This is a genomic window from Pseudomonas sp. LBUM1679 (assembly GCF_059695565.1).
Map to the genome: position 1 here is coordinate 4308011 of NZ_CP166774.1, position 112012 is coordinate 4420022.

The window sequence follows — 112012 nt, forward strand, 5'->3', positions numbered from 1 at the left end:
GTGATCGACGTCGGTATCAACCGTATCGACGACGCCGGCCGCAGCCGTCTGGTGGGCGACGTCGACTTCGACAGCGCTCTGCCCCATGTCGCGGCGATCACGCCGGTACCGGGGGGAGTCGGCCCGATGACCATCGCCTTTCTGATGAAAAACACCGTGACCGCGGCCCTTGCGCAACACCAGGCTCAACGCAGCCAATCGGAGGCCCCATGCCATTCAATCTATTGAAATACGGGCTGAGTTCGGAGTACCCGGTGGAAGTGGATCTGCCGCCACCGAAGGAACTCAAGGCGAGCTATGACGTGGTGATCATCGGTGCCGGTGGCCATGGCCTGGCCACCGCTTATTACCTGGCCAGGTACCACGGCATCACCAACATCGCGGTGCTGGAGAAGTCCTACCTGGGCGGTGGCAACACCGCGCGCAACACCGCGGTGATCCGCTCCAATTACCTGACCAGCGAAGGCGTGCGTTTTTATGCCGAGTCGGTGCGGATGTTCCAGTCGCTGTCCAACGAATTCGATTTCAACATCATGTACTCCGAGCGTGGCCAGCTGACCCTGGCCCACACCGATGCCACGGTGCGTTCGTTCCGCCAGCGGGCGGAGGTCAACAAGCATTTCGGCGGGCGCACCGAGATGATCGACCGCCAGCAGATCCGCGAACTGGTGCCCAGCCTCAACCTCGATCCCGGCCACCTGCCGGTGATCGCCGGGCTCTGGCACATCGACGGCGCCACCGCGCGCCACGATGCGGTGGCCTGGGGTTACGCCAAACAGGCGGCCAAGCGCGGGGTGGAAATTCATCAGCTCACCGAAGTCCAGGACCTGATCATCGAGAACGGTGCCATCACCGCGGTGAAAACCAACCGCGGCACCATCAAGTGCGGTTGCGCGGTCCAGGCGATTGCCGGTCATAGCTCGTTGCTGATGGCCAAGGCCGGGATCCGTTCGCCGATCCAGACCTTCCCCCTGCAAGCCATGGTCACCCAGCCGTTCAAGCCGTTTCTCGATCCACTGGTGAGCTCCTCCGCCCTGCACTGCTACGTGCAACAGACCAGTCGTGGCGAAGTGGTGTTCGGCGGCGGCTCCGACCCCTATCCGCTGTTCAATACCCGTTCCACCCTCGACTTGAAGGAAAGCCTGCTGGCCCACGCGATCGAGATGTTCCCGTTCCTGGCCAACGCCAAGCTGATGCGCCAATGGGCCGGGATCACCGACATGACCCCGGACTACAGCCCGATCATGGGCCTGTCGCCGGTGAAGAATTATTACCTCGACGCCGGTTGGGGCACCTGGGGCTTCAAGGCCACGCCTATCTGCGGCAAGACCATGGCCGAGCTGGTGGCCAGCGGCGGCAAGGTGCCGGAGCTGATCAAACCCTTCGGTCTCGAACGTTTCTCGACCTTCCAGCAAGTCAACGAAATGGGCGCCACGGCGGCCAGTCACTGACGGAGAGCGGACTATGAAAATCATGATTTGCCCGCTCAACGGGCCACGCAATATCAGCGAATTCAGCTATGGCGGTGAGTTCAAACCCATGCCCGATCCGCTGACCTGCAGCGATGCCGAATGGGCCGACTACGTGTTCAACACCGAGAACCTTGCCGGCGTGGTGCGCGAATGGTGGATGCACACCCCGTCGAGTTACTGGTTTCTGGCAGAGCGCCACACCGTCAGCGATGAAATCCTGCGCACCTTCGACCCCAAAGAACTGTTCACCACCCGCGTCGACTTCAGCGCCGCCAAGGAGATCGCAGGATGAACCGCCTACCCGCCCCCATGGGCCTGCTGATCGACCGCAATCAGCTGCTGGATTTCAGTTTCGACGGCCACCGCTATCAAGGCTTGCAGGGTGACAGCATCGCCAGCGCCCTGCTGGCCAACGGGCGTTTCCTGATCTCCCGTTCGTTCAAGTACCATCGCCCGCGCGGCCCGCTGACCATGGCCGGCCAGGATGCCAACAGCCTGGTGCAGTTGCCCGAAGAACCGAACGTGCTGGCGGATGCGCATGCGCTGTCCGCCGGATTGCAAGTGACGGCGCAGAACGTCAACGGCTCGCTGGATAACGACAAGGACGCCTACCTCGGTAAATTCTCCAAATTCATGCCGGTGGGGTTCTACTACCGCTCGCTCTACAAGCCCAAGGGCATGTGGAAAGTCTGGGAGCCGATCATTCGCAAGAAGGCCGGCCTCGGTGTACTCGACCTGAAGTTCCAGCCCGAGTATTACGACAAGGCCTACCTGTTCACCGATGTCGCGGTGATCGGCGCCGGGCCTGCCGGGCTGAATGCTGCGCTGACAGCGGCCAACGCGGGAGCCCAGGTGTTGCTCATCGAACAACAGCCGGTGCTCGGCGGTTCGCTGACCTATGCCCGCTTCGATATCGAAGGCCACAGAGCCGAGACCCTGCGTCGCGAACTGCTCGCTGCGGTTGAACAGCACGCCAATATCCGTATCTTGACCGAGGCCACCTGCAACGCCTGGTTCACCGACAACTATTTGCCGGTGATTCAGGGCAAGCGGATGTACAAGGTGCGCGCTAGCCAATGCCTGGTGTGCAGCGGTTCTTTTGACCAACCGGTGATCTTTCGCAACAACGACCTGCCCGGGGTGATGCTGACCAGCGCCGCGCAACGGTTGATGAAGCTGTATGCGGTCAAGCCCGGCAAGCGCGCCGTGGTGCTGACGGGCAACGATGATGGTTATCTCGCCGCCCTGGACCTGCATGATCAAGGCGTGGAAGTCGCCGCGGTGGTGGACCTGCGCAACGCCCCGGGTAATACCGCCCTGCTCGGTGCCCTGGCGCAACGCAAGATCCGCTGCCTGAGCAGCAGCACGGTGTACGAAGCCTTGCACGAAAAGGGCATGCGCCACGTCAACGGCGTCGATGTGCGCAAGATCACCGCCCAGGGTCAGGTCGCCGAAAACGGCCATCACTTCGACTGTGACTTGCTGTGCATGTCCGCCGGTTACATGCCGGTCTATCAACTGCTGTGCCAGGCCGGTGGCAAACTGGCGTACGACGATCAGCGTGCGGAGTTCACCCTCAGCGGCCTGCCGCAAAACCTGAATGTCGCCGGCTCGGTCAACGGTCGTCACCAGCTGGACAATGTGATCGCCGACGGCGTGAATGCCGGTGCCGACGCCGCCCTCGCCCTGGGCCTGACGGTCGGCACTCAACGCGCACCGTTCAGCGTCGAAGCCCGGGTCAACTTCAATTGGCCGATCTTCCCGCACCCCAAGGGCAAGGACTTCGTCGACTTCGACGAGGATCTGCAAGTGGCCGATATCGTCAACGCCACCCGCATTGGCTATCGCGACGTGCAACTGGTCAAGCGCTACTCCACCGTCGGCATGGGTCCGTCCCAAGGCCGCCACTCGGCGCTGCCGACCGCGCGGCTGGTGGCCTGGGCGACCCAGCGCAACATCAGCGAAACCGGCGTCACCACCGCGCGTCCACCGTTTGTGGCCGAGAAACTGGCGCATGTCGCCGGTCGCGCGTTCGATCCGTACCGGCAAACGCCGATGCATCCCCGCCACCTGCAAGCCGGGGCGAAGATGATGCCCGCCGGCATCTGGCAACGTCCGGCCTATTACGGCAACGCCAAGGATCGTGAGGCCTGCATGCAGGCCGAAGCCCTGCACGTGCGCAACAAGGTCGGCCTGATTGACGTCTCGACCCTGGGCGGTCTGGATGTACGCGGCCCGGACGCTGCCGAGTTGCTCAACCGGATGTACACCTTCGCCTTTCTCAAGCAGCCGATCGGTCGCTCGCGTTATGCGCTGATGACCAACGAACACGGGGTAGTGATCGACGACGGCGTCTGCGCGCGGTTTGCCGAGAACCATTTCTACGTCACCGCCACCACCAGCGGCGTCGACCGGATCTACCAGCAGATGCTCAAGTGGAACGCGCAATGGCGCCTGGATGTGGACGTCGCCAATGTCACCGCGGCTATTTGCGCGATCAACGTCGCCGGGCCCGATTCGCGCAAGGTGCTGGAACAGGTCTGCACCGACCTCGACCTGAGCGCCGAAGGCTTCCCTTACCTGGGCGTGCGTCAGGGCACGGTCGCCGGCATCAAGGCACGCTTGCTGCGAGTCGGTTTCGTCGGCGAATTGGGTTATGAGATCCACGTCCCGGCACGCCACGGGCTCAAACTGTGGGACGCATTGATGGACGCCGGCAAGGCCCATGGCATCCGCCCCTTCGGCGTCGACACCCAACGCCTGCTGCGCCTGGAGAAAGGCCACGTGATCATCAGCCAGGACACCGACGGCATGACCCACCCGGCAGAAATCGACATGGCCTGGGCGGTCAGCCGCAGCAAGCCGTTCTTCGTCGGCCGGCGCTCGGTGGACATCCTCGAAGCCCAGCCACTGAAACGCAAGCTGGTGGGCTTCACCTTGCCCAAGGGCAGCCCGCAACCACTGGAAGGCCATCTGGTGCTCAACGGCCCGGACATCAGCGGCAGCGTCACCTCCTGCGAATACTCCGCCAGCCTGGGCAAGATCATCGGCCTGGCCTATGCCGACATCGACCAGAGCACCCCGGGGCAACGGATTCCGATCCGCGTCGAAGGCGGCATCGTGGTCCAGGCCGAGGTGGTCAAGTTGCCCTTCTTCGATCCCGACAACCAACGCCAGGAGCTTTGAGTGATGACCAGTCTGAGAGAACAACCCGGTTTCGCCCGCCAAGCCCTGGCGCCTTTGCCTGAGTACCGCCTGGCGGACCTGACCGATCTGCCCCGGGTCGGCTTTCGCGGCGCACACAGTGCCGAGTACCTGCGCAGCCGTGGTTTCGCCCTGCCCGATGCGCCCAACCGCGTCGTGATTCAAGCCGATGGCAGCCAGGTGGCGCGGCTGTCGCAGACCGAATACCTGCTGCTGGGCAGCCCCGAGGATCAGGGCCAGCGCATGGCGGATGAAGAGGCCCGTTGGGAACTCGATCATCAGGCCAACTACCTGCTGCCGCGCCAGGACAGCCATGCCTGGTTTCAGCTGACGGGGGACAACCCGAGTGAAGTGATGGCCAAGCTCTGCGGCGTTGACCTGAGCCCGCAGGCGTTCGGCCCCGGGGCTGTGGCGCAGACGTCGGCGGCCCGCATCAACGTGATCGTGATCAATGCCGGCAGCGCGCGGCAAGCGAGCCTGCACATCCTTTGCGACCGGGCGTCGCAGGCGTATTTCCAGGAGGCCATGCTGGACGCGATGGAGGAGTTCAAAGCGCGCCATTAAACGCAGGCAAAAAAAAATCCCGGGCAGCTGATGGACGCCCGGGACTTAAAAATGCATAAACCGTGGTGGTGAACGCGGGGCGAATATTACGCAATATTTCTGACTGTAACAAGATATTTTGACTCACTATCCAGTTACTAATATTTCCAAGCCCTTAAATATCCACACTATTTTTAAGGCGACCTACAAAAACCAGCGGTACTCCCGCGCACTGATCTCCTGCATGAACGCCAGATGATCCTGACGTTTGTTCTCGCAGTAGACATCCACGAACTCCGCACCCAACCCATCGCGCAACGGCGTATGGCGTTGCATCGACTGCACCGCTTCCAGCATCTCCAACGGAAAATCGATACCGCTGCCGCGGTCTTCATTAAGTGATGCAATCGGCTCGCGCCCGGCTTGCAGCCCCTGTTCCAGCCCCACCAGAATCGCCGCCAGCACCAGGTAAGGGTTGGCATCGGCGCCCGCCAGGCGATGTTCGATCCGCAGATTCCTCGCGTCGGATTCGGGAACCCGCAGGCAGGCGTCACGGTCTTCGAAGCCCCAACTGGCCCGCGTCGCAACATTCACCGTGCCGCTCAAGCGACGCAAGGCGTTGTGATTGGGGGCAAAGATCGGCATGCAATGGGGCAATACCTCAAGACACCCTGCCACCGCATGGCGCAGCGCCTGTTGCCCGTCGGCGGCCAACAGGTTATTCCCCGCCTCGTCGTAGAGGCTGACATGGACATGCATGCCGTTACCCGGATGGTGCAACCAGGGTTTGGCCATGAAGCTGGCGCGATAGTCATGCTTGAGCGCCACGCCCCGCGTGCTGCGGCAGAACAGGGCGGCCCAGTCAGCGGCGCGCAGACCGTCATCGAGGTGACCGAAGTTGATTTCGAACTGGCCAGGGCCCAGCTCGGCGGTGATCACCGTGGCATCGATGCCTTGCGCCCGCGCGGTCTCGACCATGTCATCGAGCACCGCTGAAAATCGCGACAGCCGCTCGATGTGCATGTTCGGCTGGTCGTCCGCATCGCCGGTCAGCGGATCGCGCGGAAACTGTGGCAAGCCATCCTGCAGTTGCCGATCGAACAGATAGAATTCCAGCTCGAACGCGACCACCGGGAAAATCCCTTTGCGCCCGAGCCTTTCCAGCACCTGCGCCAATACTTCCCGCGGTTCGAAGACAATCGGTTTTTCCGTGTCGCTCGAGGTGATCAACATCTGCCCCAGCGGCTGCTTTTCCCAGCCCACCCGTTTCAATGTGCCAGGCACCAGGCGCCGGGGCGCATCCGGATCGCCGTCGTTGAAACAGTAGTCGCCAATCTTGAACAGCCCCCCTTGCGTCCCCAGCAACACACAGTTCTGCGGCAGCTTGAGGGCGCTGCCGGCAGCGACCTTTTCCAGCATTTCGATCGGGTAGCGCTTGCCGTAGAAATGCCCGGGAATGTCCAGGGAGATCAAGTCCACATAACGCACATCCGGGAAACGCTCACGGAAGGTACGAACCTCGGCAAGCAGATCAGAGCAGACAGCATCCATCGTTGATAGTCCTTGTGGTGTCATCAGGTGTAGACCCACAGCACGCGGGTGAGTCGATCCGAGAGGTTGCCGTAGCGGCAGTGGGCATGACTGGCCAGTTGAAAACTGTCGCCTGCCTGCAAGGTGACCGGTTCGTCGTCAGCCAGCCACAACGTCAGCTCGCCCTCCAGGACATAACCGCCCTGCTCCGAGCTGTCATTGAGGTGTCGGTCGCCGCTGCTGGCGCCGGGCTCCAGCTGGCTTTCAAGCATCGAGAACGAGGCGCGCATCTTGGGCGAGACCAGGATGTCGGTGATGCCATCGGCGTAATACAAGGTGCGGCGCTCGTCCGGACGGGTCACCCACGGCAGGGCCATGGGTTTGGGCAGGCTGTAGAAATAAGTGGTCGGCACGCCGAGGGTTTCGCTGATGGCGGTCAAGTCCGCCACCGTGGGCCGTGACAGCCCGCGCTCGACTTGCGAGAGAAAGCCCACGGAACGACCGATCTTGTCCGCCAATTCCTTGAGCGTGTATTTTTTGTGTTTGCGCAGGTCCTGGATCAGGATCGCCAGCGCCGAGATTTCTTCTTGCATGTCCATCCAAAGGCTTCCAGAAAGGGTGCAATTCAAAGGCTGTCGCGCAATCGGTACCAGGCCTTGCCCATGGCTTCCAGTGGCGCCGCCAGGTATTTTCCGCCGGGAAAATTGCCGTTGACCAATCCCTGGTACAACCCCAGTTCCTCCGGCTGCCCCAGTATCGCGTCCGACACTGCACGGGCCCCGGCCAACGTCGGCAGTACGCCGTGACCGGAATACCCCTGCAGCCAATAAAGCTCGCCCCGTCGACCGATGTCCGGTGTGCGCTTGAGGGTGAGGTCGATGTGTCCGCCCCAGGCAAATTCCAGCTCGACGCCCTTGAGCTGAGGGAACACACGCTCCAGGCAGGGCCGGGTCGCGGCGGCGATGTCCCGGGGCATTCCCCCCAGGTAGGTGCAGCCACCGCCGAACAGTAGGCGGTTGTCCGGGGTTCGACGGAAATAATCGAGCACAAACTGATTGTCGGTGACGCACACATTGCTTGGTAACAGCGCGGTCGCCTGCTGTTCCGTGAGCGGCGCCGTGGCCACCTGATAGGTGCCGACCGGCAGTACACAAGTCGACAGCTTTGGATCAAGCCGATCAAGATAAGCGTTGCACGCCAGCACCAACACATCGGCCCGAATGCGACCATATTCAGTGGTGACCACGAACTGATTGCCCTCTTCGCGATAACTCAGGGCTTTGCTTTGCTCATGAATCCTTCCGCCGGCACGCTCGATCGCGGTGGCCAGGCCGAGTGCCAGCTTCAACGGGTTCAGGTGTCCGCCTTCGGGGTCGAACAGGCCCGCCTGATAGCGCTCACTGGCGACCCATTGCGGCAACTGCTCACGGGGTATGAACTGCAACCCATCGTGGCCCCACTTGTAGCTGGCCTCATGCTGCCACTCGGTCAGCAGCTTGACCCGTCGCGGCATCACCGACGTCCAGAGATGGCCGGCTCGATAATCACACTCGAAAGCATGGCGTGCCGGTAATGCGCGCAACTCCCGCGCAGCCCAGCGCATACCGTCCCACAAGCGCCGCGCCCGTTCATAACCCAGCGCCGCCTCCAGCGGCGGCATGTCGCACGACCAACCGAGAATGGCCTGGCCGCCATTACGTCCCGATGCCGCCCACGCCACCCGGCTGGCTTCCAGCACGGTCACGCGCTTGCCGGCCAGGGCCAGTCGCAACGCGGTATGCAGGCCACTGAAGCCGGCGCCGATGATCAACACTTCCGTGTCCTGCTCCCCTTCCAGGGCCGCTCGATCGACTAAAAGATCCGCACTGCTGTGGGCGTAGTAACTGTCGACGTGCCGGGTGGATTGTTGAAACATGCGGGCCTCATGAAATTTTATATTTATAATTTCATGAAAAAATACAGGTTAAATTTCACAACCGCAACCTTTCAGCAGACAAAAAAAATCCCGCCCAGGAAAACCGGGCGGGATTTTAAGCAGCAGGCAGCGCCTTCAAGACCACGCTCACAGGCCTGTTATGCGATCGGGATCAGCGGATCCGCAGCGGCCCATGCCGTTTCGCGATTGGCCACCGGAGGGTAGATCCACTGGGTGTTGATCTGGGTCTTCAGCGCCTTGCCTTCCTGCTTGACCAGCTTGACCTGGCGATCCCAGCCTTCGGTGTACACCGCGCCCCAGGCCCCCAGGTCCAGACAGGTGACGTATTTGGGCTGGCGGTACGGCGTCGGGTCCACGCCCAGAATCTGCGCGGCGACGTTGTTGCCGGCATGGCGGCCCAACACGATGGCGTGCTGGCAAGTCATCAAGGCGTAGTTGCCGATGTCGTCAGTGGCGGCGTAGGCGACATCGCCGGTGGCGAAGATGTCGTCCTGGCCGAAGACTTGCAGGTGGCTGTCCACGTGCAGCCGGCCCAGATGATCGCGTTCGGCGGGGATCTGCTCGGTCAGCGAGCTGGCGCGTACGCCGGTGGTCCAGATCACGGTGCTGGAGTCGATGCGCTGGCCGTCACTCAGGTCCACCCCATTGGCGTCGATGGCGACCACCGAGGCTTGCAAGTGCCATTTCACCCCCGTCTCGAGACTGGCTTCCTCGATCGACCTGGCGATTTCGGCGCCCATGGACCCGCCGATTTTCTCCCCGCGATCGACAATGATCACTTCGATATCGGCCTCTTCACCGAGGATCGCCCGCAGGCGGGCCGGCATTTCGGTCGCCGTTTCAATCCCGGTGAAGCCACCGCCGGCGACTACCACTGTGTTGCGGGCTTTGCTGTGCGGCAGGTTGGCCAGGGACTTGAGGTGGTTTTCCAAGCGCATGGCCTGTTCGATCTGGTCGACATCGAACGCATGTTCGGTCACACCGGGGGTGCTGGACTGTGCCAGGCGGCTGCCGGTGGCCAGAACGAGTTTGTCGTAGCTGCAAGTGCGTCGGCTGCCTGAAGCATCGATGTAGCCCACACGCTTTTGCTGCACATCGATGGTGTCCGCAGCGCCCTTGATGAACTTGACGCCGACCGCCTCGAACAGCTCGCCGATCGGTGCCGCCAGTTGGTGCGCGTTCGGTTCATAGAAGCGTGGACGAACACGCAGCTCGGCCTGCGGGGCCAACACGGTGACTTCAACGTCGTCGTGAGCATGGATATCGAACAGGCGGGTCGCGCTCAACGCCGTCCACATACCACCGAAACCTGCGCCGATTACCAGAATGTGCTGTTTCATTTTCAACTCCGGGGGAAGACCAATGATGAGTTCGCATGCGGTCGCACGCTGGCCAGTGCCGACCGAACAACTACGACTGTATTGATCCTAGTTTATTTGCGCAATGGATTTTTTGCGATGGTTGCTATCGACGCATTTGATTTCCAAACACCCGCAACACCATGGCGCGCTCTGCCATTGAGGGCGCATGAGGCGCGTTGCCTGACTCACATCCAGCTGATAATATTTACGACAACATTAGTCGGAGATACCAATGTCTCTTTACAGCGCTGGCGTCGAGTACGGTATTCATTGCCTGATTTTCCTGGTGGGTCACCACGGGGATACCCGGGAGGCGAGCGTGCGCGACCTCGCCGAGCTGCAGGGTGTGCCTCTGGACTATCTGGCAAAAATCTTCACCCGGCTGGCCAAGGCAAAGCTGGTGGTGGCCACCGAGGGGGTGCGCGGCGGGTTCAAGCTGGCCAGGCCTGCCGACGAAATCAGCGTGCTCGATATCGTCAATGCCATCGACGGCCAGAAGCTTATCTTTGATTGCCGCGAGATTCGCGGGCGTTGCGCGTTGTTCGAAGGCGCCACGCCCGACTGGGCGGTGGCCGGTCCCTGCGCGGTCCATGCCGTGATGATGACGGCGCAGAAACGCATGGAAGAAGCCCTGGCCCAGCAGACCATTCTGGATCTGGCGCGCAAGGTCGGGCGCAAGGCCCCGCCGGAATTCGGCGTGCAAGTGGACAATTGGATGAATGATCGTCGGGAAAAGAAAAGCGCTGCAACCGCTCAGGCAAGCGACGACACACTCATCCAGGTGAGCGAGCTCCGCGATTGAATCCTACAGACAGTCTCGCACAGACTGGCGCAGCGCCCCTGATTTAGCCCAGGGCGGTCCCTGATAAAGCGATACGCGACTGCCGTCTTTCGATTTCACAATATCGAGGATCTCGTCGGCCGTGATGATGCTCGGCGCCGTGATCCGGTAGCCATTGGAAATCCCCGCTTGAGTCGAGTTGGGCACCACTCGCTGCCAGGCCGGCAGGACGCAGGCGGCGTATTCTTTTGGCGGTTTTTCGCTGTACTTGCTGACGTTCGGTTCACCTGGCACCACTGACGCGGGCAACGAACAGCCCGCCAGCAATGCCACCCCCAAGGCCCCGATCAACATTCGCATGATGCTTCCCTTTCCTGAAAAGGACGCAATGTAGCGCGTCGCTGACCAGACATCCATCCATTGACCAGAACTCAGTGCGGGGCATTTGTATCATCCGATTCCGGATAAGACCTGGCGTTCAGATAGGTCATCCACCGTTCGTAGGCATCATGCTGCCATTGACTGACCCGTTCCCATTCCGGGCCGCTCAGCTGATGAGCAGAAATGAGCTTCATCATTTCCGTGGTGGCCGCGTCGAGATCGACCATCAGCTCATGGGCGTGAAATCTGAAATCATCGGTAGTGGTCATTTGAAAGGGCCTCGTCGCAGCGAAAAAGTGGCTACCTCAATACGACACTAACCTGGCAAATTCGCGTTATTTTCCCGACAAAAGGACGCGCCTTTCATCCCTAGCCTTTTACGCAGACCACCTGGCGCAGGGTATGCACCACTTCCACCAGCTCGCGCTGAGCCTGCATGACCTTGTCGATATCCTTGTAGGCCATCGGTATTTCATCAATCACCGACGCATCCTTGCGGCACTCCACATGGGCCGTGGCGCGGACCTGATCGTCGACGGTGAAGGTGTTTTTCGCTTTGGTGCGGCTCATGGTGCGCCCGGCACCATGGCTGCAGGAGCAGAACGATTGTTCGTTGCCCAAGCCGCGGACGATGAAGCTTTTCGCCCCCATGGAGCCGGGAATGATCCCCAGTTCGCCTTTTTTCGCCGACATCGCGCCCTTGCGGGTGACCCACACGTCCTCGCCGAAATGCCGCTCTTTCTGCACATAATTGTGATGACAGTTGACGGCCTCCAGCGCGACCTCGAATGGCTTGCGGATCACTTTCCGGGTGGCCCCGATCACCGCCTGCATCATCAAGGCACGGTTCTGCCGGGCGAAATCCTGGGCCCAGCCCACCGCTTCGACATAGTCCGCGAAATGCCGACTGCCCTCTTCGAAGTAGGCCAGGTCGCGGTCCGGCAGATTGGCCAGGTGCTGACGCATGTCCGCCTGGGCCAATTGAATGAACAGGTTGCCAATGGCGTTACCGACGCCGCGCGAGCCGCTGTGCAGCATGAACCAGACCCTGTCGGCTTCGTCCAGGCAGACCTCGATGAAATGATTGCCGCTGCCCAGCGTGCCCAAATGGTGGCGGTTGTTGGTGCTGGCCAGTTTCGGGTACTTGGCGGTCATTGCCTTGAACCGCGGGTCCAGCGCCGCCCAGGCCTGATCCGCCTGCTTTGGAACGCTGTGCCACGCGCCTTCGTCGCGGCGACCTCGGCTCAGCGTACGGCCGTGGGGTACGGCCTTTTCGATGGCGCTGCGCAGCGCGTGCAGGTTGTCGGGCAAGTCGGCGGCGCTCAGCGTGGTGCACGCGGCGATCATGCCGCAACCGATGTCGACCCCGACCGCGGCCGGGATGATCGCGCCCACGGTGGGAATCACGCTGCCAATGGTGGACCCTTTGCCCAGGTGCACATCGGGCATGACCGCCAGGTGTTTGAAGATGAACGGCATCTTCGCGGTGTTGATCAATTGCTGGCGGGCTTCGTTTTCGACCGGGACGCCCTCGGTCCACAGCTTGATCGGCTTGCCGTTACGCACTTCCAACAGTTGCCAGGTAGAGGCTTGCATGATTGCGGTTCTATCAGGGATCGGACGAACAAAACGCTCCCGCGCCGAAATGGGACTAAAATTTCGTAGCGGAGCTTATCAGGAGATCATTATGTGGCTTAACGAATCGGAAAACGAACTTCGTCGCGACCTGCAAAGCGTTGCCTCGGACTTGCGATGGTCGGCGGTCGAACTGTTGCGCATCGCGGACCAGTTGCGCCAGGCAGGTAATGATGTGGATGCACATGCAGCCCTGCGCTTGTGCGACCTGTTCCAGGGCGACGAACAGCGTCTGGCGGGCTATGCAGAAGAAGTGAAGGCCAAGGCGATCAGTCGAAAACCGCACAATCCGCCTGAAAACGACAAGCCCCGGCAAACCGGGGCTTAAGGCGCATTATTTAGCTGTTTTCTGACTGGTGGCGGGCTTTTTTGCCCGAGGCTTGTAACCGGGGAGAGAGGCCGCAAACGCCAGTGCCTCTTCCCTGCTGGCAAACGCGCCGAGCCGGTCACCCTCGGTGCAGACCCGCCATGGGCCGTTGTTGACGCTGAGTACGTCATAACCGTTCATGTGCATCTTGTTGAGCATGGGAACACTCATGGTTACCTCCTGTTCGGCAGTGATCAGCCACCCTTGACTTGATTACCTTACACCTGCCCCTTACCTAAATGCAGACCAGACGTCGCGCCGGTGGTTGCAGTGGGATTGCACTTTCCCTGCGTCCTGCCACTCCAACCTTTCGAGCCGCAGTCTGGCCGGTTCCGGCCGGAATATTGCATTCTTATGTCTGATTCATGACAACAGGCGATCAAGTGAAAGTACGCGCAACCGTCATTTGCGAGCAGGACCGGCATATTCTGCTGGTGCGCAAGCCCAAGAGTCGCTGGACGCTGCCGGGCGGCAAAGTCGAGCGCGGTGAAACCATCGCGGGCGCGGCCATGCGCGAACTTCAGGAAGAAACCGGGCTTGGGGTCGACGGTCTGCTGTATCTGATGGAGCTGCAAACCGGCAATACCCGACACCACGTCTACGAGGCCTCGGTGCTGAACCCGGGTGAGGCTCGGCCGCAAAACGAAATCTTCGATTGCATCTGGTATCCGCTGGAGGCGATACACAATCTGGACACAAACGACGCCACGCTCAGGATCGTCCAAGCGTTTCAGCGTCGCTTTTAGCTGTCCAGACCTGTCAGCCCTGGTCGCCACCGCCGACCGGCAGGGTCATGCCGGTGATATAGGAGGCCTCGTCGCTGGCCAGAAACAGGATAGCCCCGGCCTGTTCATCCAGTGTGCCGTAGCGTTTCATCAAACTGCTGTCGAGGGTCTGGTCGACAATCTGCTGATACCACACCTTTTCCTCGGCGCTTTGTTGCGCGGCGTTGCGCGGGATGGCCCGCGGCGGCGCTTCGGTACCGCCGGGGGCGGTGGCGTTGACTCGAATGCCACGACCGGCGGTTTCGAACGCCAGGCACGCGGTCAGCGCATTCACCCCACCTTTCGCCGCACCGTATGGCACGCGATTGACACTGCGGGTGGCGATGGACGACACGTTGACGATGGCGCCACTGCCCTGTTCAAGCATGAACGGTAGCGCGGCATGGCAGCACCATAGCGTCGGGAACAGCGAACGACGGACTTCGGCTTCGATCTGCTGCGGTTCGTAGTGTTCGAAAGGCTTGGTCCAGATCGTGCCGCCGACGTTGTTGACCAGCACATCCAGGCGCCCGAAGCGCTCGACGGCGGCCTGCATCACCCGGCTGCATTCTTCGTATTGCTCAAGATCGGCCGTCAGGGCGAGCACCTGGCTGTGCTGTCCCAACTCCTTCTGCACCTCGAACACCAGCTCGGAGCGGTCGACCAGGATCAACCGCGCCCCCTCGGCCGCCATGCGTTCGGCAACCCGGCGCCCGATGCCCTGGGCGGCACCGGTAATCAGCGCGACTTTTTCGTGAAATCTGTTCATACCCACCTCGTGTTCGCACCACCTCCCCCGTAGGAGCTGTCGAGTGAAACTCGTCAGCTCCTACGGGGGGGCAAATCTGCGGAGAATGCTTATGCCGCGCTGGCGGCAAATTTTTCGTAGTAGAAGTTCGCCGGGGCGATGCCTTGTTCGCGAATGAACTGACTGACGGCCTCGACCATCGGCGGCGGGCCGCACAGGTAGACGTCGACGTCGCCATCGTTCAAATGCCTGGGCTCGATGTGCTGGGTCACGTAGCCCTTGAGCGGGTGCCGGCTGTCGGGGCTGGCCACGCAGGCGCTGAAGCTGAAGTTGGGGATGCGGGCGGCGAAGGCTTCCAGTCGATCCATTTCCACCAGGTCGAAATCGTTGGTCACACCGTAGATCAGATGCAGCGGATGCTCACTGCCCTGCTCGGCGATTTTCTCCAGCATCGCGGTAAATGGCGCCAGACCGGTGCCGCCAGCCAGCAGCAACAATGGACGGCGGATCTCGCGCAGGTAAAAACTGCCCAACGGCCCGGCCAGGCTCATGCTGTCGCCCGCCTTCGCCATGCCGGTGAGGAAGCTGCTCATCAGGCCGCCAGGCACGTTGCGAATCAGGAAGCTGACTTCGCCATCGCGCTGCAACGAGCTGAACGAGTAGGCGCGGGTCTGTTCGCTGCCGGGAATCCCCAGGTTCACGTACTGCCCCGGCAGGAACGCCAGTTTGCTCAAAGCTTCACCCTTGATCGACAGCGCGATGGTGCTGTCGGACAACTGGCGCACGGCGCTGATGGTCGCGTCATAACTGGCCTGGCGGGTGCGGCAGACATCCGAGGAGGTCGGCACGCGGACCACGCAATCGCTCAAGGCGCGCATCTGGCAGGTCAGGACAAAACCCTGCTCGGCCTCATCACTGCTGAGGGCGTCTTCGATGTATTCCTCGCCCAGGTCGTAGCGACCGGCTTCGGCGAAACATTTGCAGGTGCCGCAGGCGCCGTCACGGCAGTCCAGCGGAATGTTGATGCCCTGGCGGTACGCGGCATCGGCCACGGTTTCACCGGCATTGGCGTCGATGAACCGGGTGACGCCGTCTTCGAAATTGAACGCGATGGAATGAGTCATGACGGCAACCTCACAAATGGTAAACATCGATGACCTGGCGAACGTAGTCGTTCTTCAGGATCACTTTCTTGGCCTTGATCAGCGGGTTCTCACCGCGCACATCGAGGGTGTAGAAACTGCTGCCGAAATAGCTGTCGACGGTCTTGTAGCGAAAGCTCAGGGTGTGCCAGTTGAAGCGCACCTTGCACAATCCGTCGGCCTGTTCGAGCAGCTCGATGTTGCTGATGTTGTGGGAGGTGCGGGTGTCCGGCATGGTGGCGCTGGAGCGCTCGGTCTTGATGCGGAAGACGCGGTCTTCCAGGCCGGTGCGGTTGCCGTACCAGATCAGCGAGATTTCCCGCTGCGGGTCTTCGGTCAGCTCGTCGTTGTCGTCCCAGGACGGCATCCAGTACGTGGCGTCCGCTGCATACAACTCCAGCCATTCATCCCATTGCCGGTCATCGAGGTAGCGGGCTTCGCGATAGAGAAAATCGCGCACGGCTTCATAGGTGATCGTCATTGCACGGCCTCCACTGCAATCAGGTCGGACTGCTCTGCGGCCAACGCCTTGAGCATGGTCTGCTGCCAATACTTGTGCTGCAGCACGAACAGGCCTTCGTCCTCGGTGCGCACGCCGCTGAGCAGCGGATGTAGGTCGATTTCCTTCGCGGCCTCATCGGCGCCTTCGACCCAGTGCTCGGCACCACGGGACATGTCGTTCCAGGCGGTTGCGCTGCCCTCATAGCTGGTCTGGCAGGAACGGAACTCTTCCAGATCGTCCGGGGTGGCCATGCCGCTGACGTTGAAGAAATCCTCGTACTGGCGAATCCGGCTCGAACGGGCGTGATCGCTTTCGCCTTTGGGGGCGATGCAGTAAATGGTGATTTCGGTGCGGTTGACCGAGATCGGCCGGGCGATACGGATCTGCGAGCTGAACTGGTCCATCAGGTACACGTTCGGGTACAGGCACAGGTTGCGCGAGTTCTCGATCATCCAGTCGGCGCGAGCCTTGCCGAAGTCCTGGGCCAGTTCGTCGCGACGCTCGTACAGCGGACGGTCCTCAGGGTTGGCCCAGCGGGTCCAGAGCAGCATGTGGCCCTTGTCGAAGGAGTAGAACCCCCCGCCCTGCTTGGCCCAGCTGCCAGCGCTCATGGTCGGATTGTCATCGCCGGCCTCGCGCTGCTTGCGCTGGTTCTGGGTCGCGGCGTAGTTCCAGTGCACGGAGCTGACGTGATAGCCGTCGGCGCCGTTTTCGGCGGTGAGTTTCCAGTTGCCTTCGTAGATGTAGCTGGAGGAACCGCGCAGCACTTCCAGGCCATCGGCGGATTGGTCGACGATCATGTCGATGATCTTCGCCGACTCGCCCAGGTGCTCGACCAGCGGCAACACATCAGCGTTGAGGCTGCCAAACAGGAAGCCGCGATAGGATTCGAAACGCGCGACCTTGGTCAGGTCGTGGGAGCCTTCGCAGTTGAAGCTGGCCGGGTAGCCCGCTTCGGCCGGATCCTTGACCTTGAGCAGCTTGCCGGAGTTATTGAAGGTCCAGCCGTGGAACGGGCAGGTGTAGGAGCTCTTGTTGCCGGACTTGTGCCGGCACAGCGTCGCGCCGCGATGGCTGCAGGCGTTGAGGAACGCATTGAGCACACCGTCCTTGTTGCGCGCGATGAAGATCGACTGGCGCCCCATGGTGGTGGTGTAGAAATCGTTTTTGTTGGGGATCTGGCTTTCGTGGGCGAGGTACAGCCAGTTGCCTTCGAAGATGTGTTTCATCTCGAGGTCGAACAGCCGCGGGTCGGTGAACATCTCGCGTTTGCAGCGATAGATGCCCTGCTCTGGATCGTCTTCAAGCAGGGAATGCAGGTATTCGGGTCGCAGGGTCATGGCCACCGCCTCCATTGTTATTGTCAGGCAGGGCCATGCTAGGACGGGGGGATGGGGCGGACTATCCGCTGGGTGCAGACCTGTATCCGTTTAGTGCAGACCCCACAGGGATTGGATACTGCCGTTGAATCGGCGGTGCATGCGGACCGTAGGAGCCGGCTTGCTGGCGAAGGCGTCTGCATGGGCGCTGCAAGGCTCGAGGCCGCCTTCGCTGCGGTGCGGCGATCCGACAAGCCAGCTCCTACAGGTTCATGTGGCGGTTATCTGTAGGAGCGAGCTTGCTCGCGATGGACGTTAACGATGACGCGGGCTGCCTGGATGTACGCGGTGCCCTCAAGTCCATCGCGAGCAAGCTCGCTCCTACAGTTGATCTGTGTCGCGATGATAGAAGGTCAGTGGCGGCGTTTCAGGGTGTCGGAGGGCAATTCGCCGAATTGCTTGCGGTAATTGTCCGAAAACCGCCCCAGGTGCAGGAAGCCATAATCCATGGCCACCTCCGTGACGTTGCGCACGTTGCAGGTCGGGTCGCTCAGGCAGGCCTTGATGCGCTCGAGGCGCTTTTGCCGGATGTAGTTTTTCGGCGTGGTGCCGGCGTTGCGTTCGAACAAGCCATACAGCGAACGCAGGCTCATCCGGGCCTGGCGGGCCAGCTCTTCGCTATCGATGTCCTGCTTGAGGTTACGATCGATGTAGTCGGCAATCACCTCGAACGTGGCCGTCTGTGAGCCAAGACTGATCCGGCTGACATTGGTCTTCATCAGGCTTAGCATCTTGCTGACGATGATCTGCGCGTAGTGCTCCTGCACTTTGGGAATCTGTTCGGTGGCCTCGGCTTCCTGGCAAATCATTGCCAGCAGACCGACAAAACCTTCAAGCTCGTCGAGCTGATAGCGGTTCTCGAGGAACCGCACGCCCTGCCCCGGGTACCGCCAGCGCTGTTCATCGCACACCGACTCGAGCAACGTCGTGGGGACCTTGAGGATGAATTTCTCGCAATCGTCGGAATAGGTCAGGTCCACCGGATCGTCGGGATTGATCAACAGCAATTCGCCAGGAGCAAAGTAGTGCTCCTGACCGTGGCCGCGCCACAGGCAGTTGCCGCGCAACAACACTTGCAGGTGATAGATGCTGTCCAGTGCGCCGGAGGTGACCCGTACGCTACCGCCATAGCTGATGCGGCAGAGGTCGAGGCTGGCAAATTTGCGGTGATTGAGGCTGGCCAGCGGTCGCCCGGCCCGGGGCATCAGGATGCAATGGTTACCGACATGCTGATTGACGTAGCCCGACACCGCGTAAGGATCGGCATGGTCGAATACGGTGCTGCGCTGACTCAACAATTGCGCTTGCATCATCGGGTCACTCTCGTTGTTGTTATAGGGTGCGTCGGGCCATTCGGGGCAGGCATGCAAGGGTGTTTCAGTGGCTTGACCTGTGGGAGCGACCTGTGGGCTCCATCTGTGGGAGCGAGCTTGCTCGCGAAAGGGCCATCAGCTTCAACATCAACGTTGACTGACATGCCGCCTTCGCGAGCAAGCTCGCTCCCACAGATGGAACCCACAGGTTATCTCACAGCCCGGGCCCATTGTTCGAGGATATCAGTCCTCGAGTGCGCGAACCCGCTCGTGACGCTGCTGTTCATCGGGTTGTGCGGAGGTCTGCAAAGTGAAATCGAAGTCGATTTCGGCAAAACGACCGCTTACGCCATGGGCCGCTGCTCGCGCTTGATCGTCGCTGAAGGTGATTTTGGCGATCAGCTCATCACGGGTGGCATAGGCAAAATCGTCATGCAGGTATTGATCGCCATCGAGGTTGATCTGGGTGGTCAGGTGGCGATGGTCCGGCGCGGAAATGAAGAAGTGCACATGCGCCGGCCGCTGGCCATGACGGCCCAGTTGATCGAGCAGCTGCTGGGTCGGACCGTCCGGCGGGCAACCATAGCCCGACGGCACGATGCTGCGAAAGCGATAGCGACCTTCGGCATCGGTGACGATGCGCCGACGCAGGTTGAACTCCGACTGCGTGGTATCGAAGTAAGAGTAGGTGCCGCCGGTGTTGGCGTGCCAGACATCCACCACCGCACCGGCCAGGGGTTCGCCGGCGGTGTTCTTGACCTGGCCCTGCATGAACAGCACCACACCCGGATCGACGCCGTCATCCAGGCGTGCTTCGCCTTCCGACAGCGGTGCACCCGCTACGTACAGCGGCCCTTCGATGGTGCGCGGGGTGCCGCCAGCCTTGCCGGCCTGCTCGTCTTCGGCGTCCATCAGCAGGTCGAGATAATGCTCGAGGCCGATCCCGGCCACCAGCAATCCTGCCTCCTGACGCGCACCCAGCACGTTGAGGTAGTTGACCGCTTTCCAGAACTCTTCCGGCGTTACCGCCAGGTCTTCGATGATATTCACCGAATCACGCAGGATGCGGTAGACCAGGGTCTTGACCCGCGGGTTGCCGGCGTCGTTGAGCAGACCGCTGGCCTCTTCGAGAAACTTCTGGGCACTGGCAGTGTGGGAAATCTTGACGTTCATGGTGGTTCCTCATCTTGTAATTATAAGCGTAGCGAACTGAACAGGCTGGGTTCAGCGGTCATCTTCGCGAATCGACGAAGGATGCCGGCACATCGCGGTGACTTCGATCGCCATGTACGGGTACAGCGGCAGTTGCATCAGCAGATCGTGCAGTTCCTGAACGCTGTCGACATCGAACACGCTGTAATTGGCATACAGCCCGGCGATGCGCCACAGGTGCCGCCACTTGCCCTGCTCTTGCAGGCGTTGGGCCAGGGCTTTTTCGTCAGCCTTGAGCCTGGCGGCGCTTTCGGGATTCATATCGACCGGCAGGTTCACGGTCATTTTTACGTGGAACAGCATGATGCACTCCTCAGGCGTGATGAAGGACAGTGGATGATTTGTCGCGACGGAAAAACGCCAGGCGCTCTTCATCCAGGCTCAGGCCCAGGCCCGGTGTTTTCGGCACGTGCAGTTCAAAGTCGCGATAGACCAGCGGCTCGCCGAGAATGTCCTCGGTCAGCAGCAATGGACCGAACAGCTCGGTGTCCCAGGCCAGTTTGTTCAGGGTGACAAAGGCATGGGCCGAGGCCAGGGTGCCGACGCCACCTTCAAGCATGGTGCCGCCATACAGGCCGATACCGGCCGCTTCGGCGATGGCCGCGGTGCGCAACACGGCACGAGGGCCACCATTCTTGGCGATCTTCAGGGCGAACACCGACGCCGCACCTTCTCGCGCCAGGTTGAAGGCATCCTCCACGCACTCGATCGACTCATCGGCCATGATCGGCGCCGGGCTCATGGCATTCAGGCGCGCCATGCCGGCGCGGTTGTTGCGCGAAATCGGTTGTTCGATCAGGTCGATGCCGTTGGTGCCCAGGATCCGGCAGGCACGCAATGCCACCGCTTCATCCCAGGCCTGATTGACATCGACCCGCACGCTGGCGCGATCCCCCAGGGCTTTCTTGATCGCGATGACGTGGGCCAGGTCGCGGTTGACTTCACCGGCGCCGATTTTCAGCTTGAAGATCCGGTGGCGGCGCAGGTCGAGCATTTGTTCCGCTTCGGCGATGTCCCTGGCGGTGTCGCCACTGGCCAGGGTCCAGGCCACTGGCAGGGAATCGCGCACGCGGCCGCCGAGCAATTCGCTGACTGGCAGGCCAAGGCGCTTGCCCTGGGCATCGAGCAAAGCGGTTTCGATGCCGGACTTGGCGAAGGTGTTGCCGCGAATGCTGCGCTCCAGACGCAACATCGCGGCGTTCACGTTGCTGGCGTCCTGCCCCAGCAATAGCGGCGCGAAGTGTTGATCGATGTTGGTCTTGATGCTTTCAGGGCTTTCGTTGCCGTACGCCAGGCCACCGATGGTGGTGGATTCGCCGATGCCTTCGATGCCGTCGGCGCAGCGCACACGAATGATCACCAGCGTCTGGTTCTGCATGGTGTGCATCGCCAGCTTGTGCGGGCGGATGGTCGGCAGATCGACGATGATCGTCTCGATCGATTCAATGGCTGTTGCAAGCATGTCGATACCCGTCAGGTTCTTGAAGTTCTGATCTGGATTCTCGTACGGCTTTTTCCGGGCGGCCAATATAGAATTGGTCTGGCTTGATACCTTAAAGGTATTCAACCACTGCCCAACGGGAGGCTCCATGGAACTGCGTCACCTGCGTTACTTTCAGGTATTGGCCAAAACCCTCAACTTCACCCGTGCCGCCGAGCTGCTGCACATCGCCCAACCGCCGCTGAGTCGACAGATCCAGCAACTGGAAGACGAACTGGGGGTCATGTTGCTGGAGCGCGGGCGGCCGCTGAAGCTGACCGACGCCGGGCGGTTTTTCCATGAGCACTCCAGCGCCCTGCTCGAACAGCTGGCCAAGGTGTGCGACAACACGCGGCGGATCGGTCTGGGCGAAAAGACCTGGCTGGGCATCGGCTTTGCGCCTTCGACCCTCTACGGCGTCCTGCCCGAGCTGATTCGCCGGTTGCGCAGCGGCGAGCCCCTGGAACTTGAGCTCGGGCTCTCGGAAATGACCACCCTGCAACAGGTGCAGGCGCTCAAGGCCGGGCGCATCGATATCGGCTTCGGGCGGATCCGTATCGACGACCCGGCCATCATCCAGACCGTGTTGACCGAAGACCGGCTGGTCGCCGCCCTGCCCGCCGGCCACCCGTTGCTGGCCGGGCCGATCAGCCTGCGCGAACTGGCGAAGGAGCCCTTTGTGCTGTACCCCGGCAACCCGCGGCCGAGCTATGCCGACCATGTGATCGCCTTGTTCGAATCCTATGGCGTGAGCATCCATGTGGCGCAATGGACCAATGAACTGCAAACCGCCATCGGGTTGGTGGGCGCTGGCATCGGGGTCACGCTGGTGCCGGCCTCGGTGCAATTGCTGCACCGCGACGACATTGGCTTCACCCCGCTGCTGGAAGACAACGCCACCTCGCCGATCATCCTCAGCCGGCGTGTTGGCGACGTCTCGCCGGGGTTGAATCATTGCCTGGGGATGATCGAGGAGCTGTTGCCGACGGCATGAAGTGGCGATGCGACAGGCGCATGCGTCTTAAGGGGAATCCAGTAGGGCCGAAATGGATGGGTCGGTCGTCAGGTCGCCATCGCCCATGTAGGAGCTGGCTTGCCAGCGATGCACTCAAGGACACCGCGTTGATTCAGGAATAGCGCGTTATCGTTGACGTCCTTCGCTGGCAAGCCAGCTCCTACAGTAAGCGCGCAGCGTGCTTCAATGGGGGTTGCCATTCCAGAGCCAGTTCCAGATGCCCGGCAGTTTGACCGCCTGCGAACTGTCGCGAACGGTGCGGGCCATGGCGGCTCGTTGCAGTGCTGCCGTATCGTCGTAAAACGGCTTCTGCGCCAACTTCACTCCGGTGGCGCTGGCGCTGTCGAGGAGGATCTGCAAGTACTCCCGGGTATGCCGGGCGGTGTAGCGATTGAGATCGTGGAACGTCACCACCACCGGAATCACGCCGTCCACCGTCGGCAGCTCGCCTCGCGCGATACGCTCGCGGACTTCGGACAGTTGCCGCAGCATGTTCGCCCGTCGCCGGGGGCTGGCGTTGAAACCCCAGATCTTGCCGTCATTCGCGCTCAGGTCGGTGAGCAACAGATGCAGGCCCTGTTGCCGATAAGCCGCGAAGGTGCGCTTGTCGTAGCTCCAGAATGGCGGACGCAGCAGGGTCGGTGGCGCTCCGGAGATCGCGGCAATATCGGCGCTGCCGTTGCTGAGCGACTGCTGCAGTGCTGGCCCGTCCAGCGAGCGATGATTGCTGTGCCCGGGCGTGGCGGTGTGCAAGCCCAGAATGTGGCCTTCGGCCTGTTCGCGCTGCATGATTTCGCGCCCCAACTCGCTGCCGCCGGCCCGTGAGGCGCGGGTCTGCACGAAGAACACCGCCTTGATGTCCGCTTGCAGCGGATTGCGCGCCAGGCTGTCGAGCACGGTCACGGTGGGATTCCACCAACTCGATGCGCTGGGACCGTCGTCGAAGGTCAGCAGAAAACGGATTGGCGGTTGCGCCCGCAGACGTTGCTCGGTCTGCGGCGTCATGTCGATGGGAGAAGCGATGCACCCCAGCAGACCGACTGCGATGGCGAACGCCGATAAAACCTTGACCAGCTGTTTCATGTTTTGCCTTGGGCCAGACTGTTGCGCCCACACGTCCGTGCGGGCGCAGGTTGGATCAGGGTACACAGGATTTGGCTCCGATGCCGCGATAGACCCTGATGCCAACCGGAAAATCAAAAGATCGCAGCCTGCGGCAGCTCCTACAGGAACCAATGTAGGAGCTGCCGCAGGCTGCGATCTTTTGATGTTGATTTCTGCTCAGGGCTTTAAAGGAAACTCCATGTCACGATCCGACAATTCTTTACCGTCATCGGGGTGCTTCCAGGTCGGCGATGAACGCCGCTGCCGCTCGAGTTCTTCTTCGGTCGGTTCATCCATGTCTTCATCATCCGGACGCTTTTGGTCAGTTGCCATGCTCACCTCTCTTCCTGAAGGGATCGGTCATCAACGTTAAGCGTAGAACAGTTTCGAACACCCGGTTCAGAGCCACCCGCGCAGCAAAAAGAAGAAGCCCATGCTCAACAGCATGCTGAGCAAGGTGTTGCGGGTGTAGAGCACCAGCCCCACCGCCACCAGCGAACTGATCAGGTAAGGATTGTCCCAGTGCAGGTTCAACTGTTTGTCCGGCATGAACACGATCGGCCCGCAGATCGCCGTCAGCATGCCCGGCACCGCAAAACCGAGGAACTGCCGGGCATTACTGCTCAGGCGCAGCGGCAACCGGGGTTCGAGAAACACGTAGCGGTTGAGGAACACCAGAATCCCCATGCCGACAATCACCGCCCAGACCATCATGTGCGACCCCCATAAAGTTTGTTGCAGACAAAGCCGGCCGTCATGCCAGCCAACCCCGCCAGCACCAGCGCCGAACCCCATTGCCAATGGCTGAACAGCACCGAGCAGAACAGCGAAACCGCCACGCACACCACGGTCGGCACGTTGCGCACCACCGGCGTGATCAGGGCGATAAAAGTCGCCGCGATGGAGAAGTCCAGCCCCAGGTGCTCCAGGCCCGGAATGCTGCTGCCCAGCACGATGCCGGCGAGGGTGAAGAGGTTCCAGGCGAGGTAAAACGTCAGGCCGACGCCCAGGGCGTACCAGCGGTTGAACTGCTGTTTGTCATGCGCACTGGTCAGGGCGAACAGTTCGTCAGTGAGCAAAAAGCCCAGACCCGCTCGCCAGCGACCCGGCAGCGGCGAAATCACCGACCGCAGACTCATCCCGTACAGCAGATGCTGGGAGGTCAGTAGCACAGTGGTCAGCAGAATCGAAAAGATCCCGGCACCGCCCTTGAGCATGCCGATGGCCACCAGTTGCGCCGCACCGGCAAACACGATGCTCGACAAGCCCTGGCCTTGCAGGGGTGTGAGATTGGCTTCGATGGCCATGGAGCCGGCCAGCAGTCCCCAGGGCGCGGTCGCCAGGGACAACGGCATGATTGCCACGGCGCCGCGAAGAAAGGCGCTGCGCGGCATGAGTGAGTTGGACATAACGCTCTACAACCAGGGAAAGACTCCAGACTGTGCCAGTACCCGCGCCTGATGGCTTGAACAATCTTGCGCACTTGCACGTAACCGGCGCCGATTGTTCGCCTCTGTCACCCGCCCGAGTACCATGGCGCCATTGGCATAACACTCTTGGGTGTCGACATGCTTTACCGAATCGCCGCCGACGGGCTGGTGCTGTTTCACCTGCTGTTCATTCTGTTCGCGCTGTTCGGCGGCCTGCTGGCGCTCAAATGGCGCCATTTGATCTGGTGGCATCTGCCCGCGGCCGTGTGGGGCGTTTCGGTGGAGGTCTTCCACCTGCCCTGCCCGCTGACCGACTGGGAAAACCTCATGCGCCACGGGGCCGGGCAAACCGGCTATGGTGGCGGTTTCATCGAACATTACCTGTTGCCGGTCATTTACCCGGCCGGCCTGACGCCGGCGATTCAGCTGGGGCTGGGTAGTGTGGTGCTGGTGATCAATGTGCTGGTCTATATTTGGCTGATCAGAGTGTGGAAGTTGCGTCGGGTGTAATGACACTCAATTGGCAATCACGCTCATGTTCCGGCCGCTGGCCTTGGCGACATAAAGCGCCTTGTCCGCCGCGCTGACCAGATCATTGGGCTGATCCTGAGAGGCCGGGTTGTAGGCGCAGACCCCCAGGCTGACGGTGACCGTGCCCTCTACGCCCTCGCTGTGGGTGATGCCGGCCTGCTGCACCGCGCGACGGATTTTTTCCGCCACCAGAAACGCGCCCACATAGTCGGTGCCAGGCAGCACCACCGTAAACTCTTCACCGCCATACCGCGCTGCCAGGTCACCGGGACACTTGATGTGGTCACTGATGATCCTGCTGATGCTGCGCAAAGTCTCATCGCCGGCCACGTGGCCGTAAAGGTCATTAAAGCGCTTGAAGTGATCGACATCGATTATCAGCAGTGCGAGGTGGGTCTGGCTGCGTCTGGCTCGGCCCATTTCGGCAAGAATGAACAGATCGAATTGACGCCGGTTGGACAACCCGGTCAGTGCATCCTCCAGCGCCAGCAATTCAAGGCTGCGGTTGACCTCGATCAGCTTTTCCTGGGCATCGAGCAAGACGTTCTGGACGTGATTCTGCTGCTTCATCAGGCGAATCAGGCGAAAACCGAACACCAGCAGAAACCCGAGGAACAACGAAACGATGCCCGCACTCAGCAGCACCTGCTCACGCCAGCCGGCCAACACTTCCTCTTTATCCAGCGCAGCAAAGATGATCAGCGGATAACCGTCGACCCTGCGAAATCCGACCACCCGCTCGACGCCATCCACATAGGAAGTGACCGTTGCGGTGCCTGAATCGCCCTTGGGCAGCAATTGCGTGAACAGCGGCCCCTTGGCGACGCTGGTGCCGACTTCAGCCTCCTTGAACGGCCGGCGGACGACGATGCTGGCGTCGTCGGCGATCAGGTTGATCACGCCGTTACTGCCCATGTCGATACTGTCGTAGAGCGTAAGGAAATGACTGAGATAGAGGGTTGCCAGCGCCACGCCGGCGAAGCTGCCATCGGGATGATTGACCCGACGCGACACCGTCATGATCCATTCACGGGTGGAACGACTCTTGATCGACGGGCCAATGTGCGGTCCTCGATCGGCATGATCACGATGGAAGATGAAATACTCGCGGTCGGCATTGTTCGCGCCGGGCATGACGGCGCCGTTGGAATTGGCAATCCAGCGCCCTTGCTCGTCATAGACGAACAAGCCATGAAGCTGGCTCAGCTCACTGCGCTGGGCCGTGAGCAAACGCTCCAGCCTTGGCACCTGGCCCTGGGTCATACCGTCGTTTTCAAGGCGGTCGACCAGCGTAAACAACAGGGTATCGGCCTGCTTGATCGATGCCTGCGCTTGCGAGGCCAGGGTCTGCGCAAGGTTGGACATCGCCACTTCCTTGTCATGCAGGTGGTACTGGCGCGAGTTCCAGGCTTCCCAGATCACGATGGCGGTCATGGACAGGCACACCGCGAGCAGCAGAAACACCACAGAGCGCACCTTGAGGCGGGTCACTGACTGCTCGGCGACCAGCGCCACGCCGTGGCGCGATTGTTCGATTCGATCTTTAACGGACGGCTGCCCCATGACGCTCCCTGAATCCTGATGAACCGGCGCCCCATCCCGGTCGCCGTGGTTTTAACCGATTGCTCCGTTCACTATGATACGGATTTCGCCCAGCCCCTGGTTACTTCGATGCCTGCTTCACCGTCTCGATCCAGGCCGGATTCAACCGGGTCTGTTCGGTGTCGATGCCCAGCGCTTCCATCCGCGCCTTGTGTTGATCCATCTCACGCGTCAGCTGGCTGTGGTCACTGGAATTACCATCCAGCTCATGCATCTGGCTCAGGCCGAGATGGTAAAAGCGCAACAGCTTCATCGCGCTCGGGTCCCCCTGCTCCACGGCTGCCGTGACCTGGTGCATGACGTTGGTGATGCTCATCAGGCTGCGCTTGAGCTGCCAGCCATAGACGGCCGGCGCCATCCATTCCTGGGTCCAGAAGGTGCCGCGCATCAACGCGACCATCAGCAGCACCGCCACAAACACGCCCCCGACATTGAATCGCAAATTGTCCCCGCCAGGCTCGCCGAACAGCGCCACCGCCGCGGTGGACAACACCATCGCCAGCGCCAGGAAGATCAGGGCGATGATCACCGTGCTGCGGCGCGTCTGCTGCCGATAGGTGGCGGCATTCTTCGGCTGGATTTCGAACATTGCGTCGGGTTTCCTTCGGACATGGGCAAAAAGTCTGCGGGGCATTATCGCCTCTGCGAGGGATTTAGCTATGCTGGGGTTTCTTATCATCTTTTTATCGTCAAACGGGAACATGGCGATCCAGCGCAGTTCGTGCCATCTTCTTTTATGGATGCATACTATTCGGATGCCATTTGCCCCTGTCGGGGTGGATGACATCGTTTTAAGGATCATTGAATGACCCAACGACATGTAATCAACGCCTCGGTCAGCCCCAAAGGCAGCCTGGAAACCCTATCTCAACGTGAAGTACAGCAACTGAGCGAAGCCGGATCCGGCAGCACCTACACCCTCTTCCGCCAGTGCGCCCTGGCCATCCTCAATACCGGCGCCCATGTTGATAACGCCAAGACCATTCTCGAAGCCTACAAGGACTTCGAAATCCGCATTCACCAGCAGGACCGTGGCGTTCGCCTCGAGCTGCTGAACGCGCCGGCCAACGCCTTCGTCGATGGCGAAATGATCGCCAGCACCCGGGAAATGCTCTTCAGCGCCCTGCGCGACATCGTCTACACCGAAAATGAACTCGACGCCCAGCGCATCGACCTGAGCACCTCCCAGGGCATCAGCGACTACGTCTTCCACCTGCTGCGCAACGCCCGCACCCTGCGCCCCGGCATCGAGCCGAAGATCGTGGTGTGCTGGGGCGGCCACTCGATCAACACCGAAGAATACAAATACACCAAGGAAGTCGGCCACGAACTGGGCCTGCGCAGCCTGGACATCTGCACCGGTTGCGGCCCCGGCGTGATGAAAGGCCCGATGAAAGGCGCGACCATCGCCCACGCCAAGCAACGGATCCATGGCGGACGTTACCTCGGCCTGACCGAACCCGGCATCATCGCCGCGGAAGCGCCGAACCCGATCGTCAACGAACTGGTGATCCTGCCGGACATCGAAAAGCGCCTGGAAGCCTTCGTCCGTGTCGGCCACGGCATCATCATCTTCCCCGGCGGCGCCGGCACCGCCGAAGAGTTCCTGTACCTGCTGGGCATCCTGATGCACCCGGACAACGCGGGCCTGCCCTTCCCGGTCATCCTCACCGGGCCGAAACACGCGGCGCCGTACCTGGAACAGCTTGATTCGTTTGTTGGGGCCACGCTGGGTGAAGGCGCCAAGCAACACTACGAGATCATCATCGACGACCCGGCCGAAGTGGCGCGCCAGATGACCCAGGGCCTCAAGGCGGTGAAACAGTTCCGCCGCGAACGCAACGACGCCTTCCATTTCAACTGGCTGCTGAAGATCGACGAAGGCTTCCAGCGTCCGTTCGATCCGACCCACGAAAACATGGCCAACCTGCAACTGAGCCGCGACCTGCCCGCCCACGAACTGGCCGCGAACCTGCGCCGGGCGTTCTCCGGCATCGTCGCCGGCAACGTCAAGGACAAGGGCATCCGCCTGATAGAAGAGCACGGGCCGTACCAGATCCGTGGCGATGCGGCGGTCATGCAACCGCTCGATCAACTGCTCAAGGCGTTTGTCGCCCAGCACCGGATGAAATTGCCGGGTGGCGCGGCTTATGTTCCGTGTTATCAAGTGGTTGCGTAACATTGCTCAAGTAAAAACTGTGGTGAGGGAGCTTGCTTCCTCGCCACAACTACCTACCGGGCTGCCTACGGGCGCCAGATACAGTGGGATATAAGGCTGGCATACAACCGCGACGCAGCTCCCTGGAATGCGCAACGTGCGAATGACAAGAGGGTTGAGCGATGGACCATGTGAACCACATCCTGATCGTCGACGACGATCGCGAGATCCGGGAACTGGTTGGCAATTACCTGAAGAAAAACGGCCTGCGCACCACCGTGGTCGCCGATGGCCGGCAGATGCGCAGCTTTCTCGACGCCAACACCGTGGACCTGATCGTGCTCGACATCATGATGCCCGGCGATGACGGCCTGCTGCTGTGCCGCGAGTTGCGCTCGGGCAAGCACAAGGCCACGCCGATCCTCATGCTCACCGCCCGTAATGATGAAACCGATCGCATCCTCGGCCTGGAAATGGGCGCCGACGATTATTTGACCAAACCCTTCGCCGCCCGCGAACTGTTGGCGCGGATCAATGCCGTGCTGCGCCGCACGCGGATGCTGCCGCCCAATCTGCTGATCACCGAAAGCGGCCGGCTGCTGCGCTTCGGCCGCTGGCGCCTGGACACCACCGCCCGCCACCTGCTCGACGAAGACGGCACCCTGGTCGCCCTCAGCGGTGCCGAATATCGCCTGCTGCGGGTGTTCCTCGACCACCCGCAACGGGTCCTCAGCCGCGACCAGTTGCTGAACCTGACCCAGGGCCGCGAAGCCGACCTGTTCGACCGCTCCATCGATTTGCTGGTCAGCCGTTTGCGCCAGCGGCTGAAGGATGATTCCCGGGAATCGACCTACATCAAGACCGTGCGCAGCGAAGGCTATGTGTTCTCCTACCCGGTGGAATTGCTCGGCGCGCAGTCATGAGCCTGGCTGACGACGGATCAATGTTCTCGATAAAGACTATGCGTCAGGGTGTTTTTTCATCGCAGTGCCCCAGCTCTACAGTGGCGACATCTTCTCCCCACTCTTCTGGAGCACATCATGAAAAGCATCATCGGTCTTGGTTTTGCCCTGTCGGTACTTGGCGCTACATCCGCCATTGCGGCTCCGCACGCCACTTCGACAGTCGATGCGGCGGCTAAAGTCAGCCAACCGGCATTGTTGAAGGTGAACACCGTTGGCATCGACCACAACGACAATCAAAAGGGCAAACTCTACGTCGCGGAAAACCGTCCCGAGTTTGGTTCGAAGTATCAGCGTTATTGATCAACGGCGCTGTAATGCGTGAGACAGCCCCCCGTAGGAGCTGGCTTGCCAGCGAAAGCGTCCATTCAGGCGATACATATGTCGACTGATACACCGCCTTCGCTGGCAAGCCAGCTCCTACAGGGTTGATCGGTGTCATGCCCAAAAACGTTGATCGCTGTCATACCCAAAGACCGGGCCCGCTACCCGCCAGTAACCAGTCGAGCCGCAAGCGCCTTGGCCTGACTCGCCACATCGGTCACCGCCGTACTCTCCCACCACATCCCACGCAACGGCGGCCCCATGGCAAACAGTCGACTGGCAACCTGCCCATCGACATCCAGCACCGCGCCATCAATCGCCGCCGCAATCCCCAACGCCAACGGCCCCGGCCGCACCAGCCCGCGAGCCAACAACTGCTGGGGCAATGGCCGCGACACCCGCCGCCAGTCGTACTCGATTCCGCTGGAATTGATCAACGCCGCACCACTGACGACAACCGTTTCAGCGTCACCACGACGACGAATGCGAATGCTCACTTCACCGCTCGAAGACCGCTCCAGCCCCTTGAACGACGCCGCCTGAATCCGCAACCGCCCTTCCCCATGCAGCCGCGCCACCAGTTCGGCACTCAACGGCGGTGAACGGTGATGATGGCTTTCCCACCAAGGCCGCACATGCCGCACAAACTGCCGACGCTGCACGTCCGTCGCCAGACTCCACAAGCGCCCGATGTGCGCCCGCACCGTGTCCAGCGGCGCCTGCCAGTCGATGCCCTGGGCGATGGCGTCCCGGCAATGCCGGCGCAATTCGCGCACCAGCTGTCGCGGTGTGCGAATGCCCGGGTCCTCGGCAAGAAAATCCACCCAGGCCGGCGGTTGCCGACGTACGTGCGGCAGCAGCCCATGGCGCGAAAACACTTCGATCGGCCCGCGATGCCCGGCCTGTTCCAGCGACACCACGGCATCGACCATGGTCAGGCCCGAGCCGATGATCAGCACCGTCGACTGCGGATCAAGCTGGCGCATGGCAGCGACATCCCACGGGTCGAGTGCCGCGGCGTTCAACCCGCTGGATTCGGTCTGCGGCGTACGTGCGGCGGGAAACATGCCGGTCGCCAGCACCGCATAAGTACCCTGCAAGCGTTGCCCGTCACTCAAGGTCAGGCGCACCGAATCATCCAGGCTTTGCAGGTCGACCACTTCAGCCCGCACATGCTCGACCGTTGAACCATTCAACGCGCCAACGGCTTGCGCCTCGACCAGTCGCTGCTGCACGTACAACCCGAAAATGCCCCGTGGCGGGAACAATTCGCTGACCGGCACATGCTGCTCATCGGCCTGCGGCCAGCCGCCGGCCGCGATGTACCCGGTCAGCCATTGGGTGAGGTCGTCGGCGTTGTCCGGGTCGACGCTCATGCGGGCCGCGTTGCCGTTGAGGGTATGACCCAACTCGACCGCGCTATACGCCTCGCCCCGGCCAAGTTCGGCGCGGGGTTCGATCACCAGCACCGATCGTTTGCCGGGCAGGCGCAACAGCTGCGCCGCCAGCATCGTGCCGCTGAGGCCGCCGCCGACGATCAGGATGTCTGCAGTGCGCAGGACGTCGGTCACCGGTCCGCTTTGGGTTTCACTCATGCCGTTCTCGCTGGTCTGTGTTTGCCTGAATGGAAATTGTGCAGGTCGCCCCGAGCCCACAATGCCTTGCTGTTACCGGACCGGGCAACAATCTCCTGGGCGATAATAGGCGCCAAACCCATGGAAGTTTCGTCAAGCAGTACCAAAGTAGGATGCATGATCAATGCCTGACCGATGGTGACCCTCTGCTGCTTGCCACCAGATCCCAGCATTCGAGCGAATACCTGTGGGAGCGAGCTTGCTCCGGGCGGCGATCCGACGATTACGGTGTGTCATTCAACATCTATGTCGACTGATGCACCGCCTTCGCGAGCAAGCTCGCTCCCACAGGGGGATGTGTGTGTGTGCTATCAGCTGTGTATCCGGTGTTGATCGGCAAGCAATCAGATCACCACATTCCTCACGAACCGCGCGGCCACCGCGCCATCGTTGCGATAGGCATGGGGCTGATTACTGGCAAACATATAGAACTCACCGGCGCCAATCGCGTGGGGTGTGTCGCCGAGCATCAACGTCAGGCAGCCTTCGAACACGTAGATCTGTTCGCTCCAGCCATCGGCATCCGGTTGCGACGGGTAGATTTCGCCCGGTTGCAGGCACCATTCCCATTGCTCCACCTCGCGAGTAGCGGTGGCCTTGGACAGTAAAACGGCTTTGCTGCCGGGAATCGTACCGGCCCAGGCCACTTCGTTGATGCGACTGGGGTCGCGGGCGTCCGGGGCCTGGATCAGGTCGCTGAAGGCAACTTTCAGGGCTTCGGCCACACGGTCGAGGGTGGTCAGGCTGACGTTTTTCTCACCGGCCTCGATGGCCACCAGCATCCGCCGGCTGACCCCGGACTTTTCCGCCAGCGCGGCCTGGCTCATGTCGGCGGCATGGCGCAGACGCCGAACGTTCTGGCTGACATGTTGAAGGACCGAAGCCCGCGGCGTGGAATCTTTGTGCACTATATTGCTCACATGGTGGGGCTGGGCAGTATACTGCGCAACATTCGACGCATTGTGCGTCGCCCTCAGGTAGTGCGCAAGGTCATGACGTCGGTGAACTCCTCCCAGGTTTCTTCCCGTTTCTCACGGTTCAGCAAGGCCGAGTGCGTGCTGGTGCTGATCACCATGGTCTGGGGCGGTACCTTTTTGCTGGTCCAGCATGCGATGACCGTCAGCGGGCCGATGTTTTTCGTCGGCCTGCGCTTTGCCGCGGCAGCGATCCTTGTTTCGTTGTTCTCCTGGCGGCACCTGCGGCAGATGACCCTGTTCGAACTCAAGGCCGGGGCTTTCATCGGCGTGGCGATCATGCTCGGTTACGGCTTGCAGACCGTGGGCTTGCAGAGCATTCCCAGCAGTCAGTCGGCCTTCATTACCGCGTTGTACGTGCCCTTCGTGCCGTTGCTGCAATGGCTGGTGCTGGGGCGGCGTCCGGGGTTGATGCCGAGCATCGGGATCATGCTGGCGTTTACCGGGTTGATGCTGCTGTCCGGGCCTGCCGGGGCCGCTTTAAATTTCAGTCCCGGTGAAATCGCCACGCTGATCAGCGCCGTGGCGATTGCGGCGGAGATCATTTTGATCAGTACCTATGCCGGTCAGGTCGATGTACGCCGGGTGACGGTGGTGCAACTGGCGGTGACGTCGGTGCTGGCGTTCCTGATGGTGGTGCCGACCCAGGAAGTGATTCCGGACTTTTCCTGGCTGCTGCTGTGCAGTGCGCTGGGCCTGGGCGCGGCCAGTGCGGCGATCCAGGTGGCGATGAACTGGGCGCAGAAGAGTGTTTCGCCGACCCGGGCGACCTTGATCTATGCCGGTGAGCCGGTGTGGGCCGGGATTGTCGGGCGGATTGCCGGGGAGCGGTTGCCGGCGATTGCGTTGCTGGGGGCGGGGCTGATCGTGGCGGCGGTGATTGTCAGTGAGTTGAAGACCAAGGGGAAGGTTGTTGCGGCTGAGGAAGAGATGGAGCAGGAGCAGGAGCAGGAGCCTCAAGGTTAGGTATTGATTTCTGTGGAGCCAAGTAGATTGCCTTCGCGGGCAAGCCCGCTCCCACAGTGATTCGTGGTGCTCATATTATTCATGTACGACACATAACCCTGTGGGAGCGGGCTCGCCCGCGATGGGGCCGGCACAGGCGAAATCTCGCCCGCTGAAACAATGTGATTCATGCTTTTTCCATCTACCTTGTAGGATTCTGCGACAGCTTGACGTTTGGCGATCCGGGGGCTGGCACGTATGATGCTTCACAAACTTCCGCAGATTAGAAGCCTATGTCCCTGATAGTTCTACTGCTTCTGCCCTTTGTCGGCAGCTGTCTGGCCGCCTTGCTGCCACACAACGCGCGAAACACCGAATCCTTGCTGGCTGGCCTGGTTGCCTTGATCGGCACCATCCAGGTCGCCCTGTTGTTCCCGCAAATCGCCGATGGCGGTGTGATTCGCGAAGAATTCTTCTGGTTGCCCAGCCTGGGCCTGAACTTCGTGCTGCGCATGGACGGTTTCGCTTGGCTGTTCTCGATGCTGGTCCTGGGCATCGGCACCCTGGTTTCCCTGTACGCCCGCTACTACATGTCGCCGGACGATCCGGTGCCACGCTTCTTTGCGTTTTTCCTGGCGTTCATGGGCGCCATGCTCGGCCTGGTGATCTCCGGCAACCTGATCCAGATCGTGTTTTTCTGGGAGCTGACCAGCCTCTTCTCGTTCCTGTTGATCGGTTACTGGCACCACCGCGCCGATGCACGGCGCGGCGCCTACATGGCGCTGATGGTCACCGGTGCCGGGGGGTTGTGCCTGCTGGCGGGGGTCATGCTGCTTGGCCATGTGGTCGGCAGCTATGACCTGGACAAGGTCCTGGCCGCCGGCGAACTGATTCGCGCACATGCCCTCTACCCTATCCTGCTGCCCCTGATCCTGATCGGCGCCTTGAGCAAAAGCGCGCAATTCCCCTTCCACTTCTGGCTGCCCCATGCCATGGCGGCGCCGACACCGGTCTCGGCCTATCTGCACTCGGCGACCATGGTCAAGGCCGGGGTGTTCCTGCTCGCACGGCTGTGGCCATCACTGTCCGGCAGCGAAGAATGGTTCTACATCGTCAGCGGCGCCGGCGCGTGCACCCTGCTGCTCGGCGCGTACTGCGCGATGTTCCAGAACGACCTCAAGGGCCTGCTGGCCTATTCGACCATCAGCCACCTGGGCCTGATTACCCTGCTGCTGGGGCTGAACAGTCCGCTGGCCGCCGTGGCCGCCGTGTTCCACATTTTCAACCACGCCACGTTCAAGGCCTCGCTGTTCATGGCCGCGGGAATCATCGACCACGAAAGCGGCACCCGTGACATTCGCAAGCTCAGCGGCCTGATCAAGCTGATTCCGTACACCGCCACCCTGGCCATGGTCGCCAGTGCCTCGATGGCCGGGGTACCGTTGCTCAACGGCTTCCTCTCCAAAGAGATGTTCTTCGCCGAAACCGTGTTCATCAACGCCACGGCCTGGATCGAGTTGACCCTGCCGATCGTCGCGACCATCGCCGGCACGTTCAGCGTCGCCTATTCCCTGCGCTTCACGGTCGATGTGTTCTTCGGCCCGACCGCCACCGATCTGCCGCACACCCCGCATGAACCGCCACGCTGGATGCGCGCGCCGGTGGAGTTGCTGGTGTTCGCCTGCCTGATCGTGGGGATTTTCCCGGCGCAGGTGGTCGGCCCGTTGCTGGCCGCCGCGGCGCAGCCCGTCGTGGGCGGCGTCTTGCCGGAGTATAGCCTGGCGATCTGGCACGGCTGGAACGCGCCGATGATCATGAGCCTGGTCGCCATGTCCGGCGGCATCGTGCTCTACCTGCTGCTGCGCAATCAACTCAAGCGCGGGCGCTTCAAGTACCCGCCACTGATCGGCCGGTTCAACGGCAAGCGCCTGTTCGAGCGCAGCCTGGAGGTCATGATGCGCCTGGCACGGCGTCTGGAGCGGCGGATCAGCACCAAGCGCCTGCAAACCCAACTGTTCCTGGTGGTGCTCGCCGCCGTGCTGGCCGGGTTGATCCCGATGCTCCACAGCAGCCTGAGCTGGGGCGACCGCCCGAAGATTGCGGGTTCGATCGTGTTCGTGACCTTGTGGCTGCTGGCGATTGCCTGCGCCCTCGGCGCGGCATGGCAGGCCAAGTATCACCGGCTCGCGGCCCTGACCATGGTCAGCGTCTGCGGCCTGATGACATGCGTCACGTTCGTCTGGTTCTCGGCGCCGGACCTGGCGCTGACGCAACTGGCGGTCGAAGTGGTGACCACGGTGTTGATCCTGCTGGGCCTGCGCTGGTTGCCGCGGCGGATCGAAGAGGTTTCACCGCTACCGAGCACGCTGCGCAAGGCACGCATTCGCCGTTTGCGCGACTTGCTGCTGTCGATCGCCGTCGGTGGCGGCATGGCGCTGCTGTCCTACGCCATGCTGACGCGCCAGACCCCGAACGACATTTCTTCGTTCTACCTCAGTCGCGCCCTGCCCGAAGGCGGCGGCAGCAACGTGGTCAACGTGATGCTGGTGGACTTCCGTGGCTTTGACACCCTCGGCGAGATCACCGTGCTGGCGGCCGTGGCGCTGACGGTGTTCGCCCTGTTGCGACGCTTCCGCCCACCGAAAGAAAGCCTGCAATTGCCGGCCCAGCAGCGCCTGCTGGCGCCCGACGTGGTCACCGACCTGGTCAACCCGCGTCACGCCAGCGACACCGCACTCGGCTTCATGATGGTGCCGGCGGTGCTGGTGCGCCTGCTGCTGCCGGTTGCCTTTGTGGTGTCGGTCTATCTGTTCATGCGCGGCCACAATCAACCGGGCGGCGGCTTTGTGGCGGGCCTGGTGATGTCGGTGGCGTTCATCCTGCAATACATGGTCGCCGGCACACAGTGGGTCGAGGCGCAAATGAGCCTGCGTCCGCTGCGCTGGATGGGCACCGGGCTGCTGTTTGCCACCGTTACGGGACTCGGGGCGATGGCGGCCGGTTATCCGTTCCTGACCACTCACACCTGGCATTTCGCTTTGCCGGTGTTCGGCGACATTCACATCGCCAGCGCGCTGTTCTTCGATATCGGTGTGTACGCCGTGGTGGTCGGTTCAACCCTGTTGATCCTCACCGCCCTCGCCCACCAATCGGTGCGGGGTCACAAGACCGCTGCCCTGCCCAGAGCCGTCGCTACCGAAGGAGCCGTCTGATGGAAGAAGTCATCGCAATCGCCATCGGCGTACTGGCCGCCTCCGGCGTCTGGCTGATCCTGCGACCACGGACGTTCCAGGTGGTCATGGGCCTGTGCCTGCTGTCCTACGGCGTCAACCTGTTCATCTTCAGCATGGGCAGCCTGTTCATCGGCAAGGAGCCGATCATCAAGGACGGCGTGCCGCAGGATTTGCTGCACTACACCGACCCGCTGCCGCAAGCGCTGGTGCTGACCGCCATCGTCATCAGCTTCGCCATGACCGCACTGTTCCTGGTGGTGTTGCTCGCGTCCCGGGGACTGACCGGCACCGACCATGTGGATGGCCGGGAGCCTAAAGAATGAATCTGATGCCGCACCTGATCGCTGCACCGATTCTGCTGCCGCTGCTGACCGCCGCGGTGATGCTGATGCTGGGCGAGAAACACCGGCCGCTGAAGGCCAGGATCAACCTGTTCTCCAGCCTGGTGGGCCTGGGCATCGCCGTGCTGTTGCTGCAATGGACCCAGGAAACGGGTATGCCCGGCTCCATCGGCGTGTACCTGCCGGGCAACTGGCAAGCGCCGTTCGGCATCGTGCTGGTGGTCGATCGCCTGTCGGCGCTGATGCTGGTGCTGACCGGGATCATCGGCGTCAGCGCCCTGCTGTTCGCGATGGCCCGCTGGGATGGCGCCGGTTCGAGTTTCCACGCGCTGTTCCAGATCCAGATGATGGGCCTGTATGGCGCGTTCCTGACGGCGGACCTGTTCAACCTGTTCGTGTTCTTCGAAGTGCTGCTGGCCGCCTCTTACGGCCTGATGCTGCATGGCTCGGGCCGGTCGCGGGTGTCGGCGGGGCTGCATTACATCTCGATCAACCTGCTGGCCTCGTCGCTGTTCCTGATTGGCGCAGCGCTGATCTACGGCGTCACCGGCACCCTGAACATGGCCGACCTGGCGCTGAAAATCCCCCTGGTGCCCGAAGCCGATCGCGGCCTGCTGCATGCCGGCGCGGCGATTCTCGCCGTGGCGTTCCTGGCCAAGGCCGGAATGTGGCCGCTGAACTTCTGGCTGGTCCCGGCCTATTCCGCCGCCAGCGCGCCGGTGGCGGCGATGTTCGCGATCATGACCAAGGTCGGCGTGTACACCCTGCTGCGCCTGTGGACCCTGCTATTCTCCGGCCAGGCCGGCGCGTCGGCGTACTTTGGCGGGGACTGGCTGATCTACGGCGGCATGGCGACCATCGTCTGTGCGGCGGTAGCGATCCTCGCCGCACAACGCCTGGAGCGCCTGGCCAGCCTGAGCATCCTGGTGTCGGCGGGGATTCTGCTGGCGGCCATCGGTTTTGCCCAACCCAACCTGATCGGCGCGGCCCTGTTCTATCTGGTCAGCTCGACCCTGGCCTTGAGCGCGCTGTTCCTGTTGGCCGAGTTGATCGAGCGTTCGCGTTCAGCCAATGAAATGCCGCTGTTCGATGACGGCGACCTGCTGCCGCGGCCGCTGGAATCCCTGCAGCCGCCCAAAGGCATCAACCTCGACGACGAACAGAAAGCCGTGGTCGGCCAGGTGATTCCCTGGACCATGGCGTTCCTTGGTTTGAGTTTCATCGCCTGCTCGCTGCTGATCATCGGCATGCCGCCGCTCTCCGGTTTCATCGGCAAACTCGGCCTGCTCAATGCCCTGCTCAACCCGCTGGGCCTGGGTCATTCCGGCGATGTACCGGTGTCGAACGCGGCGTGGGGCTTGCTGGCGCTGCTGATTATCTCCGGGCTGGCCTCCTTGATTGCCTTCTCGCGCCTGGGTATCCAGCGATTCTGGACCCCTGAAGAACGACCATCGCCCTTGCTGCGTCGCTTTGAATGCGTGCCGATCATCGCGCTGCTGGGCTTGAGCATCGCGCTCACGTTCAAGGCCGAGCCACTGCTGCGCTATACCCAGGCCGCCGCCGACGCCCTGAACAACCCGCAGCAGTACGTGATGGCAGTGCTCGGCACTCGCGCCATTCCAAGTCCGCAAGCCAAGACCGCACTGGCCGAGGTGCAACCATGAAGCGTCTGTTTCCCGCGCCGTGGTTGTCGCTGGCCCTGTGGTTGTTGTGGTTGGTGCTGAACATGTCGATGAGTCCCGGCAATCTGCTGCTGGGCGCGGTGCTGGGGTTCTGCGCGCCGTTGATGATGCGCAAACTGCGTCCGCTGCCGATCCGCATTCGTCGTCCCGGTGTCATCCTGCGCTTGTTCCTGCTGGTCGGGTGCGACGTGCTGGTGTCCAACCTCGCCGTGGCCTGGCGCGTGCTCAACGCCGGGCGTCGCCCACCGCGCTCGCGCTTCATCAAGGTGCCGCTGGACCTGCGCGATGCCAACGGCCTGGCGGCCCTGTCGATGATCTGCACCGTGGTGCCCGGCACCGTCTGGTCGGAACTGGCGCTGGATCGCAGCATCCTGTTGCTGCACGTGTTCGATCTGGATGACGAAGCGCTGTTCATCCAGCACTTCAAGGCGACCTACGAGCGCCCCTTGATGGAGATCTTCGAATGAGCCCGTTGCTGTCGAACGCAATCCTGCTGAGCCTGTTCATCTTTTCCCTGGCGATGGTGCTGACCCTGATCCGGCTGTTCAAGGGCCCGTCGGCCCAGGACCGGGTCCTGGCACTGGATTACCTGTACATCGTCGCCATGCTGATGATGCTGACCCTGGGCATCCGTTATGCCAGTGACACCTACTTCGAGGCGGCGTTGCTGATCGCACTGTTCGGCTTCGTCGGCTCGTTTGCCCTGGCCAAATTCCTGCTGCGTGGCGAGGTGATCGAATGAATATGCAACTGTCGCTGTGGGTCGAGATTCCGGTGGCGATCCTGCTGGTGCTCAGCAGTCTGTTTGCGCTGATCGGTGCCATCGGCCTGCTGCGGATGAAGGATTACTTCCAGCGCATGCACCCGCCGGCCCTCGCCTCGACACTCGGCGCGTGGTGCGCGGCGCTGGCCTCGATCATTTATTTTTCCGCACTCAAGTCCGGGCCGGTACTGCATGCCTGGCTGATACCGATCCTGCTGGCGATCACGGTGCCGGTGACCACCTTGCTGCTGGCGCGGGCGGCGTTGTTCCGCAAGCGCATGGCCGGGGATGATGTGCCGGCGGAGGTGAGTAGTCGGCGTACGGAAAGCGGGGGTCAGGTTTAAAGATTTGTGCTGATAGACAGGGCCTCATCGCGGGCAAGCCCGCTCCCACAGGTCCAGTGGCGGACACCAAGTGTATGTACGACACCCCATCACTGTGGGAGCGGGCTTGCCCGCGATAGCAATAGATCAGACAACGCAGTAAGTCCGGTTGACCTTAAATCCAGGCCACTGCCAACAACCCCGCCCCCAACACCACACACAACGGCGAATAAGCCCAGGTATCCAACCGGGCAAACCGCGAATCCTTGACCTGCTTGAAAAACCCCACCAGATTCGAATCGCCGATCGCCCGGGCGAACATCAGCATCGCGATGGCGCTGATCACCCATTGCAGCGCCCCGTGATGCACCCTGGGCAGATACAGGCCGACCCGCAGGCACACCAGCATCGCGATCAGCAGCAAGCCGACCGCCACCAGCAGCGTGGCAAAGCCCGAAGGCTTGAACGCCGGCCTGGACCGGGCGCCGCTCTCCCCGGGCAAGATCGGCACTGCGGCCTCACTGCCGATCTTGCCACCCGCCGCCCAGTACAGGTGAATCAGGCTGATCAACAGGAAGATGGCAGCCATCCATTGCGCAATTATCAGGCTCATGTTCAGACGTCCAGCGTAAAATGTCGCAGCAGGATGAACTTCCTTGAACGATTTTGTAAGGGTTGGTGATCGACGGTGGTAAAGTGCCGCTCCATGAAAATCGCCCGCACCGATCGCTCACTCATTGCCTGGATGCTCTATTGCTGCGTCCTGTTCAATGTGTTCGCCTGCAGCATCGGTCATGGGCAGATGGTCGGGGAGCAGCTCAACGGCATCGGCGGCCAGTTCTGTACGGTCGACCCGGCCACCCAGGCACCGGCCTCATCCAACACCCCCGAAGACAAACTGCCGACCCTGTCCCAAGCCTTCGGTTGTCCGCTGTGCTCCACCGGTGGCATGGGCCCGGCGCTCAATTCCAGCGCGACCCTGGCGATCCTCCCCGAGCAACACAGCCCGCCATTGGCCGTCATCGCCAGTGCCGACCTCCCTGCCCGCTTCACCTGGCCTTCGGCCAACCCTCGCGCCCCGCCTTTCACCTGAGTCTCCTTGCCTTTTCCGTTCAGCTCACTGCGCCAACGCGTGGCGTTTGCCTGTGCGCTGTTCCCTAGCCAAGCATTCAGGATTCATCGATGAAAACCATTTCTTTGCTGGCAAGCCTGTTCGGCTGCCTGTCCGTTAACGCCTGGGCGCAATCCACGGTCGAGCTCACCCCCATCACGGTTGATGGAGAGGCTGCGACTGAACCGGGCCTGAGCCTCGATCAATCCAGTGGCATGGCCTCGCACCTGGGCTTGAGCCTGCGTGACACCCCCGCTTCGGTAGCGATCGCCAACCGCAACGACATCGAGCGCCACGGTGCGCAAAACTTCCAGGACGCCGCCAACACCTTGCCCGGCGTGAATGCCAGTGCACCGCCGGGCTTTGGCGGCTTCGTGTCCTACCGGGGGTTTACCAGCAGTCAGATCACCCAGATGTTCAACGGCATCAACGTCTCCGGCGGTCTCGCCCGGCCGGTCGACGCCTGGATCTATGACCGGGTGGAACTGGTCGGTGGCCCATCGTCATTGATCAATGGCGCCGGCTCCGTGGGCGGTTCACTGAACTACGTGACCAAACTGGCCACCCGTGCAGAGCAGGCCGTCGAAGGTCGGGTCAGCTACGGCACTTACGACACCACCGAGACCGCGTTCGGTCTCAACCACGCCCTGAGCGAGGCAGGCGCGGACGTGCAGCACTACGCCCGCGTCGACGTCAGCCACAACACCGGCAACGGCTACATCGACCGCCAGGAACGCGATGCGTGGAGCGTGGCGTTCTCCTTGCTCAGCGACCTGACACCGAACCTGTCCCACACCCTGGCCCTGGAATATCAGGACGAGCACGAAGACAGCCCTTACTGGGGCACACCGGTACTCAATCCCAAGGCCGGCGAACTGAAAATCGACAGGCACAACCGCTTCAACAACTACAACGTCGAGGATGGCCGATACGAACAACGGACGATCTGGGTCCGCTCGATCATCGACTACCGGATCAACGACAGCACCAGCCTGCGCAACACCCTCTATCACCTCGACAGCCAGCGCGATTACCGCAACCTGGAAACCTACCAGTACAACGCCGACAACAGCGCGGTGAACCGCTCCACGGCGTATCAGGTGCGGCACCAGGGCGAGCAGAACGGCAACCAGTTCGAACTGCGCCACGACAACACCCTGTTCGGCCTGGACACCACCTGGTCCGGCGGTTTCGAGTACAAGGTCAACCAGACCACCAACTCGCCGCTGAACGTCAAAGGCGCAAGCACGGTCGATCCGGACAACTTTGAGCCGGGGCATTTCTACGACATTGCGGGCACCCGACCGGGTTTCGTCAGCGACAAGACCAACCAGGTCACCACCAAGGCCCTGTTCGTCGAAAACCGCCTGGCGCTGACCGACAAGCTGGCGTTGCTGACCGGCCTGCGTTACGACGACATCGACCTGGACGTGACCAATCACCGGGAAGTGACCGCCAGCAATCCCCGGCACGTGAAACGCAGCTGGGAGCCGGTGACCGGTCGGGTCGGCCTGACCTACCAGTTCATTCCCGCCGCCAACGTCTATGTGCAATACAGCACCGCCGCCGAACAGCCCAATGGTACCCAGGACTTCGACGTATCCACCGGCAAGCAATGGGAAGTGGGCAGCAAGTTCGATTATCTGGACGGGCGTGGGTCGGCGACGGTGGCGGCGTATACGATCGAGCGCAAGGACTTCGCGGTGACCGATCCACTGGACCCGACCCTCAGCATTCCAGTGGGGCAGCAGACCTCCAGGGGCATTGAGTTGGCCAGTTCGTTGCGCATCACCGACAAATTGCTGGCCGAGGGTAACTTCGCCTGGGTTGATGCCCGGTACGACGCATTCACCGAGAAGAACGCCGCGGGCGTGGTGGTTTCCCGCAAAGGCAATACACCGACCAACGTGCCGGACCGGGTCGGCAATCTGTGGCTGACCTATGACTTCGCGCCGCAATGGCGAGGCGGCGTCGATGCGCGGTACGTGGCTTCGGTATTTGCCGACAGCGCCAATACCCTGACTGTGCCGTCATACACGCTGTTTGGCACATTCCTTAGCTATAAGGTCGATCAGCACACCACCGTCACTGGCCGCGTGCGCAACCTGACCAACGAGGTGTATGCCGAGTTTGCCCATGTGTCGCCGGCGTATTACCTCGGGACACCGCGGACCTTCGAATTGGCAGTGCAGACCCGGTTTTAACCTTGATCTACCGGATGCACCGGCTTCCTGTAGGAGCTGCCGCAGGTTCGGGCCGCGTTCGGACGATCTTTTGATCTTGCCATTATAAGCAAAGTCAAAAGATCGTCCGAACGCGGCCCGAACCTGCGGCAGCTCCTACGGGATTTATGTGCACCCGAGAATTCCCAGGTGTCCATAAATCGGTTTATTTCAGTTCGGCCGCCACTTTATCCGCCACATCCTTGGGCACCCAAGCCCGCCACACCTCCGGGTGCGCCTTCATGAACGCCTCCGCCGCCTGCCGTGGGGCGGTGTGTTTTTCGCTCATCTCGGCCAGGGCCTTGTTCAACGGGTCGATCGGTAAATCGACCTTGCTGAAGAACTCGGCGATCTGCGGGTACTGTTTCTGGAAGGGCGTGGACACGCCGATGGAGAGCTTCGAGGCCAGCGAGCGCGTCGGTTTCGGATTCGGGTTATCGGCGTCGGTCAGGGTTTTCCAGGCGTCGGCATCGAACGGCGGCTCTTGCAGCTGAATCAGCTTGAAGCGGCCAAGCAATGGCGTCGGCGACCAGTAATAGAACAGGACCGGCTTGCCGCGGCGAATCGACGAACTGATCTCCGCATCCAGTGCTGCCCCCGAGCCGCTGCGAAAATTCACATAACTGTCGTCCAGGCCATAGGCCTTGAGCTTCTGCTTGTTGACCACTTCCGAGGTCCAGCCGATCGGGCTGTTGAGAAAGCGCCCCTTGCCCGGGGTTTCCGGATCGCTGAACACGCCCTTGTATTTGGGCAGGTCGCTGACACTGCGCAGGTCCGGCGCCAGCGGCTTGATGCCTTTGGCCGGGTCACCCTTGATCACATATTCGGGCACCCACCAGCCTTCGGTCGCGCCCTTGACCGTATCGCCCAGGCTCACCACTTTGCCTTCGGCCTCGGCCTTGACCCACACCGGACTGCGACCGGCCCATTCCTCGCCAATGACCTGAATATCATTGTTGGCCAGGGCGGTTTCCAGGGTGATGGTCGTCCCCGGCAAGGTATCGGTCGGCAAGCCGTAGCCCTTCTCGACGATGATCCGCAGGATGTCGGTGATCAGGCTGCCGCTTTCCCAGTTCAGGTCGGCAAAATGGATCGGCGCCTGGGCAGCGAACACTGGAACGGGTGAAGCCAACAACCCGAACGTGGCCAGGGTAGCGGCCAGCAGCCGTCGAAATCCGTTCATGGTTTTGCACCTCGTGCTGTTCACAGCAATGGCAGGATGGCCTGGCAGAAGACCGCAAAGCCTCTGAATACTCAGTCAACTGACTGTAGTAGAGGTTCCTGCTTTCGAGGGCATTACTCGCTGGCCTTGAAGGTCACCAGTTCACCCTTGCGCCATTTGGCAGCCTTGGCGGTAACGGCTTTCAGGGTTTTGGTCAGGCCCTCCTGCAACTGCTGGTGGGCAGCAAACACCATCACCACGCTATGGCCTTCCTTGAACAGGATGCCGTGACCGTCGGCGCTGGTCACGAACGCGTAATCGCCCAGCCCGTAGACCGTCAGCTTGATTTCGCGGAACTTGATGTCCAGCTTGCCGCCTTCGCGACTGGGCAGTACGGAGGCACTGAAATGATCGCCGACCTTGAGCTTGAGTCCTGGCTTGTCGTCTACCACCAGCGCTGACTCGGTATCGATTTCGGCAATGTAAATGCCTTCAGCGTTCTGTTCGGTGATGTAAACGAAACGTGACTGGAACTGTTTGACCAGCTTTGCGCGCAAATCACCCAACACGAACAAGGCATGCATATCGAGATTACTTACTGCCAAGGAAACATCCCCACATCTGAAAATGATGCCGCACACGGAAAAAGCGCACAGCAGAAAAAAGCGGCAATGCCGAGGGTTTAGCCAAATGACCCGGTTGAAATCCTGAGGATGGCTGAGCGCTCATCCACCGCGAGGCGTGAAAAGACTACTGGAATGTCATTCGCGTCGTCTTGCCTGGCGTTCGTCAGAGGTTGAAGGAAAACGCCCTGCTAACGGTCAGAAAAAACGGATTACTAACTTTAGGGAAAAAACGCTAAAAAAAAAGCACTTTTCTGACATATCGCCAGCAAAAAATTGCTTTAGATAAACATCAATCGCCAACCAGTGGTGGTGATTCTAGAGCAGCGATGCTCACCGAGACTAGCCAAAACGAAGTACACGCGTCGGCAAAACTACGAAAAGGACTTCCCATGTGCACACTGACCCACTTCGCTCAACCTCAGCCATCCTACACCAGCGGTCTGGCGCCCCGGCCCCCGACGGTGTTCCCGCCCCATGACTTTCCCGCGCCACCCCCTGTTGCACCGCGGTTCCAGGTGGTTCTGGCGGGCAATGCCTTCTTCCATATCAAGGAAATCGCCACGGGCTATGTAAGAGGTTTCCGCGGCGACCATAACGAAGCCTGCGCCCTCGCCCGCGCCCTCGAGTCGCGCATTTGACACGCCTGCGACCTTCATCCCCATAGACGTTTCGTCATGCCGGCGACTTAACTCAGCCGCCGGCAGGCAACTACTGCCATACTGGCCGACCAAACGAACCGCAACCCCAGGGCGGGCGGCGTTCGACACAGCATAATATTTCCAAGGGAAGGCGGCTACGTGACGGAATTTGATATCGGTGAATTTTTTATCCGGGGCGAAGCCAGAGAGGTCGAAGGCGAATTCCAGGCAGTCATTATCATGCGCGCCAAACCACCGCTGACCACCGTGACCTATCACCAGGTCGAGAAGGATCGCTGGTTCAAGACCTCCGACGTCGCCGCCATCGCCGCCCAGGATGCCGCCAAAGCCCTGAAGGTTGCTGTCGATGAAGGCGCATTGAAAGCCTGATCAGCGGTTTGCAGTCTATGCTCATTCCTGCTTTCGAACATCGCTATCGAACTCCTGAAGCGCGGCTCCCTCAGATGCAATGACGCCGCACCTCAGATCTCGCATCCGCGTGACCAGCAAGGAGATGAAGATGGATTCACCTACACACGACTTGAAAGGCTTGTTCGACCAGCTCGGCCTGGATTCCACCGAGAAAGCCATCGACGATTTCATCGCCAGCCATTCCCCGCTGCCCGATGATAAGAAACTCATCGATGCCGAGTTCTGGACACCGCAGCAAGCCGGCTTTCTGAAAGAGCAATTGCGCGAAGACGCGGATTGGGCGCGGGTGGTCGACGACCTCAACCTGCGCATGCACCAGGTTCACTAGCCGCTGATTCAATGCAGGCTGTCGGGTGTTCCGGCGCTCAATTGCGCGAGCCAGGCAGCCCTGCACTCTTGCGCCTCTTCGCGACTGGAAAACGCCGTCCCCCGGCGTTCGCCATCCAGCAGTACCACCCAGCAGACTCTCTGACCCATCGCACGCAAGCTGGCGGGCACTCCGCTGCCAATCATCACCGCTACATCGACCCTGCCTTGCATGCTGACCTCGTGAATTTCATTAGCAACCTAACTATGTAGGCAGAATAATGAGTCCATTCGCGAAGAAACAGTCACAGGCCTGCACATCTTTTTTGCGTAACACGTAACAATCAGGCCTCAACGAGGGTTTTCCGGCTGGTAGCCCAGGCGCAGTCCACCCCAATGTCGGCCCTTGAGCATGATCGGCACCGAGAGATCGTGCATCAGCTCACCGGTGTCGCGGGTATAGGTTTGCAGCAGCACGGCCTGTTGATGGCTGCCACAGCGGATCCCGGTGCGGTCGGCGAACTTGCGTTTGGTGCGGTTGTTCAGAGAGTCGACCTGCGCGTCGCCGGTCAATGGCTGACTGAAGGCCTTGTTATGGGTCGGCACATAGCCTTGCTGGGTGCAGGCAATGGCGAACACCAGGCCCTCATGGCGCGGCAGCAACGATTCCTGGATCGCCGGCAGGACCTGATCGGTGTAGCGGTCGAAACGGGTCTGGTATTTGGCCGGGCGGGTGTTGGGGATCGCCTGGTAATTGCGATCGAACAGGTCGTCGAGGCTGACTCGGCCCTCGTCGATATCCGCTTCGAAGCGCGCCGAAATCTGTTTCGCGCCTTCACGGGCCAGGTCATAAATACGCTGGTGATAGTCATCCAGTCCGACTTCGGCGAGACGCTCGCTGATGGTTTCGGCCTGACCTTCCATCTGCACCGCCGCCTGGGCCAGGTGCCGGGTCTGTTGGTCGCTGACCGCCAAGTCGCTGCGCATCTGCTCGATCGCATGGAACAGGCTGTCGAGTTGCTCGCGGTTGGTCTGCGCGCCCTTGGCGATGTCCCCGACCTGGCTTTCGACGCCGGCCGCCAGACGCGCGATGTCTTGCAGGTGATTTCCAGTGTGCTCGACCTGTTCGACGCCAATGTCGAGATCGCTGGACAGCTGGCGGATCTGCTCCACCACTTGCGCGGTGCGTTGGCGGATATCGGAGACCATCTCTCCGACTTCGCCAGTGGCCGTCGCCGTGCGTGCGGCCAGAGCACGAACTTCATCGGCCACCACCGCAAACCCGCGACCGTGTTCCCCGGCCCGCGCCGCTTCGATCGCCGCGTTCAAGGCCAGCAGATTGGTCTGACTGGCGATGGACTGGATCACCAGGGTCACCCGTTGGATATCGTCGCTGCGCAGGCTCAGGGCTTCGATCAGCTCCCGGCTGTTGCTGGCGCGCTGGCTGAGCTGATGCATGCGGGCAATGGACTCGATCAGCTCCGTGCGCCCTGTCGCGCTGCTGCGGTGAGCCTCGCTGGCCGCACTCAGGGCTTGGTGGCTGAGGGTCGAAGTGGCTTGTTCGGTGGCGATCATCACTTCGGCATTGCTGACGATCCGCGCGGCGGCACTGAGTTGCGATTGCAGCCTGTCGGCCAGTTGCTTGACCGAATAGGCCACGCCGGCGGCCGACAATGCGTTATGACTGGTGGTGTAGGAAAGATCGCGAGTCAACTCGCCAAGGGCGTCGGCGTTGTCGGCAGGGGTTTGGGTGATGGGTCGCGAGCGCAGGCGCGGCAACCAGATAATCAGCACGGCCAATGGCAGGCCAAGATAGAGCGACCCGCCACCCAGCGCCATGCCACACAACAGGAGCATCAGGGCGATGCTTTGCAGGGTCGGCGTGAGCCACTGTTTTTTCGGCAGAAGTACGGCTGCGGGCACTGCCCCGGCCAGAGACCCGTCTCGCGTCATCATCGTCACCCCATGTAGCTTCTAATTGTTGTAACCGCATTAAACGCCACTACAGGGCCATTATCTATGGTCCGTTAGTAGTGGGCATTGCAGCAGATCAATAGAAGTGCGCGGGGTTTTTCGCAGACGTCGAAAAGCATCGCGGGCAAGTCGGATCGCCGCACCGCCGCCCCCACAAGGTTTACATTGAACCTGTGGGAGCGGGCTTGCCCGCGATGGGGGCGCTACTGAATCGCGCTACTGAATCAGGCCTGACGCTGGTGCTTGTCGATCTGCTCGTGACGCTCTTGAGCTTCGATGCAGTACTTGGTGGTCGGGCTGATCAGCAGGCGCTTGAGGCCAATGGCCTCGCCGCTGTCGTCGCACCAGCCGAAGCTGTCTTCCTTGATGCGCTCCAGCGCCTGTTCCAACTGAGGCAGCATGCGCTGGTCGCGATCGATCGCGTTGACCAGCCAGGTGCGCTCTTCTTCGACAGACGCAGCGTCAGCCGGGTCGGCCGGGGTATCCAGGCTCTCGATGGCGATGCGGTTCTGTTCGATGCGTTCGTGGGTTTCGACTTTCATGTTCTGCAACAGCTCGGAGAAAAAAGCATGTTGCTCGGCATTCATGTAGTCATCCGCCGGCATGGCCAGCAACTTGTCCTTTGTCATTGATTTCTCTATAAAAAAACGTGCATTAAGGCGAATAAGGGAGCGTTCCGGCGGACCTGGTCGGTCAGCGGAAAGGCGCCAGTTGTTCCAAGCGCCACCCGGCACTCAATTTACGAGGGGCGGCAGTCTAAGGCCGACTTGAGGCCTCAGCAACTGAAAAGACAGCGAATTCGTCCGACAAAGCCCCAAAAGTGCTCTATGGCAGGCGATGCGGTGGTTATCGGAGTGCGTTTATAGCAAGAAATTCCATCGAGCGGCTTTACAGAGAAGACAAACGGCTGCGCCACGCGGGTCAGGCGTGGCGCATTTTGCAGTTTGCTGCGGTTTCAGCGCTTGAGTTTACGCTTGTTGCGGTATTGGTCGATCACCACCGCAACCACAATGATCAATCCCTTGATGATGTCCTGAATATACGCATCAACCCCGACAAAGGTAAAGCCGCTGGCCATCACCCCGAGTATCAATGCGCCGATCACGGTGCCGGTGATGCGCCCCACGCCGCCGGCCAGGCTGGTGCCGCCGATCACTGCCGCGGCAATCGCGTCCAGCTCATACGACATGCCCATCCCGGCCTGCCCGGTCGCGGCGCGTGCCGAAGCCACCACCCCTGCCAGGCCGGCAAGCAGCCCGGCGATGCTGTAGACGATCACCAGATGGCGCTTGACGTTGATCCCCGAGGTGCGCGCCGCCTGCATGTTGCCGCCGATGGCGTAGGTGTACTTGCCGTACTTGGTGTAACGCAACGCGATGTGAAAGATCAACGCGACCACCAGGAAAATCACCACCGGCATCGCGCCGTGGCCGATGGCGGTGTAGGAGTCCGAGAGCATGCTCACCGGCTGGCCTTCGGTGTAGTAACGCGCCAGTCCGCGCGCCGAGACCATCATGCCGAGGGTGGCAATGAACGGTGGAATGCCGGTGATGGCAATGATGCTGCCGTTGATCGCCCCCGCCAGCAACCCCACTCCAAGCCCCGCGATCACCGGAATCCACACCGGCAAGTCGGTCAGCGAGGGGAACACCGCTCGGGCAAAGTCGGAGGTCTGGGCCAGGCTGGCGGCGATCATCGCCGACAGCGCCAGCACCGAGCCGGAGGACAGGTCGATCCCCGTGGTAATGATGACCTGAGTGACGCCGATGGCCAGCAGGCCGATGATCGACACTTGCAGGATCATCAGCACCAGGCGCTGGGAGTTCATCAGGAAGCTCTGGTCGCGCACGATCCAGCCGAACACTTCGAACACCAGGCCGATGCCGATCAGCACCAGGAAGATACTCAGTTCGGTCGGAAAGCGCCGGCGACTCTTGACCGGTACCGTTGCTGGCTTGTTTTCCAGTATCGCGTTCATAACCCATCACCCTTAAAATGAAATCCGTGTGGCGAGAGAGCTTGCTTGTGGCGAGGGAGCTTGCTCCCGTTGGACTGCGCAGCAGTCCCATTCTTTTGGGGCCGCTTCGCGTCCCCGCGGGAGCAAGCTCCCTCGCCACAGAGACTCGGTTCACCCTTGCTTAAACTGTGTTTACGTTGACTCAATGGCATTGGGACATGCCCGAGGCCAGTTGCATCACCCGTTCCTGGGTCGCTTCGCTGCGGTCGAGGGTGCCCATCAGGTCGCCCTCGTGCATGACCATCACCCGATCGCTCATGCCGAGCACTTCCGGCAGCTCCGAGGAAATCATGATCACCGCCATGCCTTCGCTGGCCAGGTAGGAAATCAGCCGGTAGATCTCGGCCTTGGCGCCGACATCGATGCCGCGGGTCGGCTCGTCGAGAATCAGGATTCGCGGGTTGGTCATCAGCCAGCGCGCCAGCAAGGCCTTCTGCTGATTACCGCCGGACAGCGTGTCGATGCACTGCTCGAGCGACGGGGTTTTCACCCGCAGCTTCTTGCACATGTCTTCGCACAAGGCGCGCAGGGCTTTTTGCTGGATGAACCCGTGGCCGGCGTAGTGCGGCAGCACTGCCATTTCCATGTTTTCCAGGACCGACAGGCACGGGAACAGGCCGCTGAGCTTGCGATCCTCGGTCAACAGCGCGAAGCCCTTCTCGATGGCCATGTGCGGATCGGTAATGCGCACCATCTCGCCATCCAGGCGAATCTCGCCACCGTCGCTCGGGGTGATGCCGAAGAGCGCCTCGGCGACATTGGTCCGCCCCGAGCCCATCAACCCGGCGATGCCGAGAATCTCGCCGACATGCAGGTCGAAGGACACGTCCTTGAAAATGCCGTCGAGCTTCAGGTCGCGTACCGACAGCAACAGATCGCCGATCGGCGTCTCGCGCACCGGGAACAGCTGGCTCAGTTCGCGCCCGACCATCATCGAAATCAGGCTGTCGCCGTCCATGCTGTCGGCCCGCTGCAGGCCGATGTAGGCGCCGTCACGGAACACCGCCACTTCATCGGCGATGCTGAACACTTCGTTCATCTTGTGGGTGATGTAGATGATGCCTTTGCCCTGGCGCTTGAGGTCGGCAATGATCGAAAACAGGTGGGCGACTTCCTTGTCGGTAATGGCCGAGGTCGGTTCGTCCATGATCAGGATGTCCGAATCGTAGGACACTGCCTTGGCAATCTCGACCATCTGCCGTTCGGCGATGCTCAGGTTGCCGACCTGTTCTTGCGGGTCGAGGTTGATGCGCAGGCGTTCCAGCAGCTTCGCCGTGCAGCGGTGCATCTCGCGGTGGTCGATCATGTGCAGGCCATTGAGCTGTTCACGGCCGATCCAGATGTTCTCGGCGATGCTCATGTGCGGCATCAGGTTGAGTTCCTGGTGGATCATCGCGATCCCGGCCTGCAGCGCCGCCAGTGGCGTTTCGAACACCACCGGTTTGCCCCGCAGGCGCAGTTCGCCGGCATCCGGCTGGTAGATGCCGGCGATGATTTTCATCAGGGTGGATTTGCCGGCGCCATTTTCGCCCATCAGCGCCAGCACGGAACCGGGGCGGACCCGAAGCTGCACATCGGACAGGGCCACCACACCGGGAAAACCCTTGCTGACGTTGATGATCTCCAGCAGGTACGGCTCATCGACAGGTATTGCAGTTGGCTGGACACCCACCATCGGGGGGCTCGAAGCGGTCGCTGAAGCGAACATGATCAGGTACTCCATCAGCAAGGTCGCAGTAGCCACCTTGCGTGCTTATTGTTGTTATTGAACGGACGGACTATTTGAACTGGTCAACGTTTTGCGGCGTGATCAGGCGATAGGGAACCCACACGGCTTGTTCAACCGGTTCGTTCCTGGCCATTTTCACCGCGGTGTCGATCGAACCGTCTGCCTGGCCTTTGGCGTCCTGGAACACCGAGACGGCCAGGGAGCCCTTCTTCACCGCATTCAAACCGTCGGGCGTCCCGTCGACACCGGCGATCAGCACGCTGCCCTTGTCCACACCGGCCTGTTGCAGGGCCATCGCGGCACCAATGGCCATCTCGTCGTTGTTGGAGACAATCGCGTCGAACTTGCGGCCCTGGGTCAGCCAGTCGTTGACCAGGGTCATGCCTTTATCCCGCAGCCAGATACCGGTCTGCTCTTGCTCGATCTTGATCTGCGGGTATTTGGCCAGCACCTCTTTGACGACCTTGGTGCGGTTGGTGGTGGAGTTGTTCGCGAGGTCGCCCAGCAGAATCACGATGTCGCCCTTGCCGCCCATCTTGTCGGCCAGGTACTGCATCTGCATTTCACCGGCTTCCCTATCATTGGAGGAGACGGTCACCACGCCTTTGGGCAGGTTCAGGTCATCGGGACGGCGGTTGACGTAGACCAGCGGGATGCCGGCCTTGACGGCGGCTTCAGTGATTTTGCGGGTGGCGGCGGTATCCACCGGGTTGACCACGATGGCATCGACCTTCTGGCTGATGAAGCTTTCCACCTGGCTCAGTTGCTTGACCACGTCGCTGCGGGCATCTTCGAACTGCAGCTGGACGCCGTCGGGATAGGACTTGGCTTTCTGGTCCATGGATTCGCGCAGGTAGGTCAGCCAGGTGTCATCGAACTGCGACATGCTGACGCCGATCTTCATATCGGCGAGCGCAGCACCGCTGGCGAACATCAGGGACAGGGCAAGTGAGGCGAAACGGATCCTGGTCTTCATGAAAAGTCTTTCTCCACATTCTTGTTGGTTTTATGGATAAGGCGTGACGAACTCAGTGAACGGGCAAGCGGACAATGGGTGCACCAGGAATACAGCAGACCAGGGCGCCGTTGCGTTCGACGCAAAGCAAGCGAAAGAAGGAATGAAACAAGACGCGAGGCAGGTCGCGAGAGAGGTGTCGTGCGGAACGTAGGACATGCAGTGCAGCGTTGAAGGTTTTCATCGACGGTACCTGGCTTTTGTTTCTTGTTTTTGGTGCGTCCCTCACCGTTCAAGGCCTGCTTGAGCGAGATCGGACGTTGATAGTCGGCAACCTGGAAATGACTTTATTGGAAATTAATTTCCATATCAACTCATTTTAGAATTTTTCTATGATTTTATTCCATGGCGCTCGAACGGGCTCAATGCCACCACTTGCTGGCGTTCGGCACTCAGGCGCGCGGCGTCTAGCACGCGGGTCGTCGCCAGTGCATCACGGGCGTCCACGGGCAGTGGGCCACCGCTCTGTAACGCGGTTTGCAGCTGTAAATAGAACTGATTCCAGCAGCCTCGCTCGGAGGGCACCCGCTCGCGCACCTCGCCCTGCTCGAACCAGCCCCAGCGGCGATGCTCTTCCACGCCCCAGCGTTCGCCTTCGGACCTGGGTGTGAGCCCGGCGAGCGACGATGCCTCCTGCCCGTCCAGACCGTCGACGCTGTAGCACCCCTGGGTGCCGGTCACCCGAAAGCGCGGCCCCGGCGTGTTTTGCCGGCAACTGCCGCCCAGGTGCGAGGTCACGCCACTGGCGTGGGTCAGGGCCATAAAGAAGCCATCGTCGAAGGCCTGGTCCGGTTCCAGATAATCGAGTTCGGCATAGACCCGCTGCACCGGGCCGAATAACAGCAGCGCCTGATCCACCAGATGGCTGCCCAGATCGCGCAGGAAACCGCCGCCGCTGCCGTTGTTCACCGACTGCGGCGAGTATCGTTCGATCCGCGATTCGAAACGGCTGACCTGCCCCAGCGCGCCGGACTCGATGAGTTTGCGCACGGTGAGGAAGTCCGAGTCCCAGCGCCGGTTCTGATAGACGCTGAGCCGCACGCCCTGGCGCTCGGCCATGGTGATCAGGGTTTGCGCCTGCTGCGCATCGGCGGCGAACGGCTTGTCGCTGACCACCGCCACGCCGTGTTCGATACCGTCGAGCACCAGCGCCGGACGCCCCTTGAGCGGCGTCGACACCACCAGCACATCGATCCCGGCTTCCACCAGTTGGCCGATGCTGTCGAAGGCCGGCACGCCCGGATGCTCGGCCGCCAGCAACTGTCGGCGCTCCGGTGAGCGGGTAACCACCCCGACGAACGTCGCCGCCGGCAAACTGCTGATCAACGGAGCATGAAAAAACCGGCCGCCATGGCCGTAACCGACAAGTCCGATACGCATGAAAAAAACTCCTTATAGAATGCGAACCCTGTGGGAACGAGCTTGCTCGCGATGGCGGCCTGACAGTCACATAGATGTTGAATGTGCCACCGTCATCGCGAGCAAGCTCGCTCCCACAGGTTTTGTGTACGCCGGTCAACCGCAGAGTTCGCGGGTCACGCGCTCGAGCATCATCCGGTTGGACTCGTCCGGCCGGTCTTCCCAGGCGAACACCGAGACCGTGGCGATGCCATCGAACTGGATTTCGCGCAAGGTGGCGAAGAACGCATCCCAATTCACCTCCCCCTGCCCGATGTCCAGATGCTGGTGCACAGTGGCAACGACACCCGGCGGATTGACGATGTAGCGCAACCCCGAAGAAGCCTTGTGGTTGTAGGTGTCGGCGATGATCAGGTGGCTCAGCCTGGAGCCTGCGTACTTGAGCATCGAGGCGATATCACCGACGCCGTCATCGTAGAAAAACGTGTGCGGCGCGGCGTAGAGGTAGTTGATCCAGTCGCGATTCAGCCCGCGAATAATGTCCACCGACTCATTGTTGCGCTCGCAGAAATCATACGGATGCGCCTGGATATCGAGCTTGACGCCTTCGCGTTCGAACTCCGGGATCAGTTCGTCCATGGAGCGCATGAACTGGTTTTCGCACACCAGCGGGTTGTCCGACTGCCCGGTGAACTCGGTGTTGACCAGTTCGCAATCCATCTCCACGGCAATCTGGATGGCGCGCTTCCAGTTGCGTACCGCCGCCACGCGCAGACCTTCGTCGGCAGCGGCCCAGTGGTACATCGGTAATAAGGAAGAGAGCTTGACGCCGGTGTCGCTCAGGGCCTTGCGAAATTCCTTGATCCGCGCCTTGTCGACCCGCGGGGCTTTGTAAAACGGCAGGAAATCTTCACGGGGCGAGAGTTCGATGTGTTCGTAACCGAGCTCGGCCACCTTGTCGACCATCTTGCCCAGGGACAGGGTGCGGTACATGTAGGGGTCTAGTGCGATGCGCATTTTTGTTGTTCTCCTTCACCAGAGATCGACACCGTCCCCTGTAGGAGCTGGCTTGCCAGCGAAGGCGTCTTCATGGGCGCTGCAAGGCTTGAGGCCGCCTTCGCTGGCAAGCCAGCTCCTACAGGGGATCGGGTTAGCCGTAGAAGTGGGGGCGGTCCGGGAGGCCGACTTTGACGATCTGGCCGCTGTTTTGGGCTTCGATGCAGGCATCTGCCGCCACTGCCGCCGCGAAGCCATCCCACGCCGAAGGCCCACCCACCTGCCCGGCCCGCACACCATCGATAAAGGCCTGCAGCTCGACGTCATAGGCGGCGATGAAGCGGTCCTTCCAGTCCATCAGAATCGCGTTGGACAGCTTCGCGCCACTGCGCAATTGCACCTGCGACGGCTCCGGCAGTTTGGCGATGCCGGTCTCCCCCACCACTTCGCACTGGATGTCGTAGCCGTACTGGCAATTGACGAACACTTCGACGTCGATGCGCGTGCCCTTGGCGGTTTCCAGCAGGACGATCTGCGGGTCTTTCAAATGCGCCAGGGCTTTGCTGGTCTTGCGCGGGAACACCACCTGCACCCACACGTAGTCATCGTCGAGCAACCAGCGCAGCACATCCAGTTCGTGGATCAGCGTGTCGGTGATCGCCATGTCGGTCTTGTAGTTCTCACCCACGGTCGGGTTGCGGTGCGCGCAGTGCAGCATCAGCGGTTCGCCGATCTGGCCGCTGTCGATCACCGCTTTGAGTGCCCGATAGCCTTCGTCGTACGGCCGCATGAAACCGACCTGCACCAGACGCTTGCCGTGGGCCACTTCGGCTTCGACTATCTTGCGGCAGCCTTCGGCGGTGACGGCCAGGGGCTTCTCGCAGAACACCGGTTTACCCGCCGCAATCGCCGCCAGCACGAACTCTTCGTGACTCGGGCCCCAGGAGGTGACGAGGATCGCTTCGACGTCCGGCGCGTTGATCAGCGCATGGCCGTCGGGATAGACCTCGGCGGTCAGTTTCAGATCGGAAACGACCTTGGCTGCTTGCTGCAAATTGATATCGGTCACCGCCACCACCTGGCTATTGAGCAAGGTCTGGCTGCAACGACGAATGTGGTCCTGGCCGATAGCCCCGGTGCCGATGACGCCGACCCGCAGTGAATTAGAAAGCAAAGACATGAAGACTCTCCTGTGAAGACGTGTTGTTGGTTTCAGGGGCAATCAGTACTGACGGGCCTTGGCCAGTCGTTCGTTGAGGGTCTTGGCCACCGCATCGGTGCGCGCACTCGTGGAAACTTGCGCCACACCGACCCGCCACCAGGACAGGTATTTGTGAATCATCGTCTTGGGCAGAACCTTGATATCGATCAGCGTCGAGACCGTCTGCAACCGCGCATCCGCCAACGCCGCTTGCAGTTCTTCAACGGTGTTCACCTTGTAAGTCTTGCAGCCATAAGCCGCCGCGCTCATGGCGAAGTCCACCGGCACGAAACCGCCGTCGAGCTTGCCGGTTTCCGGGTTGCGAAATCGGAACTCGGTGCCGAAGCTGTCCATGCCGTGTTCCATCTGCAGGTTGTTGATGCAGCCGAAGGTCATGTTGTCCAACAGCACCACGTTGATCTTGCGCCGCTCCTGGATCGAGGTCGCCAGCTCCGAATGCAGCATCATGTAGGAACCATCACCCACCAGCGCATAGACCTCGCGCTGCGGTTCGGCGAGCTTCACACCCAAAGCGGCGTTGACCTCGTAGCCCATGCAGGAATAGCCGTACTCGACGTGGTAGGTGTTCACGCCCTTGCTGCGCCAGCTGCGCTGCAAGTCACCGGGCAGGCTGCCGGCGGCGGCGACGATCACCGCGTCGTCGGCCAGGGTTTCATTGAGCACGCCGAGCACACGGCTCTGGGTCAGGCAGGAGCCGGTCAGTTCGATGAATTCGCGCAGCACCGCCGGGTCCAGGTGGTCATTGATTTCCGGGACGAAGTCCTTGGACTGGTATTCCACCTGATAAATGCGGTCGACTTCCTCGTCCAATTGAATCTTGGCCTGACGGGGTTGATCGCCCCAGCTCGAGCGGTAATCGCCCAGTGCTTCGGCCAGTGCCTGCAAACCGGTTTTGGCATCTGCCAGCAGCTGCACGCCGTCGAGTTTCAGGGCATCGCAGGGGCTGATATTGAGATTGAGAAATTGCACCTGCGGATGCTGGAACAAGGACTTCGACGCTGTGGTGAAATCGCTGTAGCGGGTGCCGACCCCGATGATCAGATCAGCGTCCCTGGCCAGCAGGTTCGCGGCCAGGCAGCCAGTTTCGCCGATGCCGCCGACGTTCAGCGGATGGCTGGACACCACCGCGCTCTTGCCGGCCTGGGTTTCGGCAAAGGGAATATCGAAGCGTTCGGCAAACGCCTGCAAGGCCGCATTGGCCCCGGAGTACTTGACCCCGCCGCCGCAGATGATCAGCGGTTTGCGCTTGCCTTTGAACAACGCCAGCGCATCACCGAGCATCGCTTCAGTGGCCGGACGACGCTCGATGCGGTGCACGCGTTTTTGCAGGAAGTAATCCGGGTAGTCGTAGGCCTCGGCTTGCACGTCCTGCGGCAAGGCCAGGGTCACCGCGCCGGTTTCGGCGGGGTCGGTGAGCACGCGCATGGCGTGGATCGCTGCGCTCATCAACTGCTCGGGACGGTTGATCCGGTCCCAGTATTTGCTCACGGCCTTGAACGCGTCGTTGGTGCTGATGCTCAGGTCGTGGAACTGCTCGATCTGTTGCAACACCGGGTCCGGCTGGCGGCAGGCGTAGACGTCACCAGGCAACAGCAGCAAGGGAATGCGGTTGGCCGTTGCCGTCGCGGCAGCGGTCAGCATGTTCGCCGCGCCGGGGCCGACCGATGAGGAACACGCGTAGATCTTGCGCCGAAGATTTTGCTTGGCGAAACCGATAGCGGCATGGGCCATGCCTTGCTCGTTGCGGCCCTGATGGACGATCAGGTCGCCGCTGTCCTGTTCCAGGGCTTGCCCCAGGCCGAGCACATTGCCGTGACCGAAAATGGTAAAGATCCCGGCAACGAATTTGCTCTGGACCCCGTCGACCTCGATGTACTGGTTATCGAGGAATTTCACCAGGGCCTGGGCCATGGTCAGTCTTGTTGTGGTCATGCTTGCACCTTTTTGTGAATGCAATCCGATCCCTGTGGGAGCGGGCTTGCCCGCGATAGCGATCTTCCTGACACATCAATGTTGAATGTGCTGCCGTCATCGCGGGCAAGCCCGCTCCCACAGGGTTTTGCGTCAACCTTGAGTTTTTTGCAGGTGATCCATGCTTGCGCCAATCGCCTGCTCGATATCCGCCAACCCATGCACGCTGTCGGCAAACGGCTCGAACGACAGGTAGCCGCTGTACCCGCTGCTCAGCAAGGTGTCGATCTGCGCCGCGTTACCGAGAATGTCACCCTCGCCCACCAGCACCCGGTGGCCGTCGCGGATGCTCGCCAGCGGCGCCTCGGCATCTTCGACCCCTGAGATGTGCACCAGCCCGGTCAGTTCGGGGAAAAACTCATGTTCGCTGGCCAGGTGATGGTGAAAGGTGTCATGCACCAGCCGGAACACATCCAGCCCGCCGATGGCCTTGATCGCGTCCACCGCCGTGCGTTTGCGGCGCAGCGAGCACTCTTCGAAACCCAGTGGCTCGATGAAACCGAGAATCCCGTGATCACGCAGGATCGGCGCCAGCTGACTCAATGCGGTGCGCAGGCCTGAAGCGCGCTCGGCTTCGTTGCGTGGGTCGGCGCGGTCGTTCAATGGGCACATGACCAAGCCCTGTGCGCCGCAATCACGGGCATAAGCGGCCAGCTTCAAGGCTTGCGCCCGGCGCTCGTCGTTCCAGACATCAAACGGATACAGCGCATTGATCGACAGCACGCTGATGCCTTTGGCCGCGCACAACTCGCGCACGCGCTCGGGTGCGGTGCCGTCTTCGATTTCGACGCCTTTGAGGTCGTTACGGATCTCGATGGCGTCGGCCTTGAGGGTCACCGCCAGCTCGATGAACGCCGGCAGGGACAAACGTGGGGCGACCATACGGTTCAGGGCGAAACGCAGGGGTTTGCTCATTATTGTTGTTCTCCGCACAAGTGAATTATTTGGCTGTCGGCATGCTGAATTCAGGGCCCTTGGCGATGCTGTCGGGCCAGCGCTGCATCACGCTTTTGTAGCGGCTGTAGAAGCGGATACCTTCTTCGCCGTAGGCGTGGTGGTCGCCAAACAGCGAGCGTTTCCAGCCACCGAACGAGTGCCAGGCCATTGGTACCGGAATCGGTACGTTGATACCGACCATGCCGACCTTGATGGTGCGAGCGAAGGCTCGGGCGATGCCGCCGTCGCTGGTGAAGCAGGACACACCGTTGCCGAACTCGTGAGCGTTGATCAAAGCAACGGCGCTGGCGAAGTCAGGGACGCGGACGATGCCCAGCACCGGACCGAAGATTTCCTGCTGGTAGATGCTCATCTCGGTCGTGACCTTATCGAACAGGGTTGCGCCAACGAAGAAGCCATTCTCGGCCCCCGGCACCTTGAACCCACGACCGTCGACAATCAGCTGCGCGCCCTGGGCCACGCCTTCACCGATAAATCCTTCGACCTTGGCCTTGTGCTCGGCGGTCACCAGGGGCCCCATGTCGCTGTCGTCCTGCATGCCGTTGCCGATCTTCAGTTGATCAATGCGCGGCAACAGTCTGGCAATCAGTTGGTCGCCAACATCGCCCACCGCCACCGCAATCGAGATCGCCATGCAGCGTTCGCCGGCCGAGCCGTACGCCGCGCCGATCAGCGCATCGGCGGCCTGATCCAGATCGGCATCGGGCATCACGATCATGTGATTCTTCGCCCCGCCCAACGCCTGCACGCGCTTGCCGCGGGAGGTGGCCTGCTGGTGGATGTACTCGGCAATCGGCGTCGAACCGACAAAGGAAATCGCCTCGATGTCCGGGTGTTGCAGCAAGGCGTCGACCGCCGCCTTGTCGCCCTGGACCACGTTGAACACACCGTCCGGCAAACCGGCTTCAGTCAGCAGCCGCGCCATCAGCAAACTGGCGGACGGATCGCGCTCGGACGGCTTGAGGATGAAGCAGTTACCGGTGACCAGCGCGAGCGGGATCATCCACAGCGGCACCATCACCGGAAAATTGAACGGGGTGACGCCGGCGCAAACACCCAAGGGCTGACGCAGGTTCCAGTTGTCGATGCCACCGCCGATGTTGTCGCTGAACTCGGTCTTCAGCAGGTTCGGCGCACCGCAGGCGTATTCGACGATCTCGATGCCGCGGGTGACTTCGCCCTTGGCGTCGGAAAACACCTTGCCGTGTTCGCGGCTGATGATTTCTGCCAGTTCGTCATGATGGCGGTCGAGCAGTTCCTTGAACTTGAACATCACCCGCGAACGGCGCAGGGACGATTGCTCGGACCAGGCCGGGAACGCCTTGAGTGCCGATGCGACAGCCTCGTCCACGGTCTTCTCGCTGGCCAGCCCGACGCGTGCCTGCACACTGCCAGTGGCCGGGTTGAAGACATTGCTGAATCGTTCACTGCCGTTGTCTTGCACCTGACCGTCAATGTAATGGCCGATTACCGGGGCGTCGCTCATCGTTATTGTTCTCCGTGTGGAAGTAGACATTCAGAGATCCAACAGCCAGCTGTGCTGCGGATCGTTATGGAACTGCCAGACGCGTTTCGGCCCGGCCATCACGTTCAGGTAATACGACTCGTAGCCGTAGGGCACGCTGACCGGGTGATAGCCCTTGGGCACGACCACCAAATCGCTGTTCTCCACGGCCATGGCCTGATCGATGCTGCGGTCGTCGGTGTACACCCGCTGGAACACAAAGCCCTGGGGCGGGTTGATCTGGTGGTAATAGGTTTCTTCGAGAAAGCTCTGGTGCGGCAGGTCATCGGTGTCATGTTTGTGCGGCGGATAGCTCGACGAATGCCCCGACGGCGTGCGCACTTCCACCACCAGCAGCGAATGGGCGGGTTCGGTGTCCGGCAGGATGTCGCAGACGTAGCGCGTGTTGGCGCCCTTGCCGCGCACACTGCGCTTCATGGTGTCGGGTGTGATCAGGCGTGGGCCGTGGGTCTCGGTGGTCGAACCAGGCGCCGCGCACACGGCGATTTGCACATCACTCAGGGCGACCACCTGGGCCTGGCTGCCGGGCGGCAAGTAGGCGGCGAACGGAGACTTGTCTTCAAACACCGACTGCCGATCGCCAATGTTGTCCCAGTCGAACGCGCCCTGCCCCGGCGCTTCGCCCTTGATGCTGACGCGACCGCTGAGCAGCACCAGGCACAGTTCCTTATCACCGGCCGAGACCGGCAGGGTTTCGCCCAGCCTCAAGCGGTAGGCCGCGAAGCCGACGTATTCCAGCTCACCTTTGCCCAGTTCGACCATGGTCCGGCCACTGGCATTGCTCTTGACCAGCAGGCTCATCGCGCAATCCTCTCGTCGAGCAACGCACGCAGGGTGTCGTAGCCTTTCTTGGCGTAGACATAACTTGGCGCGACTGCCGGATCCTGCTCGGCTTCGACCACCAGCCAGCCGTGGTAATCGGCGGCCAGCAGTACGTCGAGCAAGGCGCCGAAGTCGATATCACCATCGCCGGGCACGGTGAAGGTGCCGTTGATGATGCAGTCGGGGAAGCTCCACAGGTCGTTGCGCGCCAGTTGCACCACCGGCTTGCGCACGTCCTTGAAGTGCACGTGACAGATGCGTTCGATGTGTTTGCGCAGCACGTGCAAGGGTTCGCCGCCACCCATGTAGCAATGGCCCGAGTCGAACAGCAGGCCGACTTCGCTGCCGGTCAGCGCCATCAGTTTGTTGATGTCCGCCGGGGATTCGACGTAGGCGCCCATGTGGTGGTGATAGGCCAGGCGCACGCCCTGGGACAGGGTGAAACGTGCCAGTTCGGTGAGTTTGTCGGCGTACGCCTGCCACGCCTGCTCGGTGTGGAACCGCGGACGCTCCACCAGTGGAATGCGCTGGCCTTGGATGGAGTCGGCGACTTCACCATAAACCAGCACTGTGGCGCCGTTCTTCGCCAGCAACTCGACATGGCTGGCGATGGCGTCGATTTCCTCGGCCACCGAACGCCGGGCCAGGCGACTGGAGTACCAGCCGGACACCAGCGCCAGGTCATACGGGCGCAGCACATCGCCAACGCCTTTGGCGTCCTTGGGGAACTTGCCGTTGAGTTCGAAACCTTCGTAACCGATGTCCTTGCCTTCGCTCAAAGCGGTGCTCAGCGGCGTCTCGCCACCGAGGGCCGGCAGGTCGTCGTTGCTCCAGGAGATCGGGTTGATGCCAATTCGGATAGCGGGCATGGCTGCACCTTTTATTGTTTTACACAAATCAGTAGGAACGACAAAAAACCCTGTGGGAGCGGGCTTGCCCGCGATGACGGCAGCACATTCAACATTGATGTGTCAGGTAGATCGCTATCGCGGGCAAGCCCGCTCCCACAGGGGTTGGGGTGTCGCGTCAAGCGCGGGCTTTGCGCCAGGCATCGATCAGTTCGACAAACGTCCCCTGCACCTGGCAAATCAGCGTCTCATCATCGATTTCCCCGGCCAGCCACGCACGGCTCGGTTCCTGAAAAATCGTCCGACCCACGGCAAACCCGCGGCAGGTCTGGCTCTGGCTGGCCTGTTGAAAGCCTTCGGCCAACGCCGCTGCCGGTGCATTCAAGCCCAGCAGCACCACGCCACGGCAGTACGGATCCCGTTCTTGAATCAGTTCGTCGAGTTGTTTCCACTCCTTGGCGCTTTGCGCTTCGATCTTCCACCACGCCGGGTAGATGCCCAGGTTGTAGAGGCGTTTCAGTGCGCGATACAGCACGTCCGGGTGCTTTGAGGGATGATCCTTGGGCGGGACGATTTCCAGCAGCAGTTCGTGGCCGCTGACCTGGGACGCCTGATACAAACCCATGAGCTGCGCTTCCTGTTCCAGGCGCAGCATCGGCTCGTCGTCCGGGTGGAATTGCACCAGGCACTTGATGATCTGCTCCTGCGGCCAGGCAATCAGGTTGGTGCCGATGGAGCGCCCGTGTTCGAACGCCAACGGCCGCGACCCTTGCACCTCCACCGGCCGCGCCACCCACCAGCCGCGACCGGTGGCGGCGTTCAGCGAGTCCTGGCCGAAGCGTTGATCGGCCAGCAGCCCGACATCGGCGTCGATGCCTTGCCCGCGCAGATCGGCTTCGACCCGCTCCACGGCCTGGATGAACAGTTGTTTGAGCTCGCTGATGGCGTTGAGGTCGCGACCGCCCTTGTGGGCCAGTTCCACCAGTTGCCAGCGATGGTCGAAGGCAAAGATGAACAATTGCTTCCACTGTTTGCGCGGCACACTGACCTGATGCAGGCGTTGCAGGGTGACGTCCTGATCCGGCCGGGTAATCGGCACCGGGCTGTTGAACAGGTAATCGAGTTCGGCCCGGGTCGGCATCGCCGGGGCGCAGGCATGGCGCGACACCACCAGGCCGCCGCAGGCATTGGCCAACTGGCAGCAACGCTCATCGCTGGCGTCCTCCAGCCAACCGCTGAGGAAGCCCGACATGAACGCATCGCCGGCGCCCAGCACGTTGAGCACTTCCACGCGCACCCCGGGATAAATCGCACCGTCTTCCAGACGTGCCGGGATCTCGCCGTGAATCACTGTGCAGCCCTGCGGGCCCAGCTTGACCACCAGGGTCGCCGCGCTCAGCCGCCGGACGTTGCGCAGCGCGGTGAGTAAATCCTCGGCGCCGCCGGCAATCAGGAATTCTTCTTCAGTGCCGACGATCAGGTCGAAACGCGGGAGGATCTTCTGCACATGCTGGCTGACGTTCTGGTCGGCGACGAAACGGGTCTCACCGTCCGCCTTGCCGGCCAGGCCCCAGAGTACCGGGCGATAGTCGATGTCCAGCACGCGTTTGACGTGGTGTTTTTCGGCGTAGTCCAGGGCCTGGATGCTCGCCTTGTACACGGCGTCGGTGGAGAAATGGGTGCCGGTGATCAGCAAGGCTTTGCTGGAAGCGATGAAGGCTTCGCTGATGTCTTCGGCCCGCAGTGCCATGTCGGCGCAGTTCTCGCGATAGAACACCAAAGGGAAGGTCTCGCGGTCCTTGAGGCCCAGCAGCACCATGGCGGTCAGGCGTTCCGGATCGACCTTGATGCCGCTGACATCACAGCCTTCACGGGTCAGTGATTCCACGAGGAAGCGGCCCATGTGGTCGTCCCCTACCCGGCTCAGCATCGCCGACCTGAGCCCCAACCGGGCGGTGCCGAACGCGATGTTGGCGGACGAGCCGCCGAGGTACTTGGCGAAGCTTGAAACATCTTCCAGTCGCGCCCCGACTTGCTGCGCATAGAGGTCGACGCCAAGGCGCCCGAGGCAAATCAGATCCAATTGACGCCCACTGGCAAAACGAGTCTGGCCCATGCTGGCTCCTGTTATTTTTATCAGCCTGCGTCCGGGGCGATGACCGCGCCGAACACTCTTGGTGGGTGCAGACTAAAACGTCCGGGGCCAAACAATCAATAATTATTCCAAATATTTTTTACGTGGAATATTTTTTCCAATAAACTCTGGTACAAGCGTTCCAGGCACGGTGCATCGTTTCAGCAAGCCCCTACCGACGGCAAGCTCAAGATTTTACTCGGGCCTACCCTGTAGACTGCGCACAGCCAACCTATTGTCAGGGGATGACCTGATAAGTCATCTCTATAAGAACAAGCCAGAAGGATTTCCTATGTCCCGCACCGATCAGCCGGTCACGACCGAGAGCACGCCCGTGAGCGATCCTGGCCCCCCGATCAATGCCGAGCGCCTGCTGGCGCTGATCACCGAGGAATACGAGAGCCTGCCGCGCCAGCTCAAGCGCATCGCCAGCTACATGAGCCAGCAGAGCGACCGGATCATGGTCGACCGCATCAGCGACATCGCCCGGGAATGCGAAGTGCATCCATCGGCGATCGTGCGGTTCTCCCAGCGCTTCGGCTTCAGTGGGTTCAGCGAGATGCAGGCGCTGTTTCGCGAGGCCTATACCCACAAGACCACGCCGGTGCAGAACTACCAGCAGCGCATCCGCAGCATGATCGCCAACAAGTCGCAGAAGGCCAGCGGCGGCGACCTCGCGCGCGAGTGCATCAACGCGACGCTGTCGGGCATCGAACGCCTCGGGCTGGAACTCGATGACCAGGCCTTCGACAAGGCCGTGGACCTGGTGGTGAACGCCGACAACATCTACGTGGTCGGGGTGCGCCGCTCCTTCGCGGTGGCCGATTACCTGGTCTACAACCTGCAGCACACCAACAAGCGCATCCATCTGGTCTCCGGGCTTGGCGGCAGCTACCGCGAGCAGATGCGCAGCGTGCGCGCCAATGACCTGGTGATCGCCATCAGCTTCACGCCCTACGGCAAAGAAACCCAGCACTGCCTGCGCATCGCCCAGCACCATCAGGCGAAAACCCTGATCATCACCGATAGCAACCTCTCGCCCCTGGCCAAGCGCGCCAACACCGTGCTGCTGGTCAATGAGGGCAGCTCGTTTGCCTTCCGCTCATTGAGTGCGACGTTGTGCCTGTGCCAGGCGTTGTTCATCGCCGTGGCGTACCGACTGGAATTGAAGGTCGATGAGATTCACGAGCAGGTGGGTTTCGAGGATTAGCGCGAAGACGGTTGCAGCGCGCTGAACCTCAGCTAAGGTTGTCCATCCCGAAATGGCCATCGAAGGAGAGGTTCAATGAAGTTGATCGGCATGCTGGATTCGCCCTACGTGCGACGCGTCGCCATTTCTGCCAAATGCTTAGGGATAGACCTGGAACATCAGTCGGTTTCGGTGTTTCGTCACTTCGAGCAATTCCGGCAGATCAACCCGGTGGTCAAGGCGCCGACGCTGGTGCTGGATGACGGTGAAGTGTTGGTGGATTCGACGCTGATCATCGACTACCTCGAAGCGCTGGCCGGTCCGGGAAAGAGCTTGGTGCCCGGCGACCTCGATCAACGCCTGCGCGCATTGCGCGTGATTGGTTTGGGGTTGGTGGCCTGCGAGAAATCCGTGCAGCTGTACTACGAACGCAACCTGCGGCCGGCACATATTCAATTCGAACCCTGGGTGGAACGGGTCGAAGAACAACTGGCGGCGGCGTATTCGGCACTGGAGCGAGAGTTGGAATTGCGGTCGCTGAAGACAGACGGTTCCATTGCCCAGGACGGGATTACATTGGCAGTGGCCTGGAGTTTTACCAACCTGGTGGTGCCGGATCAGGTGGAGGCCGCGCGGTTTCCGCTGATCAGTGCATTTACCGCGTATGCCGAGGGGCTTGAGGTGTTTGTCGATACGCCTATCGAGTGATGGTTTGAAGATCAAAAGATCGCAGGCTGCGCCAGCTCCTACACCGACCGCGTACGACCGTAATCCAGCGGGTGTACGCAATCCCCTGTAGGAGCTGCCGAAGGCTGCGATCTTTTGACTTTGATATTCCCCCTAAACGCAAAACGCCGCTTCCACCAGAGGCAGAAGCGGCAGAGGCACAAGCCTCAGTAGTATCAGGTAAACAGAGCGATCAGGATGATGATCGGGATCGGTATGCCAAGAAACAACAGCAGTAATGAGCGCATGGGAGTTCTCCTGGGTTAACGAACAGGGACTGAAGTGGATACGTAAGCGTCAGTGTCGAGATACTCGACCGCATCCCGACGACGACCACCGAAGGTTGCCGCGAAGCTGGCGAAAAACGCACCGATCAGCAGTGCAACGAACATCCACAGCGCGGTCATTGCAGCCACCTTCGCAGCGGTGTCAGCGGCTTGCTGGGCAGCCAGCTTGGCGTCGGCTACGGCTTTCTGCGTACGTGCATAGACCTCATCGACACGACGTTCGGCATCCGCTTGAGTGAGGTTGGTCCGCTGGGCGACCAGTTGCGCCAGGTAGGTACGGTCTTCGGCGGACAGTTGGCCGTCGCTCAGGCTGCGCACGAAGATGCGGGTCACGGTGCCACGGGCGGCATCATCGCTGACGGCGGCCGGGCGATCATCGCGGAACAGACTGTCGATGTAGTAACCGTACTGGTCACTGTCGGTATTGCCCGCCGCTGTACTCGCCGCTTGAGTCACGGCACTGGCGGCACCACCGGCCACACTGGCGCCGGCCTGCACACCGCCACTGACGATGCTGCTGATCGAGCCGACAATCAGCGTCGCCGTCACCAGCGTCGCCACGCACCAGGCCAGGAAGCCATGGGCGGTATCACGGAAATACACCTCATCGCCATGCATGTTCGCCCACTTCACCCGCAGGCGACCGGCGATATAACCGCCAAGGCCGGAGGCAACGATCTGGGTGAACGCCAGCCAGACAATTGTGGAAATGCCCAAGCCCTTGGCACTCACGCCTTCGTTGGCCCACGGCGACACCGCCGAAAAACCCAGGCCGAAGCCAAGCAGCACCAGAATCAGCGACAACGCGGCCGCCGCTGCAGCACCGGCGAAGATGGCACCCCAGGACACGCCAGAGCGCGAGCTCGATTCGTATTCGGCAGGATAGAAACCATCAGGGGATCTATTCATTGTTTTATCGCTCCAGGCAGAAAGATGGTGTTACAACTCTTCGAATGAAGAAGTGCAGTCACCGTGCCAGTCGCTAATTTTGAATAAGTCGTTTAATTTCAATAGGTTATAAATATTGAACTTCCTATATCCATGCAATTTGCAAGGAACGGGCAATAGCAGCGGGTTTTATGCATTGCCTGCAAGGCAGAGTCATTAAAGGCAAGATCAAAAGATCGCAGCCTCGCTTCGCTCGACAGCTCCTACAGGGGAATTTGGAACACCCGCAGGATTATGGTCGTATGGGGTCGGCGTAGGAGCTGCCGCAGGCTGCGATCTTTTGATCTTTTCGACTCACATGAAGTTTTATTTAGTAAGCCTGCGATCATTTCTTGGCAAAATGCCACGCAACGTTGTGAACTCCAGACAGGCCCATCCCATGACCCGCATCCTGACCATCGAAGACGACGCCGTGACCGCCCGGGAAATCGTCGCCGAATTGAGCAGCCACGGCCTCGACGTGGATTGGGTCGACAACGGCCGCGAGGGTCTGGCGCGCGCGGTCAGTGGCGACTACGACCTGATCACCCTCGACCGCATGTTGCCCGAGCTCGATGGCCTGGCGATTGTCACCACCCTGCGGACCATGGGCGTGGCCACGCCTATCCTGATGATCAGCGCCCTCTCCGATGTCGATGAGCGGGTGCGCGGTTTGCGCGCCGGGGGTGACGATTACCTGACCAAACCCTTTGCCACCGATGAAATGGCCGCCCGGGTCGAAGTGTTGCTGCGCCGACAGAACACCGTGACCGCCCAGGCCACCACGCTGCGGGTGGCGGACCTGGAACTGAACCTGATCAGCCACGAAGCCAGCCGCAACGGGCAGCTGCTGACCTTGCTGCCCACCGAGTACAAGCTGCTGGAATTCCTGATGCGCAACACCGGGCAGATCCTGTCGCGAATGATGATTTTCGAAGAAGTCTGGGGTTACCACTTCGACCCCGGCACCAATTTGATCGACGTCCACATCGGCCGTCTGCGCAAGAAGATCGACCCGCCCGGCAATGTCCCACTGATTCGCACCGTGCGAGGCTCGGGTTATGTCATTGCCGAACCCCTCTAAAGGCTGGCGCTCTTCCAGCAGCCGGTTGCTGGCGCTCTACAGTTCGCTGTTCGTGCTCTGGAGCGGGATTCTCATGGGGGTCATGTACTACGAGGTGTCCGCTTATCTGGACAACCTGGCCAAACACTCGCTGATGCAACGTCAGCACTTGTTCTCGCGTTTTTCCGGCGAACAACTGGTCGACGCCCTCGCCGTCAGCATGACCTTCGACATTCGCGGCCTCGACGCCTACGGCCTGTTCGATGAACAGCATCGCTACCTCAGCGGCGCGTTGCGCCATATCCCCAAAGGGCTGCCGCTGGACGGCAAGATTCACATGCTCAGCGACTGCGCCGATTCCGACGACCCGACCCTGCCCAACGACAGCTGCGACGCGGTGGCGACCCAGGCCAGGGACGGTCGCTGGCTGGTGCTGCTGCGGGACAACGGTTCGCTGTTTGCCGTGACCCGGATCATTCTCCATGCGTTGTTCTGGGGCGTGACCCTGACCATTGTCCCGGGCATCGTCGGCTGGCATCTGTTGCGCCGCCGCCCCCTGCGGCGTATTCGCGGGATCCAGGCCAGCGCCGAAGCGATCGTCGCCGGCGACCTGACCCGACGCTTGCCGCTGTCCAGTCGCCGCGATGAACTGGACATGCTGGCTGCCATCGTCAACGCCATGCTCGAGCGCATCGAACGGTTGATGAACGAGGTCAAGGGCGTGTGCGACAACATCGCCCATGACCTGCGCACCCCGCTGACCCGCTTGCGCGCGCAGTTGTACCGCATGCAGCAACAGTCGGGCGAAGGCTCCCGGGAGGCGGCGCAACTGGATTCGGTACTCGCCGAGGCCGACACCTTGATGGCACGCTTTCGCGGATTGCTGCGCATTTCCGAGCTGGAAGACCGCCAGCGGCGTTCCGGTTTCGTGCAGCTGGATCCGCGGCCGTTGTTGCAGGAACTGCACGAGTTCTATCTGCCGTTGGCGGAAGAAGGTGAGCTTGGTTTCCAGCTGCAATTGCCTGATTCACTGCCACCACTGTATGGCGACCGGGCGCTGTTGTTCGAGGCGGTGGCGAACCTGCTGAGCAACTCAATCAAATTCACACCGCCCGGTGGCGAGGTGATTTTGCGTGGGGTCGATGAAGGTGGGCATACGCGAATCGAAGTGCTTGACTCAGGCCCCGGAATTCCAGAAGGCGAACGGGAAGCGGTATTCCAGCGTTTCTACCGCGCCGAAGGAGGCAACCCGCAAAGCGGATTCGGGCTGGGGCTGTCGATCGTCGCGGCGATTGTCAGCCTGCACGGGTTTTCGCTGGAGGTGGGTAGCAGTGAACTGGGTGGGGCGCGGTTGGTGCTCGATTGCCGGCAGAGCCTGATTCCCCAGACCTAGCGCCATAGATCCCCTGTAGGAGCGAGCTTGCTCGCGAAGGCGGAGTGTCAGTCAAAGTGATATCGACTGACACTCCGCCTTCGCTGCGGTGCGGCGATCCGACAAGCCAGCTCCTACAAGGGATTTGTGGTGTTGTCAGGCTGGGTAGTTGGCCCGCAGAGCTTCAAGGCCACCCTGATAAATCCCGGTAAACAGCGCCACCACTTCCTCATCACTCACCCCCACCGGCGCAAACCGCCCCGACCAGGTCACCCGTGCGCCCTGCCCTTGCGCTTCAACACTGAGCGTCGCCAGATAGTCGGTCGCCGGAAACGGTGCCTGCACAATCGAGTAGCTATAAGTTTTCGCCGCGTCATCAAACGCCTGAAGCCGCTCCACCACCACCGCCCCATCCGCCGTTTGCAGACTGCGCACCCGCCCGCCTTCGCTCAGTTCGCTCTGGGGAATGAACGGCAGCCAGTCCGGCAGCGAGTTGAAGCCGCCGATCAATTGCCAGACCTGATCGGCCGAAGCCGGAATATCGATAAACGCTGATGCAGTTGCCATGTACTGTTCTCTCTTGATCAATAGGTTCAGATCGCCATGCTGTCGACGACACCGCCGTCGACTCGAAGAGCCGCGCCGGTGGTGGCCGAGGATAGCGGCGAAGCGATATACGCAACAAGGTTCGCCACTTCCTCGACGTTCGCCACGCGCTGGATGATCGACGTCGGCCGCGACTTGCGCACAAAGTCGTCGGCTTCTTCCTGAACACTGCGACCGGACGCGGCAATGGCATCCTTGAGCATCAGCTCCACGCCGTCGGTCAACGTCGGGCCCGGCAGGATTGCATTGACCGTTACCCCAGTGCCCGCCAGCCGTTTGGCCAGTCCGTGGGACACCGCCAGGTTGGCGCTTTTGGTCACGCCATAGTTGAGCATGTCCGCGGGGATCGCGATCCCGGATTCCGAAGACAGGAAAATCACCCGCCCCCAGCCCTGTTTGACCATGTCCGGCACGTATTGCCGGGACAGGCGTACACCGGAAATCACGTTGACCTCATAGAAGCGCGTCCACTCGCTATCGGGCGTGTCGAAGAAATCCACCGCGTCGTAGATTCCAAGGTTGTTCACCAGAATGTCGGCCCGTGGTTCGGCGGCGAACAGTTTTTCCGCGCCTTCAGCCGTACCGAGGTCAGCCGTCAGCCCACGTAGCTGCGCACCGGGCACCTGCTGGCGAATGCTCGCCAGCGCCTGCTCGACCTTGGCCGTGTCGCGGCCGATCACCACCACCGTGGCACCGGACTCGGCCAATGCCTTGCTGATGCCCAGGCCAATGCCGGCGGTGCTGCCGCTGACAATCGCCAGTTTCCCGCTCAATTCAATCTTCATAGCGCACCGCCTGTGTAGGAGCTGCCGAAGGCTGCGATCTTTTGATCTTCATATTGCATCCCCTGCGTAGGAGCTGCCGAAGGCTGCGATCTTTTGATCTTCATATTGCATCCCCTGCGTAGGAGCTGCCGAAGGCTGCGATCTTTTGATCTTTCATATTGCATCCCCTGTGTAGGAGCTGCCAAAGGCTGCGATCTTTTGACCTGGCAACGGCGCTCGCTCAGAAACCAGGTTAGCCTCGCGCATCGCCTGCCAGAACGCCGCAGGAATCACCGCCGACAACGCAGCCACATCTTCGGCAATTCGGCCCGGCCGACTGGAACCTGGAATCACCGCTGCCACCGCCGGGTTCGCCAGGGAGAACTGCAACGCCGCCGCCTTGATGTCGACACCGTGGGCGGCCGCAATGCGTTTGATCTGCTCGACCTTGTTGACGATCGCCGGACTGGCCTTCTGATATTCGAAATGCGTGCCACCGGCCAGAATGCCCGAGCTGTACGGACCACCCACAACGATCTCGACGTTCTGCGCCAGCGCCGCGTCCATCAGTCGCTGCAAGGCACGGTCGTGATCGAGCAACGTGTAGCGCCCCGCCAGCAGAAAACCGTCTGGCTGCGCTTCGGTCAGATCAAGGGTCAGCTCGCAAGGCTCGACCTTGTTCACGCCCAGGCCCCAGCCCTTGATCACGCCTTCTTCGCGCAAACGGGTCAGCACTTTGAACGCGCCGGTGCGGGCCTGATTGAAATATTCGAGCCATTGATCCCCATAGAAGTCCTGGGCGATGTCATGCACCCAGACGATGTCCAGGCGATCGGTTTGCAGGCGCTTGAGGCTGTCTTCGATCGAGCGCAGGGTCGCGTCGGCGCTGTAGTCGTTGACGATTTTGTTCGGGCGACCGTGTTCGAACACCCCGCTCTTCTCGCCCAGGTCCCGGGCCGAGGCGTCTTCGACTTCATCGAGAATCACCCGACCGACCTTGCTGCTCAGAACATAGTCGTCGCGGTTGTACTGGGCCAGCGCGGCGCCCAGGCGAATCTCCGACAGGCCAGAACCGTAAAACGGCGCGGTGTCGAAGTAACGCACGCCGGCATCCCAGGCGGCGTGCACGGTGGCCATCGCCTCTTCTTCTGGAATGGCGCGGAACATGTTGCCCAAGGGTGCGGTGCCAAAACCCAGGGTGCCGGGCAGTTTGTCTTTCAAGCTCATAAGTGAATCCTCTTGGATATGCAGGAGCCGGCTTGCCGGCGAAAACGCTGGAACAGTCGCCACAATTACTACCGGACGATCCGCTATCTCCAACAAGCCGACTCGCACAAAACGGTTTGTGTTGCCTTGCCGATGAGCAAATCCTAGATTGCGATGATCGGACCGTCCAAGACATAATGCGCAGCACTTGAGTCCCCAGAGGTCTGACATGATCGACATCCGCCAGTTGCGCTACTTCGTCGCCGTCGCCGAAGAAGAACACGTCGGTCGAGCCGCCGAACGCCTGCACATTTCCCAGTCGCCCCTGAGCCGGCAGATCGCCCAGCTCGAAGAGCGCCTGGGGCTGACCCTGTTCGAACGCAGCCAGCAGCGCATTCGCCTGACCCGCGACGGCCAGACCTTCCTCGCCGAAACCCGCGCCCTGCTGACCCACGCCAACCGCCTGGAATCCCTCGGCAAGCGCCTGGGTCGCGGCGAAGAAGGCGGCCTGTGCATCGGCTACATCGAAAACGCCATGCATGCCGGGGTGCTGCCAAACGCCTTGCGGGTGCTGCGGGTCGACCGGCCGAACGTGCACGTCGCGCTGTACAACCTGAGCTCCGCCGAACAGCTTGAAGGCCTGCGACAGCGTAGTCTCGATATCGCCCTGGTCAGCGAACCGCCCGTCGCCGACGATCCGGACCTGCTGGGTTTCCAGGTGCTGGACGACCCGATGCTGCTGGCCTTGCCCGAGCATCATCCTTTGGCGCAGCAGACAACCTTGACCCCGGCGGACCTGGCCGATCAGGAATGGATCGGCGTGCAACACCGCCAGAACTGCGCCAGCCGCGACGACTTCGTCAGCGCCTGCATCCGCGCCGGTTTTACTCCGGACATCCGCATGGAGGCCACCGAGCCCTTCACCGCGCTGGGGCTGGTGGCGTCGGGGCTGGGCATCGCGATGATCCAGAAAGGCTTGAGTCGCAATGCGCCACCGGGCGTGGTCTTGCGGGAGGTGCCGTGGATTGCCTTCACCACACCACTGTGGGCGGCGTGGCACCGGATCAATCTGCGGCCGTTGGTGGAGACGTTCAGGAAAGTATTGACCGGGCCAGCGTCGGCCACATAAAAAAGCAGGGTGATCCAATGCCCATCAGCTATACGCAGTCCTTGTGGGAGCGGGCTTGCCCGCGATGGCGGTCTGACAGACACAGTTATGTCGACTGACACTCCGCTATCGCGGGCAAGCCCGCTCCCACAGGTCCGTGCTTATCCGGCAGATGTCTTTTTGTCGCGAAATTCGCGCATTAAACAGCGCCCGACGGCGCTTTTTTAAAGACCTTGTAGGTTACTTCACGAAAGCTACAGTGCCTTGCGCCGTTGCCTACCGTTACGCCAGAATCCGCCGGCTTGTGCGCCTTGGGGCCGCTCGGTAACTTGATTCCCGTCACTGCCCATCAGTGATCGGGTTTCGCAGCCTGGGTAAACTCTGGACGCACAACGTCTACCGTCCGTGAGCAGACGCTTTATCAGGTCTGTCACTCATGTCATGGCGGCTGTGCGCGGGAGACCTTCGGGTCTGCCGGGTTCCTAGAGTCCTGGTCTGCGAACCCGCGTACAGTTGCCACCTTTTTTCGTTTCGCAGCGAATGGTGGCAGCTCCAATTCTCTAGGAGTTCCATCCATGTTCAAAGTCACCCCCAACCCGCCGGACACCGATCCGGCATCCCCGTACGAAAACCTCGATTCAAAAAAACGCCACGAAGCCGCCGAACGCGCCCTCGATTTTCACCTCAATACCCCCGCCGACATCAAAGCCACCCCGCGCACACCCGGCACCATGTTCATCGTCAACCCGCAGCTCGATACCGAAACCCTGCTGGCCCATGCCTGCGAATCGCTGGCCTCGGCCAACGTCATGGCCATGGACCTGGCGGACCATATGGACGGCCCAAGCCGCAACTCCCTGTTGGGCATTGCGCAAGTCATCATGCTGGGCGAGCTGGCGGTGAACCGGGCGCTGGATCAACTCGATCCACCCGGCTAGACGCAAAACCTGTAGGAGCCGGCTTGCCGGCGAAGAGGCCGGCACATTCAACATCGTTGTCGACTGTCATACGCCATCGCGGGCCAGCCGAATCGTCGCACCGCCGCTCCCACAAGGATCTCTGCTGGTCATTAAATCTGAGTTCACACCAGCCCACTGTGGGAGCGAGCAAGCTCGCTCCCACAGTGTCCGCATCGAACTTCTACCGCTCAATGCTTGATTTTTTCTTAACCAATCCGGGTTTTCATATCGCTTGTCAGGCTTGTGCCCTGTTGACTACCAAACAGCAACCTATCAGTTCTGCTAGTACCCAACCCACTGCAAAATGGTAAATACTTGCTGCAACTATTGCGGACCTTCGGAGCAATCCTCATGCAATCTCAACGGGAAACATTGCTCTGCCGTTATAGATATGATCCCCTGGATCGACTGACCGGTCACACACTGCCGCAAACTTCTGAGCGGCAGCGCTTCTATTGCAAAAGCCGTTTGACCACCGAAATACAGGGCGCGATGAAGCATTCAATCGTCCAGCACGATGACCTGCTATTGGCGCAACAGTGGGTTGAGGGCGAAGTACTCGATTCTACGTTGCTGGCCATCGATCAGCAGCGTTCGGTATTGCATACACTCAAAGCCGATCATCCACCACAGTCCATTGCCTATTCGCCTTATGGCCATCGTCGTCCTGAAAATGGATTGCTCAGCCTGTTAGGGTTCAATGGCGAACGGCCCGATCCGGTGACCGGTCATTATTTATTGGGGAATGGGTATCGGGCGTTTAATCCGGCGTTGATGCGATTAAACAGTCCGGACAGTTTGAGCCCATTTGGCAAGGGAGGTGTGAATTCATATGCGTATTGCTTGGGGGACCCCATCAATCTGCACGACCCAAGTGGAAACATTGCGCTCCCAAATTTTCTTTCCAATACATTTAAAAAATTTCTGGGCGTTATGGGCGCGAAGGATAAAACTTATATGAATGGAGGTGGAAAAATATTTTCTCATATGAGTGGACCTGAAAAGATATTCCCCCTCAGCATGACGATTGAATCTGACATTGTAATCTCTACCAGCCGGATAGATACTTACCCCTTAGATCCATTCAGTCGCCATATAAAATCGGCAACTGTAGTGACAACTTACTCCAACGGCAAAGAAACTGGGGCAAGCGCCGAGATACGGTATAGCAGTGGAATGTTGCAAACAACCGACCATAGATATATAAAATCCGACAGAAGCATGTTTAGCCTCCAAGAGTCGGCTTACAGTCAAATCCCTGGAGAACAACTACAAGCATATTATAAACATGGCACAGTTCCAGCCATGAACCCAGCAATTGATCACATAAATCTCAGAAAAGCCCATGTCGCGTTTTCTCGTAGCGGCCTAATCAAAAAGTCGCCATACGCTTACCGCAACTTAAAAAAAGGCGGCGAAGAGAGGACGGATCCTTGGAGTTCGTCCCAATACAGCAGCAAAAATAATCAGAGCAGAACGCTAATCAGACAATAAAAATTGGCGATCTTTGGAGTCTGTCGATCAAGCAGATCCGCGAGGAGGCGCAGAACGTGGTGGTGGTGGTGCGTCGGGTGAATTACCTGTTGATGTCGTCGATGCTCGCCTCCGGGGAAATTTCCGTCGGCATCAGCTACACCACGGAACTGCCGGCCAACGCCAAGCGCAAGAAGCTGCGCGACCTGAGCGTCAAGATCCTGCGTGGCGACAACCGTCCCGGCACCCTGACCCTGGATGACTATTGCGAACGACCCCACGCGCTGGTGTCGTTTTCCGGGGATTTGACCGGTGCCATCGACAACGACCTGGCCCGTATCGGACGTTCACGCCGGGTGGTGCTGGCGGTGCCGCAGTTCGCCGGCCTGCGCGCTTTGCTTGCAGGCACCGATATGCTCGCCACGGTGCCGGACTACGCCGCGTGCGCGTTGATCGAGGGCAGCAGCCAGTTGCGGGCCGACGACCCGCCGTTTGGCATCAACCTGTCCGAACTGTCCATGGTCTGGAACGGGGTCAACGATAACGATCCGGCAGAACGCTGGTTGCGTTCGAAAATTGTACGCCACATGTCCGTGCCACTGCCGGCGCATTGAGCGGGCGGAAATACACCTGATCGGACTCGCGCAGGTACACCGGCAGGTCCGTGACCGGTGGCATGGCCGGAATCTCGAAATACATCTGCACCACCCAGCCGCGGTGATAGCTGGCGTGATTGACCACGTGCAGCAGCATCGCGCCGGCGCTCATGGTGCCGCTTTCGCCCGAAACAAAGCTGAACTCGACGGGTTGGTCCAGCGATTCATCGGTCTGCCGTTCGCTCCAGTCGCAGTACCAGTGATCGATGGCCTTTTGCGCCACGCGCAGCTCGGCCAGCTCGGGATGCAGCAGATCGTGTGAGGTCTTGAAGCCGTGCCCTCGGCCTTCGAGGTGGGCCTGCCAGATGCAGTCCACGACGTAGATGTGGTTCAGGGTGCCGATCATGTTCTTGAAGACCGAGACCCGATCTTTATTGACCTCGCCCGGTGGCAAGGCGGCCAGGCTGTCGAAGAGGCGTTGATCGGCCCAGCGTTTGTAATCGGCAAGCATGCGGGCAGTGCGTGCGTTGATCATCAGAGGTCTCCCACTTCAATGGGCGCACTGCCAAGCATAGCCCGCTTCGACGAACGGCATTACCGGCGCTGATCATCGGTACACCCTTGCCGGGCCAGAAAAATCAGAACGTTCCGGGGTAACTGCCGCCGTCGAGCAACAGGTTTTGCCCGGTGAGGAAGCCCGCGTGGGCGCTGCAGATGAACGCGCAGTAGGCGCCGAACTCATCGGGCTGGCCGAAGCGCTGGGCCGGAACCTGTTTGCGCCGCTGTTCGCCGATGCTGTCGACGCTGGTGCCATTGGCGTCGGCGGCGGCGCTCAGGGTCTTGTGCAGGCGCTCGGTCTCGAACGGCCCCGGCAGCAAGTTGTTGATGGTCACGTTGTTGCCCGCCAGCCGGGACTGGCGCGCGAGCCCGGCGATGAAACCGGTCAGCCCGCTACGGGCGCCATTGGACAGGCCCAGCACATCGATCGGCGCCTTCACCGCGCCGGAAGTGATATTGACGATGCGCCCGAAACCGCGCTCGGCCATGCCGTCGACGCAGGCCTTGATCAGCTCGATGGGCGTCAGCATGTTGGCATCCAGCGCCTTCAGCCAGTCTTGACGCTGCCAGTCGCGGAAGTCGCCCGGCGGCGGCCCGCCTGCGTTATTGACCAGGATGTCCACCTGCGCACAGGCGGCCAATACCTGCTCGCGCACCGCCGGCTCGCTGATGTCCCCGGCCACCGTGCGCACTTCGATGCCGGGTGCCAGTTGGCGCAATTCGTCTGCCGCCGCCTGCAAGGTTTCGTTGCCCCGGGCATTGATCACCAGGTTGACGCCCTCCTTCGCCAAGGCCCGCGCACAGGCCAGCCCCAGTCCCTTGCTGGCGGCGCAGACGATCGCCCAGCGCCCCGTTATTCCCAATTCCATGACCTGCTCCTGTTGGTTGAGTGCGAAGAAAATCCTCGTGCGTTTTTACGTTACCACTGTCTGGCATGCTCTAACGATGGATCAATGCCCGACGCAGTACACAGTTGCCAACAAACGCAATTGCCCATACTGCGACATTTGGCGTTATCATTACGCCAAATGTCGCATGGAGATAATCAATATGCCCACAGCGAATCAAGCAGACAAGCCTGCCGCCAAACCCACCGGAAAAACAGCCAGGGTGTCGCCGGCAACGAGCCTCAACCGAACGCCGACCGAGGTGCTGTTACATGGCCGAAAAGGTGATACACGCCTGTTGATCATCCGGTACACGCAGGAAGGTTTCGACCTTAGCGACGTCAGGGACATGCTCTCCACGTCAACGCTGTACATGGAGCACGGCCTTGTTCAGCGCATCACCGGCAAGTCCGTCAGGACCGTCCAGCGCTTGATGAAAGAGCCAAAACCGCTACGCCTGAACCAGCAGCAGAGCACGGTCGCCTTTCAGTATGCGCAGACCCTGGAACACGCCATCAACGTGTTTGGCAGTCAGCAGTTGGCTGAGGACTGGCTGGGCAAACCCTGCAAATACCTCGACGGAAATGTCCCGCTGGAGCTGATCGACAACTCGCTGGGCTTCCAGGCGGTGGAGGACTATTTGACTCGGATTGAACACGGGGTTTACCAATGAATCCTTTGCCCTGGGACGGGAAGTGGCACGCCTGGCGCCTTGACCGCGAGGTCTACAAGGACACTTGGGACAGTGGCATTGGCGCGCAAAAATCCGGTGGCCGCTGGAACCCTCCCGGCCGCCGGGTGATTTACGCTTCGGCCGACCCCTCCACGGCCATCCTGGAAGTCGCGGCCCACCTTGGCTTCGACGCGCTCGACAGCGTGCCTCACGTACTGACGTGTTTCGAAGTGCTGGATCCGGCGCTCATCAACGTCGTTCAACCCGAAGACGTGCCAAACCCGAACTGGCTCATTCCGTCCCAACCCTCGCCCAATCAGCAACAGTTTGCCGATCAGCTGCTGGCCCGGCATCCGTTCCTGCTTATCCCTTGCGCAGTCACTCACCATTCGTGGAATTTACTGGTGAGCTGCGACCTGGCTGCCGATAAATTCAAGCTTGTCTCCCAAGAGCGCTTCGGCCTGGACACCCGGTTGCTAAAGTAAACGTGAGAGACGCCTGACTGGATAGCTTTTCGGTTCGGGGGCGTGCCAAAACCACTCATTTCCATGGGGGCTCAGCGAATCGCCACCGGGTTGATGTTGACCTGGGTCGAGCCCTTGTACAGCGGCTGTCCGAGCACGAACATGAACGTCCAGGCCTTATCCCGGACCAGCGCGCGGCTGTCGATCAGCTCGAGGTTGTAGATGCCGTTCTTGGCCAGCATGAACTGATTGACCGGAAACTCCTGGCCGTCTTTGCCCGGGTAGATTTCCGAGGCCCAGGTATCGCCGCCGAACGCGACGATCTGTTTGTCCGCCAGCCACTTGGCCGCCGCCATGCCGATGCCCGGTTCCACGGCGAGGAATTTCTCGTTGTCCTTGCCCAGCAACTCCAGCCAGCCGGTGTTGAACAGCACCACGTCGCCCTTCTGGATGGTGATGCCCTGCAGGTCCAGGGCTTTCTGGATGTCGGCGACGCTGAACTCGGTTTTCTCCGACACGATGGCGCTGCCGTATACAGCTGTCATGTCCAGCACCACGCCACGAGTGACGATCGGTGGGACTTTTTCGATGCCGAGTTTTTCCACCCCTTCCACGGTCACGAAGTCCGCGGCGCGGTTGCCGTTGTAATAGACGTTATCGATGCCGATGTGGCCGATGCCGTTGAGTTGGGTGCCGACGCCGGTCCAGCCCACCACCAGTTCATCGTTGAAGGTGAATTTGTTCGGGCCCAGGGTGGTGCCGCCGGCTTCGCCGGGCTGGATGTTGGTCAGGTGAAAACTGCGATGGCGGAAGGCCGGCAGGTTTTTATCGATGGGCACGGCCAAAGGGTAGGTTTTGCCGGTCTTGATCAGTTTCGCGGCGTTGAGCACCGACTCGGCGTTCAACAGATTCAGCGCGCCGATCTCATCCTTGGCGCCGTATTTCGACGGAAACCATTTTTCCGCGTCCGTGGCGTGGGCGGCATTGAGGGTAAACAACAGGGCAAACGGCAGTACCAATCGGTTGAGCATGGGGAGTCCTTGTCTGGTTACAGTGAACCCAAGGTACGCAGCCGTGCCGGGGGGAAACAGACAGGTACGGGCAATACAATTGTTCTGGATTGTCACGAGTGGATCGCGTGATGGGCCTCGCGGTTATTGGTCGAAGTGATAGTTTTTGCGGCAAGGAACTCCTGAGTGCCATCAGGCATCTTAAATTATGTAACACTTCCTTTACGCTTCATGCTTTCGGAGGACTCCGTCATGCGCCGTCTGTTTCTCATCTCCTCGCTAGTGCTCTGCTTGCCCGTCGGTTCGGCCCTGGCCGATGTGGATGCAGGCGATGTCGCCACTTCGGCGGGTCTTTCCGCGTCCCTGTATTCAACCTTCAAGGATGACAAAATGATGATTCCCGCCCGGGATGACGCCTCCAGCTTCGTGGCCAGTGGCGGCACCATTCGTGGGGTTTACCTGGAGTCGGTGTTGCAGCAGGTGCGTCAGAACAATCCCGGCCTGAAGGCAAGCGATGAAGACCTGGCCCGAGCCATCCTGGTTCAGGAAGGCACGCCTGCCGGTCAATAACTGCTGAAAACGTCGCGGTGGGGCTGGTGAAACTTCAATGACATTTCCGGCCCTGCCTTCGCTTCACGCTACTTTGCGCTTGCAGTGGACAGGCGCGCCCATCCGGCAACCATCTGCGCACTGATATTCACCCCGCCACACACCACGATCACCACGTCCCGGGCATCGGCAATCGCCGCATGGTCCAGGTAGCCGATCGCCAACGAAACCCCGCACGCCGGCTCGACCAACTGTCGCAGGTCGTTGGCATAACGCACCACGCCCATGATCGCGTCGTCATCGCTGAGGACCACGCATTGGTGAGCAAAATCGTGGATGTGCTGCACCGGCCAGGCGGCGACCTGAGCCGCGCCGAGCGAGGTGGCGACGGTATCGATTCGCGGCAATCTGACGGGGTGCCCGGCAGCCAGCGCCGCCGAAAAGGACGCCGCGCCCCGGGTCTCGCAAGCGACGATCCGGCAGTCCATGCGGCCATGGCGGATCAAGCCGGTGAGAATACCCGCCAGCAAGCCACCGCCTCCGACCGACGTCACCACCGTATCGATCTGAGGACAGTCCTCGAGGATTTCATCGATCAGGCTGCTGTGCCCCTCCCACAACACCGGATGATCAAAGGCCGGCACGTACTCGGTGTGCGCGCCCTGTGCCAGCTCCATGGCCTTTTGATTGGCATCGTCCCAGACCTTGCCATGCACGATCACTTCGGCACCGGTCTTGCTGATTCTGGCGCGGGTGGTTTCCGGGGTGGTGTGTGGCACCACGATGCAGGCTTTCAGGCCCAGGCTGGCGGCGGCCACGGCCGTGGCGAAACCGGCGTTGCCAGCGGAGGGGCAAACCACTTTGCGCTTGCCCGCAGCCTTGGCCTGGGTGCACAACAGCCCCATGCCGCGCAGCTTGAACGAGCCGCTGGGTTGCAGGTTTTCCAGTTTGAGCCAGATGCGTCGGGTCGGGGTCGACAGGCCCGGGTGCAGAATCAAGGGTGTTCTGATGTGAAGCATGGTGGCTCCCTTTTGGCACGCCACCGGCTCCTCGATCGTTTCAACGAGCCAAGGGTGAACGTTGCTTAGCCAAGCTTAGTTCACCCCGGCCTCAGGACTAGCGTCTTCGCGATAACGCGGTGCCGCCGTGGAGTTGCCGAACAACCCGGACAGCGTTTTGCGCTGGCTTTCATAGCGGTCCCACTGCTCGCCGTCGTGCAGGCCGGGAATGGTCACCACCTCGCCTTGTGCCAGGCCCGTCAGGGCGGCGTCGACCATATCCTCGGCGGACATCACGATCTCCTTCGGCAGGTTTTCCACCGGGTTGCCGGCCTCGCTCCAGAAGTCCGTGGCCGTGGCGCCGGGCAATACGGCCTGGATGCGCACGCCTTTGTCGGCCAGCTCGTGATGCATCGACTGGCTCAAGCTCAGGACGAAGGCCTTGGTCCCGCCGTACACGCCGTTGAGAATTTGCGGAGCGATAGCCACGATCGAGGCGATGTTGATCACGGTGCCGCTGCCGCGGGCGACGAAGCCGGGCACCACCGCGTAAGCCAGGCGCATCAACGCCGTGACGTTGAGGGTGATCATGTCTTCCATATCGTCCACCGGGCTGCCCAGCAATGGCATGACGCCGCCGACCCCGGCATTGTTGACCAGCAGGGTGATGCTCGCGTCGTGGCGCAGTATCTCTTCAACCCGCAGCAGGTCGGCTTTGTCTTTCAGGTCCGCGGCGACCACTTCCACCGCGCGTCCGGTCTGGTTGCTCAGCTGGTTGGCCAAGGCGTTCAATTTGCTCCGGCTGCGGGCGACCAGAATCAGGTCGTAACCTTGCCGGGCCAGCCGCTCGGCGTAGACCGCGCCGATGCCCGAAGAGGCTCCAGTGATCAGTGCGGTGCCTTTGGAGGAGAGGGCCATGTCGATTTTCCTTCACAGTGAGGCGATAGATTCGCCGGGGTGTGATCCGTTATAAATGGACTGACGCGCGTCGCAAATGACGTTTAAAGTACGTTTTCAGGACATGACACTTTGAGGAACTGGCGATGACTTGCGTGGCGTTTGTCGTTTTTGAAGGTTTCCAGTCCATGGCGCTGGCGGCCATGCCGGTGTTCGAATACGCCAACTTCAGCGCTGGCGAAGCGCTTTATGAGGTCAGCGTGTTGTCCGAGCACGGCCGCCTGCTACGTGCCTCCGGTGGCCTGAGTGTCGGCACCGAGGCGTTCGACGAGCGGGTGTTCGATACGGTGATCGTGGTCGGCGGCGATGCCGTCCTCCAGCAGGCGCCCGAAGGGGTGCTCAACTACCTGCGCGCCAGCGTCAAGACCGCACGCCGCACGGCATCGATCTGCTCCGGCGCCTTTGTCCTGGCCCAGGCCGGTTTGCTGGACGGCCGACGGGCCACCACGCACTGGGCGTACGCTCGGGAACTGCAAGCGCGGTTCCCGTCGATCAAAGTCGAAGAAGACCGCATCTACGTCATCGACGGTTCGATCTGGACCTCTGCCGGAATGACCGCCGGCATCGACCTGGCGCTGGCCATGGTGGAAAAGGATCACGGCGCCGATCTGGCCCGTTCCGTGGCGCAGAAGCTGGTGATGTACCACCGCCGCGCAGGCGGCCAGTCGCAGCACTCGGCACTGCTGGAACTGGAACCGAAATCCGACCGTATCCAGACCGTGCTGGGCTATGCCCGGGAACACCTCGCCGAGGCCTTGTCGGTGGAACACCTGGCGGACGTGGCGCGCCTCAGCCCTCGGCAATTCAGCCGGGCCTTTCGCGCCGAGACCGGCCAGTCGCCGGCCAAGGCCATCGAGAACCTGCGCCTGGAAGCCGCTCGCCAATTGCTCGAACGCGGACGATTGAACCTCGATCAGATCGCCGTCGAGACCGGCTTCAGCGACCGTCGGCGCATGCGCGAAGCGTTCCTTCGGGCGTTCGGCCAGCCGCCCCAGGTGATTCGGCGCAATGCCCGGGCTGACAACGCGGCGTAGGCGCTGCGTGGGATCTGCCCGGGATCTGCTCGGGATCTGCTCGGGATCTGCGTAGGAGCTGTCGAGCGAAGCGAGGCTGCGATCTTTTGATCTTGAGCGTCTGGAAGGGCACCGAAGATCAAGATCAAGATCAAGATCAAGATCAAAAGATCGCAGCCTCGCTGCGCTCGGCAGCTCCTACACTGTGACTTGGGAGGTCAGTCATGAAAATCTCGGCCAGGCTGGCGTTTTTCGCCGTCGTCGCCACCCTCGCCTACCTCGGGCTCGCGGTGTGGGGGCTGGGCGGATTTGCGGCGTTTTTTTCCCATGCGCCGCTGGTGGTCGTGGTGCTGGCAACCCTGGTGATGGCGATCGCGTCACTGTTTACCGAGGCCAACCTGAGCTCTGGCGAACGGGAGGACCGGGCCAATCGCTGGGTGCTCCCGGCCTTCGGGGTGATCGGCATATTGAGCGGTTTTTTGCCGGCCTACACCGACCGGATCGAATTCTGGACCTTCGGTGGCGAGGGCGTTCGCTGGCTCGGCGCCGTGCTGTTCATCATCGGCGGCGCGCTACGGCTGTGGCCGGTGTTTGTGCTGGGCAAACGCTTCAGTGGACTGGTGGCGATTCAACCGGGGCATAGCCTGGTCACCGACGGGATCTATCGCAACTTGCGCAACCCCAGTTACCTCGGGATGTTGATCACTGCCGTGGGCTGGGCGCTGGCGTTTCGTTCGGGTGTCGGCCTGTTGCTGGCCGCGCTGACAATGATCCCGCTGATTGCGCGCATTCACTCAGAAGAAGCGCTGTTGCGGGCGCAGTTCGGTAGTGAATACGAGGCCTATTGCGCCCGTAGCTGGCGGTTGATCCCCGGGATTTACTGAAACACCACAACCCCCTGTAGGAGCTGGCTTGCCAGCGAAGGCGGCGGCACAGTCAATATTGATGTTGCCTGATACACCGCTTTCGCCGGCAAGCCCGTCTCCCACAGTTAGAGGGTGTGAAGGCGAAGATTACCGTCGGGATCCACCCCTGCGGTCACCGTGTCATAACTGACCAGCGTCGCATGCGCCGTCTTGATCGGGTGAATGTGAGTCGATGTCATGACCACAAGGTCCGCCCCCGCCGCCTCGGCCGCGAGAATCCCCACCGCCGCGTCTTCGAAAATCAGGCACTCGGTCACCTCGACACCCAGCCGCCTCGCAGCCAGTCGATACCCTGCAGGATCGGGTTTACCAGCACTGACATCTTCGGCCGTGACCATCACCTCAGGCTCCGGTATCCCCGCCGCCGCCATCCGTCGTCGCGCCAGCGCCTTGGGTGCAGAGGTGACGATGGCCCATTGCTTGGCCGGCAACGATTTGAGGAAGTTCGCCGCGCTGGCCACCTCGACAATCCCCTCGACATCCCCGATTTCGGCCTCGGTGATAAACGCCGCTTCAGCCTCGGCATCCACCCCGGGCAGCGCCAGACGATTGATGGTGTCGATGGCGCGGGCGCCATGGATGGTCGGCAGGAAAGATTCGACATCGACCCCGTGGCGCAAGGCCCAGGCGGTCCAGATCCGCTCGGCGGCGGCGATGGAGTTGAGGACGGTGCCATCCATGTCGAATAGAAAAGCGCGGTAAGGGGTGTTGAAGACGCAATTGTGAACAGGCAAAGGGCAGCTTCCTTTTGCAAGGGTCAGACGGGTATGTCTTACAATCTACACCTCCGTATGCCACCCCTGTAGGAGCTGGCTTGCCAGCGAAGGCGGTTTCTCATCCAACACATCTGTCGTCTGACCCATCGCCTTCGCTGGCAAGCCAGCTCCTACAGAGGCCTGTGTGAAGCCAAGGCGCTTTGCACACAATCGAGCAATTGCCCGAGCGCCCAGGGCTTCTTGATGAACGACACCCGGTGCCTCACGCCGGAGGTTTCGGGGGTTTCGAAGCCGGACATGATCATGATCGGCTTGTCCGGCCAGCGGTCACCAAACTGGTTGGCCAGGTCCGCGCCATTGAGCTTGCCTGGCATGGTGATGTCCGTCAGCAATAGTCGGACTTCATTGAAATGACCTTCCAGATAGGCTGATGCGGCGTCTGCACTGGCCTGGGGCTGAACCACAAACCCTTCATCCTGAAGAATTTCGCAGAGAAACTCCAGAATCAACGGGTCGTCCTCAACCACAAGAATCAACCCGCCAGGAAGCGTCTCGCCCGCTGTCGATACTGGACTCATGACTGTGCTACTCCCTGATTACGTAAATGATTTCGCGGCCTGAAATCCGCTACTTACAGGTATGAGCAGCGGACACCGAGGAAATTCATTTTTGATACAGGCAACGACAAAATCGAGGGCCCTACAAGCGGTAGCCCGTGAGTAACAGGGTTCGAATTACTGTGCCATCTCGTCCTTCTTCATGGCGTCCTTGGACATGGCATCTTTTTTCATGGCGTCTTTGCTCATGGAATCCTTGGACATTTCGTCTTTCTTCATCGAGTCCTTCGACATGGCGTCTTTTTTAATGGCGTCTTTGCTCATGGAATCCTTGGACATGGCCTCCTTTTTCATGGCGTCCTTGGACATCGAATCCTTGCTCATGCTGTCGTTGTTCATGGCATTGGCGGCAAACACGCTGGCAGCGCCCATGGCCAGGCACATCGACAGTACCGCGGTGGTTAACATTTTCATGATGAAACTCCTTTGAATCACAGGTTGCTAATGAACGCAGCGTGAGCCGCGCAATAAAACTGCCGGGCGCCGTCAGCTGCCACCGAACCAGTTGTAGCCCTGGTCTTCCCAGTAGCCGCCGCTGTAGGTGTTGCTGACGAATATCGCCTGGATGTGTTTGGGGTTCTTGTAGCCCAGCTTGGTGGGCATGCGCAGCTTCATCGGGAAGCCGTACTCGCGAGGCAATACCGCGCCGTCATAGGTCAGCGCCAACAGAGTTTGCGCATGCAGTGCGGTGGCCATGTCGATGCTGGTGTAATAGTCGTCCGCGCATTTGAAGCCGACATATTTGGCATCGGTGTCGGCACCGACCCGCTTCAGGAAATCGCTGAACCGCACGCCGCCCCAGCGCCCGATCGCGCTCCAGCCTTCGACGCAAATGTGTCGGGTGATCTGATCGGTCTGCGCGATGGCGCGCAGATCTTCAAGGCGCCAGCTGCGCTTGTCGGCGACCAGCCCGGTCACTTCCAGGCGGTAACCCTCTTCCTCCACCGTCGGTGCCTCATCGATGCCGTAGAAGGCATTGAAGGGAAACGGCCGGGTGATCATCGACTCAGGATAGGTGGGCGCCAATGCGTTGGGATTGAACAGCCAGCCCTGCACCCGATCGTTGAACCGGGACATGGAGGACAGGGCGGTCTCGACGCTGTCGTTGTCGGTCAGGTTGCAGCCGGACAACATGGCCACGCCGCCGAGGGTCAGGCCGCGCATCAGAAAGGAGCGACGGGAACGATCCTCGATCTGCGGGGCAATTATTTTTCGGGCGTCGGTCAGGATGGACGACTCGTCCAGCTCAGAGCCCTGGATGCGCTTTTTCATACGGGCTCCTTGCGTCCGACAATCATGGCCCACAACGTTCTGGGAACCAGCGCGACCATCAGTAGATGCACCGCAACGAATGCCACCAACAACGCCATCGCAATGAAATGCACATGCCGCGCGCCTTCGTAACCGCCCAGCAACTCACGCAGGAGCGGGAACTGCACGGACTTCCACAGCACCAGCCCGGAGATCACCAGCAGCGCGATGTCGGCCATCACGAACAGGTACGCCACCCGTTGCACCTGGTTGTAATGACTCGGGTCGGCATGCTTCAACCGCCCGCGCAACGCAGCCCACAGGTCATGCAGGACACCTTGGGGCGAGACGGGGAAAAAGCGCCGTTTCAGACGACCACTGAAGAGGTTGATGATCAGGTAGACCAGACCGTTGATGGCGAGAAACCACATCGCCGCGAAGTGCCATTGCAACGCACCGCCGAGCCAGCCGCCCAGGGTGATCGAAGCGGGAAAACTGAAATCGTAAAGCGGCGACGCGTTATAGATCCGCCAACCGCTGGTGACCATGACCAGTACCGCCAGCGCATTGAGCCAATGGGTAAGCCGTAGCCAGCGTGGATGGGATGAAGCAGGTAGCGACGACATAATGCGTTCCCGGCGGTTGATCGTTGCAGCCGAGTATGTGAGCCGACAGATCGCCGAATCCTCACGTAAAGTTAAATTAATCGTGATAACTCCCGGGGCTGACCTCGCCTGATTTCCCCTGGCATCGCCATCATCAGACCTGGACGTCGATTGGCGGTCAGCTATTCGGTGGATTGGTAAAGCCTTCCGCTGTTGGTTCGTTGGGGAGCATTTGTGTTTAAAATGCCGCCCCAACCTGTTGCCGACCCTGCCCGATGAACTCTGACGCGCTCTCTATCCTCCACGATCATTTGCTCAAAGCCCTGGCAGCCGCCCCGGAAGAAACCCGCCGGCTGTTCCACGGCCGTGGTCGTTGCTGGCCGGGGCTGGAGCAATTGACGGTGGACTGGTTGCAGGGTGTGGTGCTGGTATCGCTGTTCAAAGAGCCTGAAGCGGCGCAACTGGAGGCGTTGAAACAGCGGCTGCTGCAGGTCACTCAATCACCTGAGTGGGCGACCTCCGGCGCGCACACCTTGGCGCTGCAACATCGTTACCTGCTGCAAAGCACCACCGAGTGGCTGCTCGGGGAGGCGATCGAGGACATGACCATCACCGAGGGCGGCCTGCATTATCGCGTCGACCTGGGGCGCAAACAGAACACCGGCCTGTTCCTCGACATGCGCTACGGCCGCGACTGGGTACGGGCCAATGCCCAGGGCACGCGCGTGTTGAATCTGTTCGCCTACACCTGCGGCTTCTCGGTGGCCGCCATCGAAGGCGGCGCGACCCATGTGGTCAACCTGGACATGTCCAGCCCGGCGCTGAGCCGTGGCCGTGACAATCACCGACTGAACGGACATGACCTGGGCAAGGTGACGTTTCTGGGCCACGACCTGTTCAAGTCCTGGGGCAAGGTGATCGGCAAGGGGCCGTACGACCTGGTGATCATCGATCCGCCGTCCTTTCAGAAAGGCAGTTTTCTGCTGACCAAGGACTACCAGCGGGTGTTGCGTCGTCTGCCGGAGTTGCTCAGTGCCCAGGGTACGGTGCTGGCCTGCATGAACGACCCGGCGTTCGGCGCGGATTTCCTGATCGAGGGCGTCATGCGTGAAGCGCCGAGCCTGCGCTTCGAGCAACGGCTGGAGAACCCGCCGGAGTTTCCGGATGCGGATGTCGAATGCGGGTTGAAAGCGCTGGTGTTCAGGCTGGCCTAGCCGAAGATCAAAAGATCAAAAGATCGCAGCCTGCGGCAGCTCCTACAGATGTACGCAATACCCTGTAGGAGCTGCCGCAGGCTGCGATCTTTTGATCATGCGACTAGTGGTACTTGAGCGGACAACCCCACCTTTCTACGATAATTATGCGCAGCCGCTTGTTGGTGCAAGCCGTTGCGTAAGTGGTGAGTGCACTGAACCCCAACAAGCTCACCACTTGCTTCACGCGCATCTTGAGCCTCAAGGGCTCTTCTACCTCCCCATCAAAGAGCGTTGAGGCTCTTTTTTAACGGTACGAAACCCCATTCTCTGTAGGAGCGAGCTTGGTCCGGGCGGCGTTCCGACGATGGACGACAACGATAACGCGCACTGCCTGAACGAACGCGATCTCCGGACGATTTTCGCGAGCAAGCTCGCTCCTACAGTCGACCGGGTTGTCTGGGCGGGCGCTGACTACATTCCCCCTCGCCCAGCCGCTCGCGCGCACACTCCTGCGCCTTGCGCGCCATCTGGTCCAAGTGCCGATCCCGCTGTTTTTCCGCATCGAGCATCGCCCGCTTGCCATGTTTTTGCAGCAGGTAGGTATGAATCTGCCGCACCTCCAGCGAGCTGTAGATCGAGGCCACATCCAACAGCCCCATCAACCCTTCACTGCCATGGTCGCGGGTGTTCATCAGCACCTGAGTTCCGCGCACGCCCACCACCTGAAAGCCCATCGACTCGAAATAAGGCACCTTGGCCACAGCGCAGGTCAGTTCGGCATGGGGATAACGGCCGACCATTTCCCGCACCATCCGCCGGGCAATGCCTTGACGCCGATAACCGGCCTGCACCGCCATGTACGCCACGCCGCACGCCTCGGGATCGTCCTTGACCGGCAGGTACAGCAAAAAGCCGACAACTTTTTCCGGGTCGTCATCGTCGGTCGCGACCAGCAACTCCACGGCAATCCCTTTCGCCCCGTTCAAGGCCTCCAGGTAGAGATGAACCTCATAGCCGATCGCGTACTGATAGAGGTTGTACAACAGGTTGCTCGGCGGGATCGCGACCATGCTGATGTCGGTCAGGTAGTCGACGACCATCTGCAGGATCTGGCTGTTGACCGGCTCTGGGCATGGGGCTTGGTAATGGGTGATCTGGGGCATTGCAGGGGCTGACTCCGGGAGGCGGATGTGAAGCGTTGATCGAGGGTCTGCCTATCATAACGTGCCGAGGCGGCTTGTTCGCTAAAGTACTCAGCGCGACGCAATGATCGTTCCCACGCCCTGCGTCACCAGTGTCCCGTCATGTTTCACAGGTCAAGGCTGCGGTTATGAATGGGCACTAGTGACGAAGAGCGTGAGAACGATCAGAAAGGCCGACGGTTCTGAGGGCCGCGCATCGGTGCTGTCGGTGCTCTAATTGCGCTGGACGTCGCGGGAATCACTCTCACATTTTGCCTTATTAGAGCATTTACTTGCGCGGAAGATAAGCCTTGATTCGCTAAGGCCATTAGGGTTTGACCTATATGAAATTCAGATGCGAGGTCCAAGTTTTGCGCCGTAGGCGCCGTGGGAATAGAGCTACCGGGATTAGCTTGCAATTGGCTTGCAGCAATCGCTGGCGCCATTGGTTGGTTGACAATGGCATTCTGGTTGATTCGTGGGCGTGTGGGTGGCGGGGCCAAGATAAGCGCCCGTGGGGCCCTTGGGGTTGGAGCGACTTTTTGTACGGGCACCTCTTTTATTACGTCCTGAAAGGCATCCGCAGCTGTACGCTTTATTGCACTGTTTGCTGTGCTTTGTTTAAGGAACTTTGTCGATTGACGAACAAGACGAGTTTTTTGCTCACCTTGACCGATCAGGAATTTCAAGTTGTTGCGCATGGCTGCCCAAAGCAATTTTCCTGCATGTCCAGAAGGGTCATTTCTGTTCACAGGATCCCCGGAGCAATAGGCATAGCTATTCACACCACCTGCTCCAAAAGGACTCCAACTGTCCGGACTGTTAAACCGCATCAACACCGGATTAAATGCCCTATAGCCATTGCCCAGCAAATAATACCCGGTCAGCGAGTCCGGCCGTTCGCCGTTAAAGCCGAGCAGGCTTAGTAAGCCGCTCTCGGGTGGGCGATGTCCATAGACGGTGTAGACAAGAGGATTGGGCTGAGACGTGTCGAGCGCATTCAACACCGTGCGTTGTTGGTCGGTGGCGAGCAAGATTGTACGGTTCGGAGACATGGTGGAGTTCCCTGAAGGAGCGACGATTCAGGGTTTTACTGTGGCGCAATTGACTCGCCCTGGGTACTAGCAGAACTGCTAGTGTCGGGCGATGGATGTGACGCGCAGCGTCACTGACAGCATCCGTGCTCGAGGACTGGTGCGCGCCGCTTGCCCAGGTGTCATCTGTACTACCCGAGGTGGCGTCAGGCATCGCCGGCGTTTGCCTTGGGGCTGGAGGCGTTGCGATATCGGGTCTGATGCCGGTGGGTCAGATGATTGAAGTGTTGACTGTGCCGGCCCCATCGCGAGCAAGTCGAATCGTCGCACCGCCGCTCCCACAGGGTTTTGTGTTGTTCACTCCATTTGTGCAACAGCCTCGATCACTGTGGGAGCGGGCTTGCCCGCGATGGGGCGCTTGGCAACACCGCTAAACCAAAGCCTTGGCCTCCTCGCCCACTCTGACGAATTCAGTATCACTCAGGCACCTGCTCAACCTCGATCCTGAAACGTCCCTTGAATCCCGTACCCGTCACGTCGAATTCCCATCCCTTGGCCACTTTTGTCATCAGCGTCTTGGGATCGTCGACATAACCAGGCGCCGCAAACTGTTCGCCGTCATGGATGAACATGGTGTAAGGCGGCAGCAGCAATCCACGAATGTAGTACTGCTTTCTGAAAATAACGTTATCCGAAAAACCCACCCCAAACAGATCGCGCTCGCCGACATAAAAGTCCACGCGCATGACCATGTCCTTTTTGCTGATGCTGGCATCTTCCAAAATGGGCGTGGTGTTGAGATAACCCTCCCAGATCAGCCGGTCGGGGCCGGCCCAACCGAATTCCACCGCCGGGTCGGTCAGGCTGGTCTTGGTGAAGGGGCCATAACAGTTTTCCGAATCGGCGCCCTGATGGAACAGTTCGAAATCGACCCCTCGCGGTTTGATCGACACGCCGAAAAAGAACTCGCTCTTGCCGAACATATCCATGCCGCGCAGCACTTCACCTTCGATCATCCTCAAACGGACCTTCACGTTGCCGAAGAAGAAACGCGTGGCGATTTCGAATGACTCCCTGGCCGTCACCAGCGAGTCGAAACCACCATGGCACTTATGCACGAAGGTTCGTGGCGCCCCTGGAATCTGTGCGAAGCTCTGTTTGACCAGGCCGTCGCTGCGGTTGTAATTCATGCCGAATTCGTCGCCCAGCGAGAACAGCCGATTGCCCAGGGAGGCCGAGCCGACATCGTAGGATTTGTAGTTGGTACCCACCACGGTCAGCAAGCGATCCAACGGGAAGTGCTTGCCGAACTGGGTAAATGACGTTGGGTTGTGCGGGTCTTTTTGAGTCGCGGGATTAAAATGCTCGATCTCCTGTTCCGCGTCCATTCCCACCCATTTCTTCAGGATCTGAAAGGCAATGCCTTGATGGGGAGTACCGAGGGTCACCACTTTGTTGATCAGATCGGCTGGGTTGCGTTTAGCGTCCGGAATCGTCTGTTGAATCGCTTGCCTCGCCAATAAACCGCCCATGGAGTGAGCGATGATATTGACCATGGGCTCGGGCTGAGCAGGGTTCTTGAGCTTGGCCAAGGCCCGGATAAAGTCGATCAGCCGCAGCAGTGCAGCACCGTAGGCGACCATTTTGCGGTCATTGAGATCGTAGTAGCGAAATACCCACAATGTCCGATTAGGGTCGTTTGCCGTGCGTACCAGGTGCAACGCCATGGCCGGATCGATGATCAACTTGCCTTTGCTGAAAAAGCCCGAGTCCAATGCCTTCAATTCAGCAGGAATGGGGGGCGCGGTATCGCCGACATTTTCGCCGTAATAGCCGACAACATTGGTTGCATCCTGGTATTGCCAGGAAGATTTCAGGAACCTGAGGATGAACCCTTCATAGATATAGTTTTCGCCACGTTTCTGGGGGTAGACCGTGCCGTCATTGAAGCCTTGATAGGTGGCCTTTTTCTCGTCTTCGACGTTGAGTCCGCCGAACCCGCGGATCAAGATCATGGGTTGCGGCTTGCGTGTGGATTTAGCCATCGCGACCTTCCTTTCCGACAGCCTGCCGGGCATAGAAAGTGAACGTGCCGTCTATCAATGTCATGCACTTGAAAACGGCTCCCAAGACAACTTAGATGAGCCGCCTGGTATCAGCAACAAACATCAACGACAAACACTGAACCCGCTGAAAACTGATAAACCAGCGTTACAGATATGTAACGACACTGATACAACTTATATCAACCCAGACAAGTTGATCAATCCCGTCACAGCATCTACCGTTTAACTAATTACCCCACATAAAACGTATTGCAGGACTGTAAACCCATATTAACAACTGCTGTAAAGTTCAATTAACATCAAAGTGCAGGAACAGAGCAATGGATATCCAACAGCTGATCTGTGCCGTTCAAGCCGCTGTCGGCGTAGAAGTCGACGGTAAACCCGGGCCACAAACCTGGATCGCCATTGCGCAACGTCTGGTTCCCGATCAAGCCGTAACGCTGGCAGACGATTCCACCTCTGACCTGGACCCCAAAAGTAAAAAGAACATCGACACCTTGTTGCCGCAAGTACGTCCCTATGCCATTGCACTCATACAGAAAGCCAAACTCAGCGGCATCAACATCAAGATCATCAGCGGCCTGAGAACTTACGAAGAGCAAGACGCGCTTTACGCCAAAGGTCGCCCTGACAATGGCCCGCCGGTCACCAATGCCAAAGGTGGCCAGTCCAACCATAACTTCGGCATCGCGTTCGATATCGGTATTTTTGAAAGTGGCAAGTACCTTGGCAACTCGCCCAAGTACAAAGCCGTCGGGGTATTGGCGATGGACCTGGGCCTGGAGTGGGGCGGAAACTGGAAAAGCTTCAAGGATGAGCCCCACTATCAACTGCGCCCTTCCTGGGCCAACGGGATGACCGAAAGGGATATGCTGGCCGCACTCAGAAAACGCAAATCAGACCGTCAGGAAGTCTTTGTCTAGTGTGATCGAAATCCACTCTCCCAAGACATGAGCGCACTGACACTACTGCTGTGGCGCCACCATGCGAAACCTGATGTTGATATCGTTGGACACCACGCCATCGGCCCATTCGCCTTCGCCGATGTTGAAGTCGCTGCGCTTGACCGTCAGTTGGCCATCGAAGATGCCGATGGCGTTGTCGGCCTTGAGCTGCACCGGCACTTCCACCACGCGCGTGATCCCCCTGAGCGTGAGTTTGCCGGTGACCAGGTAGCGATCGTTGCCCAGGGATTTCACGCCGCTCGATTCAAACGTCGCCACCGGGTAGCTCGCCGTGTCGAACCATGCGGGTTTCTGCAGTTCTTCGTTGGCATCACTGCTGCCGGCGTCGATGCTGTCGAGGTCGATGCGCAGTGCAGCGTGCGCGGCGGCGGGGTTGTCGGTGTCGAAATCGAGGGTGGCTTCGAACTTGCCAAAGGTGCCGTAGGCGCGTGAGGTGAACTGGTTATAGGTGAAGGAAATGGTGCTGGCAGTCGCATTGACCTGGGTATATTCGGCCGCCTCGACGCAGGGCAAGGCCGCGACTGCGAGTACGGCGACCCAGGCGGCGGAAGGTGAAAATCGAAGGTTCATGGGATTCTTCCGTCAGGGCTTCCTGCTGCGTCGGGGGGCTGCGCACACGGGCCAGCCACAGGTGGACTAAAGCAAAGAAACGCGGTTTATTCCACTTGGCGCGCGGACTTCCGACCACCTGTCGGTCCGCGCATGGGTGCGCCCGACACTCCTGCCGAGCGGGTGTTTAATGAATGCAGCACCCACCGAAACGGAAAATCGACCATGAAAATCGTCGTCATCGGCGGCACCGGCCTGATCGGCAGCCAACTGTGCAAAAACCTGCAGGCGCTGGGGCACGAAACCCTGGCGGCGTCACCCAGTACCGGTGTCAACATCATCAGTGGCGAAGGCCTGCTCGACGCATTGAACGAAGCCGACGTGGTGGTCGACGTGGCCAACTCACCCTCCTTCGAAGACCACGCGGCGCTGCACTTTTTCGAAACGGCCGGGAAGAATCTGTTGGCCGCGGAGAAAGTCAACGGCGTCAAACACCATGTTGCGTTGTGCGTCGTCGGTACCGAACGGATGCTCGACAGCGGCTACTTCCGGGCGAAGATGGCCCAGGAAAAACTCATCAAGGCATCGGGTGTTCCCTACACCATCCTGCGGGCCACGCAGTTCTTCGAGTTCATCGGTGCCATTGCCTTCTCGGGTCGCGAGGACGGCGACACCATCCACCTGACGTCCGCCGCGTTGCAACCGGTGGCCTCGATCGATGTGGCGGCCGCACTGACCGACATCGCGTTGAAAATGCCGAGCAATCAGACCGTGGAAGTGGCCGGTCCCGAACGCCGACCGCTGGTGGAGTTCGTGAGGGAGTACCTGCAACGCATCAAGGATCCGCGCCAGGCGGTGTCGGACGATACCGTTCCGTATTTCGGTGCGCCGGTCAACGATCAGTCGCTGACGCCGGGAGATAGTCCAATCCTCGGGGCGACGCGGTTTGAAAGCTGGCTCAAGAACACCGCGCATGCCTGATTCGGCGCATATACCTGTGGAACGGCTGCGTTCACCAAGTTCATGAACGTGCTCCAGGCCGTTTCGGACGCGCCGCAATCGCCTTCCGTGGGCGAGCTGTCCAAAGCGCTGGGCTACCTTCGCCCCACCACTCACCGCATTGTCGCGGCGCTGCTGGCTGAAGGCATGCTGGTGGAGGCAGGCGCCGAGGGTCGAGTCGCCCTCGGTCCACGGCTGATCAGTCTGGCTTACAAAGCCTGGGAAGGTTCTGATCTGCGCGCGATCGCCGACCCCTACCTGATTGAGCTGCGCGACAGGCTGGATGAAACCGTCCACCTGGCCATGCGCAGTGGCCTGGAAATGATCTACATCAGCAAATTGGAGTCCCGGCGTACGGTGCGCATGGCGTCGAGGATAGGCACCCGTGTCACGTTGTATTCCAGTTCGGTGGGCAAGGCATGGCTTTCACAACAGCCGGTCGAGGAAGTGAAGAAACTGCTTTCAGCGATCACTGTCCGCCCACTCACCAGCAACACCATTACCCAGATGGACAAGTTGCTCGCCGAGATCGAGATCAGTGCAGCCAGGGGCTACACCACGGACCTGGAGGAAAACGAGGACGATATCTGTTGCTACGGCTGTCCGATTGTTGTCCCTGCGCTAGGGGTTGTGGGGTGCGTCAGCGTCAGTATGCCCAGTTATCGTTTCCATGCCCTGGATGCCGGCCAGGCTGTAGAAGCGATCCAGGCCTGTGCCCGGGCAATTGCCAGGCAGGCTCAGACCCGGTTGATACCTCAGTAAGGTCATGGCCTGAGTCGCCGCATGCCTTGGGCAGCTGCGATTCTCAAGGCTGCACCTGCATCCGGAACCCTGGGTCAACCGCCGCTGCCACACGCTGATTTGGGGACTGAAATGAAAAAAACCGTATTCATTCTTGCATCCCCCAATAGTGCCGATGGCGAGCTTTCACACATTGCAATTGGACGAATTGAGAAAGCGGTCCAATTGCAGCAAACGCAGCCCCATGTCGTTCTCCTGGCTACGGGCGGGTTTGGCGATCATTTCAACACGTCCAACACGCCACACCGCGAGCTGGTGCACCAGTGCTTGCTCAATCGAGGCGCAGCGATTGATAGAGCGACACCTGCTGATCTGCTTAGCTCCAATACGGTGGAAGACATTTGGATGATCATCGCCTTTGCGCAGCAACGCGGTTGTCCGGACTACGGGGTAGTCACCTCGAGTTCTCACCTGACACGTTGCCGCTACATTTTTGAATGTCTTGATCCAACTGCCCGTGTCGATTTTTTTGCCGCAGACGATTCGACGAATCTGGACGACGCAATCGGCAAGCACGAGGTGGTTGCGCTGGAGCGCCTCGTGGCGCAAGGAGGCGTCATGATCGGTGACGTCCTGTACCCCCATCCCGATGCTCGGGTCCAGCAAAGGCCCTGACCTTGGTCACTCATGATCGGAAGGCTGTTGAGCGAGAGGGGACTCTCTCTGCCAGGCCCGCTGCAACAACGTGATGACCTCTGCATCCGCGGTCTGGGAAAAATCCATGTACCAATGGCCGATCGACATGAACCAATCAGGTACGACGGGACAGATCAGCTCATCCACCTCACGGCGCAACGCCTCCATCGTCTCGATCGGCCCCACCGGCACGGCCACGACGATGCGCGACGGCGCCTGCAAACGCACCGCCTGGATCGCCGCCATCATCGAGGCGCCTGTCGCCAGGCCGTCATCGATCAGGATCACCACCTGATCCTTGAGTTGCACCGGCGCGCGAGCTCCCCGATACGCCTGCTCACGCCGCAACAACTCCCGGGTTTCCCGTGCGACCACGCCATCGAACGTGGCCTGATTAATCGGGTGCGCCCGTAGCGCATAGTCGTTGAGGATCTGAATGCCGCCACTGGCAATAGCGCCCATGGCGAACTCTTGATTGGAAGGAGCGCCCAGCTTGCGCACCAGCATCAGGTCCAGCCGCACCTCCAGGGCAGTGGCCACTTCATAAGCCACCGGCACCCCGCCACGGGGCAAGGCGAGGATGATGACATCGGGTCTGTGCGCGTACTTCAGCAGCGGCTCCACCAGACGTCGACCGGCTGCGGCGCGGTCTTGCAAGATGAGTGGCGATGAGGAACTCATTTGAACGCCTCCTCAGGCGATCACGCCTGTTGGTTTACATCACGGGGTCGTCTAATGGATTGTCGGTCTGACGGGGGTTGGCATCAAGCTCAGTCTTGAAATCCACTGGACCACCCGTGGACAGCACTGCTTCTGAACGGCTTCGGTTATGCCGAGGTATCTACCCGTCTTTATCAGCGGTTCCCTCTTCTGATGCTGTCACCGTCTGCAACTGAGGATTTGTTGTCGGCTCAACAGACACTCCGTTTACGTATCAGTACTGCCTTGCGCCACGGAAAGTCGAAACTGAAATGCCTATTTCGATAGTGGCGACACAGGCGTCAAAACCGTTCCAAAGACCGGCCGTGCCCGCGCCGCCGTCACTGAAGATGAATTGCGCTCCAGCGCCGCGCTCGATATTTAGGCCTCACCGAACAATCTCCAACTAACGTTTTCCACTTGAACCGTGATTCGGTCGGCTAGCAAGATACGGCGCTGGTACCTCGTGACCTCCTGGGTTGGCATCATTTCGCCCTTTTTAAAACGACGGATAGGGGTTCCCTGGATGCTCGCGCGAAAATAGTAGATTGGTTCGGCTTTCCAATAGCCGGTCTGCGGGCAGGCTTGGCCGCTCTGGCAAGTTGGCCAAGGGTATGTGGCTTGGATGAAAGCTGGTGAGTCGGGCAATGGTCGACCGGTAGCGGGGTCTAGGCTCTTGTCCTTGGCTAATTGATGGATCAATGCCTCGCTAGGCTTTTGCGGTGGGACATTGGCCAAGCGTGCTTCGAGCCATAGGAGTTTGCCGTCCCACGGCGGTAGCTGGGCCGGTGGCAGCGGGAGGATTTCGTTGATTTCGGGGACCGAAGGATTGGCGTAAGAATAGTTCGCGAGCATCCTCCAGATTTTTTCGTAGCGCTCTGCGCGTTCGAGGTCTTCCTCTTGGCCTAGGTAATACAATTCATTTGAGGGAGAGTGTCCCCGAAATGCTTCTTCCAAACGGCCGGCGGCATTCTCATTACCGGCAGCCACGCCCCTCTGTAGGACTTCCATAGCTTCGTTATATTTTTGTTCTTCTTGGAGGTAGAGCGATAGCATGACGGCCGATTTACCATGTCCCTGTTCAGCGGCGCATTTACGCATCTGCCGAGCAACCGCAGGAGCAATCTTTTTTGGCGCCAATTTGTCAGCCACGTAATATTGCGCCTCTGCACTACCCTGATCCGCAGCCTTGCTGTGGTAACGCAGTGCCATTTCTGTATCTTGCTTCAGTCCAGCTGATCCGTTCTTCAGAATGTAGTGGTCAACTAATCCCGGACACGACGTTAAATTTTTCTTCGGCCCGAGCTGGCGTCAGCCCACCATTGAATTGATGGGGTCGAATCCAGTTGTACCGATGCATCAAGAAGTGGCTGATATCGCGCTGGGCTTCTTGAGCCGTTCGGTAACCCGTGGTCGGTATCCACTCCGTTTTCAAGCTGCGGAACACGCGCTCCATTGGCGCGTTGTCCCAGCAATTCCCTCGGCGACTCATGCTCTGGCGCATGCGATAGCGCCAGAGCCGCTGGCGAAATAAACGACTCGCATACTGGGCGGATTCAACCGGTCGTCGCAACACTGGATTGTTGAATTGATTTTAGATACTTGTTTAGTGCTTCGGCAGGTGTTTTCCAGCCTAATGTTTTTCGAGGCCTTGTGTTCAACGCATGGGCTACGGCTTGGATCTCTTGGGCACTCCAGCGAGACAGGTCGGTACCTTTCGGGAAGTATTGGCGCAGAAGACCGTTCGTATTCTCGTTCGTGCCGCGCTGCCATGGACTATGCGGGTCAGCAAAGAAGACCTTCACTCCGGATTCGATGGTAAATCGAGCGTGATCCGATAGTTCCTTTCCACGATCCCAAGTCAAAGATCGCCACAACTCGATGGGTAGGTCAGTCACCGTTTTCTTCAGTGCGTTGGCCATAGTGACAGCCCCGTAGCCGGCCAGCGCCGGGCCGTTCTTCGTTCGAGGAGTTAACCCATAACCTTCCTCGCGAGGCAGGTGGACGAGCATGGTGAATCGAGTTGAGCGCTCGACCAGCGTTCCAATCGCGGATCGGTTCAGGCCGATGATCAGGTCTCCCTCCCAATGCCCTGGTACAGCCCGGTCTTCCACCTCAGCAGGGCGACTGGAAATCATGACATCCTCGCTGACGTGCGCCCACGTTTTGGCCTGCGCCCTAGCTCTCGGCACACGCAACGCTCGCCCTGTGCGCAGGCAGCTCACTAGCTCGCGCTTAAGAGCTCCTCGCCCCTGAATATAGAGGGCCTGATATATGGCTTCGTGAGAGATGCGCATGGATTCATCGTCCGGAAAATCGATCTTTAGCCGGTTGGTAATCTGTTCGGGCGACCAGCCATTGACCCATTTACGGTCACTGCGATGTGGTTTATTTCGGCCTTTGAAGGGAGCTTGTCGAGGCCCAACAATCTCGCGACCATTAGCGCCCTGAACTTTACCCTCCAGACGGTCTTGCACGTAGTGACACAGCCGCGGGTTAGCCAACAGTTTCGCTGGCTTCGGTCTTTTGGCAACCAGTTCTGCCTTCCATTGTGCGACTGAAGCTCGATACTCAAGCCGACCGCAACGAGTTGCAGCATTACGTGTCAGTTCCCGTGAAACTGTCGACGGACTTCGTCCAAGGAGACGCGCAATCTCACGTACGCCAACACCTTTCGCCCGAAGCAGCCCAATCTCTTCTCGCTCTGCGAACGATAAGTACCTTCCGGATATCTGGTTAGACATGAACAATGGCATCCCGCCCCGATGACGGAACCAGCGTGTGCCTACCGCTGATGATACGCCAGTAGCCTCCGCTGCTTTTTCGCTTGTGATCCCGGTTGCGATTTGTTTCCAGAACAGCCGCTCGATTTCATTACGAAGTGACGGCGCACCTGGCGAACGCATCGCTCCACGTCCCGTCAACTTTTGCATCCAGCCTGCAGGCCGTCCCATAAACACCTCGATCAAAGGTGTTGCGACGACCGATTGAATCCGCCCTGCGACCCTTGATCCGAGTGAAACAGCAGGCCCTGAGGTCTTCCTCGTTGCTCGTAAGCCACATCCAGCGCCTTGATAACCAGATCAGCGTCCGGCTTTTCTGATAGCGCCCAGCCCACCACCCGGCGCGTACAAAGATCCAGCACGACAGCCAGGTAATGCCATTTCCCCTGGGCCCAGATGTAGGTGATGTCGCCGCACCAGACCTGGTTGGGTGCCGGAACATCGAACTCCCGATTCAAGATGTTCGGGATATCCAACCGTTCAACCGTCGCTCGTTTATAGGCATGTGATCCGGGCTGTTTACTGACGAGGTCAAGCTCGCGCATCAGGCTGCGCACTTTGAATCGTCCGAGCTGCTCACCGTCTTCACGCAGCATCGACAAGATGCTGCGACTGCCCGCAGCACTGCGACTTTGCGCGAACAGTTCATTGACCCGACTGCGCAGCCGAAGCCGCTCAACGTCGGGAGTCCGGCGCCTGAGACGCTGGGCGTAATAACACGAGCGAGTGACTTCAAACACCTTGCACAGCCAATCAACCGGCTCGTGGACGCTCAGTTGGTCAATCAGCGCGAACGCTCGTGATCTTCCGACATCAAGAGCGCGGTAGCCTTTTTTAGGATGGATTTCTCTCGCTCAAGCCGAGCGATACGAGCTTCCAATTCCTGGATTTTCTGCTGTTCCGGGGTCAGGGCTTTGCTCTGCGGGGTGACGCCTTGGCGCTCCTGCTGAACCTGATCAACCCAGCGACGCAGGGCCGACTCACCGACACCCAGTGAGCGGCTGGCTTCGATGTAGCTGTAATTTTGCTTAAGTACGAGGTCGGCAGCCTCGCGTTTGAATTCAGCAGAAAAGGAACGGCGTTGTTTGGTCATCTGACACCTCGATCTGGCGAGCATTCTCGCCTAAATGGGTGTCCGGTTTCATTAGACCACTACAGAAAGGTTCCCGCGAAGAAATAACCCGTGGCCACACCTGCGTCGATCAGTTGCTGACTCATGCGCAAATACTCTTCGCCGCGGACGTTGAAGTGTCCACGCATGGCGCCGTTCTGGAGGTTGATGTTGGCTTTATAATTTCCGTTCTCGCTGGCGATGCGGTACAGCCGCTCAATTTCAGAATCGACACTTTTGCCCTGTTTGAGCTGGTTGTTCTTTTGCAGCCAGCGCGCGTACTGGAACATCACTTCAGACTCAGGTGACGGCGGCGGAAATTGCTCATGCACACAGGTAAAGGCCAAGTTCGCTTTGATTTCAGTCAGTGGAATCATGGGAATGTCTTTGGCTGTATCAGTCAGAGCAATGCCAGCGTCACAAGCGCTCATTAGCAGGCAAGACAGCAAAAAGATGAGCCGCATCAGCCGTAACTTCACCTAGACCTCACCGAAAAGTCTCCAACTGACGTTTTCCACTTCAACCGTGATTCGGTCGGCTAGCAAGATACGGCGCTGGTACCTCGTGACCTCCTGGGTTGGCATCATTTCGCCCTTTTTAAAACGACGGATAGGGGTTCCCTGGATGCTCGCGCGAAAATAGTAGATCGGTTCGGCTTTCCAATAGCCAGCCTGCGGGCAGGCTTGGCCGCTCTCGCAGGTTGGCCAGGGGTATGTGGCCTGAATGAAGGCGGGTGACTCTGGCGTTGGCCGACCGGTAGCAGGGTCGAGGTTCTTGGCCTTGGCCAGTTGCTGGATCAGTGCCTCGCTGGGCTTTTGCGGTGGGACGTTGGCCAGGCGTGCTTCGAGCCATTGGAGCTTGCCGTCCCAGGCGGGTAGTTTGGCTGGGGGTAAAGGGAGAATTTCGTTGACTTCGGGGACCGTAGGATTGGCGTAGGAATAGTTTGCGAGCACCCCCCAGATTTTCTCGTAACGCTCGGCGCGCTCGAGATCCTCCTGTTGGCCGAGGTAGTACATCCGATCATCCACCTTAGGACCACGGAAGCCTTTGCTCAAAAAGGAGGCCGAGGTTTCGTCACCAGCTGCAATCCCTAATTGGAATGCGTCGAGTGCCTCTTGATACCGCCCCTTCGTTGACAAATTTACACCCAGTGCTCTGCCAGCTTTGCCATTACCCTGCTCAGCGGCACAACGGCGCATCTGCCGAGCAACGTCTGGGGCAATGTCAGCCGGCGCCAATTTATCGCTCACATAGACTTGAGCTTCTGCATTGCCTTGATCTGCAGCCTTGCGGTAGTAACGCAGTGCCATTTCCGAGTCTTGCTTCAGTCCGGCAGATCCACTACTCAGAAAATTTCCCGTGAAGAAATAACCCGTGGCCACACCTGCGTCGATCAGTTGCTGACTCATGCGCAAATGCTCCTCGCCACGGACGTTGAAGTGTCCACGCATGGCCCCGTTTTGCAGGTTGATGTTGGCCTTGTAGTTTTCGTTCTCACTGGCAATGCGGTACAGCCGCTCGATCTCGGTATCGACACTTTTGTCCCGTTTAAGCTGGTTGTTTTTTTGCAGCCAGCGGGCGTATTGGAACAACATTTCAGACTCAGACGACGGCACCGGGATTTGCTCGTGCACGCAGGTGAAAGCCAAGTTCGCTTTGATTTCAGTCAGTGGGTTCATGAGAGTGTCTTTGGTCGGATGAGTTAGAGCGCTGCTGGCATCACAAGCACTCATTAGTAGGCATGACAGCAGGAGGATTGAGCGCATTAGTCGAGGTCTTTTCGCTTATCATCGCCGTAGTAGAATTCGACGAGGGAGGCGCAAGGCGTCAACTTTTCCGATTTAAAGTCATTGTTGCGATCAATAATTTCCTGCCAGGCAACGAACGCCTCAGCCGGATCATCCTGTGCCCCCGTCCCCTTCGTATGCAGATCCCACAACCGCCTGCGCAACGCCCGCGTCACACTCGCCCACTCATGAGCAATGTTCAGCTCGCTATCAACCTGCATGCTGCGAGTGTTGATATTGGCCGAGCCATGGGTAGTGAAGACGTCATTCACGATCATCAATTTGGAGTGGATGTACACCGGCATCCATTTTTTACGTGCGGGCGAGTCGGGGGCGACCAATGAGCACACATGGACCTTGAGCCCGGGGATTTCCAAGTCCGCAACAACGGCGTCCTTCTCGATCGCCTCGATCTGGTTCTTGAGCGCGTCCTGCCGCCACTCATTGGACCTGGCGGTGTCCCTTTGAGCTTCCCTCACTTTGTCGTTGATATCGGTTCCTCCCAACGCATCAGTGAGACTGGTCAGCGTAAGCAGGGCCTGTTTTTCGACGAGTTCACCCAGAGTTGGCGCCAGTGCCGCTGATTGGGCTTTTGCTTTCTCAATACGTTGCAGCTTCGTCAGATTCGGAATGGTGTCGCCACGTCCGAGGCTTTCGAGCATGCGTTGCGTGTTCAAGGAGCCCGGGCCAATGCCGGACTCGTCGGCGTTGGTGATCACGAACAGATGCAAATGGCCGTGTTCGCCGGGGTCCTTCCCGGCCTGGGTATGGCGGGCGGCGACGGATTTGATCAGTTCGGCCAGGGGTGGCCAGCGAAAATACTGATTCTCGATGTAGATGAACTGGGTGGCGTTGTTGACGGCTTGCAAGTATAGCCGCTCGATATCGCGTTTGCCTTCCTGGGGCTGGGTCCGCACGAGCTGCGCCAACTGGCGGATTTCACCGGCGGTGCATTGGAGTTTGGGTCCCACCTGCATGGCCTGGCGGGAGGCGAGCAAGTCCTCGCCGGTTTCTTTGCGCCAGGCGGTGGCGAAGTTGTGGTGCAGGTGTTCCAGAATCGGTCCGCTGACCTGGCTGGAGATGTCCTGGCGGGGTTTATCGCCACGCGGGCCGGCGTTGGGTTCAGGTTTGTCGCCCTTGTCGCGCTTCAGCGCCGAGTGCGCGTCGGTGTCCCAGTATTCGTCGAGCATGTTATGGCCCATGACGAAACCGACGGCGCGATCCGCCAGTTCGTAGTCAACCAAAACAGTCTTTTGATGGTGGGTTGCCGTCGCCGTCAGCGTGGCAAGCGTAAGTAGGCTGAGCTGCGGGTCGAGACTTTTGTATTTCGCCTGATGGGCCACTTCGGCCCTTTCAAACAGATTGAAGCCGCGACTGACGAACACCGGCACGTTGCGAGCTACGCGGATGGCAGGGGCCAGGTGGTCGGTGAACGCGCATCTGGCAAACCATTCGCGGTCTTTGGCGTACTGGTCATCCGTGGAAGGTTGCATTGCCCGGTCCTGAATGCGGAATGGACCTTTACCAGGCAGATTGGCCTCGTCGCCCACACCGGCGGTATTGAACGGCATCTCCCAGCCCAGTACACGGACCTCGACACCTGCCTTGGCTTTGGCCATGAGCAGCGCGCCGATGTTCGGCGCCGTTTCATCGTCGCGGATAAAGTACATCGACGGCTGAAATCCCCAACAGATGATGTCGATGGATTTCGTGGCCGCCGCGATAGCCAGGTGCACGGCCCTGAAGGTTTCTTTGCCATTGATCAAGGGACGATAGGTGGCCTTCACTGGATGGTATTCGGTGTTCTGCACATACCAGGGCGAGATGCAGGTCACCTCGTTGGTGTGCTGCAGTGCGACGGGTGAGACGATGTCGGGGTGATTCATTGGGATTTCCCTTCCTGGTCAGTGATGCCTTCCAACACCGCCGCGTACAGCGCGCGGTGATCCGTGTGCGAGGCGGGCTGACTCACCTCGGGGTCGGTTTGCGAGGGATGGTTTTGCAGGCCTTGGTTGGCCAAGTGCGCTTGCTCGGCGTTGCGGTAGTCGCTGGGCACCGGGATCTGGTAGCGCAGGCCGTTCGCCAGATCCAGGCGGTATCCGCGGGTCACGACTTGATGGTCGATCGACAGCTGGCCGGTCTTATCCAGCACGCCTCGCTGGAGCACGGCGCTGTCGGCGTACAGCGTGTAGGGCATCCCCGCCCAGCCTTGGTCGGGAGCGTTGGGGGCTTGCGGTACGCTGAGGCGCAAAATCTGTTTGGACAGGCTCTGCGGAAAATCCGGATGCGTGGCCTTCATGCTGGCGGGGCCGCTGTAGTTGAAATCCGCGGATTTGACGTTGTAGTCACCGGCCGTGCCGGATTCGATACTGGAGGGGTCGAGGGTGATGTAGCTGCCACCGGCGTTGAGGGTGATTTTCTTCTTGGCGGTGATGTGGATTTCGTCTTCGGTACTGGTGATTGCCAGGCCGTGACGGGCCATCAGTTCGAGCGTGTCGTTTTGCGCTTGCACGCTTACCGGTCCGTGGTTGGCGATCAGCTTGATGCCCAGCTTGCGCACGAAAACGCTCAGGCCTTGCCCTACCCCGATGAACAAGCGCTTGACCACACTGAGGTCGGCTTCGCCCCCCGCGTTGAGCATCAGGTTTTTTTGCGCCGCCAGTTGCAGGTGTTTGCCGCTGGTGAGGGCGATGCCCTTGGGAGCGCTGAGGAGTACTACGGCGGCTTTGAGCTCGTCGAGTTGTTCGCGCACGAGTGCCATTTGTGCCTGCACATCCGCGGGATCTGCGTTGGCGGCCTGGGCATCGACAGAGAGCGATTGCAGTTGCTCACCCGCCTGTTGCAGACGACCGATGGCCGCGCTCATTTCCAGGACTTGCCCCTGCGCCAGGGCCTGTTCATCAGCACTGATAAACAACCCCTTCCCCGCCCGAATCGCGCCCCAACCATCGCTGCGCAATTCAAACCCTTCACCACGTTTTTTCTGCTCGGCATCGACCAAATGCCCGAGATTGAGCTGGCTCTTGCCACTGTGCTCGGTACTGAGCTTGACGTGCTCTTCCCCCCTTGTGTCCTCCATCCGCAGCTTGTTATTGGCCGGCGTACGCAGCACATTGCGTTTGTAATTGCGCGCACGCAGGGTCACGTGGTCCGGGTGCTGGCTGTCGTGCAGGGCGTGGGCGATGTAGGGGCGGTCCGGGTCGCCCTGTTCGAAGGCCACCGCCACTTCGGTGCCGGCGATCAGCGGCAGGTGCAGGCCATGGGTGTCGCCGGCGTAGGGCCGGGCCAGGCGTAGCCACATGCTTTCCTGGCCGGGTTTCCAGGTGTCGCGGTCGAACAGGAACTGCACGCGGTAGCGCCCTTCGACGTCGATCTCGGCGTAGGGGTCGTGTTTTTGCGGGCTGCTGACCCGGGCCGGGACGGTGCCGGCGATCTGCGGTTTGGCCAGCAGTGGTGGGCGAAAGCACACGCTTTCCGAATAGGGGATGGCCTGGAAGTGGGCTTCGAAGCTGGTATCGCGGGCGGCGCGGGTGCTGAGGTGGGTGATCACCGCGCCGGGGGCGAAGGCCTGGGGGGCGCCGCCGGAGATCATCAGCTTCTGGCCGGGGGCCAGGGTCGCGCTGCTGCTGGTGCCGCTGAGGCGGGTCTGCTCGTTGAGGTAGCGTTCGTGTTGCAGGCGGGCGTAGAAGTAGCCGGTTTCTGGCGGCAGGTCTTCGTAGAATTGGTAGCGGTCGCCGAGGGCGGTGTAGGGTTCGGCGTAGTGGTAGGCCTCGCCGTAGGTGGTGGTTGCGCCGCGGGTGTGGTCGATCTCGCCGTCCAGATGGGCGCGGGCATCACGGTGCTGGTAGGTGCGGATATTGACCTGGCGTTCCACCACCTGGTGTCGGGTTTGCAAGGCCCAGACGCCGTCCTGCTCGCTGCTGCTCAGGCCGGCGGGTGAGTGGTACGGCAGCTCGATGCCGGACTGGTAATGCAGCTGGTCGTCATGGAATTCGACGACATCGATGTGCAGGCGTTCGTCGCTGGTGAAGCGGTACCAGATGCCAACTTCGGCCAGCAGGCGGGCGATGAAGGCCAGGTCGCTTTCGCCGTATTGCATGACTTGCAGGCGTTTGGGGTAGGTGCGCGTGAGCTTGAAGAAAAAGTCCTCGCCCCGGAAGTCGTGCCGGCTGCGCAGGATCTGTTCGACGATTTCCGGCACCGACTGGTGTTGATAGAGGCGGAACTGCTGGCCGCGGGCGAGCAGCGCCAGGCGCGGTTGCAGGGTGATTTCGTAGCGGGCTTCGTCGACGGAGCCGGACAGGCGTTTGAAGCCGGTGATCACGCCGTTGAAGGTGCGCAGCGGTTTGACCTTGAGGTCCTTGGTCAGGAAGGTGAGCTTGCGCGGCACGGGGTGCAGGCTGAACTGGGCCTCGCGGTTGAGCAGCTGGTCGGCGGCGATGTCCTGTTCGCTGCAGGTGAATTCCACGACGTAGTGGAACGGCTGGCTGAGCTGTTCTTCGCCGTGGAAGGCCAGGACGTCGAGGGTCGCCTCGAAGTTATGGACGCTCAGCTTGTGCCGGCTGTGGTCGAAGAAGATGGGCGTTGGGCTGGGCATGGTCAGGCCTTCCTGGTCTGAATGTTGACGATCAGGAAGGGCTTTGCTTCCACCCTGGTCCTAGGGTTTGGAAGCTTTTACGATGGCGGCCACGGTTTAAATAGGCTGTTTCTGATGGGTGCGTAAGACGTTTCCGTATTTTTTGAAGTCGGTAAGTCAATTAGCCCTGTCTGCGATGCCTCCTACACCAACCGCTCGATCTTCTGATGCTGCCAGACCATCTTGTAATACGCCGTCTGCAACACCAGCATCCCCAGGTACGCCACTGGAAACGCCATCCACACGCCCTGCAATCCAAAGTACCCGTCCAACACATACGCCACCGGTAACTGCACCCCGACCACGCAGAAAATCGAAATCGCCATCGGCACCAACACCGAGCCGCTGGCCCGCATGATGCCGCCGATGATCGCCTGGAAGCCGAACACCAACAGGCTCCAGAGCATGATGTGCAACAAATGCTCGGCCTTCGCACGAGTGATGTCATCCGTGAGGAACAACCCCAGCAACCAGTGCGACAGCAGATAACCCAACACCACCAACCCGCCGGTCAGGCATACGTTGATCAACAACCCCGTGCGCAGAATCGGTCCGATGCGCTCGATGCGCCCTGCCCCGATCGCCTGGGCACCCAGGATCGACGCCGTGATCGCAATCGACAGCGCCGGGAACTGCACGTAATTGACGATCTGCGTCACCGCCCCATACGCCGCCGTTGCCTGGGAACCGTGCTGATTCACCAGCGCCAGAATCACCAGCTCCGACATCGACAACACCACCATCTGCAACCCGGTCGGCAACCCGATGCGCAACACCTTGCCGAGAATCACCAGGTCCAGGCGCATCGCCGCAAACATCTCCCGATCCGGCGCCAACGGATGTCCCTTGCTGATCAAGCGCCACGCCAGCCACCCCATCGCCGATAAATTCCCCACCAACCCCGCATACGCCGCACTCTGAATCCCCATCATCGGCAACCCCAGCCAACCGCGAATCAACGCCGGCGTCAGCGCCAGGCCGATACAGGTCGACACCAGCAACGCGATCAGCGGCGACACCGTATCGCTCACCCCGCGCAGCAGTTGGGTAAATAGCACGTAGACCAGCAGCGAGGGCATGATCCACATCATCACCTGGGCGTAGGACACGGCGTCATCCAGCACATCGGCCGGGGTGCCGAGGCCTTGCAGGGCGGGTCTTGCGAATACGCTGCCCAATATTGCCGCTACCAGACCAATCATTGCGCCCAACAGCAAGGTGGTCGCGGCGATGGTTTTCACCAGATGTTGTTCACGCGCGCCCCAGGCTTGACCGATAAGCACCCCGGCACCCGCGCCGAGGCCGATGACCAGGGCGATGAAAAAGAACACGATCGGGAACATGCCGGAGACGGCAGCCAGGGCTTGGGTGCCGAGCATCTGGCCGATGTAAATGCTGTTAATGGTGCCCGACATGGATTGGAGGAAATTGGAGAGGACCATGGGGGCGAGGAAAAGCAGGTAGGTTTTCCAGAGGGGGTGTTGGGTGGTCGGGGTTTGCATTGGATGGAGGTCCGTCTCGACTGCGGGGTTTGGATTCTAGAGGATAGCGTCAGCGGTGATGAACAAAGGTAAATGAATGTATCGGAGTTGATTTCCATCAATTGAGCAACGTGGCGTAAAGGTCCTAGGACGCCATAAAAGTTCCTACACAAACCTCGGAACCCCTAACCTTGCCCGCCGTTCCGATGAAGCTTATAGTCCGCCCCGTCGCCCACAATGGCGATTCAGGTTTGGCGACCTGACCACAGAGAATGCGAGGGCTCCAGGCTTTATTGCAGGGGTCGTCGCACCCGCAAAGCCGCTGTTATGGCGGCTGTGCGCGGGAGACCTTCGGGTCTGCCGGTGTTCTCTGTGCCGGTTCGCCAACCTGCGCACAGCTGCCACCCAATCGTTTGGCGACGACTGAGTGACGGCCTTGAGCCAATCAAACAGAGATCTTCAAATGAATCGATACATTCCCCTCACCGGCATCGACCTGATTCCGGCGTCCCTGCTCATCGACACCCAAGCCCCACTCGACGTTCTACAAGCCGCCGCTGATTACCGCATTCGGACGGTCACGCAAGTGCTGGAAAACATCGCCTACCGCGCCGAACTCGGTTGCGACACGGTGGTGTTGAAGGACTTTTCTCAGCTGTTGGCCATTCCGTTGCGCGACGGCTGTGACTTGATGGACGTAATCGGTCGACGCTTGCGAGCGCAGGCGAAGGAGTAAGTAAAAACGGGC

The 112012-nt window shown here is 60.4% G+C and carries 110 protein-coding genes and 6 pseudogenes (1 of these 116 only partly in view); 45 read left to right on the top strand and 71 right to left on the bottom strand.

All coding sequences use genetic code 11. The features are described 5' to 3' along the window. The 5 genes in view from folD to ACA062_RS19540 are tightly spaced (at most 13 nt apart) and all read left to right on the top strand, a layout consistent with a single transcriptional unit that may run on beyond the window. Window positions 1–228 carry the final stretch of a bifunctional methylenetetrahydrofolate dehydrogenase/methenyltetrahydrofolate cyclohydrolase FolD gene (gene folD, locus ACA062_RS19520; RefSeq protein ID WP_497452569.1) on the top strand. Its footprint begins 678 nt before the window's first position, so the window shows 228 of its 906 coding nt (coding positions 679–906); its start codon lies off the left edge, out of view; its stop codon occupies window positions 226–228. After that, entirely contained in the window at window positions 210–1451 is a 1242-nt protein-coding gene (locus ACA062_RS19525) for an FAD-dependent oxidoreductase (RefSeq protein WP_497452570.1), read from the top strand. The genes folD and ACA062_RS19525 overlap by 19 nt, the downstream gene beginning before the upstream one ends. 13 nt (window positions 1452–1464) lie before the next feature. After that, window positions 1465–1764: a sarcosine oxidase subunit delta gene (locus ACA062_RS19530; RefSeq protein WP_497452571.1), complete on the top strand. Its 300-nt coding sequence runs from the start codon at window positions 1465–1467 to the stop codon at window positions 1762–1764. After that, window positions 1761–4658, top strand: coding sequence for a 2Fe-2S iron-sulfur cluster-binding protein (locus tag ACA062_RS19535; protein ID WP_497452572.1), 2898 nt, complete (start codon window positions 1761–1763; stop codon window positions 4656–4658). Before ACA062_RS19530 ends, ACA062_RS19535 begins: the two co-directional genes overlap by 4 nt. 3 nt (window positions 4659–4661) lie before the next feature. Next, the gene (locus ACA062_RS19540; protein ID WP_497452573.1) at window positions 4662–5240 is read left to right on the top strand and encodes a sarcosine oxidase subunit gamma; all 579 of its coding nucleotides are present in this window, start codon (window positions 4662–4664) and stop codon (window positions 5238–5240) included. 183 nt (window positions 5241–5423) lie between these two features. Here the strand turns inward: ACA062_RS19540 and ACA062_RS19545 are convergent, their stop codons facing one another. From ACA062_RS19545 to ACA062_RS19560, 4 genes are all read right to left on the bottom strand, one after another. Further along, window positions 5424–6770 (bottom strand): glutamine synthetase family protein, encoded by a 1347-nt coding sequence (locus tag ACA062_RS19545; RefSeq protein ID WP_497452574.1) that lies wholly within the window; start codon window positions 6768–6770, stop codon window positions 5424–5426. A 23-nt stretch (window positions 6771–6793) separates the two neighbouring features. Continuing rightward, complete coding sequence (locus tag ACA062_RS19550) at window positions 6794–7348, bottom strand: helix-turn-helix domain-containing protein (protein WP_497452575.1); 555 nt, start codon at window positions 7346–7348, stop codon at window positions 6794–6796. Window positions 7349–7374: 26 nt separating this feature from the next. Next, complete coding sequence (locus ACA062_RS19555) at window positions 7375–8664, bottom strand: NAD(P)/FAD-dependent oxidoreductase (RefSeq protein WP_497452576.1); 1290 nt, start codon at window positions 8662–8664, stop codon at window positions 7375–7377. Window positions 8665–8822: 158 nt separating this feature from the next. Further along, on the bottom strand, window positions 8823–10025 hold the full coding sequence (locus ACA062_RS19560) for an NAD(P)/FAD-dependent oxidoreductase (protein WP_497452577.1): 1203 nt from the start codon (window positions 10023–10025) through the stop codon (window positions 8823–8825). 253 nt (window positions 10026–10278) lie between these two features. Between ACA062_RS19560 and ACA062_RS19565 the strand changes: the two genes are divergently transcribed. Next, complete coding sequence (locus ACA062_RS19565; protein ID WP_497452578.1) at window positions 10279–10848, top strand: RrF2 family transcriptional regulator; 570 nt, start codon at window positions 10279–10281, stop codon at window positions 10846–10848. Window positions 10849–10851: 3 nt separating this feature from the next. On the opposite strand, the gene ACA062_RS19570 is transcribed toward ACA062_RS19565, so the two are convergent. The 3 genes from ACA062_RS19570 to ACA062_RS19580 form a co-directional block, all read right to left on the bottom strand. After that, the gene (locus tag ACA062_RS19570; RefSeq protein WP_497452579.1) at window positions 10852–11187 is read right to left on the bottom strand and encodes a hypothetical protein; all 336 of its coding nucleotides are present in this window, start codon (window positions 11185–11187) and stop codon (window positions 10852–10854) included. Window positions 11188–11258: 71 nt separating this feature from the next. Beyond that, window positions 11259–11477 carry a hypothetical protein gene (locus tag ACA062_RS19575; RefSeq protein ID WP_497452580.1) on the bottom strand — a complete coding sequence of 73 codons (219 nt, stop codon included), beginning with the start codon at window positions 11475–11477 and terminating at the stop codon, window positions 11259–11261. 100 nt (window positions 11478–11577) lie between these two features. Continuing rightward, window positions 11578–12804 carry an RtcB family protein gene (locus ACA062_RS19580; protein ID WP_497452581.1) on the bottom strand — a complete coding sequence of 409 codons (1227 nt, stop codon included), beginning with the start codon at window positions 12802–12804 and terminating at the stop codon, window positions 11578–11580. Window positions 12805–12895: 91 nt separating this feature from the next. Between ACA062_RS19580 and ACA062_RS19585 the strand changes: the two genes are divergently transcribed. After that, entirely contained in the window at window positions 12896–13171 is a 276-nt protein-coding gene (locus ACA062_RS19585; protein ID WP_497457456.1) for a hypothetical protein, read from the top strand. Window positions 13172–13177: 6 nt separating this feature from the next. Here the strand turns inward: ACA062_RS19585 and ACA062_RS19590 are convergent, their stop codons facing one another. After that, window positions 13178–13381 carry an SPOR domain-containing protein gene (locus tag ACA062_RS19590; protein ID WP_497452582.1) on the bottom strand — a complete coding sequence of 68 codons (204 nt, stop codon included), beginning with the start codon at window positions 13379–13381 and terminating at the stop codon, window positions 13178–13180. Window positions 13382–13593: 212 nt separating this feature from the next. Between ACA062_RS19590 and ACA062_RS19595 the strand changes: the two genes are divergently transcribed. Beyond that, entirely contained in the window at window positions 13594–13956 is a 363-nt protein-coding gene (locus ACA062_RS19595) for an NUDIX hydrolase (protein ID WP_497452583.1), read from the top strand. A 13-nt stretch (window positions 13957–13969) separates the two neighbouring features. Here ACA062_RS19595 and ACA062_RS19600 read toward each other — a convergent pair whose 3' ends face one another. The 8 genes from ACA062_RS19600 to ACA062_RS19635 form a co-directional block, all read right to left on the bottom strand. Further along, on the bottom strand, window positions 13970–14743 hold the full coding sequence (locus ACA062_RS19600) for a 1,6-dihydroxycyclohexa-2,4-diene-1-carboxylate dehydrogenase (RefSeq protein WP_497452584.1): 774 nt from the start codon (window positions 14741–14743) through the stop codon (window positions 13970–13972). 89 nt (window positions 14744–14832) lie between these two features. Beyond that, window positions 14833–15846: a benzoate 1,2-dioxygenase electron transfer component BenC gene (gene benC, locus ACA062_RS19605; RefSeq protein WP_497452585.1), complete on the bottom strand. Its 1014-nt coding sequence runs from the start codon at window positions 15844–15846 to the stop codon at window positions 14833–14835. 10 nt (window positions 15847–15856) lie between these two features. Beyond that, on the bottom strand, window positions 15857–16345 hold the full coding sequence (gene benB / locus ACA062_RS19610) for a benzoate 1,2-dioxygenase small subunit (RefSeq protein WP_128872102.1): 489 nt from the start codon (window positions 16343–16345) through the stop codon (window positions 15857–15859). After that, window positions 16342–17706, bottom strand: a complete 1365-nt coding sequence (gene benA, locus ACA062_RS19615; protein WP_064677166.1) for a benzoate 1,2-dioxygenase large subunit — start codon at window positions 17704–17706, stop codon at window positions 16342–16344. The genes benB and benA overlap by 4 nt, the downstream gene beginning before the upstream one ends. A 392-nt stretch (window positions 17707–18098) precedes the next feature. After that, window positions 18099–19058, bottom strand: a complete 960-nt coding sequence (locus tag ACA062_RS19620) for an AraC family transcriptional regulator (protein ID WP_497452586.1) — start codon at window positions 19056–19058, stop codon at window positions 18099–18101. A 243-nt stretch (window positions 19059–19301) separates the two neighbouring features. Further along, window positions 19302–20231 carry a catechol 1,2-dioxygenase gene (gene catA, locus ACA062_RS19625; RefSeq protein WP_497452587.1) on the bottom strand — a complete coding sequence of 310 codons (930 nt, stop codon included), beginning with the start codon at window positions 20229–20231 and terminating at the stop codon, window positions 19302–19304. A 51-nt stretch (window positions 20232–20282) separates the two neighbouring features. Continuing rightward, window positions 20283–20573 carry a muconolactone Delta-isomerase gene (catC, locus tag ACA062_RS19630; RefSeq protein ID WP_497435497.1) on the bottom strand — a complete coding sequence of 97 codons (291 nt, stop codon included), beginning with the start codon at window positions 20571–20573 and terminating at the stop codon, window positions 20283–20285. 10 nt (window positions 20574–20583) lie between these two features. Continuing rightward, window positions 20584–21732, bottom strand: coding sequence for a muconate cycloisomerase family protein (locus ACA062_RS19635; protein ID WP_497457457.1), 1149 nt, complete (start codon window positions 21730–21732; stop codon window positions 20584–20586). A gap of 127 nt (window positions 21733–21859) precedes the next feature. Here ACA062_RS19635 and ACA062_RS19640 point away from each other — a divergent pair, with 127 nt between their 5' ends. Next, window positions 21860–22744: a LysR family transcriptional regulator gene (locus ACA062_RS19640; protein ID WP_154853372.1), complete on the top strand. Its 885-nt coding sequence runs from the start codon at window positions 21860–21862 to the stop codon at window positions 22742–22744. Between the two features lie 204 nt (window positions 22745–22948). Here the strand turns inward: ACA062_RS19640 and ACA062_RS19645 are convergent, their stop codons facing one another. The 4 genes from ACA062_RS19645 to ACA062_RS19660 form a co-directional block, all read right to left on the bottom strand. Continuing rightward, on the bottom strand, window positions 22949–23848 hold the full coding sequence (locus ACA062_RS19645; RefSeq protein ID WP_497452588.1) for a polysaccharide deacetylase family protein: 900 nt from the start codon (window positions 23846–23848) through the stop codon (window positions 22949–22951). Between the two features lie 198 nt (window positions 23849–24046). Further along, window positions 24047–24202, bottom strand: a complete 156-nt coding sequence (locus ACA062_RS19650) for a hypothetical protein (RefSeq protein WP_497452589.1) — start codon at window positions 24200–24202, stop codon at window positions 24047–24049. Window positions 24203–24268: 66 nt separating this feature from the next. Beyond that, window positions 24269–24580: an AzlD domain-containing protein gene (locus tag ACA062_RS19655; RefSeq protein ID WP_497457458.1), complete on the bottom strand. Its 312-nt coding sequence runs from the start codon at window positions 24578–24580 to the stop codon at window positions 24269–24271. Further along, entirely contained in the window at window positions 24580–25278 is a 699-nt protein-coding gene (locus ACA062_RS19660) for an AzlC family ABC transporter permease (protein ID WP_497452590.1), read from the bottom strand. The genes ACA062_RS19655 and ACA062_RS19660 overlap by 1 nt, the downstream gene beginning before the upstream one ends. A 159-nt stretch (window positions 25279–25437) precedes the next feature. Here ACA062_RS19660 and ACA062_RS19665 point away from each other — a divergent pair, with 159 nt between their 5' ends. After that, window positions 25438–25809 carry a DUF2784 domain-containing protein gene (locus ACA062_RS19665; RefSeq protein ID WP_497452591.1) on the top strand — a complete coding sequence of 124 codons (372 nt, stop codon included), beginning with the start codon at window positions 25438–25440 and terminating at the stop codon, window positions 25807–25809. A 6-nt stretch (window positions 25810–25815) separates the two neighbouring features. Here the strand turns inward: ACA062_RS19665 and ACA062_RS19670 are convergent, their stop codons facing one another. Then, entirely contained in the window at window positions 25816–27393 is a 1578-nt protein-coding gene (locus tag ACA062_RS19670) for a sensor domain-containing diguanylate cyclase (RefSeq protein ID WP_497452592.1), read from the bottom strand. Window positions 27394–27493: 100 nt separating this feature from the next. After that, complete coding sequence (locus ACA062_RS19675; RefSeq protein ID WP_497452593.1) at window positions 27494–28021, bottom strand: DUF3087 domain-containing protein; 528 nt, start codon at window positions 28019–28021, stop codon at window positions 27494–27496. 216 nt (window positions 28022–28237) lie between these two features. On the opposite strand from ACA062_RS19675, the gene ppnN reads away from it, so the two are divergent. The 3 genes from ppnN to ACA062_RS19690 all read left to right on the top strand — a co-directional run bounded on the left by ppnN (window position 28238) and on the right by ACA062_RS19690 (window position 30855). Next, the gene (gene ppnN, locus ACA062_RS19680; RefSeq protein ID WP_497452594.1) at window positions 28238–29611 is read left to right on the top strand and encodes a nucleotide 5'-monophosphate nucleosidase PpnN; all 1374 of its coding nucleotides are present in this window, start codon (window positions 28238–28240) and stop codon (window positions 29609–29611) included. Window positions 29612–29772: 161 nt separating this feature from the next. Further along, a complete protein-coding gene (locus tag ACA062_RS19685; RefSeq protein ID WP_497452595.1) occupies window positions 29773–30513 on the top strand; it encodes a response regulator in 741 nt (246 codons plus the stop codon). A gap of 117 nt (window positions 30514–30630) precedes the next feature. Next, complete coding sequence (locus ACA062_RS19690; RefSeq protein ID WP_497452596.1) at window positions 30631–30855, top strand: hypothetical protein; 225 nt, start codon at window positions 30631–30633, stop codon at window positions 30853–30855. Between the two features lie 182 nt (window positions 30856–31037). On the opposite strand, the gene ACA062_RS19695 is transcribed toward ACA062_RS19690, so the two are convergent. The 3 genes and pseudogenes from ACA062_RS19695 to ACA062_RS19705 all read right to left on the bottom strand — a co-directional run bounded on the left by ACA062_RS19695 (window position 31038) and on the right by ACA062_RS19705 (window position 33418). Further along, entirely contained in the window at window positions 31038–32471 is a 1434-nt protein-coding gene (locus ACA062_RS19695; protein ID WP_497452597.1) for an FAD/NAD(P)-binding protein, read from the bottom strand. Further along, window positions 32468–32680 (bottom strand): annotated as a pseudogene (locus tag ACA062_RS19700) (ABC transporter ATP-binding protein); the annotation flags it as partial. The gene ACA062_RS19695 and the pseudogene ACA062_RS19700, both read right to left, overlap by 4 nt. A gap of 174 nt (window positions 32681–32854) precedes the next feature. Beyond that, the gene (locus tag ACA062_RS19705) at window positions 32855–33418 is read right to left on the bottom strand and encodes a helix-turn-helix domain-containing protein (RefSeq protein WP_497452598.1); all 564 of its coding nucleotides are present in this window, start codon (window positions 33416–33418) and stop codon (window positions 32855–32857) included. Between ACA062_RS19705 and ACA062_RS19710 the strand changes: the two genes are divergently transcribed. The 7 genes from ACA062_RS19710 (at window position 33413) to ACA062_RS19740 (ending at window position 40792) form a co-directional block, all read left to right on the top strand. Next, window positions 33413–34450 (top strand): DMT family transporter, encoded by a 1038-nt coding sequence (locus tag ACA062_RS19710; protein WP_497452599.1) that lies wholly within the window; start codon window positions 33413–33415, stop codon window positions 34448–34450. The two genes, ACA062_RS19705 and ACA062_RS19710, sit on opposite strands and share 6 nt — an antisense overlap. Window positions 34451–34722: 272 nt before the next feature. After that, window positions 34723–37641: a monovalent cation/H+ antiporter subunit A gene (locus ACA062_RS19715; protein WP_497452600.1), complete on the top strand. Its 2919-nt coding sequence runs from the start codon at window positions 34723–34725 to the stop codon at window positions 37639–37641. Further along, window positions 37641–37985, top strand: coding sequence for a Na+/H+ antiporter subunit C (locus ACA062_RS19720; RefSeq protein ID WP_007986256.1), 345 nt, complete (start codon window positions 37641–37643; stop codon window positions 37983–37985). Before ACA062_RS19715 ends, ACA062_RS19720 begins: the two co-directional genes overlap by 1 nt. Then, window positions 37982–39667 (top strand): monovalent cation/H+ antiporter subunit D, encoded by a 1686-nt coding sequence (locus ACA062_RS19725; protein ID WP_497452601.1) that lies wholly within the window; start codon window positions 37982–37984, stop codon window positions 39665–39667. Before ACA062_RS19720 ends, ACA062_RS19725 begins: the two co-directional genes overlap by 4 nt. After that, entirely contained in the window at window positions 39664–40152 is a 489-nt protein-coding gene (locus ACA062_RS19730) for a Na+/H+ antiporter subunit E (RefSeq protein ID WP_497452602.1), read from the top strand. The genes ACA062_RS19725 and ACA062_RS19730 overlap by 4 nt, the downstream gene beginning before the upstream one ends. After that, window positions 40149–40427, top strand: a complete 279-nt coding sequence (locus ACA062_RS19735) for a K+/H+ antiporter subunit F (RefSeq protein WP_045060409.1) — start codon at window positions 40149–40151, stop codon at window positions 40425–40427. The genes ACA062_RS19730 and ACA062_RS19735 overlap by 4 nt, the downstream gene beginning before the upstream one ends. After that, a complete protein-coding gene (locus ACA062_RS19740) occupies window positions 40424–40792 on the top strand; it encodes a Na+/H+ antiporter subunit G (RefSeq protein WP_497452603.1) in 369 nt (122 codons plus the stop codon). The genes ACA062_RS19735 and ACA062_RS19740 overlap by 4 nt, the downstream gene beginning before the upstream one ends. 154 nt (window positions 40793–40946) lie before the next feature. On the opposite strand, the gene ACA062_RS19745 is transcribed toward ACA062_RS19740, so the two are convergent. Next, window positions 40947–41384: a DUF3995 domain-containing protein gene (locus tag ACA062_RS19745; protein WP_497452604.1), complete on the bottom strand. Its 438-nt coding sequence runs from the start codon at window positions 41382–41384 to the stop codon at window positions 40947–40949. Between the two features lie 93 nt (window positions 41385–41477). Here ACA062_RS19745 and ACA062_RS19750 point away from each other — a divergent pair, with 93 nt between their 5' ends. Both ACA062_RS19750 and ACA062_RS19755 read left to right on the top strand, forming a co-directional pair. Continuing rightward, window positions 41478–41864: a DUF2946 domain-containing protein gene (locus tag ACA062_RS19750; protein WP_497452605.1), complete on the top strand. Its 387-nt coding sequence runs from the start codon at window positions 41478–41480 to the stop codon at window positions 41862–41864. Between the two features lie 89 nt (window positions 41865–41953). Then, complete coding sequence (locus ACA062_RS19755; RefSeq protein WP_497452606.1) at window positions 41954–44086, top strand: TonB-dependent receptor; 2133 nt, start codon at window positions 41954–41956, stop codon at window positions 44084–44086. 184 nt (window positions 44087–44270) lie between these two features. Here ACA062_RS19755 and ACA062_RS19760 read toward each other — a convergent pair whose 3' ends face one another. Both ACA062_RS19760 and ACA062_RS19765 read right to left on the bottom strand, forming a co-directional pair. Beyond that, window positions 44271–45287 carry an ABC transporter substrate-binding protein gene (locus ACA062_RS19760; protein ID WP_497452607.1) on the bottom strand — a complete coding sequence of 339 codons (1017 nt, stop codon included), beginning with the start codon at window positions 45285–45287 and terminating at the stop codon, window positions 44271–44273. A 113-nt stretch (window positions 45288–45400) separates the two neighbouring features. Further along, a complete protein-coding gene (locus ACA062_RS19765) occupies window positions 45401–45871 on the bottom strand; it encodes a hypothetical protein (protein WP_497452608.1) in 471 nt (156 codons plus the stop codon). Window positions 45872–46281: 410 nt separating this feature from the next. On the opposite strand from ACA062_RS19765, the gene ACA062_RS19770 reads away from it, so the two are divergent. From ACA062_RS19770 to ACA062_RS19780, 3 genes are all read left to right on the top strand, one after another. Continuing rightward, a complete protein-coding gene (locus ACA062_RS19770) occupies window positions 46282–46530 on the top strand; it encodes a hypothetical protein (protein WP_497452609.1) in 249 nt (82 codons plus the stop codon). A gap of 159 nt (window positions 46531–46689) precedes the next feature. Then, window positions 46690–46920, top strand: a complete 231-nt coding sequence (locus ACA062_RS19775) for a hypothetical protein (RefSeq protein ID WP_134099586.1) — start codon at window positions 46690–46692, stop codon at window positions 46918–46920. Window positions 46921–47050: 130 nt separating this feature from the next. Continuing rightward, a complete protein-coding gene (locus ACA062_RS19780; RefSeq protein WP_128870127.1) occupies window positions 47051–47290 on the top strand; it encodes a DUF2789 domain-containing protein in 240 nt (79 codons plus the stop codon). A gap of 8 nt (window positions 47291–47298) precedes the next feature. On the opposite strand, the gene ACA062_RS19785 is transcribed toward ACA062_RS19780, so the two are convergent. From ACA062_RS19785 to ACA062_RS19855, 15 genes are all read right to left on the bottom strand, one after another. Next, window positions 47299–47502: a hypothetical protein gene (locus tag ACA062_RS19785; protein ID WP_128870126.1), complete on the bottom strand. Its 204-nt coding sequence runs from the start codon at window positions 47500–47502 to the stop codon at window positions 47299–47301. Window positions 47503–47619: 117 nt separating this feature from the next. Then, window positions 47620–49224: a methyl-accepting chemotaxis protein gene (locus ACA062_RS19790; RefSeq protein ID WP_497452610.1), complete on the bottom strand. Its 1605-nt coding sequence runs from the start codon at window positions 49222–49224 to the stop codon at window positions 47620–47622. 242 nt (window positions 49225–49466) lie between these two features. Then, a complete protein-coding gene (locus tag ACA062_RS19795; protein ID WP_007907888.1) occupies window positions 49467–49871 on the bottom strand; it encodes a TraR/DksA family transcriptional regulator in 405 nt (134 codons plus the stop codon). A gap of 326 nt (window positions 49872–50197) precedes the next feature. After that, window positions 50198–51220, bottom strand: coding sequence for an ABC transporter permease (locus ACA062_RS19800; protein ID WP_497452611.1), 1023 nt, complete (start codon window positions 51218–51220; stop codon window positions 50198–50200). A gap of 181 nt (window positions 51221–51401) precedes the next feature. Continuing rightward, window positions 51402–52967 (bottom strand): sugar ABC transporter ATP-binding protein, encoded by a 1566-nt coding sequence (locus ACA062_RS19805; RefSeq protein ID WP_497452612.1) that lies wholly within the window; start codon window positions 52965–52967, stop codon window positions 51402–51404. Window positions 52968–53037: 70 nt separating this feature from the next. Next, window positions 53038–53964 carry a sugar ABC transporter substrate-binding protein gene (locus tag ACA062_RS19810; RefSeq protein ID WP_497452613.1) on the bottom strand — a complete coding sequence of 309 codons (927 nt, stop codon included), beginning with the start codon at window positions 53962–53964 and terminating at the stop codon, window positions 53038–53040. 369 nt (window positions 53965–54333) lie between these two features. Further along, window positions 54334–55383: a Gfo/Idh/MocA family protein gene (locus ACA062_RS19815; protein ID WP_497452614.1), complete on the bottom strand. Its 1050-nt coding sequence runs from the start codon at window positions 55381–55383 to the stop codon at window positions 54334–54336. 135 nt (window positions 55384–55518) lie between these two features. Further along, window positions 55519–56379 (bottom strand): sugar phosphate isomerase/epimerase family protein, encoded by an 861-nt coding sequence (locus tag ACA062_RS19820; protein ID WP_497452615.1) that lies wholly within the window; start codon window positions 56377–56379, stop codon window positions 55519–55521. A gap of 133 nt (window positions 56380–56512) precedes the next feature. Further along, window positions 56513–57538, bottom strand: a complete 1026-nt coding sequence (iolG, locus tag ACA062_RS19825; protein WP_497452616.1) for a bifunctional inositol 2-dehydrogenase/D-chiro-inositol 1-dehydrogenase — start codon at window positions 57536–57538, stop codon at window positions 56513–56515. A gap of 42 nt (window positions 57539–57580) precedes the next feature. Next, window positions 57581–59512: a 3D-(3,5/4)-trihydroxycyclohexane-1,2-dione acylhydrolase (decyclizing) gene (gene iolD, locus ACA062_RS19830; protein WP_497452617.1), complete on the bottom strand. Its 1932-nt coding sequence runs from the start codon at window positions 59510–59512 to the stop codon at window positions 57581–57583. A gap of 132 nt (window positions 59513–59644) precedes the next feature. After that, window positions 59645–60466, bottom strand: coding sequence for a TIM barrel protein (locus ACA062_RS19835; protein ID WP_497452618.1), 822 nt, complete (start codon window positions 60464–60466; stop codon window positions 59645–59647). Between the two features lie 25 nt (window positions 60467–60491). Continuing rightward, window positions 60492–61994: a CoA-acylating methylmalonate-semialdehyde dehydrogenase gene (locus ACA062_RS19840; protein WP_497452619.1), complete on the bottom strand. Its 1503-nt coding sequence runs from the start codon at window positions 61992–61994 to the stop codon at window positions 60492–60494. A 30-nt stretch (window positions 61995–62024) separates the two neighbouring features. Continuing rightward, window positions 62025–62834 (bottom strand): 5-deoxy-glucuronate isomerase, encoded by an 810-nt coding sequence (gene iolB / locus ACA062_RS19845; RefSeq protein ID WP_497452620.1) that lies wholly within the window; start codon window positions 62832–62834, stop codon window positions 62025–62027. Next, entirely contained in the window at window positions 62831–63724 is an 894-nt protein-coding gene (iolE, locus tag ACA062_RS19850; RefSeq protein ID WP_497452621.1) for a myo-inosose-2 dehydratase, read from the bottom strand. The genes iolB and iolE overlap by 4 nt, the downstream gene beginning before the upstream one ends. Before the next feature lie 157 nt (window positions 63725–63881). After that, entirely contained in the window at window positions 63882–65819 is a 1938-nt protein-coding gene (locus ACA062_RS19855; RefSeq protein WP_497452622.1) for a bifunctional 5-dehydro-2-deoxygluconokinase/5-dehydro-2-deoxyphosphogluconate aldolase, read from the bottom strand. Between the two features lie 310 nt (window positions 65820–66129). Here ACA062_RS19855 and ACA062_RS19860 point away from each other — a divergent pair, with 310 nt between their 5' ends. Further along, window positions 66130–67047, top strand: a complete 918-nt coding sequence (locus ACA062_RS19860) for a MurR/RpiR family transcriptional regulator (protein ID WP_497452623.1) — start codon at window positions 66130–66132, stop codon at window positions 67045–67047. Window positions 67048–67122: 75 nt separating this feature from the next. Continuing rightward, entirely contained in the window at window positions 67123–67734 is a 612-nt protein-coding gene (locus tag ACA062_RS19865; protein WP_497452624.1) for a glutathione S-transferase, read from the top strand. A 281-nt stretch (window positions 67735–68015) separates the two neighbouring features. Here ACA062_RS19865 and ACA062_RS19870 read toward each other — a convergent pair whose 3' ends face one another. Continuing rightward, on the bottom strand, window positions 68016–68948 hold the full coding sequence (locus ACA062_RS19870; protein ID WP_497452625.1) for a hypothetical protein: 933 nt from the start codon (window positions 68946–68948) through the stop codon (window positions 68016–68018). Window positions 68949–69366: 418 nt separating this feature from the next. On the opposite strand from ACA062_RS19870, the gene ACA062_RS19875 reads away from it, so the two are divergent. Both ACA062_RS19875 and ACA062_RS19880 read left to right on the top strand, forming a co-directional pair. Beyond that, complete coding sequence (locus ACA062_RS19875; protein WP_128870114.1) at window positions 69367–70050, top strand: response regulator transcription factor; 684 nt, start codon at window positions 69367–69369, stop codon at window positions 70048–70050. Next, on the top strand, window positions 70028–71422 hold the full coding sequence (locus ACA062_RS19880) for a sensor histidine kinase (protein WP_497452626.1): 1395 nt from the start codon (window positions 70028–70030) through the stop codon (window positions 71420–71422). The genes ACA062_RS19875 and ACA062_RS19880 overlap by 23 nt, the downstream gene beginning before the upstream one ends. Window positions 71423–71557: 135 nt before the next feature. On the opposite strand, the gene ACA062_RS19885 is transcribed toward ACA062_RS19880, so the two are convergent. The 3 genes from ACA062_RS19885 to ACA062_RS19895 all read right to left on the bottom strand — a co-directional run bounded on the left by ACA062_RS19885 (window position 71558) and on the right by ACA062_RS19895 (window position 73998). Continuing rightward, window positions 71558–71968 carry an SRPBCC family protein gene (locus tag ACA062_RS19885; protein WP_128870918.1) on the bottom strand — a complete coding sequence of 137 codons (411 nt, stop codon included), beginning with the start codon at window positions 71966–71968 and terminating at the stop codon, window positions 71558–71560. A 26-nt stretch (window positions 71969–71994) separates the two neighbouring features. Then, on the bottom strand, window positions 71995–72792 hold the full coding sequence (locus tag ACA062_RS19890; protein WP_497452627.1) for an SDR family NAD(P)-dependent oxidoreductase: 798 nt from the start codon (window positions 72790–72792) through the stop codon (window positions 71995–71997). 153 nt (window positions 72793–72945) lie between these two features. Beyond that, entirely contained in the window at window positions 72946–73998 is a 1053-nt protein-coding gene (locus ACA062_RS19895; protein ID WP_497452628.1) for an aldo/keto reductase, read from the bottom strand. Window positions 73999–74206: 208 nt separating this feature from the next. On the opposite strand from ACA062_RS19895, the gene ACA062_RS19900 reads away from it, so the two are divergent. The 4 genes and pseudogenes from ACA062_RS19900 to ACA062_RS19915 all read left to right on the top strand — a co-directional run. Further along, window positions 74207–75106 (top strand): LysR substrate-binding domain-containing protein, encoded by a 900-nt coding sequence (locus ACA062_RS19900; protein ID WP_497452629.1) that lies wholly within the window; start codon window positions 74207–74209, stop codon window positions 75104–75106. A 554-nt stretch (window positions 75107–75660) separates the two neighbouring features. Then, a complete protein-coding gene (locus ACA062_RS19905; protein WP_497452630.1) occupies window positions 75661–76023 on the top strand; it encodes a DUF6124 family protein in 363 nt (120 codons plus the stop codon). A gap of 372 nt (window positions 76024–76395) precedes the next feature. Then, the gene (locus ACA062_RS19910) at window positions 76396–77538 is read left to right on the top strand and encodes an RHS repeat-associated core domain-containing protein (RefSeq protein WP_497452631.1); all 1143 of its coding nucleotides are present in this window, start codon (window positions 76396–76398) and stop codon (window positions 77536–77538) included. A 26-nt stretch (window positions 77539–77564) separates the two neighbouring features. Next, window positions 77565–78131 (top strand): annotated as a pseudogene (locus ACA062_RS19915) (LysR substrate-binding domain-containing protein); the annotation flags it as partial. Here ACA062_RS19915 and ACA062_RS19920 read toward each other — a convergent pair. Together ACA062_RS19920 and ACA062_RS19925 are read right to left on the bottom strand one after the other, a co-directional pair. Beyond that, window positions 78052–78648 (bottom strand): DinB family protein, encoded by a 597-nt coding sequence (locus ACA062_RS19920; RefSeq protein WP_497452632.1) that lies wholly within the window; start codon window positions 78646–78648, stop codon window positions 78052–78054. The pseudogene ACA062_RS19915 and the gene ACA062_RS19920 sit on opposite strands and share 80 nt — an antisense overlap. Before the next feature lie 103 nt (window positions 78649–78751). Beyond that, window positions 78752–79540 carry an SDR family oxidoreductase gene (locus tag ACA062_RS19925; protein WP_497452633.1) on the bottom strand — a complete coding sequence of 263 codons (789 nt, stop codon included), beginning with the start codon at window positions 79538–79540 and terminating at the stop codon, window positions 78752–78754. 181 nt (window positions 79541–79721) lie between these two features. Here ACA062_RS19925 and ACA062_RS19930 point away from each other — a divergent pair, with 181 nt between their 5' ends. Both ACA062_RS19930 and ACA062_RS19935 read left to right on the top strand, forming a co-directional pair. Beyond that, window positions 79722–80231 (top strand): Xre family toxin-antitoxin system antitoxin, encoded by a 510-nt coding sequence (locus tag ACA062_RS19930; protein ID WP_497452634.1) that lies wholly within the window; start codon window positions 79722–79724, stop codon window positions 80229–80231. Then, window positions 80228–80716 (top strand): RES family NAD+ phosphorylase, encoded by a 489-nt coding sequence (locus ACA062_RS19935; RefSeq protein WP_497452635.1) that lies wholly within the window; start codon window positions 80228–80230, stop codon window positions 80714–80716. The genes ACA062_RS19930 and ACA062_RS19935 overlap by 4 nt, the downstream gene beginning before the upstream one ends. 71 nt (window positions 80717–80787) lie before the next feature. Here the strand turns inward: ACA062_RS19935 and ACA062_RS19940 are convergent, their stop codons facing one another. Beyond that, entirely contained in the window at window positions 80788–81726 is a 939-nt protein-coding gene (locus ACA062_RS19940; RefSeq protein WP_497452636.1) for a cyclase family protein, read from the bottom strand. Window positions 81727–81957: 231 nt separating this feature from the next. On the opposite strand from ACA062_RS19940, the gene ACA062_RS19945 reads away from it, so the two are divergent. Then, window positions 81958–82275: a DUF2388 domain-containing protein gene (locus ACA062_RS19945; protein WP_128870907.1), complete on the top strand. Its 318-nt coding sequence runs from the start codon at window positions 81958–81960 to the stop codon at window positions 82273–82275. A gap of 68 nt (window positions 82276–82343) precedes the next feature. Here ACA062_RS19945 and ACA062_RS19950 read toward each other — a convergent pair whose 3' ends face one another. Together ACA062_RS19950 and ACA062_RS19955 are read right to left on the bottom strand one after the other, a co-directional pair. Further along, on the bottom strand, window positions 82344–83273 hold the full coding sequence (locus tag ACA062_RS19950; protein ID WP_497452637.1) for a pyridoxal-phosphate dependent enzyme: 930 nt from the start codon (window positions 83271–83273) through the stop codon (window positions 82344–82346). Between the two features lie 75 nt (window positions 83274–83348). Continuing rightward, window positions 83349–84170 carry an SDR family NAD(P)-dependent oxidoreductase gene (locus tag ACA062_RS19955; protein WP_497452638.1) on the bottom strand — a complete coding sequence of 274 codons (822 nt, stop codon included), beginning with the start codon at window positions 84168–84170 and terminating at the stop codon, window positions 83349–83351. Window positions 84171–84295: 125 nt separating this feature from the next. Between ACA062_RS19955 and ACA062_RS19960 the strand changes: the two genes are divergently transcribed. Then, window positions 84296–85243 (top strand): GlxA family transcriptional regulator, encoded by a 948-nt coding sequence (locus ACA062_RS19960; protein WP_497452639.1) that lies wholly within the window; start codon window positions 84296–84298, stop codon window positions 85241–85243. A 203-nt stretch (window positions 85244–85446) separates the two neighbouring features. After that, the gene (locus tag ACA062_RS19965) at window positions 85447–86106 is read left to right on the top strand and encodes a methyltransferase family protein (RefSeq protein ID WP_497452640.1); all 660 of its coding nucleotides are present in this window, start codon (window positions 85447–85449) and stop codon (window positions 86104–86106) included. A 107-nt stretch (window positions 86107–86213) separates the two neighbouring features. On the opposite strand, the gene ACA062_RS19970 is transcribed toward ACA062_RS19965, so the two are convergent. From ACA062_RS19970 to ACA062_RS19990, 5 genes are all read right to left on the bottom strand, one after another. Then, window positions 86214–86882 carry an HAD-IA family hydrolase gene (locus tag ACA062_RS19970; RefSeq protein ID WP_497452641.1) on the bottom strand — a complete coding sequence of 223 codons (669 nt, stop codon included), beginning with the start codon at window positions 86880–86882 and terminating at the stop codon, window positions 86214–86216. A gap of 152 nt (window positions 86883–87034) precedes the next feature. Further along, complete coding sequence (locus ACA062_RS19975; protein ID WP_497452642.1) at window positions 87035–87442, bottom strand: response regulator; 408 nt, start codon at window positions 87440–87442, stop codon at window positions 87035–87037. 156 nt (window positions 87443–87598) lie between these two features. After that, window positions 87599–87895 (bottom strand): pentapeptide MXKDX repeat protein, encoded by a 297-nt coding sequence (locus ACA062_RS19980; RefSeq protein ID WP_497452643.1) that lies wholly within the window; start codon window positions 87893–87895, stop codon window positions 87599–87601. Between the two features lie 72 nt (window positions 87896–87967). Next, window positions 87968–88753, bottom strand: a complete 786-nt coding sequence (locus ACA062_RS19985) for a molybdopterin-dependent oxidoreductase (protein ID WP_497452644.1) — start codon at window positions 88751–88753, stop codon at window positions 87968–87970. After that, window positions 88750–89358 (bottom strand): cytochrome b/b6 domain-containing protein, encoded by a 609-nt coding sequence (locus ACA062_RS19990; protein WP_497452645.1) that lies wholly within the window; start codon window positions 89356–89358, stop codon window positions 88750–88752. The genes ACA062_RS19985 and ACA062_RS19990 overlap by 4 nt, the downstream gene beginning before the upstream one ends. Before the next feature lie 254 nt (window positions 89359–89612). On the opposite strand from ACA062_RS19990, the gene ACA062_RS19995 reads away from it, so the two are divergent. Further along, a complete protein-coding gene (locus ACA062_RS19995) occupies window positions 89613–90551 on the top strand; it encodes a class I SAM-dependent methyltransferase (protein ID WP_497452646.1) in 939 nt (312 codons plus the stop codon). A gap of 419 nt (window positions 90552–90970) precedes the next feature. Here the strand turns inward: ACA062_RS19995 and ACA062_RS20000 are convergent, their stop codons facing one another. Continuing rightward, a complete protein-coding gene (locus tag ACA062_RS20000; RefSeq protein ID WP_497452647.1) occupies window positions 90971–91696 on the bottom strand; it encodes a GNAT family N-acetyltransferase in 726 nt (241 codons plus the stop codon). A gap of 203 nt (window positions 91697–91899) precedes the next feature. After that, complete coding sequence (locus ACA062_RS20005; protein ID WP_497452648.1) at window positions 91900–92769, bottom strand: RHS repeat-associated core domain-containing protein; 870 nt, start codon at window positions 92767–92769, stop codon at window positions 91900–91902. Window positions 92770–92894: 125 nt separating this feature from the next. Here ACA062_RS20005 and ACA062_RS20010 point away from each other — a divergent pair. Next, window positions 92895–93009 (top strand): annotated as a pseudogene (locus ACA062_RS20010) (LysR substrate-binding domain-containing protein); the annotation flags it as partial. A gap of 215 nt (window positions 93010–93224) precedes the next feature. Here ACA062_RS20010 and ACA062_RS20015 read toward each other — a convergent pair. Next, window positions 93225–94826: an esterase/lipase family protein gene (locus ACA062_RS20015; RefSeq protein WP_497452649.1), complete on the bottom strand. Its 1602-nt coding sequence runs from the start codon at window positions 94824–94826 to the stop codon at window positions 93225–93227. Window positions 94827–95134: 308 nt separating this feature from the next. Here ACA062_RS20015 and ACA062_RS20020 point away from each other — a divergent pair, with 308 nt between their 5' ends. Beyond that, window positions 95135–95740: a M15 family metallopeptidase gene (locus tag ACA062_RS20020; protein WP_497452650.1), complete on the top strand. Its 606-nt coding sequence runs from the start codon at window positions 95135–95137 to the stop codon at window positions 95738–95740. A gap of 42 nt (window positions 95741–95782) precedes the next feature. Here ACA062_RS20020 and ACA062_RS20025 read toward each other — a convergent pair whose 3' ends face one another. Beyond that, window positions 95783–96352 (bottom strand): YceI family protein, encoded by a 570-nt coding sequence (locus tag ACA062_RS20025; RefSeq protein WP_497452651.1) that lies wholly within the window; start codon window positions 96350–96352, stop codon window positions 95783–95785. 204 nt (window positions 96353–96556) lie between these two features. Between ACA062_RS20025 and ACA062_RS20030 the strand changes: the two genes are divergently transcribed. The 3 genes from ACA062_RS20030 (at window position 96557) to ACA062_RS20040 (ending at window position 98746) form a co-directional block, all read left to right on the top strand. Continuing rightward, a complete protein-coding gene (locus ACA062_RS20030; protein WP_497452652.1) occupies window positions 96557–97312 on the top strand; it encodes an SDR family oxidoreductase in 756 nt (251 codons plus the stop codon). A gap of 42 nt (window positions 97313–97354) precedes the next feature. Next, the gene (locus ACA062_RS20035; protein ID WP_497452653.1) at window positions 97355–98092 is read left to right on the top strand and encodes an IclR family transcriptional regulator; all 738 of its coding nucleotides are present in this window, start codon (window positions 97355–97357) and stop codon (window positions 98090–98092) included. 111 nt (window positions 98093–98203) lie between these two features. Then, a complete protein-coding gene (locus ACA062_RS20040) occupies window positions 98204–98746 on the top strand; it encodes a YdcF family protein (RefSeq protein ID WP_497452654.1) in 543 nt (180 codons plus the stop codon). Window positions 98747–98752: 6 nt separating this feature from the next. Here the strand turns inward: ACA062_RS20040 and ACA062_RS20045 are convergent, their stop codons facing one another. The 10 genes and pseudogenes from ACA062_RS20045 to ACA062_RS20090 all read right to left on the bottom strand — a co-directional run bounded on the left by ACA062_RS20045 (window position 98753) and on the right by ACA062_RS20090 (window position 111285). Continuing rightward, complete coding sequence (locus ACA062_RS20045) at window positions 98753–99448, bottom strand: phosphoribosyltransferase (RefSeq protein ID WP_497452655.1); 696 nt, start codon at window positions 99446–99448, stop codon at window positions 98753–98755. A 399-nt stretch (window positions 99449–99847) separates the two neighbouring features. Beyond that, window positions 99848–100678 carry a DUF6396 domain-containing protein gene (locus tag ACA062_RS20050; RefSeq protein WP_497452656.1) on the bottom strand — a complete coding sequence of 277 codons (831 nt, stop codon included), beginning with the start codon at window positions 100676–100678 and terminating at the stop codon, window positions 99848–99850. 49 nt (window positions 100679–100727) lie between these two features. After that, window positions 100728–101024: pseudogene (locus tag ACA062_RS20055) on the bottom strand (integrase core domain-containing protein); the annotation flags it as partial. Beyond that, window positions 101023–102399 carry an IS30 family transposase gene (locus ACA062_RS20060; RefSeq protein WP_497452657.1) on the bottom strand — a complete coding sequence of 459 codons (1377 nt, stop codon included), beginning with the start codon at window positions 102397–102399 and terminating at the stop codon, window positions 101023–101025. The gene ACA062_RS20060 and the pseudogene ACA062_RS20055, both read right to left, overlap by 2 nt. A 35-nt stretch (window positions 102400–102434) precedes the next feature. After that, window positions 102435–103342 (bottom strand): annotated as a pseudogene (locus ACA062_RS20065) (IS3 family transposase); the annotation flags it as partial. 62 nt (window positions 103343–103404) lie between these two features. Continuing rightward, window positions 103405–103824, bottom strand: a pseudogene (locus ACA062_RS20070) (SEL1-like repeat protein); the annotation flags it as partial. A 15-nt stretch (window positions 103825–103839) separates the two neighbouring features. Beyond that, window positions 103840–105039: an SEL1-like repeat protein gene (locus ACA062_RS20075; RefSeq protein ID WP_497452658.1), complete on the bottom strand. Its 1200-nt coding sequence runs from the start codon at window positions 105037–105039 to the stop codon at window positions 103840–103842. 86 nt (window positions 105040–105125) lie between these two features. Continuing rightward, window positions 105126–107033: a phospholipase gene (locus tag ACA062_RS20080; RefSeq protein WP_497452659.1), complete on the bottom strand. Its 1908-nt coding sequence runs from the start codon at window positions 107031–107033 to the stop codon at window positions 105126–105128. Continuing rightward, the gene (locus ACA062_RS20085) at window positions 107030–109744 is read right to left on the bottom strand and encodes a type VI secretion system Vgr family protein (protein WP_497452660.1); all 2715 of its coding nucleotides are present in this window, start codon (window positions 109742–109744) and stop codon (window positions 107030–107032) included. The genes ACA062_RS20080 and ACA062_RS20085 overlap by 4 nt, the downstream gene beginning before the upstream one ends. 182 nt (window positions 109745–109926) lie before the next feature. Further along, a complete protein-coding gene (locus ACA062_RS20090; RefSeq protein WP_497452661.1) occupies window positions 109927–111285 on the bottom strand; it encodes an MATE family efflux transporter in 1359 nt (452 codons plus the stop codon). Between the two features lie 442 nt (window positions 111286–111727). Between ACA062_RS20090 and ACA062_RS20095 the strand changes: the two genes are divergently transcribed. Continuing rightward, entirely contained in the window at window positions 111728–112000 is a 273-nt protein-coding gene (locus ACA062_RS20095) for a hypothetical protein (protein WP_497452662.1), read from the top strand. The last annotated feature ends 12 nt before the right edge of the window (window positions 112001–112012 follow it).

Bases quoted from the DNA above. Each gene is read 5' to 3' on its own strand.
- ACA062_RS19890 (WP_497452627.1), bottom strand. From the start codon at position 72,792: ATGAAGATTGAATTGAGCGGGAAACTGGCGATTGTCAGCGGCAGCACC.
- ACA062_RS19855 (WP_497452622.1), bottom strand. From the start codon at position 65,819: ATGGGCCAGACTCGTTTTGCCAGTGGGCGTCAATTGGATCTGATTTGC.
- iolD (WP_497452617.1), bottom strand. From the start codon at position 59,512: ATGACCACAACAAGACTGACCATGGCCCAGGCCCTGGTGAAATTCCTC.
- ACA062_RS19875 (WP_128870114.1), top strand. From the start codon at position 69,367: ATGACCCGCATCCTGACCATCGAAGACGACGCCGTGACCGCCCGGGAA.
- ACA062_RS19955 (WP_497452638.1), bottom strand. From the start codon at position 84,170: ATGGCCCTCTCCTCCAAAGGCACCGCACTGATCACTGGAGCCTCTTCG.
- ACA062_RS19670 (WP_497452592.1), bottom strand. From the start codon at position 27,393: ATGGGGCAGCCGTCCGTTAAAGATCGAATCGAACAATCGCGCCACGGC.
- ACA062_RS19600 (WP_497452584.1), bottom strand. From the start codon at position 14,743: ATGAACAGATTTCACGAAAAAGTCGCGCTGATTACCGGTGCCGCCCAG.
- ACA062_RS19880 (WP_497452626.1), top strand. From the start codon at position 70,028: ATGTCATTGCCGAACCCCTCTAAAGGCTGGCGCTCTTCCAGCAGCCGG.
- ACA062_RS19715 (WP_497452600.1), top strand. From the start codon at position 34,723: ATGTCCCTGATAGTTCTACTGCTTCTGCCCTTTGTCGGCAGCTGTCTG.
- iolE (WP_497452621.1), bottom strand. From the start codon at position 63,724: ATGCCCGCTATCCGAATTGGCATCAACCCGATCTCCTGGAGCAACGAC.
- ACA062_RS19585 (WP_497457456.1), top strand. From the start codon at position 12,896: ATGTGGCTTAACGAATCGGAAAACGAACTTCGTCGCGACCTGCAAAGC.
- ACA062_RS19650 (WP_497452589.1), bottom strand. From the start codon at position 24,202: ATGGCAACTGACCAAAAGCGTCCGGATGATGAAGACATGGATGAACCG.
- ppnN (WP_497452594.1), top strand. From the start codon at position 28,238: ATGACCCAACGACATGTAATCAACGCCTCGGTCAGCCCCAAAGGCAGC.
- ACA062_RS19790 (WP_497452610.1), bottom strand. From the start codon at position 49,224: ATGATGACGCGAGACGGGTCTCTGGCCGGGGCAGTGCCCGCAGCCGTA.
- ACA062_RS19740 (WP_497452603.1), top strand. From the start codon at position 40,424: ATGAATATGCAACTGTCGCTGTGGGTCGAGATTCCGGTGGCGATCCTG.
- ACA062_RS19960 (WP_497452639.1), top strand. From the start codon at position 84,296: ATGACTTGCGTGGCGTTTGTCGTTTTTGAAGGTTTCCAGTCCATGGCG.
- catA (WP_497452587.1), bottom strand. From the start codon at position 20,231: ATGAACGTCAAGATTTCCCACACTGCCAGTGCCCAGAAGTTTCTCGAA.
- ACA062_RS19920 (WP_497452632.1), bottom strand. From the start codon at position 78,648: ATGATCAACGCACGCACTGCCCGCATGCTTGCCGATTACAAACGCTGG.
- ACA062_RS19760 (WP_497452607.1), bottom strand. From the start codon at position 45,287: ATGAACGGATTTCGACGGCTGCTGGCCGCTACCCTGGCCACGTTCGGG.
- ACA062_RS19540 (WP_497452573.1), top strand. From the start codon at position 4,662: ATGACCAGTCTGAGAGAACAACCCGGTTTCGCCCGCCAAGCCCTGGCG.
- ACA062_RS19965 (WP_497452640.1), top strand. From the start codon at position 85,447: ATGAAAATCTCGGCCAGGCTGGCGTTTTTCGCCGTCGTCGCCACCCTC.
- ACA062_RS19655 (WP_497457458.1), bottom strand. From the start codon at position 24,580: ATGGTCTGGGCGGTGATTGTCGGCATGGGGATTCTGGTGTTCCTCAAC.
- ACA062_RS19770 (WP_497452609.1), top strand. From the start codon at position 46,282: ATGTGCACACTGACCCACTTCGCTCAACCTCAGCCATCCTACACCAGC.
- ACA062_RS19840 (WP_497452619.1), bottom strand. From the start codon at position 61,994: ATGAGCGACGCCCCGGTAATCGGCCATTACATTGACGGTCAGGTGCAA.
- benB (WP_128872102.1), bottom strand. From the start codon at position 16,345: ATGACGATCACCTATGAAGCCGTGCGCGATTTTCTCTATCGCGAAGCC.
- ACA062_RS19675 (WP_497452593.1), bottom strand. From the start codon at position 28,021: ATGTTCGAAATCCAGCCGAAGAATGCCGCCACCTATCGGCAGCAGACG.
- ACA062_RS19580 (WP_497452581.1), bottom strand. From the start codon at position 12,804: ATGCAAGCCTCTACCTGGCAACTGTTGGAAGTGCGTAACGGCAAGCCG.
- ACA062_RS19800 (WP_497452611.1), bottom strand. From the start codon at position 51,220: ATGAACGCGATACTGGAAAACAAGCCAGCAACGGTACCGGTCAAGAGT.
- ACA062_RS19735 (WP_045060409.1), top strand. From the start codon at position 40,149: ATGAGCCCGTTGCTGTCGAACGCAATCCTGCTGAGCCTGTTCATCTTT.
- ACA062_RS19860 (WP_497452623.1), top strand. From the start codon at position 66,130: ATGTCCCGCACCGATCAGCCGGTCACGACCGAGAGCACGCCCGTGAGC.
- ACA062_RS19925 (WP_497452633.1), bottom strand. From the start codon at position 79,540: ATGGAATTGGGAATAACGGGGCGCTGGGCGATCGTCTGCGCCGCCAGC.
- ACA062_RS19990 (WP_497452645.1), bottom strand. From the start codon at position 89,358: ATGTCGTCGCTACCTGCTTCATCCCATCCACGCTGGCTACGGCTTACC.
- ACA062_RS20035 (WP_497452653.1), top strand. From the start codon at position 97,355: ATGAACGTGCTCCAGGCCGTTTCGGACGCGCCGCAATCGCCTTCCGTG.
- ACA062_RS20075 (WP_497452658.1), bottom strand. From the start codon at position 105,039: ATGAACCCACTGACTGAAATCAAAGCGAACTTGGCTTTCACCTGCGTG.
- ACA062_RS19685 (WP_497452595.1), top strand. From the start codon at position 29,773: ATGGACCATGTGAACCACATCCTGATCGTCGACGACGATCGCGAGATC.
- ACA062_RS20045 (WP_497452655.1), bottom strand. From the start codon at position 99,448: ATGAGTTCCTCATCGCCACTCATCTTGCAAGACCGCGCCGCAGCCGGT.
- ACA062_RS19975 (WP_497452642.1), bottom strand. From the start codon at position 87,442: ATGAGTCCAGTATCGACAGCGGGCGAGACGCTTCCTGGCGGGTTGATT.
- ACA062_RS19640 (WP_154853372.1), top strand. From the start codon at position 21,860: ATGGAACTGCGTCACCTGCGTTACTTTCAGGTATTGGCCAAAACCCTC.
- ACA062_RS19940 (WP_497452636.1), bottom strand. From the start codon at position 81,726: ATGCTCAACCGATTGGTACTGCCGTTTGCCCTGTTGTTTACCCTCAAT.
- ACA062_RS19900 (WP_497452629.1), top strand. From the start codon at position 74,207: ATGATCGACATCCGCCAGTTGCGCTACTTCGTCGCCGTCGCCGAAGAA.
- ACA062_RS19720 (WP_007986256.1), top strand. From the start codon at position 37,641: ATGGAAGAAGTCATCGCAATCGCCATCGGCGTACTGGCCGCCTCCGGC.
- ACA062_RS19815 (WP_497452614.1), bottom strand. From the start codon at position 55,383: ATGCGTATCGGACTTGTCGGTTACGGCCATGGCGGCCGGTTTTTTCAT.
- ACA062_RS19635 (WP_497457457.1), bottom strand. From the start codon at position 21,732: ATGCTTGCAACAGCCATTGAATCGATCGAGACGATCATCGTCGATCTG.
- ACA062_RS19545 (WP_497452574.1), bottom strand. From the start codon at position 6,770: ATGGATGCTGTCTGCTCTGATCTGCTTGCCGAGGTTCGTACCTTCCGT.
- ACA062_RS20040 (WP_497452654.1), top strand. From the start codon at position 98,204: ATGAAAAAAACCGTATTCATTCTTGCATCCCCCAATAGTGCCGATGGC.
- catC (WP_497435497.1), bottom strand. From the start codon at position 20,573: ATGCTGTTCCACGTAAAAATGACCGTGAACCTGCCGGTCGATATGAAT.
- ACA062_RS20025 (WP_497452651.1), bottom strand. From the start codon at position 96,352: ATGAACCTTCGATTTTCACCTTCCGCCGCCTGGGTCGCCGTACTCGCA.
- ACA062_RS19645 (WP_497452588.1), bottom strand. From the start codon at position 23,848: ATGAAACAGCTGGTCAAGGTTTTATCGGCGTTCGCCATCGCAGTCGGT.
- ACA062_RS19910 (WP_497452631.1), top strand. From the start codon at position 76,396: ATGCAATCTCAACGGGAAACATTGCTCTGCCGTTATAGATATGATCCC.
- ACA062_RS19690 (WP_497452596.1), top strand. From the start codon at position 30,631: ATGAAAAGCATCATCGGTCTTGGTTTTGCCCTGTCGGTACTTGGCGCT.
- ACA062_RS19930 (WP_497452634.1), top strand. From the start codon at position 79,722: ATGCCCACAGCGAATCAAGCAGACAAGCCTGCCGCCAAACCCACCGGA.
- ACA062_RS20050 (WP_497452656.1), bottom strand. From the start codon at position 100,678: ATGGCACTGCGTTACCACAGCAAGGCTGCGGATCAGGGTAGTGCAGAG.
- ACA062_RS19995 (WP_497452646.1), top strand. From the start codon at position 89,613: ATGAACTCTGACGCGCTCTCTATCCTCCACGATCATTTGCTCAAAGCC.
- ACA062_RS20000 (WP_497452647.1), bottom strand. From the start codon at position 91,696: ATGCCCCAGATCACCCATTACCAAGCCCCATGCCCAGAGCCGGTCAAC.
- ACA062_RS19835 (WP_497452618.1), bottom strand. From the start codon at position 60,466: ATGAGCAAACCCCTGCGTTTCGCCCTGAACCGTATGGTCGCCCCACGT.
- ACA062_RS19780 (WP_128870127.1), top strand. From the start codon at position 47,051: ATGGATTCACCTACACACGACTTGAAAGGCTTGTTCGACCAGCTCGGC.
- ACA062_RS19980 (WP_497452643.1), bottom strand. From the start codon at position 87,895: ATGAAAATGTTAACCACCGCGGTACTGTCGATGTGCCTGGCCATGGGC.
- ACA062_RS19885 (WP_128870918.1), bottom strand. From the start codon at position 71,968: ATGGCAACTGCATCAGCGTTTATCGATATTCCGGCTTCGGCCGATCAG.
- ACA062_RS19870 (WP_497452625.1), bottom strand. From the start codon at position 68,948: ATGAATAGATCCCCTGATGGTTTCTATCCTGCCGAATACGAATCGAGC.
- iolB (WP_497452620.1), bottom strand. From the start codon at position 62,834: ATGAGCCTGCTGGTCAAGAGCAATGCCAGTGGCCGGACCATGGTCGAA.
- ACA062_RS19730 (WP_497452602.1), top strand. From the start codon at position 39,664: ATGAAGCGTCTGTTTCCCGCGCCGTGGTTGTCGCTGGCCCTGTGGTTG.
- ACA062_RS20080 (WP_497452659.1), bottom strand. From the start codon at position 107,033: ATGAATCACCCCGACATCGTCTCACCCGTCGCACTGCAGCACACCAAC.
- ACA062_RS19665 (WP_497452591.1), top strand. From the start codon at position 25,438: ATGCTTTACCGAATCGCCGCCGACGGGCTGGTGCTGTTTCACCTGCTG.
- ACA062_RS19535 (WP_497452572.1), top strand. From the start codon at position 1,761: ATGAACCGCCTACCCGCCCCCATGGGCCTGCTGATCGACCGCAATCAG.
- ACA062_RS20085 (WP_497452660.1), bottom strand. From the start codon at position 109,744: ATGCCCAGCCCAACGCCCATCTTCTTCGACCACAGCCGGCACAAGCTG.
- ACA062_RS19950 (WP_497452637.1), bottom strand. From the start codon at position 83,273: ATGCTTCACATCAGAACACCCTTGATTCTGCACCCGGGCCTGTCGACC.
- ACA062_RS20090 (WP_497452661.1), bottom strand. From the start codon at position 111,285: ATGCAAACCCCGACCACCCAACACCCCCTCTGGAAAACCTACCTGCTT.
- ACA062_RS19895 (WP_497452628.1), bottom strand. From the start codon at position 73,998: ATGAGCTTGAAAGACAAACTGCCCGGCACCCTGGGTTTTGGCACCGCA.
- ACA062_RS19810 (WP_497452613.1), bottom strand. From the start codon at position 53,964: ATGAAGACCAGGATCCGTTTCGCCTCACTTGCCCTGTCCCTGATGTTC.
- ACA062_RS19795 (WP_007907888.1), bottom strand. From the start codon at position 49,871: ATGACAAAGGACAAGTTGCTGGCCATGCCGGCGGATGACTACATGAAT.
- ACA062_RS19935 (WP_497452635.1), top strand. From the start codon at position 80,228: ATGAATCCTTTGCCCTGGGACGGGAAGTGGCACGCCTGGCGCCTTGAC.
- benC (WP_497452585.1), bottom strand. From the start codon at position 15,846: ATGACTCATTCCATCGCGTTCAATTTCGAAGACGGCGTCACCCGGTTC.
- ACA062_RS19550 (WP_497452575.1), bottom strand. From the start codon at position 7,348: ATGGACATGCAAGAAGAAATCTCGGCGCTGGCGATCCTGATCCAGGAC.
- ACA062_RS20015 (WP_497452649.1), bottom strand. From the start codon at position 94,826: ATGCCCGGCAGGCTGTCGGAAAGGAAGGTCGCGATGGCTAAATCCACA.
- ACA062_RS19590 (WP_497452582.1), bottom strand. From the start codon at position 13,381: ATGAGTGTTCCCATGCTCAACAAGATGCACATGAACGGTTATGACGTA.
- ACA062_RS19945 (WP_128870907.1), top strand. From the start codon at position 81,958: ATGCGCCGTCTGTTTCTCATCTCCTCGCTAGTGCTCTGCTTGCCCGTC.
- ACA062_RS19620 (WP_497452586.1), bottom strand. From the start codon at position 19,058: ATGATGCAAGCGCAATTGTTGAGTCAGCGCAGCACCGTATTCGACCAT.
- benA (WP_064677166.1), bottom strand. From the start codon at position 17,706: ATGACCCTGCGACCCGAATACCTGCATTCCCTGCTTGAAGACGATCCA.
- ACA062_RS19905 (WP_497452630.1), top strand. From the start codon at position 75,661: ATGTTCAAAGTCACCCCCAACCCGCCGGACACCGATCCGGCATCCCCG.
- ACA062_RS20005 (WP_497452648.1), bottom strand. From the start codon at position 92,769: ATGTCTCCGAACCGTACAATCTTGCTCGCCACCGACCAACAACGCACG.
- ACA062_RS20020 (WP_497452650.1), top strand. From the start codon at position 95,135: ATGGATATCCAACAGCTGATCTGTGCCGTTCAAGCCGCTGTCGGCGTA.
- ACA062_RS19525 (WP_497452570.1), top strand. From the start codon at position 210: ATGCCATTCAATCTATTGAAATACGGGCTGAGTTCGGAGTACCCGGTG.
- ACA062_RS19530 (WP_497452571.1), top strand. From the start codon at position 1,465: ATGAAAATCATGATTTGCCCGCTCAACGGGCCACGCAATATCAGCGAA.
- ACA062_RS19725 (WP_497452601.1), top strand. From the start codon at position 37,982: ATGAATCTGATGCCGCACCTGATCGCTGCACCGATTCTGCTGCCGCTG.
- ACA062_RS19695 (WP_497452597.1), bottom strand. From the start codon at position 32,471: ATGAGTGAAACCCAAAGCGGACCGGTGACCGACGTCCTGCGCACTGCA.
- iolG (WP_497452616.1), bottom strand. From the start codon at position 57,538: ATGTCTTTGCTTTCTAATTCACTGCGGGTCGGCGTCATCGGCACCGGG.
- ACA062_RS19755 (WP_497452606.1), top strand. From the start codon at position 41,954: ATGAAAACCATTTCTTTGCTGGCAAGCCTGTTCGGCTGCCTGTCCGTT.
- ACA062_RS20095 (WP_497452662.1), top strand. From the start codon at position 111,728: ATGAATCGATACATTCCCCTCACCGGCATCGACCTGATTCCGGCGTCC.
- ACA062_RS20030 (WP_497452652.1), top strand. From the start codon at position 96,557: ATGAAAATCGTCGTCATCGGCGGCACCGGCCTGATCGGCAGCCAACTG.
- ACA062_RS19805 (WP_497452612.1), bottom strand. From the start codon at position 52,967: ATGTTCGCTTCAGCGACCGCTTCGAGCCCCCCGATGGTGGGTGTCCAG.
- ACA062_RS19555 (WP_497452576.1), bottom strand. From the start codon at position 8,664: ATGTTTCAACAATCCACCCGGCACGTCGACAGTTACTACGCCCACAGC.
- ACA062_RS19745 (WP_497452604.1), bottom strand. From the start codon at position 41,384: ATGAGCCTGATAATTGCGCAATGGATGGCTGCCATCTTCCTGTTGATC.
- ACA062_RS19565 (WP_497452578.1), top strand. From the start codon at position 10,279: ATGTCTCTTTACAGCGCTGGCGTCGAGTACGGTATTCATTGCCTGATT.
- ACA062_RS19820 (WP_497452615.1), bottom strand. From the start codon at position 56,379: ATGCGCATCGCACTAGACCCCTACATGTACCGCACCCTGTCCCTGGGC.
- ACA062_RS19785 (WP_128870126.1), bottom strand. From the start codon at position 47,502: ATGCAAGGCAGGGTCGATGTAGCGGTGATGATTGGCAGCGGAGTGCCC.
- ACA062_RS19560 (WP_497452577.1), bottom strand. From the start codon at position 10,025: ATGAAACAGCACATTCTGGTAATCGGCGCAGGTTTCGGTGGTATGTGG.
- ACA062_RS19575 (WP_497452580.1), bottom strand. From the start codon at position 11,477: ATGACCACTACCGATGATTTCAGATTTCACGCCCATGAGCTGATGGTC.
- ACA062_RS20060 (WP_497452657.1), bottom strand. From the start codon at position 102,399: ATGCAAAAGTTGACGGGACGTGGAGCGATGCGTTCGCCAGGTGCGCCG.
- ACA062_RS19865 (WP_497452624.1), top strand. From the start codon at position 67,123: ATGAAGTTGATCGGCATGCTGGATTCGCCCTACGTGCGACGCGTCGCC.
- ACA062_RS19660 (WP_497452590.1), bottom strand. From the start codon at position 25,278: ATGTCCAACTCACTCATGCCGCGCAGCGCCTTTCTTCGCGGCGCCGTG.
- ACA062_RS19985 (WP_497452644.1), bottom strand. From the start codon at position 88,753: ATGAAAAAGCGCATCCAGGGCTCTGAGCTGGACGAGTCGTCCATCCTG.
- ACA062_RS19570 (WP_497452579.1), bottom strand. From the start codon at position 11,187: ATGCGAATGTTGATCGGGGCCTTGGGGGTGGCATTGCTGGCGGGCTGT.
- ACA062_RS19750 (WP_497452605.1), top strand. From the start codon at position 41,478: ATGAAAATCGCCCGCACCGATCGCTCACTCATTGCCTGGATGCTCTAT.